Genomic DNA, 110503 nt, shown 5'->3' with positions numbered 1-110503 from the left:
TCTCGACATGGCGGCAGCCCCTGGCTCAAAAACCGGGCAAATGGCCCAGTACATGAAGAACGAAGGATGCATAATAGCAAACGACCCGAAGCTCAGCAGGGCCAACGTCCTCATAGCGAACCTCAACAGGATGGGCGTCTTAAACACCCGTGTAACTACGAAGGACGGGGCTTACTTCGGCCGTTTTGAGAATACCTTTGACAGAATTCTCCTCGACGCCCCGTGCTCTTCCGTGGGGATGATACGGAAGAAGTGGAAGTTCCTGGAGAGCTGGCGCCTGAGGGGTGTCATCAAGTACATGAACATCCAGAAGATGCTCATCCTGGCCGCCTATCGGGCGCTCAAGCCGGGTGGAACTCTAGTTTATTCGACCTGCACGATAGACCCCCTGGAGAACGAGGAGGTCGTTGATTACCTCCTGAGGAAGACCGCCGCGAGGCTTGAGCCGATAGATCTGCCGGTGAAGACCAGCGAGCCGGTCCTTGAGTGGGAGGGACGAACCTACTCGGAGGAGCTGAAGAAGGCCCTCCGCATACACCCCAACGACAACGACACCGAGGCCTTCTTCATCGCGAAGATAGTCAAGCCGGAGGGAGGGGCATGAGCGAAAACCCGAGGGAGAAGATAGGAAGAACTAGCGACACCGAACTCGTCAAAAGGCTTCTCATTGAGAACTACGGATATGCACCGGAGCTCGTATATGAGATACGCGGGAGGTATCACAAGGTCTACGCATGGAAGCCCTGCTCCTTCGAAATCAGAGGGCCCGACAGGAACGGGGTGTACTTCGGGAGAATAGAGAGTGATGGGATAAGGTTGAGTATCGAAGGCTCATTCCTCGTTGGGCCGAAAGCCACGAAGAACGTCGTCGAGCTGGACGACGAGAGGGCGAGGCGGTATTTATCCGGCGAGAGCGTTGAGATCGACGATAAGGACCTTCACGGATGGGTGATAGTTAAATGGCGCTCATACTACCTCGGCTCGGCCAAGGCCAAGGAGGGCAGGCTCATAAACTACGTGCCGAAGGAGAGAAGGCTGAAGCTCGAAGACCCCGCGAAAGCTTAAAATAATGTTAGGGTAATCTAAAACGGAGGTGGGAGGATGGTGCCGCTGAAGAGGATAGATAAAATACGTTGGGAGATACCGAAGTACGACAAGAGAATGCGCGTTCCGGGCAGAGTTTACGCTGACGACCAGCTGATAGAGAAGATGAGGGGAGACAGAACCCTTGAGCAGGCCGCCAACGTTGCGATGCTCCCCGGCATCTACAAGTACTCCATCGTCATGCCCGACGGCCATCAGGGCTACGGCTTCCCGATCGGTGGTGTTGCGGCCTTTGACGTGAAAGAGGGCGTCATAAGCCCCGGAGGAGTGGGTTACGACATCAACTGCGGTGTCAGGCTCATAAGGACGAACCTCACCGAGAAGGAAGTGAGACCGAAGATAAAGGAGCTCGTTGACACTCTCTTCAGGAACGTGCCCTCCGGACTGGGAAGCAAAGGAAGGGTAAGGCTCCACTGGACGCAGCTTGACGATGTCCTCGCTGATGGTGCCAAGTGGGCCGTCGATAACGGCTACGGCTGGAAGGAGGATCTCGAGCATCTTGAGGAGGGCGGAAGGATGGAGGGCGCGAATCCAGGAGCAGTTAGCCAGAAAGCAAAGCAGAGGGGAGCGCCGCAGCTCGGTTCCCTTGGCTCCGGAAACCACTTCCTTGAGGTCCAGGTGGTTGATAAGATCTTCGACGAAAAGATAGCTAAAGCGTATGGCCTCTTTGAGGGGCAGGTCGTTGTCATGGTTCACACCGGAAGCAGGGGTCTCGGCCACCAGGTGGCGAGCGACTACCTCAGGATAATGGAGAAGGCCAACAGGAAGTACGGTGTGCCCTGGCCTGACCGTGAGCTCGTCAGCGTTCCATTCCAGACAGAGGAAGGACAGAGGTACTTCAGCGCGATGAAGGCCGCTGCGAATTTCGCGTGGGCCAACAGGCAGATGATAACCCACTGGGTCAGGGAGTCCTTTGAAGAGGTCTTCAAGAGGAAGGCCGAAGACATGGAAATGAGCATCGTTTACGATGTGGCGCACAACATAGCCAAGGTCGAGGAGCACGAGGTCGACGGAAGGAAGGTCAAGGTCGTGGTTCACAGGAAGGGAGCAACGAGAGCATTCCCTGCCAGACACCCCGACGTGCCGAGGGCCTACCGTGACGTTGGTCAGCCGGTTCTGATTCCAGGCTCGATGGGAACGGCAAGCTACGTCCTTGCCGGGGCAGAGGGTTCCATGAGGGAGACCTTCGGTTCAACGTGCCACGGAGCCGGAAGGCTGATGAGCAGGCACGCCGCAACCAGGCAGTACCGCGGCGACAGGCTGAGGAACGAGCTCCTTCAGAGGGGAATCTACGTCCGCGCGGCTTCGCTGAGGGTCGTTGCAGAGGAGGCCCCGGGGGCCTACAAGAGTGTCGACAACGTTGTGAACGTCGTCCACCAGGCGGGCATAGCGAACCTCGTGGCGAGAATGCGCCCGATGGGAGTTGCCAAGGGTTGATTCCGGTTTTCCTTTCCCTCTTCTCCAGAAAGAAAAAGAAATGGGCTAACTGATGTCGCTGGTCATGAACCTAACGTAGGCTATCGCGAAGGGCAGGAAGAGCATCACGAGGAGCATGGCCAGGTTGTTGAAGCCGTAGGTAAAAGAATCTCCCAGCGGGATGTAGTAGTTAAGGAACCTGTCCCCGCCGAAGATGTACTGGACGAGCTGGACGTAGTGGTGTGCCGGGTTGAGGAAGTGCAGCCTTGCCATCCATGTGTTTACCGTTTCCTGCCAGACGTCATGGGCACCGGTTCCCCACGGCGGTTCTGGGCCGGCAAGCCTTGGGGCGGCTATGCCGACCACTATGCCGTAGAAGACAGTGAGGAAGATGGCCAGACCGACGGCGGCAAGCATCGATGTCTCCGGTTTCTTGAAGAGGGTTGAGAAGAGCACACCGATTGAGAGGAACGTCAGAGTATAGAGTATCGTGGCGATGATCGCCAGAAAACCCCTGAAAAGTGAATCCCCGTCCAGCGGAATGCCCAGTATCAGCATCACGGCCACTATGGCGACGTAGACAACGAGGTTTGTGAGGATTATCAGCAGCCCCATGCCGAGGAACTTGCCGTTGATGACCTCGTCACGGTAAACCGGATGCCCTAGGAGGACCTTGGCAGTTCCCGTTTCGACCTCCCTGTTTATCGCATCCGCACCCAGAGCCGCACCCAGAACAGCGCCTATGATTGTGATTATCATCATGTTTATCATGAAGAGTGCTGCAAGCGGCGTCATGTAGACCTCGCTGACCGACCCCCAGAGGAAAAGCTCGTTGCTTTCCACCCTCGGCGTCCCCATGCGGATAAGGTAGTCCTTGATACCGTAAACTGCGAGGGCAAAGATGAGAAGGTAGATGCCCATGATGACGATGAACCTCTTGCTCTTCACCGAGGTGTAGAGTTCCTTGAGCGCTATGTTCCAGGCCGGGTTCATCTCCTTCCGACCCTCCTCATCAGCCATATCACGACCCCGAAGACTGCCACGAGGAGCAGAATTCCGAGATAGGCACTGCTGGAGCTCTGTGTTACCCTGACGGTTATCACGGTCTCCGCTTTGGCCTGGTCGCCCGTGGCGGTTACGGTTATGGTGTACGTTCCGGCTGGGGCTGATTTCGGAACCTTGACCCGGAGTTCAACGGTGGTGGGCCCGGGATACACCTGGACGTTGCCTCCCTCTATAACCCCGAGCCGTGGGATGGTGTCCGGAACGACCTCGACGTCCCATCCAGCTGGGGCCTGAACCGAGAATTTAACGTTGGTAACAGTTCCAGCGGCGTCCACCCATATGTTGGTGGCAGTTGAGCCTCCGGCTTTCACTGTGAGGCTCGGATAGTCCGCATTTAGGGTTAAACTTGCGGGATTCTCGACCCTGACGGTTAGTGTTTTTTCAACCTTTGTTCTCTCCCCTTTAATGATGACCCTGGCCTTTATCTCCCCAGAAACAACGTTGAAGGGTGCTATAACCACGAGGTAAGCGCTTGTGCTCTCTCCGGGACCGGCTTTCACCGTTCCCACCGGAGTGGCGCCGCTGGGGTCCTGGCTGATCACGTAGCTCCATCCGGGCTCAAGTCCCTCCAAGGTTATCCTGTATTCGTCCTCGTTGGAGCCTAAGTTGGTTATTCTCACCTCGGTGCTGGCACTTCCGCCCGCTTGAACGGTGAGGGCGTCACTCTGGAGCTCGGCCTCGAAGTAGTACGGTGCCCTGCTCAGGGTTACCCGGAGGCTCTTCTCCTCGCCATCTCCCAGCTCGATGGTCTCTTCCTTGGGAATCGCCCCGGGAGCGCCGGCGGTGAGTTTGTACTTGCCCGCTGGAAGCTCCAAGGTTGCAGCACCGGTTGGAGAGGTTGTGACGTTCTTCCCTCCTACGCTCACCCATCCCCTCACGGGATTTCCGCTCTCGTCGGTCAGAATCACGGTCAGTTTCGCCGGCTGTCCGAGGTAGGTTTTGTATATATGAATCGTCAGGCCGTACTCCCTTCCGTTTACGGTGAAGCTCAACCTGTGGTCTCCGAGGGTGGCGTTCCTGGGAACCTCGATGACAAGACTACCTGTTAAAGTTCCCGAGACGGTAAAGCTCCTGAGCCTGTACCCTCCGGCGGTCAGATACATGTTCCAACCGGCCGGGAGGTCCTTGGGTTCGAAATCCACGGTTCCGCTTCCACTGAACGTTACGGGAATCGTGAGAACCTGGCCGGCCTCAACATCGAGTGCAAGGTATGGGATGGAGACCTCAACTCCCGTGGCCTCTATCTCGATGCTTCCGGGGAAGTCCCCCACCGCGAACCTGACCGTTCCGCTTCCCGTTGCCTTGATGTGAAGGGTAACCGTGACCGAGCCCATCGGTGGGAGCGTTATCTCCTCGACCTCGACGCCTCCGTACAGGAAGCTTGCCTTCCAGCCCTCGGGCATTGAGATAACCTTAAGGCTCAGGCTCATCTCGGTGTTGGAGGAGCTCGTTATCGTTATCGGGATATCAACCGGCCCGGAGACCCTTATCTTTCCGTAGGGGTAGAAGACCATATAATTCAGGCTGACGGTTTCGGAGACCGGGCTTGCAGCGTACACCCTTATCTCCTTCCCGTCGTACTCAAGGGCTATCAGATCAACTACCGCGCTTCCGTTAACCTCCAGCGTTCTCGCAACGCCATTGACCGAGACGTCAACGGTCTTATTACCAACGGCCGTTACCTCGACGACGTTGCCGTTAAAGATGGCCTTCGCACCGACCTCCGGCTTGATGGAGGTGATGAAATTCGGCTTTACGGACACGACCACGAAACCGCCCTGTGAGGTGTAGCTTCCGAAGAGGATTTTGAGGCCGTCCCTCTCTATCTCCGTTCCAAAGGCGAATGGCTTCAGCTCCAGGATCCGGCTTCCGTTCCTCAGCATCAGATAGTAGCTTCCATCGGCGGCCTGGACAACGGTTATCGTATAGTTGCCCACCGCAAGGGTCTGTCCCGTGGTGATTCTGCCCTCAAACACCGTCACGTAAGGTTGAGCTGCAACGAGCGACGACAGAATAACCAGTGAAAGGAGAAGCCCCAAAAGCTTCCTCATTCCTCATCCCTCCCGTAAACGGTTTTGAGGAAAACGTCTTCAAGGCTGGGCTCTTCGATATCGAGCCTCAGGATCGTGAGTCCCTTCTCGGAGAGGCCCTTTGACAGCTCCTCCCTGATGTCTGTACGGGCGAATATTATGGCCTGATTCGGCCTGACCAGCTCGATCCTCGTTATCTCCGGGTGCTCAATAGCCGGCAGGGGCTCCTTGGTCTCCACCTTTATCTCGTAGCCCTCAAGCTCCATGAACTGTCTCTTTATCTCGCCTATGGTTCCTACTGCCTTGAGGTTTCCCCTCACGATGATTCCAACCCTGTCGCTGAGCTCTTCGACCTCGCTGAGTATGTGTGACGAGAAAAAGACCGTCCTTCCCTCGGATCGGGCTTCCCTTATCAGCCTCTTGACGAGGTGAGCCCCCTCTGGGTCGAGACCGCTCGTCGGCTCGTCGAGGATTAGCAGCTCGGGGTCGTTTATGAAGGTCTGGGCTATCAGGAGTCTCTGTTTCATTCCCTTGGAGAATGTCTTCGCCTTCCGGTAGCGAACCTCCCAAAGGCCGACCATCTTCAGGAGCTCGGTTATCCGCCTCTCCTTCTCAGCGTTCGACATCCTGTAAAAGTTGGCGAAGAACTCGAGGTTTTTCCATGCTGTCAGCTCGCCGTATATCGTGGCATTTTCCGGAAGGTATCCAAGCCGTTCCTTTATCCGAATCGGCTCCTTTGTCACGTCCATTCCGAGAAGCTCCACCCTTCCTTCGTCAGGTATGACCAGATTGAGCATGCTGAGGATGGTGGTGGTTTTACCCGCGCCGTTTGGACCCAGAAAACCAAAGATCTCCCCCTCGTTGACCTCCAGAGTGAGGGAATCAACCGCCCTCAGGCTCCCGTACGATTTGGTGAGGTTCTCGATGAGTATGGCGGGTGATGGCATGAACTACCACCTCTAGCGATAGTAAGGAGGACATAACTTAAAAGGATTACGGGCAGGGTTTTAAAAGGGGAGCGACTTATATAGCCGGGGGAGGCACATGAAGGAGCTCACGCACGTTGATGAAAGGGGCGTTAAGATGGTCGAGGTTGGGCACAAGAGGGAGGTTTTCAGAAGGGCCGTGGCAAAGGGCAGGATAAGGCTCAGGCCGGAAACGATAGAGCTTATCAAGGCTGGAAAGACGAAGAAGGGCAACGTTATAGCCACGGCCCAGATAGCGGGAATCCTTGCGGTAAAGAAGACGCCGGAGCTGATTCCACTCTGCCACCCGATACCGCTCACGGGAGTTGACATCTCATTCGAGTTCGGCGAGGACTACATAGAGGCCACCTGCGAAGTTCGTGCCACCTACAAGACGGGAGTTGAAATGGAGGCCCTAACAGGTGTTACGGTTGCCCTGCTGACGATATGGGACATGGTCAAGGCCGTTGAGAAGGACGAGAACGGCCAGTACCCGTTCACGAGGATCGAGGGCATTCACGTGGTAGAGAAGGTGAAGGAGGCCTACTCTTCACAGTAGCCGATCAGGGCGTATTCGAGTAGTTTCGCTAAATCGTTCAGTATGAAACCAAAGAATACCAGGAAGAGGCTTCCGCCGGAATTGTCTCTGAAGGCCCTGTTTATTACCCCGAGAAATACGGCCCCCCATATCACAAGGGGAGGCAGCTCTGTGAGAAGCCTCTCCCTCATGGAGGTTCTGGACACGATGAAACGCTTTAGCCCGTTCTCATCTCGAGCCATGAACCTCTTTGGGGTCGGCCATTCCTCCTCGAAAACCCATGATGTGTGTCTGGCAAGAAACATTTTTCCGCCTTTAAATTTTAGCAGATAAACATACTCCCCGTAGCTCGAGGCTAGGAAGGATTCCACATGAAGCTCCGGATCGATATCAGACGAAAATTCGACAACATATGCTCCCTTTCTCTTGAAGTGGGGTAGGATATCCTTGGGCGTGGATTTTGTGAATTCCAGCACTCTGATACGATAGGTCGGTCTGAGAATTCTCTTGACTATCATCCGTCTCACCTGAGGGCATTGTTTAGATGTTACTCCATGAGCTTATAAAACTTGCCGTTTCTGGGCTTCAGGTAACTTTTTTAGCCCTTTGGACATTCCTTCAACGATGGCGCTCAAGCTGAACCCCGAGGCTAAAGCGATATACCGCTCAATCCACGAGGAGATAAAGAGACGGTTAGTCCTTCCAGGGAGTTCGACATTTCTCGAGGGGTTTGAACCTACCTCCGAAGAGAAGGAGATTCTCCGCAGGCAGGACTATTTCCGGAAAAACCTTCCCAAAATCCGGCCCGAGCTGAGGGAGCAGATAGCCAAAGTCAAGCCGATAAAGTTCCGCCGCGATTACCTCCACGACAGGATTCTCATAGTTGACGAAAGTGAGCTTGAGAGAGCCGAGGGTCTGGGACTCTGCGAGGTCTCGACAAGTTTGGAAGAGGGCGAGGGCTACCCCCTGGTACTTAGCACCGTCGGCTACGGGATTGACGTCGAGCTAACGCCGTCCCAGATAGCCCCGGAACTCTACATTATGCCCCTCTGGGAGAACCGGGAAACGCTTGAGGCCCTAACTAAAATCGGCGAGCTAACCGGCGAGGGCAGCGTCGCCTTGGAGATACTCCGTGGGCTGAACGAACTTGGGGAGGTCATGGAAAAGCGGAAGCTCCTCGACGGTCTTGAGGAGCTGGTTGCGGAGAAAGAGCGCGAGCTTAACGGGAAAATAGCTGAGAAGCTTGAGAAGTTCAGCCTGACGCTGAGCGGGAAAGAGTTGCTCGACTTCCTCGGGGAGCTCAAGGCCGGGAACTACGAGGCCATATTCAAGCACTTCGGCGAGGTCGAGGGTGAAATCCTTGATCTGATAAACGCGGCCGAGAACGAGCTGAGCGAAAAGCTTGGCATCACCGTCGAGCTCTTCTCCCGGGAGGAGCTGTACCCGGTGACCGTGCCCCCGGAGAGGATAGAGATGCTCCGCGAGGAGCTCGAAAGGGAGCTCAAGGTCGAACTGTACCTCAGGAGCAGGGAAGTGCTTGAGAGAATCATGCCCCTTCTTCCCAAGCTCAAGGAAGAACTCGGCCGCGTCCACGAGCTTGATTTCCTGCTGGCTGTGAGGGACTTCACTGAGGGCTTTTCCTTCCCCGAGCTCTGGAAGGGCGGAATAGCGTTCGTCAACGGGCGGCACCTCTTCATAGAAAATCCCCAGCCGGTCAGCTATGCTATCGGAAAAACGCCCGATGGGTTCCCAGTCCCAGGCGCTGACGATATACGCGACGAGAGGGTGGTCATCCTCACCGGGGCCAACAGTGGTGGAAAGACCAGCCTCTTAGAGCTGATGACACAGATAACCGTTCTCACCCACATGGGATTCCCGGTTCCGGCGGAGAAGGCCTGGGTCGAGCCCCTCGATGAGCTGTTCTTCTTCAGGCGGAAGAGGAGCGCCTACGATGCTGGTGCCTTTGAGACGGCCCTGCGCTCCTTTGTTAGAGCCCTTCGCGGAGAGGGCAGAAAGCTCATCCTCATAGACGAGTTCGAGGCCATAACCGAGCCCGGCGCGGCTGTCAAGATAATCGGCGAACTTTTGAAGATAGCTCATGAGAAGGGCTTCTACGTTGTCATAGTGTCACACCTGGGAGAGGATCTCAGAAAGGGGCTTCCCTTCGCGAGGGTAGACGGGATAGAGGCCAAAGGCCTGGATGAGAAGCTCAACCTCATCGTCGACCGGCAGCCCGTCTTCGGAAAGCTCGGAAGGAGCACGCCGGAGCTCATCGTTGAAAGCCTTGCTAGAAAGAAACGTGGGAAGGAGCGGGAAATTTTCGAGAGGGTTCTGAGGGCATTCAGGTAGGAGTGAGCTTTGCACTTTGTCCCTACCCCACCCAGCTCCGCTCTCTGTACCTTCCCCTGCTCTCGATTTCTTCTATCTTCGCCTTGAGTTCCTCGGCCTTCTCCTCGCCCCTGACCTCGGCGTAGCCTTCTAAAACGGCCTCAAAGCCCCTCTCGAACCAGGTGTAGTGGGTGCTCTCCATGGCGCGCTTGAGGAGGTGCAGATCAACGCCCCTCGCCTCCAATGTGGGATCAAAGTCAGCTAAACCGAAGTCTATCAGGTAAACCTTTCCGTCCCTGAGTATCATGTTGCTGGTGGTCAGGTCACCGTGCACTATGCCCGCCTCATGGAGCCTTCCAATCTGTCTCCCAATCTCGCGGCAGAGGGGAAGCCTCCCCTCCATCGGCAGCCTCTCCAGAAGCTCCTTCAGGCGCTCGCCGTCTATGAACTCCATGGCTATCTTCATCTCCCTCATATCGACCTCGTAGACGTAGGGGCAGTTCACACCGAACTCCTTCGCCCTGTGGAGAACCCTCGCCTCCCTAACCGTTCTCTCCCTTCTCAGCCGCTCGTCGATCTCCCTTATGCGGTAGCGCTTTGGAATTCTGTGTTTGATGATTATTCTCTCGCCCGGGAGGAGCTCTGCACCAAAATACTCTCCGAACTCCGCCAGGTATATCTTCGCCTCCGCGCCCTGCTTTATCAGCTCCATGAAATCACCCCTGCTTAAGTGCGAACTCCTCAATCAGCCTTGAGTAGTCCCGAACGGTGACCCTTATCTCAACGACGTTCTCCATTTTGATGACCAGAACCCCCGCGTCATCCCGTACAACTAAAACGGCCTTATCAACGTTTCCATCGTCGAGAATTCTGCGGGCGTATTGGAGCTTTTCGGCATTAGAGTCTAGCATATCATCTAGAATTGATGCGGCGTTGTCAACGTCCACACTCACGACGCCGTAGTTCTCTATGACGTCAAGAATGCTCAGGGCTTTCTCTGGGGTCAGCTGGTATATCATGGGTTCCATCGCTCCCACCAGCGGTGCCTTGGTCCTCAAGGTTTTAGCCCTTTCCCCCAGTTCTGACCTTGGTTTCTGTCATTTATTCAAATATATTGGTATTTTTTGAAATTTTTGACCCAAAAATTTATATGCAACGCTGACGAAGCGTTTCTGCAAAAAGGAATCTGATAGGAGGAATGTCAAATGGCACAGCTTAGCGGACAGCCGGTTGTTATTCTGCCTGAGGGGACCCAGAGGTACGTTGGAAGGGATGCCCAGAGGCTCAACATTCTGGCTGCTAGGATTATTGCTGAAACCGTCAGGACCACCCTCGGTCCAAAGGGTATGGATAAAATGCTCGTCGACAGCCTTGGTGACGTCGTTGTCACCAACGATGGAGCCACGATTCTCGACAGGATAGACCTCCAGCACCCGGCTGCGAAGATGATGGTTGAGGTTGCTAAGACTCAGGACAAGGAGGCTGGCGATGGTACCACCACCGCCGTTGTTATCGCTGGCGAACTCCTCAGGAAGGCCGAGGAGCTCCTCGACCAGAACATCCACCCGAGCATCATCGTCAAGGGCTACACCATGGCCGCTGAGAAGGCCCAGGAGATACTTCAGGAGATCGCCATCGAGGTTACCCCGGACGACGAGGAGACCCTCATGAAGATAGCCATGACCTCAATCACCGGCAAGAACGCCGAGAGCCACAAGGAGCTCTTTGCGAAACTCGCCGTTGACGCCGTCAGGCAGGTCGCCGAGAAGAAGGATGGAAAGTACGTCGTGGATATCGACAACATCAAGATAGAGAAGAAGGCCGGTGAGAGCGTCGAGGAGAGCGAGCTCATCCGCGGTGTTGTTATCGACAAGGAGCGCGTCCACCCGAGGATGCCGACCAGGATTGAGGGCGCTAAGATCGCGCTCATCAACGAGGCCCTCGAGGTCAAGAAGACCGAGACCGATGCCAAGATAAACATCACCAGCCCGGACCAGCTCTTCCAGTTCATCGAGCAGGAGGAGAAGATGCTCAAGGAGATGGTCGACCAGATCGCCGCCACCGGTGCGAACGTTCTCTTCGTCCAGAAGGGTATTGACGACCTCGCCCAGCACTACCTCGCCAAGTACGGCATCCTCGCCGTGAGGAGAGTTAAGAAGAGTGACATGGAGAAGCTCGCCAAGGCCACTGGAGCTAAGGTCGTTACCAACGTTAAGGACCTCACCCCGGAGGACCTCGGTCACGCAGACCTCGTTGAGGAGCGCAAGATTGCCGGCGAGAGCATGATCTTCGTCGAGGGCTGCAAGAACCCGAAGGCCGTGACCATACTCATCCGCGGTGGCACCGAGCACGTCATCGACGAGGTTGAGAGGGCCCTTGAGGACGCCATCAAGGTCGTCAAGGACGTCATGGAGGACGGCTACGTTCTTCCGGCCGGAGGTGCCGGCGAGATAGAGCTCAGCATCAAGCTCGACGAGTACGCCAAGCAGGTCGGCGGCAAGGAGGCTCTGGCCATCGAGAACTTCGCCGACGCTCTCAAGATAATCCCGAAGACCCTCGCTGAGAACGCCGGTCTCGACACCGTCGAGATGCTCGTCAAGGTCATCAGCGAGCACAAGAACAAGGGCAGGGCCATAGGCATCGACGTCTTCGAGGGCGAGCCGGCCGACATGCTCGCCAAGGGTATCATCGAGCCGCTCCGCGTCAAGAAGCAGGCCATCAAGAGCGCCAGCGAGGCCGCCATAATGATCCTCAGGATCGACGACGTCATCGCCGCCAAGATAAGCAAGCCCGAGGGCGGTCAGGGCGGCGGAATGCCCGGTATGGGCGGAATGGGCGGCATGGACATGGGCATGTGATGCCCTCTATTCTCTTTCCTTATACTCAACCTTGTACCAAAAGGTTTTATTTGTAGATTCGCCTCTCCTTATGGGAGTGAGAGTTCGCTGGAGGTGAGATCATGGGGCTTGGTCTGTGGCTCAGAACGGGTCTGCTGATGGCCGTACTGACCGGGTTACTGATGGCCATCGGCTACGTCTTTGGAGGCCCCAGCGTGGCTTTCCTGATGTTCCTGTTCTCGATGGTCTTCAACTTCATAACCTACTGGTACAGCGATAAAATCGTCCTGAGCTGGTACCGTGCAAGGATGGTGGATGAGTTCGAGGCTCCGGAACTCCACGCGATAGTTCGAAAGCTCGCCGAGAACGCAGGCCTGCCGATGCCGAGGGTGGCCATAATCCCCAGCGAGACACCCAACGCGTTCGCCACGGGGAGAGACCCGAAGCACGCGGTTGTTGCAGTCACAACCGGCCTGCTCAGAATCCTCGACAGGGACGAGCTCGAGGGAGTGATAGGCCATGAGCTTACTCATATAAAAAATAGAGACATGCTCATCGGAACCTTCGCGGCGGCCCTGGCCGGTGCCATCGTCCAGCTTGCCTACTGGGCCCGGTGGATAGCCATCTTCGGCGGTTTCGGAAGGGATGAAGACGATGCCGGGAACGTGCTTGTGGCCATACTGATAGCGGTTTTGGCTCCAATAGCGGCGATGCTTATCCAGGCCGCCGTGAGCCGCTCGAGGGAGTTTTTAGCGGATGAAGGCGGGGCGAAGATAAGCGGCAAACCCTGGGCGCTCGCGAGTGCGCTGATGAAGATAGAGCGCGCCGTCAGCTACCGTCCGATGAGGGAAGGAAACCCGGCAACGGCACACATGTTTATAGTGAACCCGTTCAAGGGAACCAGCTTGGCGAGCCTGTTCTCAACCCACCCCCCCACCGAAGCGAGGGTCGAGAGGCTCAGGAAGATAGCGGAAGAGATGGGCTACGCCCCAACCTTCTGACTTCCCATTTCTGCCCATCTTTTGAAGTGAACGAAAGGTTTGTAAAGGCGGTTTGAAAGGTAAACCAAAGAGGTGATGGATGTGAAACTCTGGCTGTTCCTCAGGACAACGTTCATGATAGCCCTCCTAACCGGCCTCCTGATGGCCATGGGGTACCTCCTCGGCGGCGCCAGATGGATGACCTACATGTTCTGGTTCGCCGTCATAATGAGCTTTTTGGCCTTCTGGTACAGCGACCAGCTTGTAATCAAGATGATGAAGGCGAGAATAGTGAGCAGGGAGGAGGCACCGGAGCTCTACGAGATAGTTGAGAAGCTCAGCAAAAGGGCCGGCCTCCCGATGCCGAAGATAGCGATAATCGACGACCCAACGCCGAACGCATTCGCCACGGGCAGAAACGCCAAGCACGCCCTTGTCACGGTCACGACTGGGATACTGGAGCTCCTCGATAGGGACGAGCTCGAGGGGGTTCTCGGCCACGAGCTAACCCATGTGAAGAACCACGACATCCTCGTGGGGACGATAGCCGGCGCTTTGGCCGGAGCGGTGGTTTACATAGCGTACATAACCAAGTACCTGGCATTCTTCAAGGTCATCTTCGGTGGCCTCAGCCTCGACCGCTTCATCTACGCCCTCCTCATCGCCATAACCGCCCCGATAGCGGCCATAATAATCCGCTCGGCGATAAGCAGACGGAGGGAGTTCGCGGCCGACGAGGGCGGCGCCAGGCTCAGCGGGAAGCCTTGGGCCCTCGCGAGCGCTCTCCTCAAGCTCGACGAAGCGGTTAAAAAGCTTCAAAAAGAAGCTGAGGCCAAGAAGAAAAAGCCCCTCGGCAACCCTGGGCTGGCCCATCTCTTCATAGTGAACCACTTCGAGGGCGACAGGGTTTCCCAGCTCTTCGCAACCCACCCGCCGACCAAGGAGCGCATAGCCCACCTGCGCGAGATAGCGAAGGACATGGGTGTCGAGTTTCCCTACTGAGCCTTTTCCGTTCTTACACCTTTTCTGACTACATAATTATCGAATTGTATAATTCTTCAATTCGGGAATCGACAAGCATTTAAACGTTAGTGCACATTTCTTAACGGTGATGAACGTGAAAGCAGTCAAGGCGAGTCTTCTCTACGACGGTCTGGGGAACGTTCTGAAGAACGTCTACGTCGTTTTTGATAAAAACATTGTGGGTGTAACGAAGGAGAAGCCAAAGGAAGTCGAGGTGATAGCGGAGGGCGTTGTAACGCCGGCCTTCATAGACGGTCACAGTCACATAGGAATGGACCGCTACGGCGAGCCCTATCAGGAGGGAGAGGCCAACGAGCAGATGGACGCGGTTCTTCCCCTGGTGGATGCCCTCTACTCCATCTACATGGACGACAAGGCCTTCCAGCACTCAATAGAGTTCGGTGTGCTGTATTCATCGGTTCTGCCGGGAAGTGGGAACATAATCGGTGGGAAGGCTGTCTTCATCAAGAACTACGGGCGCGACATAGAGGATGCCTTCATCCAGTACGCGGGCGTTAAAGCGGCCTTCGGATACAACCCGCGCTCGACGAAGGAGTGGAAAGGGACGAGGCCTAGCACGAGGATGGGAGCGATAGGAATTCTCCTCAACTGGCTGATTAAGACGCAGAAGACGATAGCCCTGCTGGAGAAGGGCAAGAAGGAGCCGGAAGAGGTTGAGCCCACCGTTGAGGCCCTGATTCCTGTCCTGAAGGGAGAAGTTCCGCTCCGCGTTCACGTCCACAAGGAGGATGACATCGCGGCCCTGCTGATGATAAAGCGGAAGTTTGGGCTCAAGATAACCATCGAGCACGCTGGCGACGTCCACAGCAGGGAGACCTTCGAGAAGATTAAGGCCGAGGGAGTCCCGGTCGTCTACGGCCCCTTCGATGCCCATCCCTACAAGGTTGAGCTCAAGCATGAGGACTGGAAGAACGCGAAGTATTTACTTGAGGTCAAACCTCTCTTCGGCCTTATGAGCGACCACCCGGTAACCCTTCAAGCGAATCTTTACCTCCAGCTCAGGCACTTCATAAGGCTCGGCATGAGCAAGGAAGAGGCGATAAAGATCATAACCCACAACAACGCGAAAATCCTCGGCGTTGACGACAGGCTCGGAAGCATTGAGAAGGGCAAGTGGGCCTCGCTGGTTGTCTGGAACGGTGATCCGTTCCACATGAAGAACTACCCGACGCACGTCTTTGCGGAGGGAGAGCTTATTCACGAGTGGGAGGTTTAAGGTTTCCTCTTTTTGCTTTATTCGCTGGCAGGTAAGAGAGAAGTACCCTTCTGAGTATAAAGCGCTAGGAGTTTACCCTCTGCAACCCTTGGAGAGTCTCCAAGTATATCTGATATTCTTTGTCTACCTCAAATTCAATGGTTTCAAATTTGATTGATAAGTACTTCTTTTTGGCCCATCTTATTCTACTAAATGCTTTTATTTTTCTGAGTTGGGATTCTAGACTCAAAAGCTCTGCATCAGATGTCGCATATTTGGCTTTAGTCTTTATTTCTAAAGCCTCTTTGAGTTGTCTTTGTAACACTCTTTTAACCGCCGCTGCACCTCCTTGAATAGCCATCTTTACTAATATAAATAACACTCCTACTATCTCCATAACGTAGATTATGATTTCGGAAGGATTCATTTGGACAACAGTTGAATAAGTGATTTGAAACCATTTAATGAAACCTACAATTGTCATAAATAACCCTCCACACCATAAACACTGTAGCATTCTTAGTTTAAATCGAGATGGGGATTTCTTAGTATCTTGGCTCTTTGATTGCGTTGTATAAATCGGGGTAGCGAGAAGATACTCAAATTGTTCTGAGAGATAGTATACAATTACCCCAATATACAAATACAGAAATAATAAAGCTAAGAGAATCCGTTTGTCTTGGTGTGTGAGACTGAATTGGACAAAGACAATAGGAACTGAAAGAAGGTAAATCTTCGAAAGCTCTTTACTGGCATATACCCATTTTAAGTTATTCAAATCGTTGATGTCAAATTTGTATTTATCTCTCTGAGAGCTTAAATGGGTTAAGCGCTTAAAAAGGGCATGTAGGAGTAATGTCATTAAAACGAGATAATACAGGAATAATGCGCTCATTATGTTTGTAAACGCCTCTAAAATGTCAACAAAAGACAACAACAGTGGGAATATTGGGGCAGCTATCGATATTACTGTTACAAGTCTAGAAACAATATCTGAATCATCGATTGATATTATGTTCGATACAATTTCTAAGTTCAGTTTTTCAATTTCCTTTATCAAATCATTTCTCCTAGATTCAAGCAAATCTATATAACCCAGCGGCTCGTCCCACTTGCCCACAGCATCATCCCCTATTCTTTTCCAAAAATAAGTATAAATCCTTTGCGTTAGGAAATAAATTCTAACTAAAACAATAAAGCAATAACAATCTCTTAGCGAGGAATCACACATCCCCGCTGTTATAAGCAGTTCGAGAAGAACAAGAAAATACCAAAAATCCCTCAGCTCACCCTAAACTCAAACCCCCTCGCGAAGGTGTACGCTTCTCTAAGCTCTGGCCTCTCCTTGAGGAAGTGGAGGATGTACTGGCCGCAGTTCGAGCCGATGAGGTTCTCCCTCGTATCGCCGACGGAGATAATGACGTCGTAGCCGAGCCTTCTCAGGTCGTCCACGAACTTCCTGTGCTTCATAGGAAGGCCAGTCTCAAGGTCCACGTCGTTGGTGAGCCTGTTCTTGAGAACGCTCACCGTCGGGTTGAGCGGCGTTATCTTGATGAGGAAGTATTCCTTCGGGAAGTACTCGGCTATAACGCTTGCATCGGCCTCGTTCTCCCTCGCCAAAGCGAAGTTGAGCGTAATCTTCTTGCCACCCTCGTCGTAGAATGCCTCTCCATACTCCGCGATTCTCTCGAAGTCCCACTTCCTGACCGGGATTATCTCGTCCCTCTGCTTCGGGTTCGTGGAGTGTACCGAGAACTGGAGCTGGAAGTTGGTTGGAAACATTTCCTTCTTCAGCTCCAGCAGGGCCTCGAAGAACTTGTCCGTCCCTATCGGGGCTATCGTCGAGAGCGACGGGTGGAAGTTGTCGTAGCGCTCTCCTAAAATACGCATCGCCTCGATGACGGTCATGTTGAAGCTCGGCTCGCCCATGCGCGCGAACTGCACCTTAAACTTCCTAGTCTTTGGCTTCCCGTTCCAGCGCCTGCTTATAGGATACTCAATCTGCTCCATCAGCTCATCAACGTCGAGCCTGCCCTTGTAGAAGAAGCCCGCGTCGCACATCTTACAGCCGACCGGACAGCCGTTGAGCGATGAGACGATGAGCACCCACTTTTCCTGCGGATTGTAGGTCGGGATTGATTCGACGAACTCCACTATGTTGCCCTTCGAGGTCTTTCCAATGTAAACGACGGCAACGTTCGGGTCGCCAACCTCACTCAGTATCTCCATACCTCTCCCTCCTCCATATCGTCATCGCCGTTTTGATTCCATCAGCTATCGCCAGGGCCGTTTGCCGGTAAATCCCGTTCTTAACGTCCCCGACCAGGAAAAGGTTATCGTCCTCGATGCCCTCCACCAGTTCGATGTTCGGAACCCTGCCGATGGCACCGAGCACCAGGTCGACCTCAAAGTCCCCAGCGCTGGTTTCGGCTAAAAGCTTTCCCCTCCCGTTTATAGGCTTTATTTCCCGAACCTGTCCCATCAGCGTCCTGATGTTTGAACGCCTCTTCACGAGTTCCTGGAGGTACGGCAAAGCCTTCGGCTCGCTCCTCATGAGGATTATCACCTCATCGCTAACCTCGCTCATGGTCAGAGCGTAGTCGAAGGCCACGTCGCCGCCTCCGATGATGAGAACCCTTTCATAGTGCCTCCTCGGAACTTCAGCGACGTGGTAGATTATCCCCTTGAAGGGAAGCTTTCTCGGTCTCGTCCCCGTCGCGACCACGAGGTATTTGAAGCCGTAAGTTCCATTGTCCGTTTCGACCTCAAAGGGCTCGCCGGTCTTTCTCACGGCCTTGACTTCCTCGTAGACGATTTTCAGGTCGTACTTTTTTACGTACTCCTCGAGGATTTCGACGACCCTCTCGCCTTTGATGCCGTCGGGAAAGAACATGGTGTTCTCCACGGAGTAGGCGTTCCGTATCAGCCCCCCGATCCGGTCGCACTCGAAAATTACACTCTCAATGCCGTAGCGCTTGAGCTGGACTGCCGTCGCTATACCGCCGATTCCAGCCCCGATTATCCCGACGAGAGCCATTCCAACACCTCCGAGAGGAGCGGCGTAACCGTGAAGCCGTGGGAGAGGTTTCTAAGAGTTGCCTCGTGGAAAAGTCCGTTTTGAGTGAGCGTCCCATCGACCGGGAAGACCACGTTGAATCCCCTCACGAATGCCTCCCGAGCGGTCGTCTCACAGCAGAGGTGCGTCATGACGCCGGTGACGATTACGGTCTCAACGCCGAGCCTCCTGAGTCTCTTCTCAAGGTCCGTCCCGTGGAACGCGTCATAGGTCCTCTTCTCGACCACTGTTCTCGCGAAGGGCTGAAACTCGTCGAGAAGCCCGCTCAACGGGTCATCCTTTGGCATATCTCCACCCCACCACCGGGTCATTATGTCGTTTTGGTGGAAGTGGCGGGTGAATATTATAGGGACGCCAAGTTTTTCAGCCTCCCGATAAAAATCCATGAGCCTGGGAACGAAGCGGGACGCTGAAGGCAGGAACGCCCTGCTCTCGGGCGTGAGGAAGTACCTCTGAAGGTCTATCGCCAGAACGGCAGCCCTCTTGAAGGGCCGTATCTTCTCCCACTTTCTCTGCCTGAAGTACCGTTCCCTCATCTCCAAGATAAAGTCCTCGGTGAAGTAGTCTTCCTTCATGGGCGTAGGAAGGGGGAGAAGGCTTAAAGATTTATCCCCCTCGTCATCGCGCCGTCTATGACCACCGTCGAGCCGAGCATGTACTCTGCCTCATCGCTCAGGAGAAAAGCCACCAGCGAACCTAACTCGTCCCATCTGCCGGTTCTGTGGAGGGGTGTTCTGCCCAGCACTTCCCGCTCCCAGGTCTCCTCAAAGGGCTCTTCCTTCGACTCAGCAACGGCCTTGAGGTTCTCTCTCGCACCTGGTGTGTCGAAGCTTCCGAGCAGAACGCTGTAGGCCCTTATTCCGTGCTTCCCGTATGTTCTCGAAACGCTCTTCGCCAGCTGAACCAGTCCAGCCCTCGTGACGTCCGCCAGAACCAGCGGCGGCATTGGCTCCTTTATCGAGACGGAGTTGAGGTAAACTAGAACGCCCCTCTTTCCGCTTTCGATCCACTTCCTGATGAGGAGTGCCGTTAGATAACCTGGAGCGATCGAGTGAAGCTTCGCCGCCTCCAGCCAGTCCGCATAGTCAGCTTCATGGACTAAACATGGCTCGCAGGAGACGTTGGGGGCATTCCAGACGAGGGCGTCAACACCGTCTAGGGCATCCCAGGCCTTTGATACCAGATTTTCCAGATCTTCCTTTTCCCCGACGTCTGCAATCACGCCGTAGACCTCTCCGTATTCCGAGAGCTCATCCAGGGCTTTCTTCAGGTTTTCCTCGTTTCGCGAGCTTATAACAACCCTCGCGTTCCTCTTCAACAGTTCCCTCGCAACGTTGAACCCTATGCCGCGAGATGATGCCGTGACGATGACGCCGAGGCCGTTCAGGTCTATCTCCACCGGCATGGGGTAAAGTTGGACGAGGGGAATAAAACGCTTTCCCAAAACTTTATACGTCCACCTTCGAACCCGAAACCATGACCGAGCCGAAGGATATAGTCCTCAAGGAGAGCGAAGAGGTTGAGGGGCTGCCTATAGAGGGGCCCTGGCCCGACGATGTTTCCAGTCTTGAGGAGGTTTTGGACTATTACGAGCGCATAGGCTTTCAAGCGACGCACCTCGGAAAGGCGATAGAAATCTGGCGTAAGGTCGAGGAGAAGCGCGCTAAGGGGGAAGAAGTCCGCGTTTTCCTCGGCTACACCTCCAACATAATTTCCTCCGGTCTGCGCGAGCTGGTTGCGTGGCTCGTGAAGGAGGGTAAAGTGGACGTCATAGTGACGACCGCCGGCGGAATCGAGGAGGACTTCATAAAGGCACTCAAACCCTTTGTCCTCGGCGACTGGCAGGTAAATGACGCCCTGATGCGCGAGAAGGGCATCAACAGAATCGGCAACATCTTCGTGCCCAACGACCGCTACATTGAATTTGAGAAGTACATGATTCCCTTCTTCGAGCGGGTTCTTGAGATGGAGAAGGAGCGCGGAAAGCCGCTGACGGCGAGCGAGTTCATCTACGAGATGGGCCGCTACATGGACGAGAAGCTCGGAAAGGAGAAGGAGCGCTCGGTTATCTACTGGGCCTATAAGAGGAACGTCCCGATTTTCTGTCCTGCCATAACCGACGGCTCGATAGGCGACATGCTCTACTTCTTCAAGGAGGAGCGCGGTGACAGGGAGCTGGTAATAGACATCGCCAACGACATCGTGAAGCTCAACAACTTAGCGGTTACCGCCAAGGAGACCGCCTCGATAATTCTCGGCGGCTCCCTGCCGAAGCACGCGATAATCAACGCCAACCTCTTCCGCGGCGGAACCGACTACGCGATTTACGTGACGACGGCAATTCCGTGGGACGGTTCACTGAGCGGTGCACCGCCGAGCGAGGGCGTAAGCTGGGGCAAGATACGGGCGAAAGCCGACTACGTCGAGATATGGGCAGATGCTACGCTCGTCTTCCCGCTGTTGGTGTGGAAGGTGATGAAGGGATAGTTTGCACCGTCACTGCAAGCTCTTTTTTAAATCTCTTTGCAGTGGAAGTGCAAAACCTTTATAAATATCTTTGCACTATAACTGCACATGCTTGAGGTACAGAATCCATGGTGGTTCGGCGAACCGGACAGGGACTGGGAGCTCTTTGGAAAGCTCACCTACAGGGTCAGGCCGAAGTGGCTCGACGAGCTCTCATTGGAGCCTTTTTCGCTCAACTTCGTCGTCGGCCCGAGAAGGGTTGGGAAAACCATCGGAATAAAGCTTCTCATTAAAGAGCTCCTCAAAAAAGTTGAAACCCCTCACGCAGTATTTTACTTCAGCTGTGACGTGCTTGAGGACTACAAAGAGCTCTTAGAGGTTTTAAATGACTATTTGGGGATGAAAAGACGGAAGAAAATCAGGAGAGCGTTTATATTCCTCGATGAGGTGAGCTTGGTTGAGAACTGGTGGCGTGCCCTGAAGTTCCTCATAGACAGAGGTGAGCTGAGGGACGATATCGTTACCGTAACGGGCTCGATTTCCCTGGCGATAGGCCGGCACTTTGAGACCTTCGGCGGAAGACGGGGGAAGGGAAAAACAATCGAGGTCATGCCGCTGAGCTTCCACGAATACTACAGCCTTTTCTACGACGAGTTCTTCCCCTCGAAGGGGGAGGAAGTCTTCGAGAACTACCTTGAGACGGGCGGGTACCTCGCCTACTTGAACGGTACTTTGAAGGTTGAGGAGCTCGTGGGCTTCTTGAAGGCGGACCTGAAAGCTTTAGACCGCTCGACCGACCTCGCGAGGGACGTTATGGGGGCCATACTTGATAAAGCTCCATCTCCAACTTCCTTCAACGCGATAGCGAAGGTCGTCGGGGTTTCGCCCCACACCGCGAGGGATTACATCGGGCTCTTCGAGGCGTTCCACGTCCTCCTGCAGGTTCTCTACCTCGGCGGAGACGGGAAGGTCTACCCAAGGAAGGAGCGGAAGCTGATCCTCCGTGACCCACTCATCGTGAGGGCCATGGCGCTCTGGACGAGGAGGGAGGTCGATAAGGCCGTTCTCTATGAATGGCTCGTTCAGGAGCACCTGTATCGGAAGTTCGGGGAGGTGTTCTACTACCGCAACTCCTACGAGGTTGATGCGATAGCGGGAAACCTAAAGGTCGAGGTGAAGTCTGGGGAGCGGAGGGGAAGGTATCCGAGGGACGTTAAAGTCCTGAAGGGCTCGGAGGTTCCGGGATTCCTTTACAATCTCACTTAGCGAATTCTCTTATCCCCTTCACGTCACTCCGCTGAACCAGCCTCAGGAGCTTGGCCGTGTAGGCTATCTCAAGCGCGTTCTCCTCAAGGTTTTCGAGGAGTTCGTCAAGCCGATTGAGTAGGTCTCCCTCCGCTCGCTTCATCGCCTCGCCTGAGAACCCCGCGTATTCGAGGGCCTTTGCTATTGCGAGGAGCTCAGAAGACGGTCGCTGGGGCTTCTTAGCAGGGGCTGGATTTTCTGAGTTTTGGGATTCAAAAGCCCTTGGGTCAATCCCCTTCTTCTTGAGGAATTCGTACCATAGATCACCATATACCTCCTCTGGTTTCACGACATTTGGGAATACTTTCTTTAGTTCGATTATGTGATCTCCTATTGTTTCGAGCACCTTTTCCCGTGGTACTCGGAGGAGCCCGTCAAACACCCCAGTCAGCTGAACTGCCGGCGGTTGATCGTACAGGTTTTTGTAGTGATTAACGGCTATCCAGTACGGATCTGCTCGGTTGTCGAATATGTTGTGCGCAAGTTTGTCCGAAATCTCAACAGCATTCTCAACAGCCCTTCTAATTTTCTCCTTGTCTATAATCTTTCCCCTCATTTTGTACGCCGTGTAAATAGCGTCGGTCATTTCCTCGATAACTTTTTCCCTATGCTTCTGTAGGAACTCCCTGAACTTCGGAACCTTCACACCTATGCCAAGCATCACGTCAGATACTTTCTCCAATGGTTTTATTTCGTCCGTGCCGTATACTTCCCCAATTCTTCGCCTATTTCCACAAGTATGTTGTGAAACTTTTGTTCCACATGATCTGTGTGGGCGCCGCCCTCACCATCCCTTGCAATTCCTGTCAATAAGCCTATAAGGAAGTCATATCCCACCTCTGTTGGTGTTTCCTTCTCGGAAATGAACCGATGATCCCCTGCGGGAGTCCAGTGTGTGTTGGGTGGAGGTCCGGTAAGCCAGCAGCCATCTGTGCGATTTTGGCAAAGACTGTCGTGTTTTCTCCCGTAGGTGTCGTGTATACATCTACCTGCTCCCTTCTCTTTACTGTTCTGAATCTTCTTTTTTCTTCGATCTCTACTATTCCGGTTCTCTTCCGCGTGAGCACCATCTGGCACACCCCTCAAACTTCACTTTTGAAAGAGATAAGCCTTTCGAAGTCCTACAAGTCAAAGGTGAAACATCTCTCCGTCCACCTCAATGGGAACTTGACCTTTATTGGCCTGAATAATAATCACGGTTATGATAATCAGAATTATCATTTCAAAATTCCCAACGCTTCCAGAATCTTCTCCTCGCCACCCGGCAGAACCAGCGGCCTCGACAGGTGCTTCCTCGCGTCTGGCGGCACTTCGTAGATTTTCCTCTCCAGCTCGCGCGGGACTTCAACGGGAATGAGCTTCTTCGGCATCTTATGGCCACAGCGCTTGCACTTGAGGTAATCTCCCTTGCTCTTCATCGTCCCGCCGCACTTCGGGCACTTCGGTTTCTGGTACTCGATCCTCGGAACGAGCTTCACCGGATAGAACTTCTCAAGGTTGAGGGTTAAGACGCCCTCGTGCTCTTTCACTCCACCGGCGGCGATTATCTCGTCTCCAGGGAGGAGCTTCCTCACGTAGTTCCGGAACTTCTTGGTCGGCTCGAAGGCAGCAACGCGAATCCTTCCCGTTTCATCCTCAAGCTCGAAGAAAACGTGCCTCCCGCGCTCCCAGTAGGGGCCTGCAACCCTACCCCTGACTATAGCACTGTCGTAGAGCTTCAGCTCACCGATTTTCTTTGGGGTAAGGTGGTCGTCGGTGTTCTGGTTCGTCTTGTAGAGCTGGTGGAAGGCAACAGGCTCGCCAAACTCCACCCGCTCGAAGGTCTGGAGAACCTTTCCTCTGTCAATTCCCCTGATGCCAACCAGAACGGGATCCTTGCCGTGGGGTGTTATGAGGACGCTCCTCTTGTAAGGGTCAACGTTGTCGTAGGTGAAGGGATAGCTCCAGCTATCGGCCAGAAATACACTCTCCCCGTCCACTCTCCTCGGCGTTCCCCAGTTGTCGGGCTCTCTGTAAGCTAACAGCTCGTAGGTGAACCTCTCCAGCGGGTAAGCAACAGCCGCGAGCGCGCCGATTATGCCCCTCCCGACCTTGAACTTGAAGTACTCTGCCCCAACTTCCCTCGCGACTCTTTCAGCCTCCTCGATCGTAACGTGCTCCCTTAAAGCCCTCAACGAGAACTCGCTGAGCTCTTCTGGAATATCCCCTTCGAAGAAGACAACGCCGGGGTTGGTGTTCTCGTGAGTGAAGTCGGAAAGCTGGTTTACGTAGAAAAGGACGGTGTCTTTGATTTCGGGGATAACTTTCTCATCGACTTCAAAGGTCATCGCCACTGCCCCATTGCCGCGGGTCTTGTACGGGATATTTGGGTTGAGCCTGATCAAGCGGGGAAGGTCTATGGGCTCCGCTAGGCGGGAAAACTCGCGGTACAGGAGGGCACCGAGGTAGGTGGTGCACATGCCGTTGGGTGAGTCGGTGTCGTCGATTCCGATGTGGAGCCTCATCGTTGAGAGAAAAGGGAGGGGGTTTAAAAATCAACCGGGAGATAATAAGCACACCCAGTCCTCTAGAGTTTAGTTTTATTGGTGCTGGTTCCTACAAAATCAACTCTTTTCTAATTAGATCTACTAGAAATTTTATCAAAAAATAAATCCCCGCATTTACCCCAATAAACATGAGTAGAATTAAGAATGTTTGAGATGATGAATGAGGAGGATAGTGAAGAATTGAAGGTAGGATACGGCGTATATACAGGACATCTAGAAGCAGTCCAAAAATCAAAGGAATTACAGCTATAGCTATGATGGGTGCTATTCTTGAGAGTCGATTTGTAAGATGCCTACTGCTAGAGATACCCCATGTTGCATGCGAACGTGAAGAATTTGGTTTTTTGGTAGGTGAAGTCCTTCTATAATAGTTCCGTGTGATATGGCCTTTGGACTCAATATAATCCGGGAGTGATGACCATTCTATTAGGTGTACTTTGCTTCTTTTTGCAAGTTCTCGGGCTTGTCGAGTAAATCCTGCAGTAGAAATTATCCATGCATCTTTGCATCTATAATATTTCTTACCACCAAGGACTTCTTGAACTGCATGGACACCTACTGGTCTACTCGTGTATTTTACCTGTATAGCCATCTTCTTTCCATCCTTCCTTGCAATTATGTCTGCACCAAAATCCCTGCTCTTTGGAGTGAGTTCTACCTCATATCCATAGCTCTCAAGCTCCCGGGCCACTACCTCCTCAAAGGAGTATCCTTGATGAGGGTCAGGCATAGACACCCCTTTAGTTATTGTTTTATAATTCATAAGTACTATTCCCTAAACTTCTCGTACATTAGCACGTCAACGAAGCCCTCCCCTGGCACGTACTGGTGCTTCCTCCAGCGGCCGGCGAGTTTGAAGCCGTTCTTCTCCAGCACCCGGATGGAGGCGATGTTGGTTTCGAAGACGTGGGCGTAGACCTTCCGCAGGTTGAGCCAGTCGAAGGCATATTCAAGGGCGAGCTTTACGGCCTCGCTCGCGTAGCCGTGGCCCCAGTACTCCTTGGCCAGGAAATAACCCAGTTCGGCGCGTCCGTTGTGGTAGTCTATCCTGTGCAGGCCTATGAGGCCAACGAGGGAGCGCGAGGAGTTTTCTATGATTGCAAAAACCTTTTCGTGCTTCTTCTCCCGCCTCAGAGCCTCGTACCACTCCAGCTCGTCCTCGTAGAAGAATATCTCCTCCGAGAATGAGAGGTAGCGCCTGACGTCGCGGTCGTTGTACCAAACCCAGGCGTGCTTCAGGTCCTCCCGGATGAGCACGCCCAGGGAAACCAGATTGCCCTTAACGATTATCGGCCTCATGCGAACACCTTAACTTTATTAAGCCCTACGCGTATTTAAAAATGATGGACAGGGAGAGGCTCATAAGAACCGTCGAGGCGATACTCAGGGGCACGGGGTACAAGACGGCACGGATGGACTTCAAGGGCTCGTGCTTCGACATAGTGGCGAGCAGGTTACTCCTCCTGCTCTTCGTCAAGGTGGCTACCAACATAGACACCGTCACCGAGGAGCAGGCCGAGGATCTCAAGCGGCTCTCCAAGTTCTTTAAGGCCTCACCCCTGATAGTGGGGCTGAAGACGAAGAACGCCGAGCTTGAGGAGGGCGTCGTTTACGAGAGGTTTGGAATCTACGCCCTCCGGCCGGAGACCCTCTACGACGTCCTCGTCGAGAACGAGTTGCCGGCGATATTCGCCGAACGCGGTGGCTTCTACGTAAGGATAAACGGCGGGCTTCTGAAGCGGCTGAGGGAGAAGTACGGCTACTCCGTGAACGAGCTGGCGCAGCTCTTGGGAGTCTCACGCAAGAGCCTGATAAACTACGAGCGCGGGGAGCAGGCGGTGTCTCTCGAGGTTGCGATAAGGCTTGAGGAACTGTTCGACGAACCCCTCGCAGAGCCGATTGACATACTCCACTCAACGGTCGAGGCCAACCTCAACGTGACCCCGGAGAGTCCTCTCGAGAGGGAGATTTTTGAGCGCCTCAAGGGGCTGGGCCTCGGAGTCGTGAAGGTCAAGAAGGCACCCTTCAACGCGGTGTCCAAGGAGGACGAGTTCAACATCCTCACGGGGATAGACGAGACGAAGACCCGTTCAACGGTGAAGCGGGCAGAAATGGTAACGGAGGTCAGCAAGATAATCAACAGCGATGGAGTTTTCATCCTGGAAAAGACCAGAACCGAGGTTGTCGGTGAGGTCCCGCTGATACCGAAGGAAAGCCTCGAGGAAGTCAGAGACGCCGACGAACTCATAGAGATGATAGAGGAGCTCAAGAAGGAGATAAAGAAGCAGCTCTTCAGCTGAAGATGACTTTTCTCCAGACCTCCCTTACCTTCGGGACGTATTCCTTCGGTGCCGCTATGAGGACTGCCCAGCGCGGCGTCTGGCGTCTCTTGAGGGCGTTGGCGAGCGGCGTCACCTTCGTCAACGGTTGAAGCTCCCCGTTGCCCAGGAGGACGTTTATCTCAGTCGCCTTGAGCCTCGGCTCGCTGAGCATGAGGTCTGCTATGCTGAACTCAAGGATGACCTCGCCCTCCCTCGCGCCGACCATGTCCGCGAGGGTTCTCTCTATCTCCTGCCTCCGCTTCACGTTCCGGTATGCCGTCAGCAGTTCTCTCTTCTCCTCACTCGTCAGCTCGTCCGCGCTTGCAAGAACCGCGGCCTTGTAAAGCTCGCGGTACTTTATGCGCCTCACCATCTCGGCCGGGAAACCCTCAAGGTCCTCCAGCTCGACCAGAACCCTGCAGTCGGTCATGCGCCAGAAATCCCAGAGGTAACCCTCCTCCAGGGCGAACTCCAAAGCTCTAGTCAGCATGCCCTCGGCTATCTTGACCGTGTGGTGGAAGTAGACGCGCGAGTACATCAGCGAGCGGGCCACCATCATGCCCTCGACGGCCTCTATACCCTTCTCGTCAACGACGAGTTCCCCATCATGGATCTTAAGAACCTTCAGCAGCCTCTCAAGGTCTATTATACCGTGGGCGACGCCGGTGTAGTGGGCGTCCCTCACGAGGTAGTCGAGCTGGTCAACGTCAACGTCGCCGTGCAGCATGTGGCCGAGGTAATGGGTCTCGTGCTTCCCGCGTATGAGGTCGGCAACGTCCTTGGGCGTGAAGTCGTAATCGTAGCCCTCAATTATCTCCGGGATCCTTCCTCCATTCTCGCTCTCCGTTATGTTCACCTTTCCCAGCACCATATCCTGGCCGAGGTGCATGTGGTCGTGCTCCTTGACGTAGTGCTTGTATATGCTCTCGAAGGTGTGGCTGAAGGGCCCGTGGCCGATGTCGTGGAGGAGCGCTCCCACCTGCAGGAGCATGCTCTCGTTCTCATCCAGGCCGACCTCCTGCGAGAGCCTCTTGGCGAGGTGCCACGCGCCGAGGGAGTGCTCGAACCTGCTGTGATTGGCACCGGGATAGACGAGGTAGGCCAAACCGAGCTGTCTTATGTTCCTGAGCCTCTGAAACTCGGGGGTCTTGACGAGGTCAAGGATAATGCCGGTGAGCTTCATGCTGCCGTGAATGCCATCGTGAATAATCTTTCCATCCATCGACACCACCGCTGGAAGTTTGAGAAGAGCCTTATATAAATTTTCGGCATTGTGACAAAATTGGAAGGAAAAGGACGGCAGAATCAGAGGTCCTTGCCGACGATGTATATCCTCTTGGTCTTTCCGAGCCTCTTCGGAAGGTCGGCCCTGAGCTTCTCAAGGGGAACCGCCTCGATGACCAGCTCTGCCTGCTTGGACTCCTCCACCTCGTAGCGGACCGGATTGTTCGCCTCGTAGATGAGCTCCCTGACCTCGTCCTCTATTCCTGCCGGCTTTTCTCCGCTGTAGGCGACGCGGAGTATGGCCTTCGGCTTGGGGTTCTCGGGTGAGAGCGGGTGGTAGATTATCACGAAGTCAAGGAGGTCCGGATGGTCGTAGACTATCTCCATCACCTGGTCGATGTGGAGCTTAGCTCCCGCGAGCGTTACGACGTCCTTGATGCGGATTATATTCCTGACCTCGCCATCTTCAATCCTCGCGAGGTCGCCGATGTCGTAGTTGAAGAGGGGCAGACCTGTAAGCTCGCCCTCCCTCATGACCTTGGTTATATAGATGCGCTTGTAGTCGTCGTAGCCGTCGCCGTTGTCCTTGAGAACGACTATGGACTCCTCGAAGTTGAACTTCGTTGCCTTCTTCCTCGTGATGACGCGGTATCCGGTTATGGCATCCTCAGTCGAGCCGAAGTTGTCTATTATCACAGCGTTTTCAAACAGCTCAAGGGTTGCCCTCGCGAGCTCTGGGGTCAGGGTTTCTCCTCCGACCACTATCGTCTGAATGTCCTTCTTTATGGACTCGGGGAGAACGAGGCCGAGGTTGTAGGCAGTTGCCGTCAGGCAGAAGAGAGCGGTGGGTTTTATGTAGTTCAGCTCCTTGAGGAGCATCTCTTTATCGAGCAGATACTGGATCGGTATCTGGTAGTATGCGGACTTCGCGTTGAGCGCCTCAAAGCTTCCGAAGGCGAACATGCCCGATGAAGATGGCAGTGGTGGGAAGAACGAGGCAATCCTGTCTCCTTTGTCCATGTACTCCCTGATCCACGGTTCCACCTGTCGAGCCGTTCTGAAACGGTCGTCCCGGGTGTACGCAATCCGTTTGGGTTTTCCGGTCGTGCCGCTCGTCCTCATCACGGTGTAAAATATCCTTGCCTCCTGGATGTAGTCGGGCCATACCTTATCGGTGGCATAGAGGTCGTGGGGGGTTATCGTTACGGTATCGACGAGATTGGCGAGGTCCTCAAGGGATAGCCCATCGGGGTCAACGCCTGAGAACTTCTCCTGCCAGAATCGTGTCGTCTCCAGGGCTTTTCCAAGGGTGTACCTGAAGTCATTAACCCCCTCTCTATCAACCCTTCCAACAATCAAAGTCATGTACACTCACCGGAACAATACATCGCGCTAATGGTATATAATTGTTGGGGTTTGCCCAACCAAATATGGATGGATTCCAACAAGAAAGGTTTTTATACAGTTCCCGTTAAATTACCTCCATGAACTATCGGGGAATATTGGATAACCTCTATAAGGATCCGCTGAAAATCGATGACCCCAATATAAAGGAGTATCTCAGAGAGGTTTTTGAGTTTCATTTTCAAACCACCCCTTACTGGAGAAGAGTCTCCGCAGAGCTTCGGCCGGATTTGGATTCAATATTTCAAGGAACTCTTGAGGAGATTTTTGAGAATATTTTTAATTCCGGGCTCACCGTGGAGGAGGAATACCTCAGGCACAACTGGGTTGAATTCGTCCCCGATGGGTACACGGGGAGGATCAGGTTCTATCAATCTTCCGGAACCACAAGGGAGCGGGCCATCGGCCATTGGGATAGGGAGTACCTTTTCGCTGTTCACAGGTATCTGAAAACATCTCTCGACGAGATTTATGCCCTTAACAAGACTTACGACGAGAACCACCGTATGAGGACCATTGCCCACGGCCCCTACGGATGGTTTCAGGAGGAGATAAGCGAGCTGGTGTGGAGCTACGGCGGTTTGCTCTACTTCATAGGTATGGAAACCGATGGGCTGAAAAAAGTCTACGAAACCCAGGGATTGTCCGCGGTCTTGAAGATACTGGACCCGCTGGTCAGGTACACGAACCGCATCATGGAGCGTGACTCCATAAACACCGTACGCTCGGCGCCTCCGCTGATGGCTCTCTTTGAACCGTACAGCGAGGACATCGAGACTGCGATAATCAGCGGTGTGGGCGTGAACCACGAATTCTTCGAGGCACTCGGTGCGAAATTCGAGGGCGCAAAGCTTATACCCCTCTACGGCTATTATCTCATTGGCGATCTGATGGGCATACACAAGGGCAGGGAGTTCTGGTACTATCCCAACTACCCGTTCACGATAATCTTCCCGATGAGCAAGGAGGATGACGGGTACAGGATAGTGAAGCGCTACGAGCGTGGAAGGGTGGCCATGCTGATAGCCAGACCCGAAGTCCTGGTTGTTAAATTTGAGGATGAAACGGCGCTCAGAACCCCCCCGTATGGGCCGTTCAAATGGGACGGGTTCGGAGACCCCGAAAGGGAAGTGGGGTGAGATGTATTGGATGGCATTCATGCGTTGGTGCTTGCCGAGGCCGTGATGGTCCTGATAGCGGACCTCGTGGCCGCGGGATGGATATTCCGTATATACCTCCGTAATCGGAGAAGATCAGCCCTGGCCTTCTCGTTGGCCTGGATATTCGATTTCTTGGCTATTCTCTCCACGACCGTTACAAACCCCACCATTCAGATGATCGGTATTCTGCTGCTGCCAGCGTTCTCCGGTCTCATATTCTACGGTGCTGTGAAGTTCCTCGAGGAGGAGTCCATCGCCGTCAGGTACAGGACCCTAGCCGTACTGGCGGTAATGCCCGTGGCGTTTATGATATACATGGTTGGAGTGTATATCTACACCGGAGACGCCGTGTGGACCATAACGAGCGCCGCCACCCTTGGAATAACGGGCGTGTTCGTCATAGCGGGAGGGCTCCTGCTGAAGGAGACCGAGGAGATTTACAAGAGCGCCGTTAAATACCTCTACATCAGCATAATCCTCTTTGGGCTGCACCTGATTCCCGCCGCGCTCTTTGGAATCGAAGAGTGGTACAAGGCCGTTGGTTTCACGCTATCCACGATACTGATAGTGAGCATGGTAGTGGCCATGGTGAAGCTCACATCCTCGGAGTCATTCACGCCGCAGAAGGGAAGGGTCACGGCACCCGTCGACCTGAAGCCGGGGGTCATTATAGTCAATGGAAAAGAATATCAGAAGCTCAAGGAGAAGCTCAAGGACAGGCCGGTTCTGGCCTTCGTCAGGGACGTTACCCAGGTTCCCGACGGATGGCAGTACTACTTCGTCACGACGATACCCTTCCAGGGGAGGTTCAAGAACACCATAAACCCGACAAACCTCGCCAGAATGACCGAGCTGTCGTACAAGTATCTGGAGGAGTTCGCCAGGATGGGCGACCACGGAATAATAGTCATCGACTGCCTCGAGTACCTCACCGTCTACAACTCCTGGGAGAGCCTCATGAAGTTCCTGTCGAAGCTCAGGGACTTTGTGATAATAAACAGGGGCACTTTGATTCTGGTCATCGAGAAGGAGAGCCTCGAGAGCAGGCTCTACGCCCAGCTCAGGAAGCTCATGGAGTGAGACAGCTTTATATACCTCTTCTTTTCAACTTTAAAATGCCCCTGCGCGAGGACCCCGGGGAGAATGAACCGGGGGGCGATGCGGGGGCTACAGCTCGGCCTCAGCGAGGTCCCCGCGGGAGGGCCTTCCGCGTTACGGAGCACGATGGCCGCGGGAAACCCAGGCCGAGCACAGTCCAGGCCCGCCTGGGTTAACCCGCCTGAGTTCGCCGTTAGGCACCGATGGGGGCGGGTGTTACGGGCGGGCCATAGACGATTCACCGAAACATTTTCGACGATGCCCTTTGGTGTGTTGAAAAAGTTTATTAAGTGCTAGATGAAAGAGTCACACGGAGGAGACCATGAGGATTGCAGGCAGAAACAAGTGGGAGATTCTTCTGAAGTATTATCCCCCCTGGCAGGGATACCCACCCAAGAAGAGAAGAGAGAGGAAAACGACGGAAGTCATTGAGGTATTTGAGATGCTGGGCGACCCCCGGAAGCTCCGGGACATACCCGAGGACGTCCGCGCCATTCTAAAGTTCATCAGGCTCGAGTCTTTTCTCCAGGAGGCTTAGTTAGTAGAGTACGACCTCGACGGTCTCTCCCTCGAGGTACCCCTCACTGTCCTCTGGGATTTCTATGTACCCGTTGCTCTCCACGAGCGAGCTTATTATCCCGCTGCCCTTCTTCTTGATAGGTCTGGCTTCCCCGTTCTCGTACCACACCTTCACGAACTCGTGCCTTCCGAGCTGGCTCGAAACGCGCTCGGTGAGCCTTGCCAGAATCCTGACCTCATAGTTCCTGGCCCCCACCAGCTTCGCAAGGGCGTGCTTGACGTAGAGGTGGAACTGGGCGAAGACGGCTACCGGATAACCGCTCATGATGAAGACCCTCTCGCCGTAGCCTACTGGCCTTCCGGGCTTTATCGTCGTGCCGTGGAAGAGCAGTTTGACGAAGCGGTGGGCGAAGTCCTTATCTCCGAAGGCGGAGCCGCCCGTGACGAGGACGAGGTCGCACTCTCCCCTTGCCCGTTCTATTGCGGACCTAATAGCTCCCTCATCGTCCGGGACGACGCCGTAGAAAACCGGCTCGCCGAAGTACTGCCGAACCAGTCCCGTGAGCATGACCGAGTTGCTCTCCATAATCTTCCCGGCCTTCAGCGCGCCTTCATCGAACTCCTCGATGAGCTCGTCGCCCGTGATTATTATCCCGACGCGGGGCTTCCTCTTGACCTTCACGCTCCTGAAGCCGATGCTCTTGAGGAGCGCCAGGTCCTGGGGCCTTAAAACCTGCCCCTTTCGGAGGACAACCCCTCCCTTCCTCACGTCCTCGCCGGCGAAGGCCACGTTCTGGCCCGGGGCAACTGGCCGGAGAACCCTTATGACGTCCCCATCACGTTCTGCCATCTCCTGCATCAGAACTGCGTTGGCCCCCTCCGGCATCTTTGAGCCCGTCATCAGCTTCACCGCCGTGCCGGGCTCAACCCTCGCCCCGCTCTCCTCCCCGGCGACTATCTCGTCCACGACCCTGAGTTCAACCGGGCTGTACTCCCTCGCCGGGAACGTGTCCTCCGCCCGGAGGGCATAGCCGTCGACGGCCGAGCGGTCGAAGGGCGGGCTGTCTATGGGGGAAACGACGTCTTCAGCCAGAATCCGTCCGAGGGCCTCTGAGAGGGGAACCTCCTCGACGTCTCCAATCTCGCTGACGTCATTCAACACCGTCTCAAGGGCCTCTCTATACGGGGTCAGCCGTTTGAACTCCCTCACGTCACTCCCTCCCGTGCTTGAGTACGTGGCCGGCCTCTTTGAGGATGATTTTGATTCCCGTCCTTGCCGCGCCGAGACTGCCGGGCAGGCAGAAGACGGCCATTGCCCTGCCGGAGCTCCTGATTATTCCCGCGGTTGCCCTAGTCATGACCGCGGCGGTGCCTATCTCCTCGTAGCTGAGGAGTCTGAAAACCTCGCCGAAGCCAGTCAGTTCCTTATCGAGAAGGGGCCTGATGCTCTCTATCGTCACGTCCCTGCTGGCTATCCCCGTTCCGCCGGAGGTTACCAGGACCTCTGCCCCCGCTCTGAAGGCCTCGACAACGGCACCGATTATCGCCATCTTCTCGTCGGGAACGACCGCGTAGTAAACCCTCTCATGTCCAGCCCTCTCCAACTCCCCGATGAGAAACTTCCCGCTCTTATCCTCTTTCTCGCCTCTGCTCGCGGTGTCGCTAACCGTTATGACCGCGAACTTAAACTTCTTTGGAGCCTTTCTTTTGTGTTCCTCTGCCCCCATATTACCACCCGATTAAGCTCGTTCCCGAACTTAATAACCTTTCAGCAAACGGAAACGTTTAACGGCGCAAGCGTTATATCCCCCGGAGCGGACGGTCATTCATGATGTTCGATCACTTCATCAAGCGCTTCGACGGGCCGCTGCTGGCACTGAGCAACGCCCCGCACAGAGGAGGTCTGACGAAAGCAAACGGTTTCTTCTTCATGATGGTGCACAAGGATTACGCCGGGGACTACAAGGCCGACTGTCGCGCCTTTGAGCTGGAACACGGACTGAAGAACTTCGTGGGCTTCATGACTGCCGCGGAAGTGGGTAAGGTTCTCTCGATTGCAAGGAGCGGAAGCGTTACCGCCTACGTCACGGCCGGGATAACGAACCCCGTCGTGGCCGGTGATGTGCCACCTCCCTGGACACCGGGGACGATAAACATCGCCCTCGTGGTTGATGAGGGTCTGACCGTCGGGGCCATGGCGAACGCCATCATGACGGCTACCGAGGCAAAGACGTACACCCTCCTCAGGCTCGGCTACAATGCCACAGGGACGACGAGCGATGGAATAGGTGTTTTTGCTCCTGAAGGAGAGGTAGAATGGGCGGGGACGGCAACGGAGCTTGGAGTGAGCATAGGGATGGCCGTAAGGAATGCCCTCGAGGAGAGCATTGGAAAATGGGAGAGAACGAGATGAGCTATTCTCCCGCCGCCTGAAGTGCCATCAGCTGACCGTACAGCTCCTCCACTTTGGCCGAGACGTCCTTAGGGGAGAATCCGGCTTTAACGGCGAGCCAGGTTGCTCCCCCCGCCCCAACTCCTTCCTTTACGTAGCCCCTCTCGTAGTCCCTCAGCCCCCTGAACTCGCTCTTCGAGAAGTCCAGGTCCGCGGCGTAGGTGATTACCCCGATTTCTCTTGCCGTCTTGAGGAACGTGGCGCTTTTGTCGTTTACGACCCATTTGGTCGTTGCTATCATGAACCTCTCCGTGTCCTCGCCGAGGGCCCTCAGGAGGGCGGCCACCGCCAGCATCTGGGTTCCTCCCGCCAAAACGACGTTCTTTCTGAATCCCAGGGAGATTCCGACCACAGCGGCAATCATTGGGTCGCCGAACTGTCTGAGGGCTTCAAGCGGCCTCTCCGCTAGGTCTCCTGCCTCAATCCCGGCCCGCCAAAAGCCCTCCGCAATGACCCTCTCCTTGAGGTCGGTCGGATTGCTGGGAGCTGCGGAGGAAGTTCGCGCGTCATAGCCAAGGGCCCGTAAGACCGCCTGGGCCGTGGTGGTCCCTCCGGGTGTGGATTCGCCGATAACAATCTCTTCAAAGTCGGTTTTATTGAGCTCTTCGCCGAAGAGCTTGGCGAGGCGAACGATTTCTCCGAACTCCGGAAGGGCGGGTTCCTTTCTGAGATCCCTGCCAACGTGCCCGCTGACGTGGACATGGGGTACCAGCGGGGCCAGATACGTGCCGGCGCGCACCACCATCATGGGGAAGCCGGTCAGTTCCCTGGCTGCCTTGGTTATGATCGCCGGCGTTGGATGCCCCTCCGGGGTGACGGGTATCGCGTCAATAATCCTCGGCCTCTCGTAAAAGAGGTATTCCGCATCCGCCGGAGGGGTGAGCTTTGTCAGTTCGGGCGTTGCTCCCGCAACGCTTATTCCTGGAACTGTGCTTATCTCCGTGTTCCCCAGAACCACAAGCATGAGGCTCTTCATGACATCACCGCTGGAGTTTTTATCCAACAGGTTTATATGTCCTTTGGGTCACCAGCGTCCTTCCCACTCCTCGTACTGCCACGGCTCCTCCAGTTCCTTTGGCTCCTTTCTGCGTTTTCCTTTTATCCATCCCACAACCGCCATGATGATTGTTAAGGGCACTATGACGACCAACAGCGCCGCGGAGAACACCAGAATGCCCAGTATGACCAGGACGACGATTATCATAATCGCTAGGAACGCCAGAATGCCGACTATTGACGCCCCTATCCCAGGGCCGTCTCCACCAGTTTCCATGCTATCACCGTTGGAACTACCCCTCCTTCCTTAAAGTTCTTTTCGTTTCATGGGGCGTAGAATCCGTGCCATTCTCTCGGCCAGCTCAAGCTCCTCCCGCGTGTTCACGTTCAAAGCCAAGAGCGGATTGCTCAGCTCGAAGAAGCGTTCCCCCTCCGTCCCAATGGCGTTCAGGCCAACTATCGCGTATCCCCGATACACCACGGGATTCAAGTCACGCGGGATTTCTTCGATGGGCAGGACACCCGTCAGGCTCTCTCTTCCATCGAAGGCCCCTGAAATCTGGGCTATGTCGGCCGCCTTCACGAAGGGCAGGTCTGCGGAGACGCTCACAAAAGGGCCCAGCTTCCCCAATAGCCAGCGAATGTCTTCAACGTATCCCTTTCCGGGCGTTTCGATGAAGGGAATTCCCTCGCGCAGGCAGAGCTTTTTCGTTCTGGGGGTATTCCTTGAGAGGGCTACCACGACATCGTCCACGACCTCTGCCTGCCCGTGAACCCGGAGAAGCATCGGTTTTCCGCCCACCCTGAGGACGGGCTTCTCAATACCCATCCGCCTGGAACGGCCTCCTGCCATAATGACTATCATCGGCTCACCTCACCAAGGCCAGTGTGAGGAGCGTCCCTGCCCGTGTGATCTCTGCGATTGCCCCTATGCAGTCGCCGTTAAGCCCGCCGAAGTTTCTCAGCGATAGACTGATTACGTAGGCCCCGGCAAGTAGCCCGAGGAGAGACGCGAGCGAGCGCGGTTCGATGAAAACCATAGGCAGGAGCAGGAGAACGTAGAGAATCGCTCCAATAACCAACTGCCCTTTGTTTATTCCTCCCATGAAGTACGCACCAAGACCATCCCCCAGTGGCTTCCTTGTCGCCAGAGCGAGGAGCATAGAGAACTTGGAGTTCAGCTCCGCCAAAAAGAGCGCATAGGCCGGGACGAGTGAGAGCGAGTAAACCTGAAGAAGCAGAACCATAACGACCGCAAAAACTCCGGCTATACCGATGTTGACGTCCTTCATAGCCTTTACCTTCCTCCCCCTATCGCCCTTGACCATCATCCCGTCCGCCCAGTCCGCCAAGCCATCAAGATGAAGGAGCCCTATCGTGAAGTAGAGCGCAAGAACCGCTAAAACGTTCCCGAGGGGAAAGTTAAGGTAGAGAACCGCGGTTGGAAGGGCCGAGCTGAGGAGGGCAACCAGTGGGAGTGCCCAGAGCTCTCCTTGGGCCTTCTCGAAGTCTCCCCTAACCGGCAGGCGGGTGAAGAAGGGAAGGAGGTTTTTCATGGCCTCTCCACCGTCCCCTGAAAGAGCCTCGTCATGCAGCCGGATATGAAACCGCCGACCGCGTCGTCCAGGAAGGGCGGAAGCTCCGCGAGGATTCCGGGCTTTCTCGTGTCGTAGTAGAAGAAGTTGAACAGCCCCATCTTGCCGCCGATGTATTCAGCGATGTTTATTCCAATCAGCTCATCGGCAACCAGATTGACCGGGTCTCCTTCGACCTCAAAGTTCTCTTCGAGAAGCAGAGCCGCCATCAGGAGCGCCCCAACGTTGATGTCCTCAAGATAGTAAAGCATCAGCTCGCGCAGCTTTTCCCTAACCTTTTCCCGCTCCTCGCCTATGTAGAGCTTCAACGCGGCTTCCAGCATAGCGTCGAGGGTTATTCCTCTGGATTCGAGCCTCTTGAGGAGTTCTTTCTCTTTCATTTTCCCACCAGCCCAAGTCTCGGCCGGTAGCATCTCCCTCCACCTGAGAGACGCAACCTCTTCACGCTTTTCCTTCCGCCTTCAGGGTCTCGAACTCTTCCCGAAGTCTTGCGACGGTATCCCCGTCCACGTACGGTATCAGGGCCCCGCAGTCGAGACAGAGCCACACTCTGCCGTACACAGCCTTGTTAAGTATTCCGGTGACTTTGCTCTTCCATGGAGGGATCCAGAAATACGTCGAGTATCCGTAGCGCTCAACTTTACTCGGCACCATCGTGCCCCCGCAGAGGGGACACTTCCTCGTCTCAACCATACAAACCACCAAACCTATAAACTCGGTGGTCCTTTTATCCATTATGCTCCTGCGCTTCGAGAACCTCAAAAAGGTCGGCGAGGTCTACATAAATCCGGGCAACCTGAGGACAATCCCGTTAGCCCTCCGCGACTGGAGGGACTTTCTAAGCCTGGATGAGACGACCTACGGAGTCTATGCAAGAACGATATACAACCCCAGCGAGCGCTTCCTCGTTGTGAACGAGAGGGACGAAAAAACCGTCCGAGATCTCGAAGGTCTCTACCGCGAGCTTCTCAAAGACTCCCTGAGGTTCTGCCGCGAGGAGTACCACCACTATCAGCTCCAGGTGGGTGAGTTTGAGGGATTGCCCTTCGCCAACGGCTGGGCTGGCTCAGGGATTGTTCTCGTCGGGGAGGCGCCGGGAAGAAAGGGCTGCGGAAAGACGGGGATATGCTTCTACCGCGACGCCTCGGGTATGCTCCTTCGGAAGACCCTATTTAGCCTGGGCATCAATCCGGACTTTGTCTACATGACCAACGTCGTGAAGTGCAACCCGCCTGGAAACAGGCTGAGGGGCTTCGGTGAGGGCGAGCTTGAGCTACTCGAGAGGGAGCTTGAGGTGGTGAAGCCGAGGGCCATCTTCGCCATCGGCAGGACGGCCGAGAAGGCCCTGAAACGGCTCGGCTTTGAGTTTACCTACCTGAGACACCCGGCCTGGTACGTGCGCAGAGGCATAAGGGAACCAAACGGGGATATACTGGAAGAGTACTCGGCCATAAAGGAGGCCTTCGGGGAATGGACGTTCTGACCGTCTTCCTCCTCGCCCTGCTCTGGGATGTACTCTTGGGTGAACCACCGGCACTAGTCCACCCCGTCGTGTGGTTTGGAAAAATGGCCGGCCATCTCGACGAGAGATGGGCGAGAAAAGGTCCTCTCCCAGATTTCCTCGCGGGAACTCTAACGGCCCTGTTCGTGGCTGCCTTCGCTCTAATCCTCTCGCTATTGCCCTCCTACCTTCCGTTTCCCCTGAACTACGCTTTAGCGGTTTATCTCCTAAAGAGTTCCTTCGCTGTTAGAAGCCTCTATGAGCACGTGGCGAGAACGATAACTGAAGATGTCGAGGAGAAGAGAAAAGCGGTCTCAATGATAGTCAGCAGGGACACCGAGAACCTCGATAAGGCGCATCTAAACTCCGCCTCTATAGAGAGCCTCGCCGAGAACCTCAACGACTCAGTGATTGCGCCGCTCTTTTACTTTCTCCTCTTCGGCATCCCGGGCGCGTTGCTCTACCGCGCGGTGAACACTTTAGATGCCATGCTCGGCTACCGGAACGAGCGCTACGAGTTCTTTGGCAAGTTTTCCGCCAGACTGGACGACGTCCTCAACTTCATCCCGGCCCGTTTGACTGTCCTCCTCTACCTCCCGCTCGGAAGGGGGAAGGTTCTCAGCCATTACCGCCTTGCGAGGTTCAAGCTAAACTCGGATAAGCCGATAGCTGCCATGAGCGCCGTCCTTGGCGTTTGGCTGGAGAAGCCCGGTGTTTACCGTTTTCCAGGAAGAGAGCCAAGTAACGGGGAGATAAAGCGGGCCTTGAGAATTTACTGGCTCGTCGTTGCTGAATGGACGGTGGTTGTTTTGTTGCTCCTGCTGACGGGGGTGGTTCCATGCTTGAGCCTGTGAAGTTCTCAACATATCACGGCGGTGCGAGGGAGGAAGGTCTGCTAGACTTCTCTGCATCGCTCAACCCCTATCCGCCAGAATGGCTCGATGAGACCTTCGAGCGCGCGAAAGAGCTCAGCAACCGCTATCCGTACTACGAGAGGCTTGAGGAGGAACTCGCCGAGCTGGTCGGTGAATCGCTGACGGTAACGGCTGGCATCACCGAGGCGCTCTATCTAATCGGAATCCTCGCGCTGAGGGGACGAAAGGTTGTAATCGCTCGCCACACCTACGGCGAGTACGAGAGGGTTGCCAGAATCTTTGGCGCGAGGGTAATCAACGGGCCGAACAATCCGGAGAAGCTGGCCGAACTCGTCGAGAGGAACTCCTTGGTATTCTTCTGCAATCCAAACAACCCGGACGGGAGGTTCTACAGTGTCGAGGAGCTTAAGCCTCTCCTCGACGCCGTTGAAGACCGAAAGGCGCTCCTCGTCCTCGACGAGGCCTTTATGGACTTCGTTAGGAACCCGGAAAGCCCCAAAGGGGAGAACATCGTGAAGCTGAGAACATTCACGAAGAGCTATGGCCTGCCAGGGATAAGGGTCGGCTACGTCCTTGGCTTTGAAGATGCTTTCAAAAGCGTTAAAATGCCCTGGAGCATAGGCTCACTCGGCTACGCTTTCCTGGAGTTCCTCATCAAGGACGGCTTCGAGCATCTGAGAAAGACGATGCCCCTCATCTGGCGCGAGAAGGAGAGGATTGAGCGGGAGCTGGACGTTAGGAGCGACGCCAACTTCTTCATCAAGCATGTTGATGATGCAGGAGAGTTTGTCAAAGCGATGAAAAAACGCGGAATCCTCGTGAGGGACTGCACGAGCTTTGGTCTGCCTGAATACGTCCGCTTCTCCGTGAGAAAACCCGAGGAGAACAGCATCCTGATCGAGGCCTTCCGGGAGCTGGGAGAAGGGTTTTAAATCTGAAGTCTACTTCATTTTTGGTGATACCATGCATGAGCTCTACACGGCCCTGGCTGAGTACTACGATGCAATTTATAGGAGAAGGGCCGAGCGGGTTTCCCGTGAGATAGACTTCGTGGAGGAGCTCTTTCAGAATGAAGCCGAGCGAGAAGTAAGGAAAATCTTAGACCTCGCCTGCGGAACCGGGATTCCAACGCTCGAACTGGCGAGGAGGGGGTACTGGGTTACGGGCCTCGACCTCCACGAGGAGATGCTTGCCGTTGCGAGAAGAAAGGCCGAAAGGGAAGGACTGAAAATAGAATTCATTCGAGGAAACGCGCTTGAAATTGATTTTGAAGAAGAGTTCGACGCCGTGACGATGTTCTTCTCATCCATTATGTACTTCGATGATTCTGCAATTCGGGAATTATTTAATTCTGTAAAGCGAGCATTGAAACCGGGCGGAATTTTCATCGCCGACTTTCCGTGCTGGTACCACGGCGGAGGGGACGGCCCGATAGTGTGGGACGAGCGGAAGGGCGATGAGCGGTTAATCATAACCGACTGGCGCGATGTGGAGCCGGCGACACAAAAACTCCACTTCAAGAGGCTCGTGCAGATAGTGAAGCCCGACGGGAGCGTTAGGGCCTTCATGGTGGACGACGAACTGAACATTTACACCGTAAGAGAGATGAGGCTCTTGGCAGAGCGGCACTTCAGGCGGATCAAAATCTACGGGGACCTCCACGAGCTGAGGCCCAACGACCGGAGGTACTGGTTGGTGGCGGTGAAGTAACCCCAAACTTTTTAAACCTCGGGCTCATTTCTATACCCTGGTGGTGCCTATCGTCCACCGTAACGCTGATTTCAACCTTTGAATCCCATGCGTTCCGCGCTTCTTGGTTAGCCCTTACTCCGGCACCACCGGCGTTGCTAAGATTTTTAAGCCGCCTTTCTGAGGGTAACCCATCTTCAAAAAACCGAAAAGGTGATGCCCATGCTTCCTAAGACCTACGACCCGAACGAGATTGAACCGAAGTGGCAGAAGTTCTGGTTGGATGAGAAAATCTACAAGTACGAGCTCGACGAGAAGAGGCCGAGCTACGCGATAGACACTCCGCCCCCGTTCACGAGCGGAACGCTCCACCTCGGTCACGTGCTCAGCCACACCTGGATCGACATCATAGCGCGCTACAAGAGAATGACCGGTTACAACGTGCTCTTCCCGCAGGGCTTCGACAACCACGGTCTGCCGACCGAGCTCAAGGTGGAGAAGGAGTTCGGAATAAGCAAAGACCAGCCCGAGCTCTTCCTCAAGAAGTGCGTTGAGTGGACCTGGCAGGCCATCGAGGCCATGCGCAATCAGTTCATCAGGATAGGCTACTCAGCCGACTGGGATTTGGAGTACCACACGATGGACGACTGGTACAAAGCTGCCGTGCAGAAGTCCCTCCTTGAGTTCTACGAGAAGGGCATGCTCTACCGCGACAAGCACCCGGTCTACTGGTGTCCGCGCTGCAGAACGAGCCTCGCTAAAGCCGAGGTTGGCTACGTTGAAGAGGACGGCTTCCTCTACTACATCAAGCTCCCGCTGGCAGATGGAAGCGGCTACGTCCCCATAGCCACCACGAGGCCCGAGCTGATGCCGGCCTGTGTTGCCGTCTTCGTCCACCCGGAGGACGAGCGCTACAAGGACGTTGTGGGTAAGAAGGTTAAGCTCCCGATATTCGAGAGGGAAGTGCCAGTTATAGCCGATGAGGACGTTGACCCAGAATTCGGAACCGGCGCGGTCTACAACTGTACCTACGGTGACGAACAGGACGTCGTCTGGCAGAAGCGCTACAACCTGCCGGTTATTATCGCAATCAACGAGGACGGCACGATGAACGAGAACGCCGGGCCATACAAGGGACTGACGACCGATGAGGCTAGGAAGGCGATAGCAGATGACCTCGAAAAGATGGGCCTGCTCTACGACAGGAAGAAGGTTCACCACCGCGTGCTGAGGCACACCGAGAGGAGCTCCTGTATGGCACCCATCGAGCTGCTCCCCAAGACCCAGTGGTTCATCAAGGTGAAGGACTTCACGGACGAGATAGTGAAGGTGGCTAAGGAGATAAACTGGTACCCCGAGGATATGTTCCTCCGCCTGAAGGACTGGGCCGACTCAATGGACTGGGACTGGGTTATCAGCAGGCAGCGCGTGTTTGGAACGACGCTCCCGTTCTGGGTCTGCAAGAACGGTCATGTGGTTCCTGCTAAGGAGGAAGACCTGCCGGTCGACCCGCGCTTCGACAAGCCGCCCGTGGAGAAGTGCCCGGTCTGCGGTGCCGAGCTCGAGCCCGTAACGGACGTCCTCGACTGCTGGATAGACTCCAGCATAACCCCGCTCATCATAACCCGGTGGCACGAGGCCATCAAGGGCGACGAAGAGGCCAAGCGCTGGTTCGAGCACAACTTCCCGACCGCGCTCAGGCCGCAGGGAACCGACATCATAAGGACGTGGGCATTCTACACGATATTCAGAACTTATGTCCTCACCGGCGAGAAGCCCTGGGACGACGTCCTCATCAACGGAATGGTGGCCGGACCGGACGGCAGGAAGATGAGCAAGAGCTACGGCAACGTCGTTGCCCCGGACGAGGTTATTCCGAAGTACGGCGCCGATGCGCTCCGCCTCTGGACGGCTCTGGCACCGCCCGGAGAGGACCATCCGTTCAAGTGGGAGACCGTCGAATACAACTACCGCTTCCTCCAAAAGGTCTGGAACATCTACCGCTTCGCCGAGAGGCACCTGAGCGATTTCGACCCGAGCAGCGCTCCGGAGGAGCTTGAGCCGATCGACAGGTGGATACTCTCAAGGCTGCACCGCGTTATCAAGTTCGCCACCGAGGAGATGGAGCGCTACCGCTTCAACCTGCTCACCAGGGAACTGATGACCTTCGTCTGGCACGAGGTGGCAGATGACTACATCGAGATGATCAAGTACCGCCTCTACGGCGACGACGAAGAGAGCAAGCTAAAGGCGAAAGCGGCGCTCTACGAGCTGCTCTACAACATCATGCTCCTCCTCGCTCCGTTAGCTCCGCACATAACCGAGGAACTCTACCAGGAGATGTTCAAGGCCCACATCGGTTCCAAGAGCGTGCACCTCCTTGAGTGGCCGAAGTACGACGAAGGCAGAATAAGCGAGGAAGTCGAGAAGCTCGGCGAGCTAGCCCGCGAGATAGTCGGTGCCATGAGGCGCTACAAGAACAGCCACGGCCTTGCCCTCAACGCTAAGCTCAAGCACGTGGCCATCTACGCCACCGATTCCTACGAGGCCCTGAAGGTCATCGAGAAGGACATCGCGGGAACAATGAACATCGAGAGGCTGGAGATAATCCAGGGTGAGCCTGAACTCGAAGAGCGCATCACCGAGATAAAGCCCAACTTCAGAACGGTCGGGCCGAGATACGGAAAGCTCGTGCCGAAGATTACCGCCTACCTCAAGGAGAACGCCGAGGAAGTTGCAAGGACCCTCAAGGAGGCCGGAAAGGTCGAGTTTGAAGTGGAAGGTCAGAAGATCGAGTTGGCCAAGGATGACATAGTGCTCAGGAAGGCGGTGTTCAGCGAGGGCGAAGAGGTCGAGACTGCCGTCGTTGGGGACGCCGTTGTGGTGTTCTTCTGAGTCCTCTCTTTTCTCCTATTGTTCCCCAAATGGAATTGAAAAAGAGATTTAACAGTTGTAGCACAACATCGCCGCTTTTTTGAGCAATATTACCCTGTAAGCCTTGCCATTGATTATCCTCGCGTTGGAAATCTTGTTGAGGTGGTGTATCCTCTTCCTCTCAAGGGCTATCAGGTCAAGCTCCCTCAGCACCTTCACGAAGTCCTCCCAGCGGATTTTTAGCCATTTAGAGTACTCATTGAACAGCTCCTTCTCAACCACCCTGTAGGTCTTGCCGTTCACTTTGTATCTGATCGCGCGCTTGGGGAGCTCCTTCCTCAGGCGCCAGCGGGCGTGTAGCGGCTCCTGGAACTCGTAAACCGCTTCATCCATGGACTTCCCTTCCACCATCATCTTGAGGATTATGCCGAGGATGCGGTTTATCCTGTCGGGGACGCCCACAACGTCGCCTTTGAGAACGATCTTCCTCCTGCGGACCCTTATTCCAGCCTTCTCAAGCTCCTCGCCTATTTTGGGGGTGGTCTTCTTCTTGTTCCCACCGGTGTCCACGATGCCGCCGATTATAAAGGCCCCAACGCCAAAATCCTCCTCGCTCAGAACCTCCTCCGCCCAGGGGTCAAGGAGAACAACCTCGTCGATGTCGTTCTCCCTCAAAAATTCCGCCGTCGGCCCGGCGTAGGTCGTTATTCTCTCAATGGGCCCGTTGAACATTCTCTCAAACTCATCGCTAGCCCACGTTACGGCAAGTTCTCTCCCGGTGAAGTAGTCCCTCAGCAGGCCGTAGCTCTGGCTCACCTGCAGGCAGACCTTGCCCTTCTCCTTCTGGGTGTGCTTGTCCCAGTGGTATAGATCGATTATAAAGTAGGGCCACTTTGGGAGCTTTGAGCGGAGCTCTTCGGGCGTCAGAACCGGCTCGAACTTCTCCTTCATGCACAGCGGGGCGTAGGCGTAGTAAGAGCCCTCGACGCGGTTGCCGTTCAGGTCCCATGCCACTGCGGTTTTCTCAGGAACGCGGAATATTGCCCCTTTGCCGTTGATTATCTCCACTGCCACGTCTTGGAGCTTGTTCTTTGCCTTCCTGAACCTCTTAGAGAGCACCCCGAAGCTCTCGATCCCCTTCTCCCCCAGTGCTTCCCTGAAAACATCGGCGAGCGTCTTCATGGTCATCGGTTGAGGGTCGGGACGGGAGTTAAAAGGTTTTCGCGGAGGACGGAGGAAAAATTAAATACCCGAAAGTGTACATGAGACTGCCACTGCGTAGCTTATTGGGGGCAAACTCATGAACAGAGGGCTGCTTTATGCTATATTCTCTGTCCTTTTGACCATGGTTTTTGTGGGTAGTCTGAAGTCTATTCCGGGCCCCCCGTACGGAGGCGATCTGTATTTCCACAACGGCATCGCCGAGGCGATATTTCATGGCACTTCCGTCTTTAGGGACCCAACGAATTATGAAGGCTACGCTTTTTACCCTTGGCTCTACCATTCTATCGTTGCACTCTTCGGGCATGTTGCTGGAGGTGTAATGCCCGTAACAGTCTATGTAATGCCTGTTTTCATACTTCTGCTGTCTATGATCACAGTGTACTTCCTCGTAGGCGAGCTGACAACAGAAAGCGTGGCGATGCTGGCTCCTCTCCTCCCCCTCGCGCTTCATTTTCCAGATCCCCATCCCCATACCCTCATGCTGATGGTATTTATCTCCCTCTTCTATTTCGCGCTTGTTCGTTATTTAAAGGCCCCATCAACCAGAAACGGGATCTTTCTGGGCATCTCCTGGGCCCTCGCGGGCCTAACTCATGTTCTAGGAACTTTCGGGATTGGGGCAGTGATTCTTTCGAACGTGGCTTGGGACGTTGGTCGGAACAGAGAGCTATCGGCAATAAAGAGATGGATTACACCGTTCCTTGTTGCCATCCCACTGTTGCTCCTCTACTGGGGCCCACTTCTATTTGTTTACCATGCTCGGACCCCAAATCCATATCAGAGCTTAGTCTGGGCCCATTATACAATCGTCAGCTTCACGGCTGATATGGTAACATTTTTTGTCTCTTATTCCTGGAGGGGGATGCTTTCCCTTCTCGCCCTTGCTGGCCTGTATGTCGTTGTAAAAACCAGACCGTATCCCGCGTTTAGAATCGTTGTATCATCGCTCCTGGGTATGTACGCAGCGGGAATCGTGTTCATACTGCTCGGAAACCCCCTGATTGCAAAGAAACTGAGCCTGTATTTCTTCACGCTGGATGTTATACTGGTCTCCCTAGGGATCACATACCTCATCTCTAAATTCCCCCAAAGGAAGTCACTGGCCGTAGTGACTGCTATACTCCTGGTGTTCTCTGGGGCCACTGTGGTGGAGTTTGCGTCCAGCCTATGGGTCCAGATCGGTTTCCACGAATTTCCCTTCGAAAGCCTTCAAGCGTGGCTTCTTGAGAACACGGACGTTAACGATGTCATCCTCAGCAACTACGAGGCCTCTTTCATGCTGTTCTCAATATCGGGCAGAAAAACCGTACTATTTAGAAGAACTCACGCGTCGCCCTTTGTTGACTACGATAAGAGAAGCGCCGATATAATGGTGGCACTGTTGGGGAACAACAGCACAAAGGCGCTTCAAATTCTGGAAAAATACCATGTAAAGTATATCTACGTGGATAAAACCACTTCGAGTGATCCCCTCTGGGTCCCGGTTTCCTACAAGGACTACCTTGAGGGCAATGGTGTCCCCTGCCACGTCGAGTGGGTGAGATACGACCCTGCTGATCCCAGTAGTGTAAAGATTGAAGCATGCGTTGCACAGTTTAACATCTCCCGGTTGACCCCGTACCTCCGAGAGACGTTTAAGAAAGGAAACTCCGTACTTTTCAGGATATGTTATCCTGATGAATGTGGAGAATCCTGAACTATTAGATTTCTGTAGTAGAATTCTGGTGCCCCGGCCGGGATTTGAACCCGGGGCGCGGGCTCGAAAGGCCCGCATGTTTGACCGGGCTACACCACCGGGGCCCGATACTAGGGAAGGGCGAGCGTTTAAAAATCTTTCGTCGGGGCAATTCTTTTTAACCCCACAGTCCATCTTCCCCCGATGCTCGCCGTCAAAGTCCCCAAGCGAGAGGCCGAAAAAACCCGTAGGAAACTAATCGAGCTCGGCGTCCTGGCCAAAGGATACGCCGTCAAACGGGAGGGCGAGTTTGTACTCTTTCCGATCACAGAGCCAGTGGATGGCTTCGAGCTCGTCGAAGCAGACTTCGAGAGGCTTGAGAGAAGGCCCCACAGCTATCGTGAGGTCGTCGAGGTTCCCGAGGATGTTAGACCACTCCTCCCGAGCTCCTTCGACATAATCGGCGACATAGCGATAATCGAGCTCCCCGAGGAGCTGATGCCCTACGGAGAAGCAATCGGAGAGGCCATTCTCAGGGTTCACCGGCACATAAAGGCCGTCTTCGCCAAGGGGAGCAAGGTTTCCGGGGAATACCGCGTGAGGGAGCTGGTTCACCTTGCCGGCGAAAGGAGGACTGAAACCCTCCACCGTGAGAACGGGATAAGGTTAAAGCTTGACGTTGCTAAGGTTTACTTCTCCCCTCGCCTAGCCACGGAGCGGATGAGAGTTTTCAAGAAGACCCAGCCAGGCGAGGTTGTCTTCGACATGTTCGCCGGCGTCGGGCCGTACGCGGTGCTTCTGGCTAAGAAGGCAAAGCTGGTCTTCGCCTGCGACGTCAATCCCTGGGCGATTCGTTACCTTGAGGAGAACATCGGGCTGAACAAGGTCGACAACATTGTCCCTATCCTTGGGGACGTGCGAAAGGTGGCGGGCAAAGTGAAGGCCGACAGGGTGATAATGAACCTCCCCAAGTTCGCCGACCGCTTTCTTAAGGAGGCCATGCTGAGCCTCAGGGACGGTGGCGTGGTCCATTACTACGGCTTCGGTCCGGAGGAGAACCTGTTCTCCGAGCACGAAGCGAAGATAAAGGCGGCCTCAAAAGAGCTCGGTTTCAAAGTTGAGTTCCTGGAGGAAAGGAAAGTCCGCCCCTACGCGCCGAGGCAGTTCAACATCGCGATTGACTTCCGGGTTCTAAAGTAGTGTTTCGTGGGGAGAACAGGCTTTAAAAAGAAGTTGTTTCCCCGATAAAACACCCAAAAGGTTAGAAAAAGGAAAATCACTTCCCCGCTATCTTCACGTTCTCGAACTTCACGAAGGGCGTTATGATGGTCGTCATGAAGGGCATTACGATTTGCTCCTTCGAAACTTCACTCGCCTGTTTTAGCAGTTCGTAGACGTTGCCCGCAACGAGGAAGACGCTCGCTCCCTTGACCTCTCCGTCCTCGATGAGGAACGCCGGGTTTGCAGTTACCGCGAAGTTTCCGTTGTCCGGGTTGCTCGAGTGTGTACCCTGGAAGCCGTCGACGAAGTAGCCGTGCTCGATCTCGGATATCATGTCCTCCAGCGAGCGCTTTCCGTTCTCGATAACCATGCTGTGGAATCCGATGTTTATGCCGCCACTTCTGAGGTCGCGCTTCCCGTTTCCGGTGCTCTCGGTGCCGTAGACTTTGGCCCAGTAGTTGTCCCAGACGAAGCCCCTGAAGGTTCCGTTCTCAATGAGGACGTTCTTTCTCGTTGGAACTCCCTCTCCGTCGGCTATAACCGGCTCGATGGCCAACTCGTGGAACGGGTCGTCGTATATCGTGAGCACGTCGCTGGATATCTTCTCCCCGACCTTTCCTGCAAGAGGCGTCGTCTCCTTGACCAAGCGCTCACCACTGAATGCCGGGAAGAGCGCATAGCTGAGGAGCCCCGCTATCGCCCATGGGCCAAGTATTATCGGAACCTCCTCGTTTTTGCTTGCCTTGACGTCGTACGCCCACTTGACCTTCTGAACCGCTCTCTCGACGACCCCGTCAACGTCCAGTTTGAGATCCCTTCTGGCATCGAAGTCGAAGATTCCGGGGGTAACGGTGCCCTCCTTCCTTCCCACCAGCTCGAGGAAGAAAAATGCAGCACCGCCTTCCTGGAAGACGTCTATTCCGTGGGAGTTGACGATGTGGCGCTCCTCCCACGAAACGCCGCCCTCTCCTCCTGCCACGATGACGTTCTCATCCTTCTCGCGGGCGAGCTTTATGCCGCGGACGAGCATCTCAACGAGCTGATCCGGGGAGGCCTCCTTCAGCTCGTAATTGGGCTTCGGCTTCTCCCTGTATTTGCCCGGCTCGGGCAGGGAGACCCACTTCTCGTCCCTGCTGTTCAGCTTTGCCATCTTTGCGGCCTGCTCTATGGCCTCCCTTATCCTGGCGGGTTCATCGCTGTCTATTATGGCCAGCCCGAGGCGCTTGTCCTTTATTCCGCGTAGTATCGTAACCGCCCCGCTCCTCGTGGATGCCATCGAAATCTCGTTGAGCTCGACGTTGGCGCTCACATCCTTGGAGCGGTAAACTGCGATCTCAAGCTCGTCGAAAAACTTCTCGCCGTATCTTATGAGTTCCTCCATCTTCACCACCTCACCCGATGAGGATTCCTCCGTCAAAGCGCATGTGCGGTCCACCGGAGCTGACAAAGGCAGTCTGTCCCTTTCCGCAGAAGCCGACCTCAAGGCCGAAGTCCTTGCCGACCGCGCTTATCTTCTTCAGCGCCTCGATGGCAACTCCTGTGATTGAAGTGTCCCTTATCGACTCGGCGATTTCACCGTTCCTGATGACGTAGCCCTCCTGAACGCCGACCTGGAAGGCGCTGTTGAGCTGGGCCTGGCCGCCACGGAAGTCAACGACGTAGTAGCCGAATTTGATGTCCTCGATGAGCTCCTCGAAGCTGTGGTCTCCGGGCTCGAAAATAGTGTTTCTCATCCTGATTATCGGCGGGTAGCGGTAGCTTTCAGCTCTGGCATGGCCGTTCGGCTCCATGCCCCACTTGTGGGCGTACTCGCGGTTGAGCATTATCTCCTTGAGAATGCCGTTCTCGATGATGCGTATGTCCCTCACCGGAACACCCTCGTCGTCGTACTTGTCGTTTCCAAAGCCGCCCTCGACGTAGCGCTCGCTCATGGTAACGTACTCCGGGGCTATCTGCTTGCCGATGAGGTCTTTGAAGGGCGAGTTTATGGTTAAGTCAGCCTCCGCGAGATGGCCCAAAGCTTCGTGGGCGATTATGCCGACGACTATCGGGCCTGCAACGATGGGGAACTCGCCGCGCTTCGGGGCAACGCCCTTGAGCTGGCTGTGCATTTTTCTCAGCAGTCTCTTGGTGACCTTCTCGTTTGGTTCGTGCTCGGTCATGAGCTCCCAGCCGTAGTCCACGGCACCTATGCTGTCCCTGGCCATGGCCAGTTTTCCGTCGGCCTTTCCGGTGACGTAGGTCCCCTGGTAGAGATAGTTGTAGTCCCACTCTATGCGCGTTCCCTCATTGGTGAGGAGGATTTTTTGCCCACCACCGTCCTCGTAGCGAACCTGGACGCTCTTAACGGCCTCGTCTTCCTTGAGGAGCCTCTCCAGCTCCCTGAGGTGTGCGACCTTCTCCTCTATGTCGACCTCCCTCGGTTTGACCCTCATCCTGCTCTTCACGAAGTCCTCAACGGGTTTTATCTCGGCCAGCTCTATCTTCTCCCTCTTGGTCTTGGCGGCTGCCTTCGCCAGCTTGTAGGCGCCCTCGATGGCCTTCTCGAGGTTGTTGAGATCACTCGTTGAAGAGAATCCCCAGGCGCCATCAGCCAGGACCCTTATCGCAACGCCCTGGTGGAGCTTTCCAGTGAAGCTGGTAAAAACGCCGTCCTTGAGGGCAAGTGTTGTTTTCTTCAGATCCTCATAGCGAAGCTCTACGTAGTCCGCTTTCAGGTTCTCCTCCGCCCATCGGAGGGCCTTTTCCAGTTTCTCCATAGCCATCACCGCCTGTAGTTGTCCATCAGTGTCTGGGTTTCGGAACTATAAAAGTCTTTTGAACATTTCGATGGAAGTCGAAAGGGTAAAGCTTTTCAACTTTGGGTACCATCTATCCGGGGGATGGGGCATGAAGGCCGAAATCAAAAACCTCATAGACAGGGGCACCTACCGGAAGCTTCCGCTCTTCGAAGGCGAACTGCCCGAAGGCTCGTACGTCCAGATAGTGGAGGTCAAGCCCGGACAGACCGTCGGGAAGCACTATCATCTCCACCAGTACGAGCTGTTCTACATAATGGACGGAGAGGCAAGGCTCGGCATCGGTGAGAGCGAGTATACCGCGAAGCCCGGCGACGTATTCCTCGTCAAGCCCAAAACCGTCCATTGGGTGGTCAACGAGCGTGATGAGCCCTTCAGGCTCTTCGTGGTGAAGCTGAACTACCGCGGGGATGACTCCGTATGGCTGGAGGAGTGAGGGAGAGAACCATCGGCATCCTCGGCGGCATGGGGCCCCTGGCGACCGCCGACCTCTTCAGAAGGATAGTCGAAAAGACCCCTGCGAAGAGGGACCAGGACCATCCCAGGATAATCATCTACAACGACCCCAAAATTCCGGACAGAACGGCGTTCATCCTGGGGAACGGGGAAGACCCGAGACCTGCCCTTATAGAGGGAGCGAGAAAGCTCGAGAGCTGGGGGGCGGACTTCATAATAATGCCCTGCAACACCGCGCACTTCTTCGCCGAGACCATCCAGAAGGCGATAACGATTCCGCTCGTTAGCATGATCGAGGCGACGGCTGATGAGATAGAGCGCCTTGGCCTGCGCAGGGTCGGCCTCCTCGCAACAGACGGCACCATAAAGGGGCTCGTCTACCACCGCGCGCTCCTCGGCAGGGGCGTCGGGATAGCCGTCCCAGGAAAGAACGACCAGGAGCTCGTCATGAGGGGAATCTACGGGGGAGTCAAGGCGGGGAACATCGAGCTGGGAAGGAGGCTCCTCCTCGAGGTTGCCAGGAGACTCGAACGCAGGGTGGATGGAATAATAGCCGGCTGCACAGAGGTCAGCGTTGCCCTTAAGGCGGAGGACCTGAAGGTTCCGCTGATCGACCCCCTCGACGTGATAGCCGAAAGGGCCGTGAGGCTCGCCCTCGGCCTTGAGGAGCTCTAAATCCACCCCTTCTCCCGGAAGTAGAGCAGCATCCCAATCGCTATCGTCAGCATCACCAGGAGGACCGCCGGGTAGCCGTAGTGCCAGTAGAGCTCGGGCATGTAACGGAAGTTCATTCCGTAGAGGCCGGTTATAAAGGTCAGCGGGATGAATATCGTTGAGACGACCGTTAGTATGCGGATTATGTCGTTGGTCTTCATCGAGATTGTTGAGTAGTAGAGCTCGACGAGGCTGTTGGCGAGTTCCCTCTGCCCCTCAAGTATCTCCAGCACCTCGAGGACGTGGTCGTGGAGCTCCCCCATGTAGCTCTGGGTCTCCTCGGTGAAGAACCTCTCGCCCTCAAGCTCAAGCTTCCTGAACGCCTCCAGCAGGGGAAATATCGTGCGGCGCATGAAGAGTATCTCCCTCCTGAGGCCGTGTATTCTGTGGAGAACCCCCTTCTCGCCCTTCGAGAGTATCTGTGCCTCGAGGGATTCCATCTTCGAGCTGATCCTCTCTATTATTGGAACGTAGTTTTCGACTATCGCTTCGAGAAGGGCGAAGAGCAGGTAATCCGCGCCGCGCTCCCTGAAGAGGCCCTCCCCCTCACGGATGCTCTCCCTGATGGGGTCAAAGACGTCCCCGGGTATCTCCTGCACCGTCACCACGAGGTTGTCCTTGAGCAGGAGGCCTATCCTTTCCCTCTTCAGCCCACCGTCTATCTCGTAGACCTGGTGCAGAATGAGGAACAGATAATCCGGAAACACAAAGACCCTGGCGTGTGTACTCGCCCTTCGCAGGACCTTCATGGGCCTATCGTGGATGTTGAGGGCCTCCATTATCTCGGTAACGGCCTCGACGGTGTCCACGTTTGCCCAGACGACGTCATAGCCCTCGATTTCGAGGACTTCTCTCATGCTCGAGACCTTCCTGCTGAGGAAATCGTCCCTCGAATAGGCAATAACGGTTATCCTGGGCTTCTCCTCGGCTTCCTCTGCCATGCTATCACCTCAGAATTCCACGACCAGTCCGGAGTGCAGCTTGTGAAAGCGCTCGCCGTAGGCCTCCTGGAATGCCGCCTCGGCCCTCAGCCCGGTGCAGTGTCCTGTGTAAACCTCCTCGACTCCGAGTTCCTTGAACTCCTTCACAGTTCTTTCGATGCGTTCGTCGCCCGCGTCTATGAGGTGGAACCCGCCTATAACCGCGCGGACGCGCCTCTCCCCGGTCATCCGTATCGCATGCTTTACTATGCTCACTATGCCCGCGTGGCTGCAGCCGCTCACGATAACCAGACCCTCAGACGTTTTAGCCACGACGCTCATGTCGTCCATAATGCTGTCCTCCATTACCTGGCCGTCCTTCAGCGTGTAGACCCCTATATGCCCCTGTTCGAAGTCCTCGCGGTTGCGGATCTCCCCCGTGGAGTACAGGCCCTCAACTATTTCGAGAGGCTTCGGGGCGAGGTATAGGTCGGCGAGTTCCTCAACCTCCTCTCTCCTGAAGGGAATCCCAACGTCCCTGAGGTAGGGCTTCATAACGAAGTGCCTTCTGAAGATGCTCGGATGCGCTATAACCGGAACCCGCCTTCCGATGGCCTTTAGGATGCCTAAGAGTCCACCCGTGTGGTCGTAGTGGCAGTGGCTCAGAAAGATGTAATCGATGTGTGAACTCGGATCGAGGCCGAGGAGCCTCATGTTGTGGAGTATCGGCTCGGCGCTCTGGCCGGTGTCGAAGAGGATTCCCTTTCCGGCCTTCTCTATCAGGAAGCTTACGCCGTGCTGGGCCAGAAAAGGGCTTTCGTAGCCAGAATAGTCCTCGACAAGGACGTATATTCGCATGGGTTTCACCGGAAGAATTAGGAAAAAGGTGAAGTTATAGTTTTCGGCCGAAACCCCTTAAAACCCTCCCGCGAAGTTAGGGCGGTGGTGAGTATGGAGATAGGTGTCGTTGGAAAGCCAAACGTTGGAAAGTCGACCTTTTTCTCGGCCGCTACGCTCGTTGACGTTCAGATCGCCAATTATCCGTTCACGACGATAGACGCGAACGTTGGGGTCACCTACGCGATAGCCGAGCACCCCTGCAAAGAGCTCGGCTGTCAGCCAAACCCCCAGAACTACGAATACCGGGACGGAAAGGCGCTAATCCCTATAAAGATGATTGACGTTGCGGGTCTCGTGCCCGGGGCGCACGAGGGGCGCGGTCTGGGCAACAAGTTCCTCGATGACCTGAGGACGGCCTCGGCCTTAATCCACGTCGTTGATGCCACCGGAAAGACCGACGAGGAGGGACAGCCCACCGACCACCACGATCCGGTCGGGGACATAGAGTTCCTCGAGAGGGAGATAGACTACTGGATATACGGCATCCTCAGGAAGAACTGGGAGAAGTTCGCGAAGAGGATAAAGCTCCAGCACCTCAAGCTCGCCCAGGCAATAGCCGACCAGCTGACTGGAATAGGTGTTACCGAGGAAGATGCGTTTGAAGCCATCCACAAGCTCGGCCTCGACAACGACCCGACGAAGTGGAGCGATGAAGACCTCTTCTCCTTCGTCCGCGAGCTGAGGAAGATAAACAAGCCGATTATTATAGCGGCCAACAAGGCCGATGCCGCCGCCGATGCCCAGATAGAGCGTTTAATAAAGAAAGGCAAGAGCAGGGGATACATAGTCGTTCCGACGAGTGCAGCCGCCGAGCTGACGCTGAGGAAGGCCGCCAAGGCGGGCTTCATCGACTACGTCCCTGGTTCGAGTGACTTCAAAATCCTCAAACCGATGAGTTCCAAGCAGGAGAAGGCGCTCCAGCTGATAAAGGAGAAGGTCCTCGACCGCTTCGGCTCCACGGGAGTCCAGGAGGTAATAAACAGGGCGACCTTTGAACTGCTCAACCTCGTGCCCGTTTATCCGGTTGAGGACGAGCACAAGCTCACCGACCAGTTCGGCAACGTTCTGCCCCACGTTCACCTCCTCCCCAAGGGTTCAACGCCCCGCGACCTGGCCTACAAGGTGCACACAGACTTGGGAAGGACCTTCCTCTATGCAGTCAACGCGAGAACCCACAGGCGCGTTGGAGAGGACTACGAGCTAGGCTTCAACGACATAATCAAGATAGTCGCGACGGCTCGCTGAGCTATTTCTCCGCTTTTTTCTCCATTTCCCTGATGAGCTCCTGGTAGAGCCTCGGCTCCACGTCCTTTTCGCTCAGGCCAAGTTTTCTGGCGGTGTCCCATATCTTCCGCTTCGCTTCATCGATATCGTCGGAGATGACCTCGATGTCCAGAAAACCGCCGAGCCCCTCGACCTCGCTCAGCTCGAAGGTAACCTCCCCCAGGCGGTAGACCAGGCGCCGCTTCTTGACCCAGACGTCCTCCTTGAAGCCAAGGCGCCTCAGAATCTCCAACGTGGTCTCGAAGTCACCCACCTCGACCTCAATCTCGTCGAACTCCTCGTTCCTGCCAGGGTCGGCTATGCGCTTGTACGTCAGAAAAGAACGGTTTAGGTTGCTTATCCTCCTCACCCGGAGGAGTTCGGGTAGGGGAACGGAGAGGTAAACATCCTCCTGTATCTCCTCCCTGATGAACGTCGCTCCGAGGGATTCTATCGCTCTTCTGGCGGAGTTGAAGTCAACGCGGAACTTGACCTCTACCTCCATTCAAACCCCCACTAGGAAGCCCACCAGGCCGTCGCCTTTGCTGAATTCATCGAGGGTGAAGACCTCGACCCTCTTGAGCGTTGGGAGAACCCTGATGGTCTCATCAACGAAGCGGTTGAGCTTTTCGGGCGTGTCTTCCCCGATGAGTGCAACGACCCCGTCCTTTCCGCTCCTGGCAACGGCAAGAACGTTGGGGAGCAGGGAAAGCGTCTTCATGATGTGGCGGATGTATCTCTCGAGGAAGTCTTCGATTATCGGGGTCTCGGCCTGGATGTAGACTATCGCAAGGCTCTTCGGCTGGAGGTTTTCGCCGAGAACTATGGTGTACTTATCAATTATGTTTCGCTCTTGGAGCTTTTTTATCCTGAAATGGATTGTAGATTCGGGGCGGTTGAGCCTATCGGCGATTTCCGATATTGTTAACCTTGCATCCTCCTTCAGGATGCGGAGGATAGCCCTATCAAGGTCATCGAGCTGGACCATGTTAACTCCTCCATCGAGGGTATATCTCGTTCTCAATCCCAAGAAGGTCTAAGATTTTTCCAATTATAAAGTTTACCATATCGTCCAAAGTTTTGGGCTTTGTGTAAAATCCTGGGGAAGCTGGCATAATTATCCCCCCAGCTTGTGTAACCCTTACCATGTTTTGGAGATGTATCAAGTTCAGAGGAGTCTCTCTGACGACCAGGATGAGTTTTCTGCGCTCTTTCAGCGCCACGTCGGCCGTTCTGGCTATCAGGTTATCGGCGTAGCCGTTGGCTATCGCAGCGAGGGTCTTCATGGAGCAGGGGACTATGACCATGGCGTCGAACGGATTTGAACCAGATGCTATTGGGGCGAAGAGGTCATCCTCCATGTAGTCGGGCTTGAACTCGACCCTGGTCTCGTGCCTCATAACCGCGAGGCCGGTTCTGGAGGCTATGGTGACGACCTCGTGACCCAGCTCCCGCAGGACATCAACCAACCGCAGGCCGTAGATTGAACCGCTCGCGCCGGTGATTGCGACGACTATCCTCATCTCCCACACCAAAAAGGCTTCGTCGGGTTATGTTTTAACGTTTTCTAAGGACGGTAGGTTTTTATACCCGCTGGAGTTACTCTATCAACGGTTGGTGAGAGTATGGGGAAGAAAGTTCCCGATGTTCTGATAAAGGGTGCGGTGGACGTCGTTGAGGCCCTCGACGGAAAGGCCCTCGTTATTCTGGAGGATATTGAGCCCGAGAGGGTCCCCGATGTGGACGTCACCGTTGTGATCGTTAGTTCTTCCTTTGATGTGGAGAGTGATAGGGTAAAGAGGGTCTCGATCCCGCAGAACCTCGACATCAACAACGTTCTCAACCTCATCTCCGCCTTCCTCCTGGAGCACGACATACTCAGGGAGGGCGACTCCTTCGTCTACGTCACCCGAGAGCTCATTGGAATCAAGACGGTCAAAAAGAGCATCTCTGCGATGAGGGGATTTTTTGCCCAGAATCAGAACGTCCTGCAGAGGCTCCTTGAGATAACGATAGAGCTGAGCATCGAGGGCAGGGAAGGTGTTCCCGTTGGAACCATCTTCGTCATAGGCGACACGAGGCGAGTTCTCAGGCACTCCCACCAGCTCATACCCAATCCGTTCAAGGGTCACAAGGTAAACGTCCTCGACAGGAACAGCAAGGAGATAATAAAGGAGTTCGCCCAGCTCGACGGGGCCTTTATAGTCAGGGACAACGGCAGAATAGCCGCGGCCGGGAGGTACCTCGAAGTCGAGCCAAAGGTGATAGACCTAATGCTCCCACCGGGCCTCGGGAGCAGGCACATAGCCGCCGCCGGCATAACCCGACTAACAAAGGCGATAGCGATAACACTCTCTGAGAGCGGCACGATAAGGATATTCAAAAACGGCCTCATGCTCCTGGAGTACAACCCGAGGATACGGTACTGATTCTTTGGTATCATGCTGGTTTTATTCGTCTCAATATGAATCCACAGAAGAATTAAGAGGCAAAAATCAAAGGGGACTCACTCCCATTCCCCCATATCGAAGGGATACTTCGTCTTCAGCACCGCTATCGTCATCAGCCCTGCGCCGATGTACTCCATTATGATGTCCCTGATCTTGTTGTTTATCGGCTCGTCCACGTGGGGCAATATCGTGAGCGAGGCGGCGAGCTCTATGAACTCCCACAGGACGCCTATGATGAGGAGAGCCCCCATCGAGTACTTGACGATTGTCTTCGCGCTCCAGCCCTTGTTGTTGAGCTTGGAGTATTCGAGAGCCACCTTGGCGAATATCGTCCACATCATCAGGCCACCGAGGGAGTGACCGATGATGTCGCCGTTCTCGTAGACGTTGTAGAGGTCAACGTTGAGTATCGGGACGTTTAGGAGCGTCACGTGGAAGAGGAAGAACACCGCGACTATTATCATGACGCCGTTGTCGTATATTGGGCTTATCCACGGCCATACCTTTTTGCTCGGATTGGGATAGAACTTCCTGACCGAGAGGGCAAACAGAAGGACCACCAGCGCGAATATCGACGTTCTGAACTGGGTCGGACTGTCGTGCACCACTGAATTGACGAAATCCAAGAACACGACGAATATGGCCAGCGCCAGTGCAACGTCTTCCCGGCAGCTGAGCTTTCTCTTCTCGTAGAACTCGGACATACCTCTTCACCTTCGGTTAACTAAGGGGTTCGAGGATAAAAACCTATTGCCCGAAGCTCGGGAAAAAGGGTATGAAAAGAGAACTCAGAAGAGCCACTGGTTCTCTATGCACTCGTCGCACGGCGGCTTCTCGCCGGCTATGGCCTTGAACTTGGTGTAGATACACTCGGGCAGGCCGAGCGGGCAGCGGTCCGGGGTGACCCCTGGCCTCACCTTGGTCGGGTCGAGCTTTATCTTGATGTATGCCTCGTACTCCTCGACCTTCTTCCACGGGAGAACCTTGGCCCCGTAGATGACCAGGTTGTCGTAAATCTTAGCGTAGTCTCCGACGACTGCGTTCTCCTTGAGGATGACGTTCTTTCCGACGACGACTCCCTCGCCGAGGATGCTGTCCTTTATCTCGGAGCGCTCCTTGACGATGTCGTTGCCTATGAGGATGGCGCGCTTGAAGTAGGCCTTGTCCTCTACTATGGTGTTCGGCCCGATGTATGTGTAGGCCTTTATCTTGACCCCGTGTCCTATCTTGGCACCCTCGTCGATGTACGCCGGACCCTGTATCTCGACATCCTCAGGAACCTCCGCACCCTCAGCGATGGTGTAGTAGCCGTTCTGCTTGGTTATCTCGTCCATGGCGAGCTGGTGCGCGTAGAACAGGTCGTCGGGCGTTCCAAGGTCAATCCAGTAGTACTCACGGGGTATCTTGTGCGCGTACACGGCCTCCTGACCCACGAACCTGGGAAGAACCTCCCTCTCGAAGTAGACCTCCTTGCCCTTGGGTATGGCCTCCAGAACCTTCTTGTTCACCATGTATATTCCGGCATCGACGAGGTTGGTCTTGGGCCTTTTCGGCTTCTCCTCGAAGTGCACGATCTTTCCGTCCTCGTCCATCTCAACGACGCCGTATTTTTCCGGGTCGTAGACTTTGGTGACGGCCACCGTTATGAGGCCATCGTTTCTCTTGTGAGCCTCTATGAGCTCGCCGAAGTCAAAGTTCGTGAAGACGTCGCCGTATATGACCAGAAAGTCCTCGTCCACGTAATCCTCAACGTTCTTGAGGGCCCCTCCTGTCTCCAGGGGCATCGGGTCGTTGACGAACCTTATGCCCTTCGGGTAGTCGCTCATCTTCTCGTCGATGAACTCCCTTATCTCGCCGCGCATGTAGTGAACGGACAGGATTATCTCGTCGATCTCCGGTATCTTCTCCAGGCTCTCCAGGAGGTACTGGAGGTTGGGCTTTCCGAGAACTGGCACCATTGGTTTCGGTCTGGTCGATGAGAGTGGCCTTAACCTGGTACCAAAACCACCAGCAAGAATAACAGCTTTCATGGTATCACCGTTTAACATTCCGGTGGGAAACTTATATATTTTACGGCCATTAAATATGCCCAACGATGAACCGGAAGGAGGACGCGCTCATTTCTGTGCATCAATCCTAAATTCGGTCACCGTGTACACCTTTCCCTTGAACCTGAAGCACGAGCCCGGACAGACGCTTTTCAGCGGGCAGGTTTCGCAGGCAGAGCTGCCGAGCTCCACCCGTTCAACGTACCCCATGCTCTCCAGAATGCTGAGGGCTCCCTCGACCTCCTCCCGGGGGATCGAAAGCTCCCGCGCTATCTCATCAACGCCCTTCCCTTCCTTTATGAGTTCCAGTACCTTCTCCAGCATCCTTACACCTCAGTATCCCAGGGCGGTCCCTATGTTCCAGACGAGTATCCCCACGATGCTCGCAAGGCCTATCATGTAGACGACCGTGAAGAGTGCCCATTTCCAGTTGCTCTCTGCCCTTATTGCCCCTATCGTGGCGATGCATGGGACGTACAGCGTCGTGACGAGGGCGAGCACGAAGGCCTGAAGCGGGGTCATGGCGTTCACTATTTCATCCACGCTGCCGTAGATTATGCCGTAGGTGGAGATGACGTTCTCCTTGGCGATGATTCCAAAGAGCAGGCTCACCGCGGCCTTCCAGTCGAGTCCCATGAGGCGCATGTAGGGCTCGAAAAAGGCCCCCAGCCTCTCGGCGTAGCTCTGCCCGGTTCCTATCTCGACCGGGTAGGTGCTGAGGTACCAGATGACCACCGAACCCAGCAGGATTATGGTTCCGGCCTTCTTGACGAACTCCTTGCTCCGCTCCCACGAATGGAGCGTTACGGTCTTCCACGATGGTATGAGATACTCCGGCAGCTCTATTATGAATGGACTCTCCTCTCCCCTGATCACGAAGCGGCTGATGACCCAGGCCATGAGCAGTGCCAGCAGTATGGCCGTCGCGTATATGCTCACCGCGACCAGCGCCTGGTTCCCCACGAAGAAAGCTCCCGCAAGGAAGCTTATGACGCTCAGCCTGGCGCTGCACGGTATGAGCGGGTTGACCAGCATCGTTATCAGCCTGTCCCTCTCCTCGTCCAGGGTTCTAGTTGCCATAACCGCCGGAACGTTGCAGCCGAAGGCGAGGACTAGGGGAATGAAGCTCTTCCCAGGGAGGCCGAACTTCCTCATGATGCGCTCCATGACGACCGCGGCCCTCGCCATGTACCCCACGTCCTCGAGGATCGACATGGCGAGGAACAGCAGGAAGACCAGCGGGAAGAAGCTCAGGACAGAGCCGACACCTGCGATGACACCGTCAACGAGGAGACCGCGGAGCGTTTCGTTGGCGATGTGGGGCCCCAGCCACTCGCCAAAGGAAGAAAATGCCTCATCCAACAGGCCCTGCAGGGGCAGTCCAAGGGCGAAGACAAACTTAAACAGGACGTAGAACACGCCGAAGAGGGCGAGAAGGCCGTAAACCGGGTGCGTGAGGAACCTGTCCAGCTGGTCGCTGAAGGTCTCGCCCTGCTCGTGGGAGTACCTCACGAAGCGGTGCATGAGGCCGTCTATGAACTCGTACTTCTGGCTGGCTATGATTAGGTCCATCGCCCTCTTGTAGCGCTCCTCCACCTCGGCTATGTGCCCCATGATTTCGTCGAGCTTCTCCTTTCCAAGGTGCCTGAGAACGAGCTTTATCACGCCATCGTCCCTCTGGAGGAGCTTCACCGCGAGCCAGCGGAGGTTGTATTCCTCGGCGAGCTTGGTGTGCTCGAGGGCCTCGATTATGTGCCCTATCTCCCTCTCGACCGCGGGGTCGTAGGTGGGGACGGTGGGATTGGTCTCAATCTCTCCGTTCGCCATCCTGTGTATTTTATCCTTGAGCTCATCCAGGCCGACCCCTTCCTTGGCGTTCAGCGGGACAACGGGAACTCCCAAGAGCTCCTCCATCTTCCTGGCGTTTATCTCGATGCCTCGCTTCTCGGCGAGGTCCGTCTTGTTGAGCGCTATTATAACGTTCTTCAGGCCCATCTCGAGTATCTCCATCGTCAGGAAGAGGTTCCTCATGAGGGCGGTTGCGTCAACGACGTTCACAACTACATCGGCGCTCCCCTTGAGAAGGAAATCCCTGGCGACCAGCTCGTCAACTGAGTGCGCCGTCAGGGAGTATATTCCGGGGAGATCAACCACGAGAAACTTCTGGCCCTTGTATTCGAGGATTCCTTCCTTCTTCTCAACGGTCACGCCAGGCCAGTTGCCAACGTGCTGGCGCATTCCCGTGAGGGAGTTGAAGATCGTGGTCTTTCCAACGTTGGGGTTCCCTGCCAGAGCCACTACCTTCATCATGGTGGGCACCTCACAGCCTTCTTACCATGACCTTGCTGGCCATTCCCCTACCTATGGCGAACCGCACACCGCCGACGGAGATTATTATAGGGCCCAGTGGATGCGACTCCAGAACCTGAACCGTCGCCCCGGGGGTCAGCCCCATCGAAACGAGCTTCTGTCTGGCGTTGGGACCGCCCAGGATGTTGACCACAACCCCCCTCTCACCGGGCCTCATGCTGTTTAAAGGTACAATCATGAGCATCACCGTTAGGCTCTCCTAATTCGATATTCCAATCTCTCGATAACCTTAAAAAGCTTTGGTGAGCCTAACAAAACTCAGGGGTTCGAGATCAGAAATGGGTGGGTTCTGAGACGTTAAACGCACGGCGTCGGTCACGGAAAGTCGTGTTAAAACTTTGGAAAGGTATTTAAGGGATTGGGGAGAATACAACTGATTGAAGTTCGGAGGTGCATCGATTATGGAAGAGATTCCACCTGAAGAACCCAAGAAGACTTCCTTGGGTATGGATGAGAACGTCGAGGGATTGCTGGCATACGTGCTTGGATGGCTTACTGGGATAATATTCCTGTTGCTCGAGAAGGAGAGCGACTTCGTCCGTTTCCACGCTATGCAGTCAACGATAACGTTCCTGGGACTAACGATACTCAGCTTTATCCTCGGGTTCATACCAGTGATCGGGGCCGTCCTTGGAGGCCTGCTCTGGATCGTCGGCCTGATATTCTGGATACTCGGAATGGTCAAGGCCTACCAGGGCGAACGCTACAAGTTCCCGGTCTTTGGAAACCTGGCTGAGCAGTGGGTCGGTAAGGTCAACATCTGAGGCTCATATTTTTAAGCCTCCCCAATTATTTTTTTCTATGATAACCGAGGCGGTCAGGGAAGTCAGGGAATTCTCAAGACGGGCCGGTATTGACAAGAAACGGATTCTCGTCCTCTTTTCGGGCGGGAAGGATTCAAGCTTAACCCTGTACCTCCTGAGGAAGGCGGGCCTCAACGTATCGGCGCTGACGTTCTTCCACAGGTGGAGCTGGAAGGAGCCGCTGAGGTGGGCCATGGGGTTCACCAGGGAGCTTGGAGTGGAGCACTACCTCGTGGACATCACGGACGGTCTCCTCAGGGAGGTCGCCGGGAGGAAAGGGCCTGTATGCATCAACTGCAAGAAGGTCATGCTCTGGAACGCCAAGTGGTTTGCCCTCAACAACGGCTTTGATGTGCTGGCCAAGGGCGACAACGCCAACGACAAGATAATCGGCGCCCTCCTCGACCAGTGTGAGGGTGACATTAGGCTCTGCGGACTTCCGAAGATGGGGATTCCATTCTTCCGCCCGCTCATAAAGTACACCGCGGAAGAGGTCGAGGCGCTCGCCGAAGAGGCTGGAATAAGGCCGTACCGCATGTACGAGCACTCGCGGAGGAGGCAGTGGCGTGAGGGCTGTCCCCTCCAGTACATTGACAGGGAGGAGATAGTAACGCCCGCACTGATGGATTTGGCCTACCGGGTCAACGTTGAGGTGAGCAGGCTAGCGAGAAAGAGGAGGGTTCGCATGAGCGTTCGCGTGCCGAGTTTCGAGGTCATGTGCTGGGGCTGCGACGGGGAAATCCTCCGAGAGGTGAGGGAGATTATCTCGAAGTTTGGAGGGGATGAAGGTGAAGCTTCCACTCGGAAAACTTAGAAACGATGTCCTGAGGGACGTTGTGTTCCCCAACCTGGGAGTGGAGGACATGAGGGTGGTGTACGGACCCAGGGAGGGGTTTGACTCGGCGGTTCTCGAATACGACTGCGACCACTACCTGGTGGTTGCCACCGACCCCACCCTCGGCGTCCCTGAGGAGACATTCGGGTTCTTCTCGTACCACTTCGCGGCCAGCGACGTGGCCGTTTTCGGGGCGAGGCCGCGGTGGCTGGTAGTTGACATCCTCCTTCCACAGGGGAGCGAGAGGGCTTTTGTTGAGAAGGCGATGCGTGACTTGAACGCCGAATGCAGGAAGTACGGGAGCTCGATAATCGGGGGACACAGCGGTGTTTACCCAACAATAACCGAGCCGACTTCAACGACCACCGCCATGGGACTGGTGAAGAGGGACGAACTGAAACTTCCGCTGGCGAAACCGGGCGACAGGATAGTGGTCACGGGCAAGGTTGGCCTTGAGTTCGCCGTTTCCGCTGCATATTTCCGCGAGAAGGAACTGAGAAAGCTCCTGAGCTTCAGGGAGATAGCCAGACTCAAGAGGTCCTTCAGGTTTGAAACCGTCGTTCCGGATGCCCTCACGGCGAAGCCTTCCGTGAGGGGCATGCACGATGCCACCGAGGGTGGTTTAACCGCTCTCCACGAAATAGCCGACAACTCTGGGGTCGGATTCAGGGTCTACCCCGAGAGACTTCAGCTCGACCCTATGGTGAGGAAGGTTCTCGATTTCTACGGCCTCGATCCATGGAGCATCTCCTCAACCGGCACGCTGATAGCGATAGTTCCCCCGGAGAACGTCGGTTCCTTAATTACCGAATTCAACAAAAATGGAATTATTGCGTTCGAGCTGGGCGAGTTCACCGCAGATAAAAAGCGTCTCTTAATCGAAAACGGGGAAGAGAAGGAGTTCCCAACGTTTAAGAGCGACCCCTACGTGGAGCTTTACGGGGATGGGTTCACTTCACCCTGAACCTCAGCAGCGCCGCCAGACCGCCCAGAGCCTTCAGCTTGTCGCCTCCCTCGTGCTCGGAGCTGACCACAACGACCTCGCCCCTCGAATAGCGAACCGCGTCCATGAGCTCCTCTATCTTATCCCTGTGCTCGCCCTTCAGGAGCTCGTCGAGAACCAAGAGCGTCTCAACAGCTCCATAATTCACGGCCTCTTCGACCTCTTTAAGACCGTAAGCGGCCAGACCGTTGTTCCTCGCCACGTTCTCAAGCACCTTCTCGACGAGCTGGACTTCCTTGGCCACGCGATTCTCGTGGTAGACCTTGTCAACCGTTCCGCGCCGTATGACCTCGTAGATGCCCGTCCTCCCGGTCACGCTCGTGTCCTCGATTACCACCTTCTTTGCCAGCTCGGGGTAGTTCTCGCGCAGGAACTTGTAGAATTCCTCCTTGACGAAGCCCGGGCCTGCAACTATAGCTCTCTCTATACTCTCGCGGTTGATTATCTCATCCATGCTCTTCGCCACGTCGTGGAAGAACTTCTTCTCCTCGCTCTCGCGGTTGGTGTTGTAGCGCTTCCCGCCGAGGTTGTAGCGTATCCCCTTGAGTATCTCGACGCCGTACTCCCTGATTATCGCCATGTCCGCCTCGCCGTCGTCTATAACGACTATCATGACCCTTGCCCTCTTGGAAGCCTCAACGGCCTCCTTGAGGCGCTCGATGTGGTGCTCCTTCCAGCGGGGCTTCTGGATCGTGACCACCGTCCCCTCCTCGATGGCTATCGTGTGGTACTTGCCTAGGGGAACGTCGTCCCTGCTGGCGTACACTATCGGGCCGGTAACGCGGACCTGGTTGGCGAACTTGTGGAAGTTTATCTTCTCGGCCTTGACTCCGAGGAAGACCGGAATTACCTCGACCTTCTCAGCCCTCAGCGAGTCCGAGCGCTGGGCCTGCTTTCTGAGGGTTTTCGCGTAAACGGTGTCGCCGGGGTCTATGATGTGGTAGAGGTGCCAGAGGTCATCTAGCGTCTCGGCCTTGACCTTTATCTTGCCCTCCTTGACGTCCTGGTGGATTATCTGCACCTTCTCACCCCTTCCGGAGTACGGGCGACGGTTTAAAAACCTGCCACATCACATGAAGCCCTTCATCATCCTCAGGGTGTCGGGATGGTACTTAATCTCAATGTGCTTCATCCCGAAAGCGTTCATGAGAAGGGAGTTTGCCTTCGCCCCCATTAGCATGACCTCATTCCCACGGTATTTTATAATGGCCGTCTTGCCCTGGGAGGCCAGGTCTTCGGCGTAGAGCTTCATCTCATTCATCATCTTCATCTTTTCCTTCATGCCGCCCTTTCCGGATCCCATTATGGGTGAGAGGGCATCCATCAGCTTTTTCATTTTCTTTGGATCGTGAATGTCGATTATAATCTCGTCCCGAGTTAGTATGAAAGAGTCGTCTCCCACGGCTATCGTGACTGAGCCGCAGCAGATAGCGTTCTGAAAGCCGAGGGCTATTCTAAAGAGGGAATGGAGGTCCATACCCACCGCGCTCACTCCTCTTGGATGGGCTTAATCCTGAATCTAACCTCGCCATCCATCCTAAAGTCTTTGAAGCTCATCCGCACCTCGTTCTCGCGCAGAATCTGGATGATAACCTCAATAAGCCCCATTCCTGTCTTGGAACTGGGTATTGCCGCCAGATCCAAGCCGACGGTCTCGACCTTCTTCATGTCCCCTTCTATGTCGCCGACCACCATGATACCACCCCGGGTAGGTTTTCCAAAGTTTTCCTAAGAAAAACTACGCGGAGGTGCTTTTAAAAGTTACTGAGTGTTAGAAAAAGATTGGAAGGACTCAGATGAGCTCCCTCTCGGTCTTGGTGAGTCTCAGTGCACCGTCCTCCGTTATGAGCACGGTGTCCTCTATCCTGACGCCGCCGAACTTGGGAAGGTATATCCCGGGCTCGATTGTGATGACCATTCCCGGCTTGAGAACCGTCTCGTCCTGCTGGCTCACGCCCGGCCACTCGTGAATCTCCAGACCGACGCCGTGTCCCGTGGAGTGTATGAAGTAGTCGCCGTAGCCGTACTCCTTGATGACGTCCCTGACGATGGTGTCCAGCTCTTTGGCGGTCATTCCAGGCCGCGCCGCCTCGACTCCCTTCTTTTGGGCCTCGAGGACCGCCTCGTAGATGTCCCTCTGCTTCTCGTTGGGGGAACCGACGACTATCGTTCTGGTCATGTCGGAGTGGTAGTGTCTGTAAAGCGCTCCCTCGTCAATGACGACCAGGTCCCCCTTCTCTATCCTCTTGTCGCTCGCTACCCCATGAGGCAGTGCGGCGCGCCAGCCACTGGCTATTATCGTGTCGAAGGCGGGCTTTTCCGCCCCGTTCATCTTCATGACGTACTCCATCCGGGCTGCTATCTCCCTCTCGCGCTTGCCCTCGCTTATCTCCTCCAGGGCCGCCATCATCGCCATGTCCGCTATCTCGCAGGCGGCCTTTATGACCTCGATTTCCTCGGGGGTCTTAACTATCCTGAGCTCTTTGATGACGTCGTCAACCACAACGAAGTCCTCGACGCCGAGCTTTTCCCGGTAGGCCTGAACGGATGAATAGCTTATCCTGCCCTCTATTCCAAGGCGCCTGAGGCCGAATTCCTTGAGCTTCTCGTAGAGTTCGCCTCCTCTCTTGAACTTGTCAACCGGAACGCGGGAGGTTTCACGCGCCTCCTCGTACTCCAGCTCGGGAACAAGGAAGATGGCATCGTCCGGGGTTACAAGCAACGAACCCCCGAGGACGGGCGAACTTCCCGTGAAGTAAAAGAGGTTCGGCTTTGATGTGATTAGAACCCCATCGAGTTCCTTTTCGGCTATGAAATCTTTGAGCTTTTCAATCCTCATTCGACAACCACCCGTTCCCTGTAATCCCGCCGAGAATAAAACCCTTTCGGGCAACCCACTGGTCGAGCCGGAAAAAGTTATAACCCCGTCGGTGATACATTATGGCATGGTGACGTACCTCTTCGACTTCGATGGAACCCTCGTTGACAGCACCGAGGCCGTTGAGAAGGCCCTCCGCATAGCCATCGAGAAGACCGTGCCGGCGGTTATAGAGAGTGACCTCTACGACGACTACTACAAGGCCCTGTTCCTCTTCATCAAGGGGAAGCTGACTTACCAGTACCTGGGGGTCATACACGAGCTGGTGGCGCAGGGAACGATACACGAGTACTACAAGCTCATGCCGCGATACATCAAGGACTTTCCCCACGCGAGGAGGGTTATCCGACAGCTCAGGGCGCGGGGGAGGCGCGTAATAAGCTTCTCCGGCGAGCACACCTATCCAGGCGGAAAGGTCATCTTCATGAAGAAGACGAACTGGTACGATGAGTTTGATGAGGTGATAACCTTCAGGGGCACGAAGGACATGCTCAAGAAGTTCCAGACCCTGAGGGAGTTCTATCCGGATGAGCCCTTCGTCTGGGTGGACGACAGCCCGAGCAGGTTCACGTACATACTGGACGAAAACACGCTCCTCGTTCAGAAGGCCTCCCCCTACAAGAGCGACGTTGCACTGCTCTTCGAGAGGCAGAACTTCCTGAAGATAAGGAGCATTAGGGAAGTGCTGGAGATAGACGACGGGCTCTCCGCCTTCGCCGAAGGGGATAAAGCTTAAAAACACCGCCGGGCGAACCCTCTCTGGTGGAGGTGGGGACGATGGCCAGGGGAAAGGCTCTCGTCCTTGCCTACGCCGGGACCAAGGAGCACCAGGACAACCACCACATGATTCTAAAGCCCCTCGGCATCGACGACAGGAGCGCTGCTTCGATGCTCATAGGCAGGAGGGTCGTCTGGAGGACGCCGACCGGCAGGAAAATGTACGGTAAAATCCTCAGGACCCACGGCAACAGGGGCGAGGTTAAGGCCTACTTCAAGCCAGGCCTGCCGGGACAGGCGGTCGGTGACTACGTCGAGATTCTCTGAGCGCAACCCTTTAAACCTCCCAACCTTTTCTTTCTCCGGTGAGAGGATGGAGTTCGTTGAGGTGCGCGAGGGTCTTGCAAGAATCCTTGTCCCGAAGGCGGAGAGGATATACGACGCTCCCGTCTTCTACAACCCGGTCATGGCATTAAATCGGGATATAAGCGTCCTGGCCGTGGGAGTGCTCAAACCGCGGACCGTTCTCGATGCCCTCTCTGCCACTGGAATCCGAGGCATCCGCTACGCCCTCGAAACCCCCGTCGAGGAGGTCTGGCTCAACGACATAAACGAAGAGGCCTTCAACCTGATTCTGAGAAACGTCCGGCTGAATCTCGGCGTCGATGGGGAAAGGATAGGCGAGAAGAGGCTCTCATTCGAGGGAGAAAAGAAGGTTATAGCCAACCTCGACGACGCCAACAGGATCATGGCCGAGAAGTTCCGCTACTTCGACTTCCTCGACCTTGACCCCTTCGGCTCCCCGGTGGAGTTCCTCGACACCGCCCTGAGGAGCGTCAGGAGAAGGGGAGTTTTAGCAGTCACCGCCACTGACACTGGCGTCCTCTGCGGCGCCTACCGGCACGCCTGCCGCAGGAAATACCTGGCGGAGCCGATAAGGGGCGAGCTCTGCCACGAGGCAGGCTTGAGGATTCTCATCGGAACCGTTGTCAGGTACGCAGCCAAATACGACCTCGGCGTCGAGGTTCTCCTTGCCTACTACCGCGACCACTATTTCAGGGCCTTTTTGAGGCTCAAGAGCGGCGCGAGGAAGGCCGACGGGAGCATTGAACGGCTCGGCTACCTGTGGCAGGATGAAAACGGCAAGTTCGGGTACGAGAACTCCTTCCTGCCCAAAAGACCGGCCGCATACGGCCCCCTCTGGCTCGGTCCGCTGAAGAACCAGGAGTTCGCTGACGAGGTGCTGAAGCTGGCCAATGAGTACTCCCTCGCCCACAAGAAGACGCTTCCGTTCCTCGAAACCATCTCCGAGGAGCTCGACGTTCCCTTCCACTACGACACCCACGCTCTAGCTAGAAGGAACAACCTCCAGGTCGGGAAGCTCGTGGAGATAATCGAGATTCTCCGTGGGAAAGGCTACTCCGCAACGAGAACACATTTCTCCCCAATGGCCGTTAAGACGGACGCGCCCTTCGAGGAGGTGCTGGAGGCGCTGAGGAGCCTTCAATGACCGACATCCATTTAACCTAGGCCGCCGTTCTTTCCAGGGGGTGAGGGAATGGACGAGATGCTGGAACTAGCGAGGGGATTTTATAAGGACGAGTACGCCGATTCGGTTCTCTACGCCCAGCTGGCCAAGATAGAGAAGGACGAGGAGATAAGGAAGGAATTTCTGAGACTCTCGAATATCGAGTCAAAGCATGCCAAGTTCTGGCACGACTTCATAAAGCGGCACGAGGGAGAGGTCCCAAAGCCTTCGGTTAAGAGGCTCACGATCTTCAGCGTCAAGCTCCTCAGGAGACTCCTTGGGCCGGGCTCGGTCGCTTCACTCCTTGAGATGGGCGAGAACAGTGCGATACAAAAGTACTTCAAGTACCTCACAACCTACGCGGACAGGTTCAGCGAGGATGAGCTGAGGGAGATAAAGGACGTCATCCTGGACGAGCTGGAGCACGAGAAGTTCTTCTACGAGAGCAAAGAGCGCTTCCACGTCGAGAACACCCGCGACCTCGTTCTGGGCATGAACGACGGGCTGGTTGAAATCCTCGGTGCCGTCACGGGTCTTTCCGCTGTGTATCCGAGCAACCCGCAGCTCGTTGGAATAAGCGGCCTCATAGTCGGCGTAGCCGGTGCGCTCTCGATGGCTATAGGCACCTTCGTCTCGGTCCGCTCCCAGAGGCAGATTAAGGAATCCATCCGCGACAGGATGGAGGTCCTCTTCAGGGTTTCGCCGGAAAGGGCAGCCGAAGAGCTCGTGGAGAAGCTCGTCGAGGGAGGAATGCCCGAGGAGGTTGCGAGAGAGGTCGCAAAGGAACTCGCAGACAACAGCGATGCGATAATGCAGCTCCTCCTTCCGGAGGCGGAGGAGAACGAGATAAGGGCAGCACTCTACACGGGTCTCTCGTACCTCGTTGGCGTTGCATTTCCGGTCACGCCGTACTTCCTCGCCTCCAGCTCGCTGACGGCCCTTCCCTTCTCGATACTGCTGGCTGGCTCGGCCCTGGCGATAGTGGCGACCCTGATATCGCTCCTCTCCGGAATCTCGATCAGAAAGAAGGTCGCGGAGATGGTGGCAACCGGCCTGGGTGCGGCATTCCTGAGCTATCTCTTCGGTCGTCTCATGGAGGCTCTCTTCAACGTCTCGGCGCTTTGATCCGTTTTTACACCTTCACGTATTTCCATTTTCCTCTCTTGAACGCCCACCAGAAGAAGGCCGCCGTGGTGAACGTTTCGAGGCTCATCGCTATCCACGCGGCTACGACGCCCAGTCCCTCAAAGTGTATTGGGCCGATTGTAAAGCCGAAGCCGAGAAGGTAAGCCGGAACTATGCGGAAGAGGAGCTTGCTAGTGGCGGTGATGTACATCGGAGTCTTGGTGTCTCCCGCCCCCCTCAGTGCACCGCCGAGGACGAAGAGCCAGCCGAGGGGAATCTCGCTTATGCCCACGATTATCAGGTAGATGCTGGCGAGGTGAAGAACCTCACCGTAGTTCGGGTCGCTTGGGTTTATGAAGGGCATGACGAGGTAGCGCGGGAAGACTATCAGGATGACCGCCATGACGCTCATGAAGAGGCCCACCATCTTCAGAGCCTCGTAGACGGTGCGTTCCGCCTTCTCAGGGTTCCCCTCCCCGAGCCCCTGGCCAACCAGGGCGGAGGTTGCGACGTTGAAGCCGAAGGCGGGCATGTAGGCTATGCTCTCAACGCGCAGTCCTATCTGGTGCGCCGCCAGGGCGAGGGTTCCGAAGCGGGTCACGATACTCATGTAGAGAAGGTTGTAGAAGCTGAATATACCGCGCTCGACCATCGTGGGAACTCCCACGCGGAGGATTCTCTTCGCCATGTCGAGATGGAAGCTCCAGCTGGGCCTAAACCTGAGGACGAGCCTCCCGCTCCAGAGGAGGTAGAGGCCGATGAGGAACGAGGTCGTTATGCCCAACCCTGAGGCCCAGGCGGCACCGACCGGGCCGAGTTCGGGGAAGCCGAGCTTCCCGAAGATGAGGAGGTAGTCAAAGACCGCGTTGACTATGTTCATCAAAATGCCCAGCTTCATGGGGGTTCTCGTGTCTCCCGCTCCCCTGAGAGCGGCGAAGGCCGTGAAGCCAGCGAACCTTATCGGATAGAACGCGAAGATTACCTTGATGTACTCATAACCCAAGGCAACGACGTCGGGTTTTGCCCCCATTATCCGCAGGATGTCATCCCCCAGGAACCAGCCGAAGAACATAACCGGAATTCCGAGGAGGAATGCCAGGTAGAGGCTCTGTTCCAGCGCGAGAGTGGCGTTGGCATCGTCCTTCGCTCCAACGAACCTCGCCACCAGCGCGAGTGTTCCTGTTGCAACCGCCGCCATTATGGGCATCATGAACCAGCTCACCTGGCCTCCAAGGCCGACGGCGGCCAAAGCCAAAGCGCCGAGCTGTCCGACCATCATCATGTCCACTAGGTTGAGAAGCGTCTGGGATATGTTGCCCATTATCGCGGGCCAGGCGAGCTTCCAGAGGCGGCGCTGATCCTTGTTGAGGCGAATCATTAAGACGTCCCTCTAAACGATGAAGTGGCTGTAGAAGTTAATAAGGATTGTGGTCTGAGAAGGACTCAAATCAAAGGAAAAGAAAAGGGTTCAGAGGAGGTTCCTCTTCTTCTTCCACTTGTGGGACCAGCTGTACTTCCTCATGCGCCTGCTTCTGCCGAAGCCGCAAGCGGCGCAGTAGCCCTTCTTGATGTTGTAGGCGCGCCTTCCGCAGCGCCTGCACTTAATGTGAGTTGGAGTGTGGTTCCTCCTGCCCTTCGGTGCAGTCCCGCTTCCCATGCTATCACCCCTCTAAGGTCTCACTTCACTCAATCTCGACAGGGGAAATGGCCAGAACGTTGTCTCCCCTGATGACGATTTTACCGTACTTCTTAACGACCTCGCCGTCCTGAATGAGGGCAGCATCGGCGAGGACGACGTTCAGGTGGATGTCGTAACCAATGAGCTTACCCCTGAACTCGGAACCCCTCTTCAGGAGCACGAGCACGTCCTTGTCGAGCGACCTGTGAATAACATCGAGTGGTCTTTCCGCCATTTTCACGCACCTCCAAATAATCAAAGCTCGTAACGATAACGAGGGAAACGGTTTATAACTCTTTCCCTGCGCTTTTCGGCGAGGTTCCAAGGAACACTTCTTTGAAGAAAACCATATAACCATATATCACCAAGGGTGACTATGGTGGTTTCATGAGGAGAATCAGTTTACTGCTTACGGTACTACTTCTAACGGCCTTTGTGAGTGGCTGCATCTCGGAAGGAACTCAGAGCCCAGAAGGCACGAATTCCACGACAATGCCCACAACAACCACGCCCCCGGCGTTCACTTCGACATCAACTTATTCCTCGCCTGGGCGGGGAGATCTCGAACTGCCGGAGGGCAACTACACCGCAATCTATACAGGCCTCGGCAGGTCATGTCCAACCGGAAGGGTTCCCGTCAGGTTTGTTTATAATCCGGGAAATGAGACGGTAAAGTCGGTCAGCCTCCGCGGGAGTTTCAATAACTGGGCCGAGTGGCCAATGAAGGAAGAGAACGGGACTTGGAGCACAACGGTCTGCCTCAGGGCAGGGAAGTACGAGTACAAGTACTTCATCAACGGCCAGTGGGTCAAGGACATGTCGGATGATGGCACCGGAAGACCTTATGACCCCTACGCTGACGGCTACGCCGATGATGGTTACGGCGGGAAGAACGCGGTCAGAATCGTGGAGGGGAAGGCGAGCTTTTACGTGGAGTTCGATCCAGGGGATCCGGCATATCTGAGCGTTGCCGACAACCGGACGGTTGTGAGGTTCGAAGCAAAGAGGAACGCCGTAAGCTCGGCCGTCCTTGTTACCGACAGGGGAAACTACACCATGACGCTCCGGCTCTGGTGGGACTCAGGGGAGATGTGGCGGGGAGAGATACCGTTCGTCGAGCCGGTGAGGTACTACATCGTCATAAATTCCGCCGATGGCGAGAGGTTTGCCGTGCTGAACACGAGCGAGAGCCCGTTCTTCAGCTTCGACGGTATTGACAAGTTTCCTCAGCTGGAATGGGTGAGCAATGGGATAGCGTACCAGATATTCCCCGATAGATTCAACAACGGGAACGAAAGCAACGACGCATTTGCGCTTGACCACGACGAGCTTCTCCTCAATCAGGTCAACCCTGGAAGACCCATACTCTCCAACTGGAGCGACCAGATAACTCCCCTCCACTGCTGCCACCAGTACTTCGGCGGGGACATAGATGGAATAACCGAGAAGCTCGACTACCTGCAGAGCCTCGGCGTCACGATAATCTACCTCAATCCCATCTTCCTCTCGGGAAGCGTCCACGGCTACGACACCTACGACTATTACAGACTGGACCCGAAGTTCGGAACGGAGGAAGACCTCAGGGAGTTCCTCGATGAGGCGCACAGGCGCGGCATAAGGGTCATCTTCGACTTCGTGCCCAACCATTGTGGGATTGGCAACCCCGCATTCCTCGACGTCTGGAAGAACGGAGAGAAGAGCCCCTACTGGCACTGGTTCCTCATCAAGCAGTGGCCCTTCAAGCTGGGCGATGGGGATGCATACGTCGGCTGGTGGGGGATTGGCAGTTTGCCGAAGCTCAACACAACCAACCCCGAGGTGAGGGAGTACCTTATCGGCGCGGCACTGTACTGGCTGGACTTCGGATTCGACGGCATAAGGGTTGACGTTCCCAACGAGGTTCTCGATCCTGCGACGTTCTTCCCAGAGCTGAGGGAGAGGGCGAAGGAGAAGCATCCCGACGCCTACATCATCGGCGAGATATGGACGCTCTCACCTGAGTGGGTTCGGGGAGACCGCTTTGACTCGCTCATGAACTACGCCCTCGGAAGGGATATACTCCTGAACTACGCGAAGGGCCTGCTGAGCGGAGAGGCGGCGATGAAGATGATGGGCAGGTACTACGCGTCTTATGGGGAAAACGTTGCTGCAATGGGCTTCAATCTCGTTGATTCCCACGACACATCGAGGGTTCTCACCGATCTCGGCGGTGGCTCCCTCGGGGACGAGCCCACCAACGAATCAATCAGGCGCCTCAAACTTCTCTCGACGCTTCTCTACACCCTTCCCGGGACTCCGGTAACATTCCAGGGCGATGAGAGGGGGCTGCTAGGCGACAAGAACCATTACGACGAGCAGCGCTATCCGATACAGTGGGGTCAAGTGAACGAGGATGTACTGGATCACTACAGGGCGCTGGCGGAGCTCAGGGAGAGCGTTCCTGCACTGAGGAGCAGTGCCATAAGGTTCTACACTGCCAAAGGCGGCACGATGGCGTTCTTCAGGGGACACAACGATGAAGTTCTCGTTGTGGTAAACAGCTGGAAAAAGCCCGCCGAGCTTCGGCTTCCACCCGGAGAATGGAACGTGGTCTGGCCTAAGAACTACACGGTATCCGGTCCGGTGTCAGGTACCATTGAGGTGCCGTCGGTTAGCGTCATCGTGCTGGAGAGGGGCTAACCCCTCTCCGAAACCTTCATCGTTTCAACCTGCACTCTGACGATTTCCGTCCCAAAAGCTTTTTATGAAATGGCCTTACTCCAGTTTCAGGTGGTGAGTGATGGGAGAGAGGCCCGATAAGTACGAGGTTCTTCAGGACTTGATGAGGAGAAGAGGCTTTGCCTGGGGCAGCTTTGAAATCTACGGTGGTGCGAGGGGTTTTTACGATTACGGTCCTCTTGGAGCGACGATAAAGAGAAAAATCGAACAGAAGATACGCGAGGCCTTCCAGAGGGAGGGCTTCTTTGAGCTTGAAACGCCAGACATCACGCCGGAGAAGGTCTTCATAGCGAGCGGTCACGTTGACAAGTTCGTTGACCCGCTGGTCGAGTGTAAGAAGTGCGGGGCAAGGTTTAGGGCCGACCACCTCGTCGAGGAGGCCCTCGGCATCGACACGGAGGGCATGAGCGCCGAGCACCTCACCCAGCTCATCCGCGAGCACGATATCCGCTGCCCGGAGTGCGGAGGCGAGCTTTCCGAGGTCTGGTACTTCAACCTCATGTTCGAGACTAAAATCGGCCCCTACGGCGACCAGAAGGGCTACCTGAGGCCTGAAACGGCCCAGGGCATTTTCGTGAACTTCAGACGCCTCAACGCTTTCGCGAGGAACAAGCTTCCCTTCGGTGTCTTCCAGATTGGAAAAGCATACCGCAACGAGATTTCACCTAGACAGGGAATGCTCCGCCTGAGGGAGTTCACACAGGCAGAGGCGGAGATATTCTTCAACCCTAAGGAGACCGAACATCCCCACTTCGACGAGGTCAAGGACGAGGTTCTGCGCCTCTACCCAATAGAGAACCAGCTCAAGAACCTCGGAATAATCGAAATGACTGCGGAGGAGGCCGTTAAGAACGGCTACGTTCTGAACACCTTCTTCGCCTACTACATGGTCATGGTCAAGAGAACTCTCCTCGACATCGGCATTCCCGAGAAGGCCATACGCTTCCGCCAGCAGCTGCCCGAGGAAAGGGCACACTACTCAAGCGACACCTGGGACGTCGAGATACACAGCGAGCGCTTCGGATGGGTGGAGTGCGTCGGCATAGCCTACCGCGGCGACTACGACCTCAGCAAGCACATGAAGATGAGCGGGGCAGATTTAACCGTTCTCATCCACTACGACGAGCCCAAGATAGTCAAACGCCTCAAAGTGAGCCTCAACATGAAGCGCGTCGGGCCTAAGCTGAAGAAGGACGCCAAGAGGATAAACGACCTCATTCAGGGCTGGGACGAAGAGAAGCTGAGGAACCTGGTTGAAGTCCTTGAGAAGGACGGCAAAATCACCATCGAGGGCTACGAGCTGGAGAAGGATGACTTTATCATCAAGGAAGTGGAGGAGAAGATAACTGGCGAGAAGATAGTGCCCCACGTCCTTGAGCCGAGCTTTGGAATAGACAGGCCGTTCTACCTGCTCCTTGAGAACAGCCTTGTCATCGAGGAGGACAGAACCTACCTCAAACTGAAGAAGGACATGGCACCGATTGAGGTCGCGGTTCTTCCGCTCGTCGCCAAGGAGCCTCTGAAGAGCATAGCCTACGATGTATTCAGGACCCTTCAGAAGGCAGGCTTCATAGCGGTCTACGACGAGAAGGACACCGTCGGCAGGCGCTACATGCGCTACGACGAGATAGGCACCCCCTACTGCGTCACCATAGACAACCAGACACCCGAAGACAACACCGTTACGATCCGCGACCGCGACACGAGGGAGCAGGTGAGGGTGAAGATCGAAGAGCTGCCCGAGAAGCTCAGGGAGCTTATTTTTGGGGAGTAGTTCCCCACCAACTCCTTTTGGTGTCCGTGATGAAAATCCACCTCCTCTACCACCGCCTTCCGAACAGGCTTCTTGAGCGTGATGATGAGGTAGTCGCTGATTTGGGCGAGGTTATAGTCGCCAAATCCCGCTTCGAGGGCATGCTCGCTCCCCTCAGGGTGAACGGCGTTGAAGTCATCAAAAACGGCTACCGCATGCTCTATTTCGCCTTCATCGGGGAGAACTACGACATTCTGAAGGTCTATGACGAAAACGGTGAGTTCAAGGGGCTTTACATCGATGTCCTGGCCTATACGAAGCGCGATGGGAGCACCCTTGAAATGCTGGACCTCTTCCTTGACATCTTCGTCTTTCCGAGCGGGGAGGCCTTCCTCCTCGACGAGGAGGAGCTTGAGATGGCATTGAACTACGGCGTGATTGACAGGGAGACCTTTGACTTCGCCTACCGCGTTGCTAGGGAGATCCTCGAAAGGATTAAGCGAAAGGAGTTTCCGCCCGATATTGTGTGGGAGTACGAATGGAGGGATTGACGTGAAGTTCCTGAAAGAGACTAAGGACGGAACGCTGCTCCTAGTCTACGTCCAGCCGAAGGCCAAGAAGAACGAAATCGACGGGATAGACGAGTGGCGCGGAAGGCTGAAGGTCAAGATAAAGGCCCCGCCGGTTGAGGGGAAGGCGAACAAAGAACTCGTGAAGTTCCTCTCAAAGCTCCTTAAGGCGGAGGTTGAGCTCGTCAGGGGAGAGACTAGCAGGGAGAAGGATTTGCTTGTTAGGGAATTGAACCCGAAAGATATAAAGGAGAGGCTTAAACTTTGAAAAACAACCTGCCCTCAAGGCTTATCGTCGCCTCTCCACCGACCCAAGGCCTTTCACCTTCAAACTCAACGTAGACTCTGCCCTCACGCCCCAGCGCGTGCCCCTGCTCGAAGATGTATCTATCCTTCACAAGCTTCCCTGTGAGCCTCAGATAGCCCGCGAGAATTCCACTGGCCGTTCCGGTAACCGGGTCTTCAGGGACTCCGACGGCCGGGGCAAAGAACCTCCCCGCGGCGTCGAACCGAGAATCGAGGGTGTAAACGTAGACCCCTATCACACCGTTCTCCCTGGAGAACTTCGCGAGTCTCGCCATGTCGGGCTCAAGGTTCATCAGCTCTTCAAACGTTGGAATTCCAACGATGCCCTCAGGAGTTCCCGTCGTCATTGCCAACGCTGGACCGACCAAGTTTTCCGTGCCGAGAATTCCCTTCAGTGCCTCAATATCAAGCTCCCCAATTACCTCCGGCTTCAGCTGCTTGAGCCACACCCTTCCGTTCTTGATGAGAACGTCAATCTCCCCGGCCTTGGAGAACATCTTGTTGGTTCCCTCACTCGCCAGACCAAGACGCCAGAGCAGGTAGAACGTCGCAACCGTGGCGTGGCCGCAGAGGGGAATCTCATCTCCCGGGGTGAAAAATCTCACCCGAAAGCCGTCCCTCTCCGGCCAGACGAAAGCTGTTTCAGAGAGGTTAAGCTCCCCTGCAATGGCTAGCATTGTTTCCCTGTCGAGCTCAGGACAGTCGAGAACAACGGCTGCAGGATTTCCCTTAAGCGGTATGTCGGTAAATGCATCCACCTTAAATGTCCTGCACTCCACATCGTTCACCGGAAAAAGTAGGGGGAGAAATGTAAAAGGCTTGCGGCCTCACTTCAAAATCCCGAGACTCTCGTTGGTCTTCCTTATGCTCTCCCACTTGCCAGCGAGCTCGAACATGGCCCTTATCGCGTCGATGTTCTCCGGAACAACGTCGCTCTCCTGGTGGACCGCCTGGATGTAGAAGAGCCTGTTCCCCCTCACGCTGATGCTCTCCTTCCAGACGGCAATCTCGTACAGATTGTTCCACTCACGGTGCAGGTCGCGGGCGAACTCTATGAGCTGAGCCGTGCTGTCAAATCCCTTCTCCTTCTCGAAGAGAAGAACCCTCGTCGTGCTCTCGAAGATGTTCACAACGTCCTTGGCTTCAATCGGCTTCTTCAGCTCGACCATGATGCTGTGGACGTGCATGAGCGTGGTCGGAACGACGAAGGCTGAGGTCTCGATGTTAATTGGGATGACAGTCTGGACGTCAGGGCCATGGTGAGACGGAACCGTCACGCTCGGCGTTATGGCATTGACCGGGCCGCGCTTGGCGTCGTTCGGGTCAGCCGCACGGCGAATCATGACGGCGTAAACGTAGTCGATGTACTCCCCAATCGCCGAGAGGGTTCTGGTAAGGCCCGTCGTATTGCATGAGACGACGCGGACGTAGTCCTTTCCTAGAGCTTTCTCATAGTTGACCTGGGCCACGAAGGAGACCTCCGCGGTGGTTGCCTTCTCGCCGCCCTGGAAAATCGCCTTAACGCCGGCCTTCTCGTAGAGGGCCTTGTTCTTAGCGCCCATCCCTCCAGGGGTGGCGTCAACGATGACATCAACCTCATTGAGAAGGTCACTGAGAGTTCCGGCGACCTCAAAGCCTACCTTCTCGAACCTCGGCAGGAACTCCTCGCTAGCGGCATAGACCGGGATTCCGAGCTCCTTCGCACGATACGCTTCAAAGTCCGGCTTCGTCTTGGTGACGCCTATGAGCTTCATATCGTTCTGCTTTGTGACCGCGTAGGCGACGCGCTTTCCTATCGTCCCGTAACCGTTAACTCCAACCTTCACTCTCATGCTACCACCGGAGAATTTTACCGCGATAAAATACTTAAACGTTGTTTTCACTCCTGGTGAAAACTGCCGTTAAGGGAGCCCTATTTTTACATTTTTGTGCAAAGGGCTTCCGCTGGGGTTATAAGCCAGTCTGCCGGATAGTCTACCGGTGGTTGAGATGTTCGCCGAGATACTCACGATAGGCGACGAACTGCTCACGGGAAACACCGTGGACAGCAACTCCGCCTTTATTGCCCAGAGGCTCACCGAGAAGGGTTACTGGGTGAGGAGGAAGACAACCGTTGGCGACGACGTGGAGGAAATCAAGACCGCCGTTCAGGAAATCCTCGCGAGGAAGCCGGAGGTTCTTATCATCTCCGGCGGCCTTGGGCCTACTCACGACGATGTTACAATGCTGGCCGTTGCCGAAGCCCTGGGTAGAAAGTTCGTCCTCTGCGAGCCGTGCCTTGAGAGGATCAGGGAGTTCTACCGCGAGCTCTACGAGAGGGGCCTGATAGACGACCCCGAGCTCAACGAGGGGAGAAAGAAGATGGCCTACCTGCCGGAGGGCGCGGAGCCACTTGAGAACACCGAAGGGGCCGCCCCGGGAGCGTACATCGAACACGAAGGGGTAAAGATATTCGTCCTTCCCGGAATGCCGCGCGAGATGAAGGCCATGCTTGAGCGGGAAGTTCTGCCGAGGCTCGGCGAGAGGAAGTTCATCCAGAGGAAGCTGCTGGCTGAGATAACCGACGAGAGCAAGCTGGCGCCGATTCTAATCGAGGCACTCAAAAGATTCCATGTGAGGATACACTCATCGCCGAAGGGCTTCGGCAGGTACATCGGCATCATAATCTTTGGGGAGAGCGAGGAGGAGATAGAGAGGGCCAAGGCCTTCATGGAGGAGCGGGGGGTTCGCTTCGAGGAGGGCTGGTAGCGAAACGCTGATAAGGGAAAAGGCGAATTAACTGCGTTCCGTGCCAATAACGCAAGGTGTTGCCCATGCTTCCTGCCGAGGTTCGTTCAATCATTGAGGAGATGAGGGCTGAGAGGATCAGGGGCGCCAGCTGGCTGGCCAGAAGGGGCGCCGAGGCGTACCTCGTCCTTTCAGAACTCCTTGAGGGAGAAGAGCTTGAGAGCGCCCTGAGGGAGATGAAGAGGGAAATCCCGGCCGTCAACGGCACGATGGCCTCGCTCTACAACCTCACGAGATTCATTCCGATAACCGGAGATCCCGACGTGGTGAGAACGAAGGCCGAGGAGTTCATCAGGCTCGGGGAAGAGGCGAAGCGCGAGATAGGCAACATCGGGAGCGAGCTGATAGACGAAAACGAGGTTGTAATCACACACTCATTCTCCTCGGCAGTTCTTGAGATATTCAAGGCCGCGTGGAGGAAGGGGAAGCACTTCAGGGTCATCCTAACCGAGAGTGCGCCTGACTACGAGGGAATAGCCCTCGCGAGGGAGCTCGATTCCATCGGGGTCCCATTCAATGTGATAACGGACGCCCAGCTCGGCCTTTTCGCAAGGAAGGCTACCCTTGCCCTGGTCGGTGCCGACAACGTTACCCGCGACGGGGCCGCGGTGAACAAGGCCGGAACCTACCTCCTCGCCCTCGCCTGCCACGACAACGGCGTTCCCTTCTATGTCGCCGCCGAGAGCTTCAAGCTCCATCCAGAGCTGAGCTCGGGTGAGGTTGAAATCGTCGAGAGGCCCTACGTGAGGCAGGGTTACCGGGTCAGGAACATGCTCTTCGACGTTACTCCCTGGCGGTACGTCAGGGGCATCATAACGGAGTTTGGGATTCTGGTGCCTCCGAAGGAAATCTGAGAGAAAAGTGGGGAAAGAAAGGCTCACTCCTGGTGAGCCAGCCAGAGGAGGACTCCCTTGACGAACGGCCAGTTGGTGTTGATGTAGTTGCCGTAGTAGGCGTCGCTTATGGCCTTGCTTGAACCGTAGGCCACTATTCTGCCCTGGCCAACCTCGACGGCGGCAGCGATAATTGGCTTGGAGCCCTTCTCGTAGATGACGTTTCCGTCCTTGTCCTCTGAATACGAGGTCTCGTATCCTCTTATGAGCCAGGCCACGCCTCCGCTCACGCTGAGTGTGTCGCCACTGTAGTACATCTGGTGGTCGGCGGTGAGGAACTTCATCGCCGGGTGGTCGAGGTTGTAGATGCCAACGAGCGGGAACCATGCCCTTCCAGTGTTTACGTCGTCGTCCATCAGCTCGTCGTTGTTGAACTCGATTCCGTACTTGGCAACGACTCTGTTGAGGCTCTTGTAGTAGACGTGGTTGTAATAGTTCTCGCCAAGGATGAAGAGACCGCCGCCGTTCTCGACGAACTGCTGTATCGCCTGCGCCTCCTCGTCGGTTATGTCCTGGCTTGGGTTGGTAATTATGAGCACGTCGTAGTCCTTGAGCTTATCGTAGGTTATCGGGTCGAGGTTGACATCGACTATCCAGCCGAACTCGCTCTTTATGTTATCAATCAGGGTTGACATTCCGCTGGTGTCCGTCTTCGTCGGGTTGTAGTACTGCCCGTGGGATGCGTCAATGAGAACCTTGGTTATGTGGATCGTTACGTTTGTTGATGGGGTAACGTTGGTCTGGTTTGTGGGGGTCTCGTTGCCCGGTGCCGTTTCGTTGCCGGGAGCGGGTGGGTGGCAGATTGGTTCAACCTGCTCGTAGGTTCTCTGGAGAATTGGGAGTACAAATTCAATCTCCCTGAGAACGTCCCTGCTCATCATCGCGGCCTTTCTTATGTGCACCATGACAGGGTAGTAGTATGCGCTCCGGTAGGGGTTCTGCTGAACGAGCAGGCCCTTGAGGGTGTCGTAGAGAGCGTACTCCTTCTGGATCTCGCCCATGGTGGCGTTTATCCACTCCACTTTGGATTCGAGGTCGCCGAGGTTGACGCCACAGGAGGTGAGCTCCCCAACGACCCACGTGAGGTTCTCGTACAGCGGTGTTATGTTAGCCATCTCCTTGTTGTAGAGCCTCTCATAGTAGGGAGTGAGACCGTAGGATATCTTGTACGGGTTGGGTGCAACGTAAACAGTGTACTGCTTCTCGTCAACCAGCTGGCCGCTCCCGTCAAAAACCTGGACTTTGATGGTGATGTCCCCGCTGGAAGCCGGGATGTAAGTAAACTCATAAACCTCCGAACCCGAAGCGGGAATAATCTTTGAGAGGCTTCCAACCTCGCTATCCATACTGAAGAGCTTTACGGTGACGTTATCCTCAAGCTCGCCGTTGTTGTAGACCTTGACGGTAACGTGCTTTGGAATTCCCGCGATAATGGGCTTTTGGAAGTTCACGGAGTCGATACCTATGGACGGTATGTAGGGTTCGATGTCGCTGGAATCCCTCGGCTCTATCTTGAAGTTCCCGTAGGAGTACCACACAATGCCCCTGATGTAGATGTATCTGAAGTGGTCCGGGGAGTACTTGTAGAACTTGTCATCAATTCTAACCGGACCGCTTCCATCGTCCACGGACCATTCGCCGTAACCGAGGTCCGGATCGACCACCTTGACGTCTCTAATCTCGACGAGAACGCCCTCCCATTTCTCCTGGGAGACGTTGCCCGTTGGCAGGACAACTGGGGATGGAACTTCCTCAGTTCCCAGCACATCTACTGCCCTCTGGTCCTCAGGGGTGTCGGCATAGTTAAGCTCTGTGAAGCCGTGGTACTCTTCGACCATAGCCTGAACGCTAACGTAGTCCCCAACCTCAACAGAGGGGGTGCTCTTGGTGTAGACCCATACGCCGCTCCAGGGGCCGGAGCCGTTCTGAATCGCAAAGCCGTAGGATGCGACGAAGGTAACAACGCCGGTTGTTTTGACGATCTGGCCAGCGTATGGCGAGGAAGAAGTCCCACCCTGGATCTCCTGGATGGATACCGTTGGAACCTCAGGGGGTAAGCCAATATCATCCGCGTCCCTCGGTTCAATTTTGAAGTTTCTATACGAATAGTACACGACTCCGATGATGTATTCGAGCTCCTGGCCGTTTGAGGGGGTGTACGAATACATCAAGTCATCCACTCTAACCGCACCGCTTCCGTCGTCAACTTCCCATTCACCGTTACCCAAGTCAGGATTGGTAACAACTACATTTTCAACCTTCACAAGGACACTTTCCCACTGCTCCTGGGCAACATCCCCGGTTTTCAAAACTACAGGCTCGGGAACATCGGAGGTTCCAATGACGATAACATTCTCAGGATCGGCGGATATCTCGGTAAGACCGTAGAACTCCTTAACGGTTCCCGTGACCCTAACATAATCCCCTCTCTGAACAGAGGGAGCTTCTCCGAGATAAACGTAGATACCACTCCAAGGTCCAGTTCCATTCTGGATGAAAAAGCCTTTAGAAGCCACTGCGGTAACAACACCCTCTGTTCTCACTATGTCTCCCACATAAGGAGAACTGTCAGTTTGTCCTTGGATTTCCTGGATCGAAAGCGTTGGCAGTGCTGCACTGGCGGGTTTTATCGCCCATCCCGGTACCAAACTCAAAACCAAAATCAGTGCTATTATCAGAGCCCATCTTTTCATGTAGACCACCCAAAAAAGAAGGGCATTGATGTATAAATAAGTTTTTCCACAAATCGTTCGTTCCAGTCATCACCTTTGGTGTTCATCAACGCCCATAAAGGCTAAAAAGCGTGGGGATACTAGTTAAAGGGGTGGTCAAAATGTCCATCACTACAAAAACAGGGGATAAGGGTCTAACCGGTCTCTTCACCGGCGACCGCGTGGCGAAGTGCTCGCCGATAATGGAAGCCAACGGAAACATAGACGAGCTCGACAGCTTCCTGGGAGAGGCCAAGCACTACGTTCCGGGGGAGATGGCCGAGATTCTCGAGAGGATACAGGTTCACCTCTACGACCTGATGGCGGAGATAGCGAGCAAGGGGAAGTACGCGAAGGTTGGCAATGAGGAGGTTGAATGGCTTGAGGGGCTTATTCATAAATATGAAGAGGAAGTCCAGCTCCGAGCCTTCGTTCTTCCGGGTTCAACCATCGCGAGCGCCAAGCTCGACGTCTGTCGTGCGGTGACCAGGAGAACTGAGAGGAGCGTTGCGAGACTCGTTCTCGACTACGGCTTTGGCCAGAACGCTCTCGTCTACCTAAACAGGCTCAGCGATCTGCTCTTTATAATGGCGAGGGCGATAGAGAGGAGGGAGGGGAAGCTGAAGGAGGTCAAGTAACCCCCTAAGATCCCTCCGCTTCCCCCAACAGCACTCCAGAGTAGCGGATCCAGTAATACACAACCACAACCGCCATCCCGAGCCAGAGAACGAAGGTGACCTGCCACGCAGGGTAGCGGTCGAGCAGGGGGCCGATGAGGGCGAGGCCGAGGGGACCCGAGATGTTCATCAAAACTATGAGGGCCGACATGACCCTGCCCCTCAGTTCAGTGGGGATCGCCCTCTGGATTTTTGAGTTGAGGGGCACGTTAACGAAGGCCTCAACCGCTCCCCACGCCGCTCCAATGGCCGCTAGAGCCACGAACGCCTGCTCCCTGTTGAGGCTGGCGAAGGGGCTGATGACCCACATGAAGGCCAGAATCATCAAGCCGCTGATGAACAGGGCGATGAAGAGGAACTTGCCTGCCTTCTTCCCGACTTTCACGGCTATGAGTAGGTTCCCCAAGAGCATGCCGCCCATGAAGAAGCTCTCAAGCAGCCCGAACTGTTGACTGGAAAACTTGAGAACCTCCCTGAAGGCGTAGGGCATTACAACCGCCCCAAAGGGCTGACCCAGTGCGGCCATAAAGAGGGCAAATGTCATTATCGTCATTAAATACCTGTTGGAGCGGAGAAAATGCAGGCCCTCCTTTATGTCCCTTATGACTTGGGAAGCGCTCTCAAGCTCCCGGGTCTTCCATTCGTAGTGTATCATGACCTCAAACAGGCCGGAACCGAAAAAGCTTACCGCATTCACAAGAAGGGCCAGTGCAATGCCCCCAATGGCATAGATTACACCCCCAATGGCGGGGCCAATGAGGCGGGCCAGTATGTTGGAGGAGCCTGCTATGGAGTTGGCCCGCTCGAGCTCGTCAGGTTCGACAAGGTCCGGGAACATCGCGTTCGTTGCCGCACCAAAGAAGGCACTCATCGTGCCCATTATTACCTGCACCACGAGGAGCTGGTAGATACCGAGGAGGTGGAATGCGAGAACTCCAAACAGAAGAACGCCTCTCGCCAGATCAAAGCCAACCATGAGCCATTTCCTGTTGTACCGGTCTCCGATAACGCCTGCGAAGGGCATCACGATGAGGATGGGAATCATCTCGGCCAGAACGAAGAGCGTCATCATGCCTCCGCTGTGAGTCTGGTCAAGGACGTAGAGGGGCAGTGCAACGTCCTGCACCGCCCAGCCGAGCTGACTTATGAAGCGGCCGATCGCAAAGAGCCAGAAGTTCCTGTTGAGGCTCACGGCACCACCTCCGCGTTTTCTGAGCCGATGTTTATAACGGTTTCCCTAAAGCGGAGGTAATAATACAGGGTTATCATTACGCTCGGGACGGTGAGGGCGAGGATTATCACCGTTGTTCCCGCGACGTCGATGAGGGGCCCAACGAGGGCCATGCCCAGAGGGGTCGTTGCCATCATCACCGTCTCAAAAGCCGTGAAAAATCTGGAGCGGACCTCATCTGGGACTGCCTTCTGGAGCTTCGTGAAGAGCGGGATGTTAACCAGGGTGTTGAAGAGTCCTATCAGGCCGATTATCCCAAGCAGAGATGGATAGGCCAGTTCTCCAAGGATGGAGCGCGTCACGAAGGCAAGGCCCGTCAGGCAGAGGAGCTGGGCAAACAGCGCTCCGAAGAGGAAGTCCTCTGATCTCTCGCCGAGCTTCAATGCGATGAGCATGTTCCCGGCCAGCGCCCCTAGGGTCGCCGCCGTCTCGACGCTGCCGAACTTGACGGCGGAGAGGCCCAGTTCAATCCTGGCAAGGTAGGGAAGGACCACCGCGAACACCGGGTTGAGGAGGGTGTTGAGCAGTATCCCAAAGCTCACGAGCACCATGAGGTTCTTTGAGCTCTTCATGAAGCGGAAGCCTTCGAGCATGTCGTCCCAGACCTCGTGGAGGCTTGAGAGCTCCCGCGTTTCCCTGCGGTATTCGATCAGGATTTCAAACAGTCCCGAGCCAAAGAAGCTCACAGCGTTCACCAGAAGGGCCAGTTTGATTCCGCCGAGGGCGTAGATTAGCCCGCCGAGGATGGGGCCGAGTATCCTCAGTATCTGGCCACCGCTCTGCAGTATCGAGTTCGCCCTCGCAAGCTGCTCCCTCTCCACCAGATCGGGAAACATCCCGACTATGCCGGCCGAGAAGAACGCCCCCATAACGCTCATCGCCATCTGAATGACCAGGAGCTGGTATATTCCCAGCAGATTGGATCCTATGACTGCGAAGAGGAGGACTCCCCTCGCTATATCGAGGCCGTACATGAGCTTCTTCCTGTCGTAGCGGTCACCGATAACCCCTGCTATCGGGTTCACGAGCAACCTCGGAATTAGCTCGGCCATTATGAAGAGGCTCATCATCGCCCCGCTGCCGGTCTGGTCGAGCACGTAGAGCGGAACGGCAACATCCTGCACGACCCATCCGGCCTGTGATATCCACCTGCCCACGGTGTAGAGCCAGAAGTTCCGGCCCATCCCCCGGAAATTCTCGAACATCCCCGCTAACCCCCGTGCATTTCTCGCTTAATTACCGAATTAAGTAATTGAAGAATTAAAGAATCAAATCAGCTCGACCCTCACGTCGCCGTTCACCGTGCTGGCCCGGACCTCGAACTCCCCCGTCCCTATAACGGGGTCGTCCGGGTCTATGCCTACCAGTTTAACGTCCCCGTTGACCCTTTTGCTGACAATCTTGGCATCGCAGAACTCGGTCAGGCGAAGCACGATATCGCCGTTGACGCAACTTACCTCGACGTCCCCCTCGAGCTCCTCGATGGTAAGCTCGATTTCACCGTTCACTGTGGAGGCCTTCAGGGGGCCGGCAACCGTTAGGTGGGCCCTTATCTCGCCGTTCACGGTGCTGAGCTTTTCGGCCTCGCACTCTTTCAGGTCTATCTCACCGTTTACAGTGGTGACGTCTTCAAAGCGCACGCCCCTGGCCTTAAGCTCGCCGTTCACGTTCTTCGCGCTCACTGAGACGCTCCGCGGAACCTTCACCTCTATCTCAGCCCAACCGTTCTCCCTGAGCAGGTTCAGGAACTTTTTCTTCGGCTCCTCCTTGATGACGAGCCTGCTTCCCTTCTGCTCGACTTCAACGTTTACCTCGCCGTGGACGGTGTAGTTCACCTCGACGTAGTCGTTCTCCCATCCCTCGATCTCGATCTGGCCGTTGGTGGCCTTTATATCAACTTCCCGGACGTTTTCAAATATCATATCAAACCCTCCAGCGGATGAAATTCAAAATCAAAAAGGGGCCTCTCTTGCCCCGTCTTCTTTTCGCAATATTCCTCCCGCTCATCGACGATTGTGATGGTATCAGGAGCCTTTGAAATTGCCGCGGTCTCCATCCCGCTCACCCCAAGTATGCGGTCAGCTCGTCGAGGAGCTCCTTCACGCGCCTGTTGAGCAGGGTTCTGTCTATGCCGAGCCCCTCTATCAGCTCGGCGCTCTGCTCCTCCACTATCTCCTTCGCCTTCCTGACCACCAGCCGGTAGGCGTCGCCGTTCTCTATGGTGTACGTTTTGCCACCGGTCCTTATGCGCACCGTGCCGTCTCTGGCGGAGATTACGACGTCCTCAATGCGTATCTTGGCCCTTCCCCTGCCAACGCTGACCGAGACATCGCCCGAACGCAGGGATACGGTCTCACCAAGGCTGAGGCTCTCGTTTCCGCTCCTGTAGGTTACCCTCTCACCGTCGACCTCGATGGAGTACTCGTCCGTCTGAATCTTCAGCCTGTCCCCAACCCTGGTCAGCTGGAAGCCGTTGCGGAGCTCTCTGATGGTCAGCATGTCCGCTGGGGGCATCTCGGGGTTGCCCTCGCGGAACCTCATCGGGCCTATCTTGACCTCTTCACCGCTGGGCGTCTCTATGACCTCGATGAAGGGCAGTTTCACGTACTCGAAGCCTTCGCCCTCGTAGACCTTGATGAAGCCCAGGTCAACCACGCTGTCCCTCTTGCCCTTCTGGTAGAGCCTCTCCGGGTTCACGAGGTCGTTCACCCTTGAGACGAAGCCGGGATCCGCGGAGGTCTTCCGCCCAACTATCTTCTCCTCGGTCCACACGATGACCGGGCTGAGGAGCCTCTTCGTTATCCTCCCGAGCGGCGTGTCAGCCTCGACCGTTACCTCTCCATCTATCACCCAGGCCACGTTCTTCCTTCCGAACTTCACGGGATAGGCCTTGCCGGTTCCCTTGAGCTTCACTTCGCCGAAATCGGCGCCTTTGAATTCGTAGGCCTTACCTTCAACTTTGATGTCGAGCTTTCTCTCATCGAACTTCGCCAGCAGGATTCCCGCTATGGCGAGGACGACTGCGTAAGCGAAGGCCGTTCCCGCGTAGTCGTGAAGGGTCTCGGACATTCCCAGCCACTGTCCGAAGAACAGGAATATGCTCGTCCAGAAGAAGCCCTTTGCGAGTGCGAAGACTATTCCGCTTATCGTCATCCCGAACCACTTGCCCACTGCGAGCAGCTCGAATGCGAACAGGAGCGCCACGATGGCGTAGACCAGCTGGTCGTTGTATGCCTCAAGTCTCAGCGGCCCCTTGAACAGCCATGCGATGAGCAGTATCGCCGTAAGGGCTTTGAGGTACTCCGCTATCTTAAACCTTGGGCCTTCGTGTGGAACGGCCCGATACTTCCAACTAAAACTCATTCTTCCACCTCCTCAAGGGCAGTTATTATCTCAAGCAAGCGCAAAAAGAGACGTCCGTCGGGCGATATTTCGTATCCTTCTCCCTTTCTCACCATCCGGGTTTTCACCAGGAGCTTCAGGTGGTGGGAAACGGTGGGGCTTTCCACCCCAAGGGCATCCTTTATCTCCTTGAAGCCCATCGGCCCCTCGGAAAGCATCTTCAGGATTCTTATCCTGTCCGGGTTGGCGAGGGCCTTGAGGGTTTTGGCTGCCCTCTCCTCGTCTATCTCGGGCAGGCTTCCGCCTTCGAGCTTTCTCCTGAGGCGGGCCTTTATCGAAAGCATGACCTCATCAACGGGGTCAATGCTTTCCTCCAGCACCTCCAGCCTTTTCTTCAGCTCTTCGAGCTGAACCTTCAGGTCGTTCTCCATGGTACCACCAGGTACAGATTTTTGTAGTACACTTTTCTGTACTTAACTAGTGCGCTAGGTATATAAAAGTTTATCGGTTGATTTGGTAGGGAATAAGTGCCGCCATGAATGCAGTGAATATGGGGGAAGAGAACAGGAAATCAATTCTCCGCGGAAAGTTCGGCTTCTATAGTCTTTATTTCTTCGTCCAGTATGTCGCGTATCTTCTTAAGGAGTTCCAGGTACTCAATCACGGTTTCCCTGTCCATGGCCTTTTTCTCTCCCATTTTCTCAAGCTTCTTCTTCAGGGCTTCGTGATAGTTGATGGAGGTGTACAGAACCCGAAGGGCCAGTTCGTTGGAAGTTTTTAGATAATCGAGACCTCTCTCAGTTAGACTGTATTTAACGCGCCTCACCCTGCCCCGGTACTCCTCGCGGGGCTCCAGGAGACCCTCTTCGACCATCTTGTTGAGTATCGTGTACAGGTTGCTGTGGCTGGGCTTCCAGAGGCCGATGGCCAGTTTCTCAAGCTCCTTCAGAATCTCGTAGCCGTGGGCCTCGCCCTTGAGGCCGACGATGACGAGTATTATGTTCTTCAGCGGGACCGTGAAGAGCCCCTTGATTATCTTCCGCTCAACGTCCTCCCCCATTGTCACCACCCATAGTCGAAGGTTGAACCACAATCCTTATAAACGCTTCTCTCAACGACATGTCGAACTTTGACATGTTTGAATTCATCATGTTGATGGGCGACAAGGTGATGGAGATGGCTTGGAACGAGTGGATAGTGAAGCACGCAAAGGCCATCGTGGCCCTCTGGATTATCGTGGTCATAGCCGCGATGCCCCTTGCGGCAAAGCTGAACGACATCACCAACTACAGCACGGACCAGTTCCTGCCCAAGGACGTGGAATCCGTCAAGGTGCAGGAAACCCTCGCAGAAGAATTCCCGAAGTTCGCGACCAGCGACAACCAGACTTACATGATAGTGAGCGGAGTGGACGTGAACGATCCCGCGACGCGGAATGCCTATGAGCGCTTCAAGGCCGAGGCAAGGCCCTACGGCTCGAATTTCACCTCCTACTACGATGCCGTTGACCTGCTCCACAACAAATCCTACGAGATAGCGCTCAACCTCACCAAAACGACCGCCAATCTGACCGGAATCTTCTACAGCTCGGCAATCAATGCCAGCAACGCCTATGGAGCCCTTCTCATCCAGATTGAGAACCTCAGCGACCAGGTCGAGACCCTCAACGGGACCGTCCCCCAGCTTGCCGGGGCCTACCTCGCGCTCGATGCCAACCTGAGCGTCCTCTACAACCGAAGCCTCGCTCTCCGGGAAGCGCTCAACCAGACGAATTTGGCATACGTTGAACTCCACGGAAACCTCACCAGGACAAGCGAGCAGTTGAGAACGCTGAACTCCACGATAGCGGGCCTTAACATAGGCCTCTACAACCTGAGCGATAACTACGCGAGAACTTACCTTGGAACGATAGGAACCTACGACGCTCTCGCTCAGGCCGGGGCCTACGAGAAGGGCCTTGATGGGGCAACGGCGCAGGCGATAGGCACCCAGCTCGGCGTTCCCGTCGAGTTCGTTTACGCGGTTTACAACGCCACCTACCCGGCATACTCCACCTACGGGGCCGGTGCAATAACCGACGGCTTCCTGGCCAACGTTACCAAGGCGATGGTTCTCGGTCAGATCAGCGACCCGATGCAGAGGAACCTCGCGGAGGCATACTCGGCTGCCTTCTACGGGGGCGTTACGACATTCGACGGGCAAGCCGGGGACAACTACGCTCTAATACAGCTCGGGGAGAACGCGGTTAAGCCCGTTGATGAGATAGCGAGCAACGCCCTCAAAAACCTCCCGCTCGTCATCGAGAGGGCCGGGGGAAGTTACGAGGTTCCGGGCTTTGGAGAGGTTCCGGCGGAGACTTTAGCTTACATCGTCAACGTCTCGATAAGCCTTGGAGAGAACCCGAGCGCTTTGGCCGTTGAGAACGCGACCATTGAGGCCGCAAAGGCTCTCATGGCCGGAAGCCCGCTCCTTGAGATGCCGGACGCCGACGAGGTACTGAGGACGCTCCTCGTTTACGGCCCGACGAAGGAGCTCGAGATCAACCTGCTCGCAGGGGCACTCAGCGAGAAGCTCCCAGACGAGCAGAAGGTTCTAGCGGAGCCAATAGCCGAGACGGTAGTCAGCTTCGACGCCAGCGCCACCGGCGTTCTGGCGAAGAACCCGGAGGTGCTCAGGAAGGCGACCGTTGCCCTACTGAATGAGCTGATGAAGGAACAGGGCGTTGAGCTTCCGGAGAGCGTTATCGGCGAGGTCTACAACTCCAACGGGAACGTCGCCCCGATTGCAAGGGAGATTCTGATTCAAAAGACCGCCGAGGAGGTCGGGGACGAGAGGGTTGCAGAAACCATCGTCGATGAGGTTCTTAAGAACCCCGAGGAACTGGAGAAAGGCAAGGGCGTTAAAGAGACCGTCAAGGGGATAATCACGAGCCTGGCCGGAGACGTTCCGATGGACCTCGGCAAAGTTGTGGACGATGTTTATGCCGGGGAGAGTCCGGAGGAGATAGCCTACAGTCTGTTCGAGCAGGGGGTCGATGAGAAGCTCGCCGACGTCAGCGCGCCGGAGGACGTCAAGGAAACGCTGAGGGAGTTAATGCTCACCGTCGCCAGAGACTATCCGATGAGCGACTCCGACATAGAGACCCTTGTCAAGGAGAAAACGGTGAAGCTCGTCGAGAAGTTCGTGGGGGAGATTGACCTCGGGGTTCCGCTCCACATCAACGCGACCGAGCTTGTGGACATCGCCTTCGAATTCAGGAACGACCCCGATGCCATCACAAGGGAGGACGTGAAACCGATAGAAGAGCAGGTCTACCCGTCCATTTACAGCCTCGCTAAGAGCTACATCGGCGTGCTCAAGAGCCCGGACAACAGGACGATGCTGATTCTCTTCGTTCCAAAGGGCCTCGAGGGCGTAAGTGACCTGGAGAAGCAGAGCAAAGCCCAGTACGAGAGCTCGCTGAAGGTCAAGGAGGTCGCTCTGAAGGAGTTCGGGACAGTCTCGCAGAAAGTCGAGGTATACGTAACCGGAACGCCCATTCAGACCTACGAGGCCATTAAATACGGCAAGGAGGACAACGACAAGACTACGAAGTTCAGCATAGCCGGGGCGCTCCTGGTTCTCCTCGTCCTCATGGGCGCTGCTTTGCTTGCAACGCTCCTGCCCTTCACCGGCGTCGCAACGGCAACCCTCACGGCGCTGGGAATCCTCTACCTGCTCGCGAAGGGCGACTACCTGGACGTCGGGAGCTGGGCCCAGATGCTGACCGTCACGACGGCGCTTGGCCTCGGAATAGACTACTCCACCTACTACCTCCACCGCTTCAAGGAGTACCTGGCGGAGGGCTACGACCACAGCAGGGCGGCGAGTGAGGCGCTGAAGAGGGCAAAGGACGCGGTTCTGGCCAGCGCATCAACCGACATCATAGCCTTCGCGAGCTTCATCCTGGCCTGGGAGTTCCCGATATTCAAGACCATCGGCATGATAGCACCCCTGGCGGTCATCGTGGTCCTCCTCGCCAGCCTGACGTTCATTCCGGCCATAACGGTTCTCATAGGCGACAAACCGGCCTTCTGGTGGCCGAGGCACATCGAGCACCACATCGGGAGTGTGGACATCCACGAGAGGAGCAGAATCGCGGAGTGGGCCGTCAAGCACGCCAAAGTGGTCGTCCTCATAGCGCTCCTCGTGGCGGTTCCGGCGGCCTACAACTTCGTCAACTTCAACGGAACCCACGACATAAAGCTCTTCATCCCCAAGGACAGCGAGACCTACAACTTCCTCCAGCTCAGCGAGAGCACGGTCGGTGCGGGCGTTACCTCCCCGACCTACGTCGTGGTCGACCTTGGACACCCGGTTGGCGACGGCGACCTCAAGACCATCAACGAGCTCGCGGACAGGATATCAGCGGTTGACGGCGTCGAGTACGTCTATACCCTCGCCCGTCCCTACGGGAAGCAGGTGAACGTCAGCGTGGACGAGCTGAAGAGCATCGGCGGCGACCGCTACATCTCGGAAGACGGTACCAAAGTGCTGATACAGGTCACCGGAAAGTACGAGGCCACCGATGACCGCTCCAAGGAGATGGTCAGGGAGATAAGGGCCATAGTAAAGGACGAGGAGAAGTCAGGAGCGATAAAGTCCGGAATGGTTGGAGGGAACACCGCCCTCGCCCTCGACCTCAGCGACCTCATCAACGACGTCTTCTGGCACAGAATCTTCCCGGTGGCGCTCCTGCTGATGTTCCTCTCGCTGATACCGACACTCAAGGGACTGCCCGCAGTTATAACCACCATAGGCACCATAGCGGTCGGCGTGCTCCTCAGCATAACAGTCTCCAGCTGGCTCTTCGAGAGGGTCTTCGGCCAGCAGGTCATGTGGTTCCTGCCCATGATGGTTTTCATAGTGCTCATGGGAGTCGGCATAGACTACAACAGCTTCTACCTGGTCAAAGCCAGGGACGAGTTCGAGCGCAGGAGCGCAAGAGACGCGCTTGTCGTTGCCGCAGGAACGATGGACAAGCTGGTAATCGGCCTCGCCGCCGTGCTGGCGGTAACCTACGGCTCGCTGATGACCGGAGCAACGTGGGGAATAAGGGAGATAGGCTTCGCACTGGCCATCGGAGTGCTCTTGACTGCCACGGCGGCGGTCTACTTCATTGGCCCGGCCACGATGGCCCTCTTCGGTGAAAAGGCCTGGTGGCCACTGCACAGAGAGGAGAAGGAGCTCAAGAAAGAGTAACCACCCCTTTTATTTTTCAAGTTCATCCCAACACCCTTTCATTTTTCCACATTCGACAGACTTTTAAACGCTGAACCCCAGGTTTAAGCATGAACATCGCCGAGATGCTCGCCCTCATAGCGGTCGGCTACGTCCTCAAGAGGATGGTTAAATCGGAGAAGCCCTTCGACTACCTCCGAATCCTGGTGAACGACTTTCTCCTCGCCCTGTTCATCTTCGGGAACGTGGCGAGCAAGGACCTGAACTACCTCCTGAGCATAAAGACGGTCTTTCTATACGTCTTCCTGATAATCGCGATAAGTCTTGGGTTTTCATACATCTACGGCCGCGTCGTTCTTAAGAACGACCCCTGGGCCGGTGCGTTGATGGTTCTCTCGGTCTACCCCAACACGGCCGCCCTCGGCTTTCCGATAGCGAGCCTCTTCCTCGACGACATAACGCCGGCTATACTCTACTCCACGACCAACTCGATGATAGTCATCCCAATTGTCACCTTCATAGCGGCCCACTACTCCAGCGGCGGCGCGAGCGTTAAGGACAGCTTCATCAAGGCCCTCAAGTTCCCGCCGACAGTGGCGAACCTCTTCGCCCTTGCACTCGTCATAGGCGGCGTTCATCTTCCTACCCAAATCCTTGAGCCCATAAGAACCGTCGGCTGGCTCAGCATACCCCTGCTTATCATATACTTCGGCTCGCGGATAACGCTGAGGAGCTTCGACTGGCGCAAGCTCGCAGAGGTCGGGGCCTTCCGGATAGCGATTCCATTCACCTTTGTTTTCCTCACCCTCCGGTGGGCGGCCCCGGGCGTCTTCTACTCGGTCCTCGTCGAGGCCTCGATGCCCCCGGCCATAGCGGCCAACGCGATTCTAGCCCAGTACCGCCTGAAGGCCGAGGAGGCGATAAGCGTCACCTTCGTGCTGACCCTGCTCGTCATAGGACTCTTCATGGTCCTCAAGACCTTCATGTGAGGTCACGAAAAAGTAATAAAGGAGCCGTGCAACTGTTCTAAAACGCCTGGATGTGGTCGCATGCTGGGAAATGTTTTGAAAAACATCGTAAGTTCCGACCCCGAGGGAATAAAGGAGAATGGAATCAAAGTTTCGGCCGGGGAGGTTCTCTCAAAGTGGGGCCAACTCGCTGGGGAGTACGTCACGAACGGCCGCTCCGCCCTTAAGATGTATATCGACATCGAGTGGAAAGAAGGCGGTGTCTTCGGAATGGGCGGTACAAAGCACCGTTACAAGGGCACGTACCGTCTGGAGAGCGCGATGAAGAGCGGGAAGTACGTTCTCCTCAACGTCTATCCCCACGACCCCGACGAGGCCTTCACCATCAAACTCCTTCCAGAACATGAGGTGTACCTCTCATCGGGCAATATGAAGCACCTCCGCAGGATTTTCGGACTCTGACCGATGCCCTTTTTAACCCTTCGACCTTTCTTTTAACGGTGGTCACGATGGAAAGAATGATTGAGATTCTCAGGGAAATTTTAGAGATACCGTCCCCAACGGGCTACACGAAAGAGGTTATGGCCTACATAGCTGGACTCCTCAACGAAAACGGCGTGAAAACCTACTTCACCAACAAGGGTGCCCTGATAGCGGGCAACCATCCGGAGCCGGAGCTCGTCATAGCAGCCCACGTTGACACCCTCGGCGCGATGGTTAAGGGGATCCTGTCAAACGGGCACCTGAGCTTCACGAGGGTAGGTGGCCTCCACCTTCCCGCCTTCGAGGGCGAGTACTGCACGATAATCACCCGCTCGGGGAAGAAATACCGCGGAACGCTTCTCCTCAAGAACCCCAGCGTCCACGTGAACAAAGACGCTAGCAAGAAGGAGCGCAAGGAGGAGAACATGTACATCCGCCTGGACGAGCTCGTCGAGAAGAAGGAAGATACAGAGAAGCTCGGCATAAGGCCTGGTGACTTCATAGCCTTCGATCCGAAGTTCGAGTACGTCAACGGCTTCGTTAAAGCTCACTTCCTCGACGACAAGGCGAGCGCCGCGGTGATGATAGACCTGATGCTCGATTTGGGTGCCGAGGCCCTTGAAAAGCTCCCGGTGGCGTTCTTCTTCTCGCCCTACGAGGAGGTCGGGCACGGCGGTTCGGCAGGCTATCCAAGGAGCATGAAGGAGCTCCTCGTCGTTGACATGGGCGTCGTTGGAGAGGGCGTCGCGGGCAAGGAAACCGCGGTATCGATAGCGGCCAAGGATTCAAGCGGTCCGTACGACTACGAGATGACGACTAAACTCATCGAGCTGGCCGAGAAGCACGAGATTCCCCACGTCGTAGACGTCTTCCCCTACTACGGCTCCGACGGCTCCGCAGCGTTAAGGGCAGGCTGGGACGTTCGCGTGGCTTTGATAGGCCAGGGAGTGCACGCGAGCCATGGCATGGAGAGGACGCACGTCAAGGGCATGCTCGCGACGAAGAACCTCATCAGGGTCTACATCGAAGACAGGTTCGGGGTTTGACTTTTTCTTTGCATTTCATTGGGAGCCTGGCCAGGTAAGGTCACGGACAGTTGACTTTGATGCCCTTGAATTTTTCTGTTTGTCATACTAAGAAAAGCTTTTATCAATTTTTGACAAGTACTGTATGGTGATTCTATGACGTATGAAGACGAGATTTTTAACGACCTCCAAACAAACGGAATTATCGGACCCCACTCGAAAATGCTCGGCCCGGTGGCGGACGGCGGGAGGATAGTGTTCGTCACGGCCCCCGGATGCTGGGGCCCGATGATAACCCCGACCATCAGGGGAGGGCACGAGGTCAACGTGCCGGTAGCGGTGGAGGGTGCTGAAGTTGGAGACGGGATAGTCATTAGGATAAGGAGCATAAAGGTTCTATCAAAGGCCGCCTCCTCGGGAGTAGACACCGTCAGAGAGGGTTCATTCGTTGGAGACCCCTACGTGGCAAAGAAATGTCCCTCCTGCAACGAGCCGTGGCCCGAGTTCGAGGTTGTTGGCATCGGGGAAGACGCAATAAGGTGCAAGCACTGCGGCTCACCGGCATCGCCCTTCAGGATGGTGAACGGGTACACGATGGTCTTTGACCATGGCTTGGGCGTTGGAGTTACCGTAAACAAAGAGACCGCCGAGAAGATAGCGGAAAATGCGTGGGAGTGGCATTCACTGCCCAAAAACTCGAAGCAGGTCCCAATACTGATATTCGCCAAGGCGGATGTGGTGGGCGTGCCCTCAAGAATACGGCCGTTCTTAGGACAGCTTGGGACGGTACCGGCGGTTGACATTCCAGATTCACACAATGCGGGTGACTTTGGCTCGTTCCTCGTAGGCGCGCCCCACCCATACGCGATAACGAAAGAAGACTACGAGACGAAGCTGACGGACGGCCATCTGGACGTGGATTCGGTCAGGGAGGGGGCGATAGTAATCGCACCCGTAAAGGTCAAGGGGGGAGGGATCTATGCCGGTGATGCACACGCAATGCAGGGCGACGGCGAGGTGGCGGGTCATACCACCGATGTGACCGCAGAAAGCATTGTGGAGGTTTCGGTCCTCAAAAACGTGAACCTGGACGGGCCAATTCTTCTCCCTCCGGAGGAAGACCTGCCGCCCCTCGCGAGACCCTGGAGAAAGGACGAGTGGGAGAAAGTTCAGAGCCTGGCGAGGAGGTTCGGACTTGAACCGGAGCCCGTTGCACCGGTGCAGGTCATCGGCTCAGGGCCCACAATAAACGATGCCGCCATGAATGGATTCAAACGGGCGGCAGACCTGTTTGGAATGAGTGTGGAGGAGGTCAGAAACAGGGTAACTATAAGCGGCGCTGTGGAGATTGGAAGGCTCCCGGGAATAGTTCAAGTTTCCATGCAGGTGCCCCTGAGTGCGCTTGAGCGGATAGGGCTTGACGAGATAGCTGTCGAGCACTACGGCCTGCCGTATTGACTCGATGTGGAAAGAATGTAAGATGGCGGAAGCCATCACTCAATCTTAGCACCGCAGACGGGGCAGAACTTCGCCCCTTCAGGAACTATGTGGCCGTTGGGACAGCGGTGTATCTGGTGTCCGCAGTATGGGCAGAACCTGGCCCCAGGCGGAATTTGCTTGCCGCAGTAGGGGCAGATTTCCTGCCCTGCTGGTTGAGCGGGTGCCCCCGGCTGGGCCGGTTGCTGATAACCGGCGGGAGGAACGCCTCCACCGGCGTAGGGCTGCGCCGGTTGAGCAGGTTGAGCGGGCTGCTGGAGGAGCTGGGGCATTATAACCATGCCCGTGCCCATCGCGGCCCCTTCACTTTTTCCAAGCTCGGCAGCAACCTGCTTCGCCGTGTCCATCTGCATGACGGCCTGAGCGTTGCCTGTCTGCATTATCCAGAAGAGCCTCTGGCGCCACTCGTCTGTGGTGTTGACGCCCTCAATCTTGACATCGACCAGCTCAAGACCGAGCCTGCGGAAATCCTCGATGAGCTTGACCTTGACCTGCGTGCTGACCATGTCGAGGTTCTGGAAGAGATCAACTATCGAGTAAGCACTGAGGTGCTTCATCATGCCCTCGTTGAAGTAGGCGCGGATGAACTTGGTGACGTCGCTCGTGTCGTAGAGGCTTTGACCGCCCACGACCTCGGTGATGAAGAGCACGGGGTCTGCCACTTTAAACCAGTAGACGCCGTAGTACTTGACTGGCGCCAATTCTCTCGTCTGCGTCTCCCCACCGTAGCGCCCCTGGAACTGCTTCATGCTGACGAAGATTACGGTTGCCTTGAAGGGGCTGTTTGAACCGCCGACGAGCCTGTAGAGGAGAGGTAGGTTCTGAGTCGTCAGCGTGTGCCTTCCCGGGCCAAGAACGTCGTAGATTTTGCCGTCGCGCATAAAGACGGCAACCTCGTACTCGTGGACTATCAGCTGGGCACCCCACTTTATGACCTCGTTGGGGTAGCGCCAGATTATCTCGTCTTCTCCGGGGTTCACCCATTCTATGACCTGAACCATCTCACTCACCCGCCGCGAAGCTCATCCTCTTGCCGAGGACTTCCTCGAAGTTTATCAGCTTGTCATCGAGGTTCAGAACAGCCATGCCCAGGGCCTGAGGGTTCGCTATCTGGCCGTTCAGGGCCTTGACCTCGTTGAGTATCTCCTCCGCCAGCTCTATCATCTTGGCGTCGTATTCCAGGAGCCTGTTGAGCTCCTCCTCCTTGAACTTCACCCTGTCGAAGTAGCCGCGGTAGCCGGCTTCCGCGTGCCTCACCCTGCTCTCAAGGGCCATGAGCTTCTTTCTCAGGTTGTCTATGGCAACCATCTGAGCGCAGCCCACCATGGCGCACCTCTGAAGGGCGCGCTCCATCTCCCTTCTGGCGAGGGCGAGCGTATCCGCCACCTTGCCCCGGACGAGCCTGTCGTCTTCCCTTATGAGCTCCTTCTTCTTGTAGCCGTGGAAGCCGGGAATTACGAGCTCAAGCTTCTCAACTATCGAAGTTTCCTTTCCCATAAGCAACACCTCACATAGGCTTGAAATACAGGTTGCCCTTGTTGAGCCTCATAACCTCACTGACCTTTCTCTTCTTGACGGCGCCTTTCCGGAATATGCCGAAGGCCCCGGCACCTCCGGGGATGAGCCCGCCGATGAGCCCCCAGGCGCTTCCGTATGCACCTGCCGCGGCTATTCCGATTATCAAGCCGGCCGCCAGAACACCGGCCCCCAGGAGGGTGGCCTTCTTTCTGGCACCGCTCATGAGCGGGTACTCTGCCTGGACAACCCTTCCATCGGTTCCATCAACGTATCCCGCGAAGTTTTGGCCCCCGTATTCGTAGTGAACCTCCCAGAGGGGATAGTGCACCAGCCCCTGGTACTTCACCTCAATCTCAACGCCGCCGAGGGATTTGTCCTCCTGGCTCGCCTCGCTTCTGAGGGCGCTCTCCATGATGCTCCTCGCCATCGCTTCGGCCTCCTCCCTGGACATCTTGGGCTCGTAGTATTTGCCCTTTCCGACAACTGCCTCATCGAAGAAGCGCTTGCCCCTTATCGGGAACGGGTAATCCTTGAGCATCCCCTGGAAGGGTGAGCCTGCGGGGATTCCGACGAAGCGAACCTCCTCTATCGTTGACCAGCGCGTGCTCCTACCGTGGAGGTAGAAGAAGTAAACCGGCACCCAGTGGAGCTCCTTTTTCGTTATCTTTGCCCCGGTTATGTCCGCCGGAGCGCCGTACTGCCTGGAGAGGAACTTGAGCAGAACTCCTCCCGCGTCCTTCCTCATCGGCGGGAAGAAGAAGTGCTCGCCTACTTCCTCCCTCGTTTCGAGCTTGAAGGTCGTTCCGCAATAGGGGCACGTTGCCACGCTCACGGTGTCTGGAACCTTAAACTTGGCCGAGCAGGTTGGACACTGAACCTCCATGGCGATCACCTCTTAAACGCCCCCGTGAAGTGCCCCATGATGCCGGTGCTCCTCTCGGTTCTCTGTCCCTCCAGAACCAACGACCCGAAGTAGCCGCTGGCGCCAGCCCCAAGTATCAGCGAGAGCACCGAAACCAGAGCCGAACCGTTTGCACCGCCGTAGGCGGCTCCAGCCGCTCCTATGATGACGCCAAGGACGACGCCGGCCATGTACTGGGCGCGCCTCCAGATGGGCATGGGTTCTGTGGCGGCAACGTCCCTTCCGTCCCAGCCGGCGAAGACGGCATGGAATATCGAGTTCTCGTGCTTGTAATAGACGGTCCACATCGGCAGGAGAATCAGAGAAACGTTCTGGGGCTCATCGGCGGTTATATCGAAGCGCTCTATCCTGTCGGCCTTGGCTGAATAGCGGTCCCTTATGACGTCTATCGCATCCTCGCGCATTATCATCTTCGCCTGGGTCTCGTCTATTTCAGTGTTGAGTATCTCCAGCTTTATCTTTCCCCATTGGTCCTCGTCCAGCTCGAGGAGCTTCATCCCCTTGGGCTTTGCCCTCGAGTAGTGGACGATGATGTCATCAACGCCGAAGCTCTTAATCTGCCTCCTTGCGGAGCCGATGAGGCTCAAAACCTCGTCAACGTAGTCGTGGTAGTGCCTCTCGACGGTATGGCAGTGGGTTTCGCCTTCCGAGTCTGTGTGGCACTCCTCCTCGCGCACCATGTACTCGACGTCACCCTCAACGTGAACGTTGCCAACCCAGTACGGGGCGTAGTGGCCTTCGATGTCAACTATCTCGATCCCCTCTTTCATGCGCTTGAGGTCGAAGTCCCTGTTGACGCGGTCCCAGAAGGCCTTGGCTATGGCGTTTTTATCGATGGTCGGGACGATGTAGATGTTCTCCGTCTTCAGGTTTCCACTCACGTGGTTCGGAAAACCGCAGTATGGACAGATGGCCACGATGGTTTCCGGAGAAACCTCAAGGGGCGCTCCACATCGCTCACATTTAAAACCGGCTTCCATAGGTACCACACTCTTATACTTAGGCGTCTTTTTAGTATTTAAGACTGACGCATTCGAAATTCAGAGTTTTTCCACAGTTGTTTGAAGTGAAAATCCACAGATTATGCCCTTAAAACGACTTAGGTTTCGAAGTTGGAACCGAAGGTTTAAAAATCAAATGTGCCTATTAGCAGTAGTATCCAATATATTGGATATTTAACAATGGGTGGTTGACATGAATACCAGAGTTGTATCTAACGGCTCAGGCGCCTACGTTTCCTGGGTCGTGAATCCATTCGAACCCCTGTATAAAATATGGCCCGAGGTGGCCAGGATTGGTAACGGGGAGGCAATTCCCCATCTAGTTGGAACCCTTAAGCTCTCTACCAAGGGAGTAGTGGATTTTGACGTAAGGGCCGTTGCCCACGAAAAACCTACCGAACTAGTGTTCTCGGATAGAAACGAAGTTCTGTTCATCCTGCCGGTAAAGGTTGAAGATGGAGTGGAGGGAGCTTATCTGAAAATCATGAAGAGCCTGGAGGGTGCACTATGAAGCGAAAAACAACCCGGGTGGAGATAAACGCAGACATGGAAACTATCAAAGACGTCCTAAACGACCCTACCCAGTTCATCACGAACTGGCCGTACGTCGTAAGGGTGAACACACGAGAAGGCATTGAGGCCGAGATAATGCTCCCAAGGTTCATCTTTAAGTTCAGGGACACCTACAGGTTCACTTTCCACGATGGTTCCAACAGCCACATATACGAGGGCGTTGGCAGGAAGAGCCACCTTACCGCGGTTGTGAGCCTAAGAGAATGGCAAAAGAACGTTAGCGCTGAAATTGAGCTGGCATATAAGGGAAGAGGAGAATTCTTTCTGGGCAAAACTTTGGAGATGCTGACAGAAGGGATCGCAAAGGCCCTCAAGGACCTCGCGGAGAGCATGCATTCCTCAGTGCCTGCAACCCCAACGGTTGAAACAGCCCTCAACGTAGATTTCTCCGACCCGATGAGCGTGGCGAGTTTTCTGGCCAAGGCAAAGATGGTGCACAGTGGCCTTCATATAATCGGAGAGGGAAAGCTTCTGGAAGTCGTGATGGAACTCCGGGGGAACCTCAGGGATGACGTTCTTTATGTTTCAGGCATTACACAAGACGGCACTAAGTCCTTCAAGCTTCTCCTCAGGAGGAGCCAAATTTTGGCCGTTGAGTACAGAGATTCGGATGGAACCAGGACAGTAAAAGTGGATACTGAACCCCGAACGAGGGAGGCCCTTGAGTTGGTTTCCAAGGTTGAGGGCGCGTACATGATCAACGTCTGGGTTCCAGTTGGAGGTGTTTGAGATGATAAAGAACATGAACATATATCCCCTCTATGACGATGGGGACCACAAGGTTTACTGGCTTGGAATCGAGGAAGCTGAGGATGAGAAGGGTATCCTCACCAACCAATACCTAGTCATAGACGGAAATGAAGCAGCCTTGATAGAACCAGGCGGATTCTTCGTGTTTTCGAGGGTTCTACGGAACGTTTCCTCAGTTATTCCCCCCACTCAGATAAAGTACCTCATGTACTCCCACCAAGACCCAGATGTAGTCGCCGGTTTGAACCTCTGGTTTGAGTACGCCCCGCTTGCAAAGCTTGTAATCTCAGAGCTGTGGGTTCGGTTCATACCCCACATGGCCGTTCTAAGTGCCGGCAGAACGATAGGGATACCAGACAAGGGAATGGACTTTCAGCTCGGGAACTCCACAATACGAGCGATTCCTTCCCACTACCTCCACAGTCCGGGGAACTTCTCATTCTATGACGAAAAGAGTGGGATACTCTTCAGCACAGACATAGGTGCCGCGGCATTCCCCGAGGGCGAGTGGTACCTTTTTGTGGAGAATTTCGACGAGCACGCCAGCCTGATGGATGCTTTTCACAGGAGGTACATGAGCTCAACGAAAGCCCTGAAGGCCTGGGTTCGCTCCGTTAGGAGGCTGAACCCCAAAGTCATAGCCCCACAGCACGGGGCAATATTCAGAGACGAGAACGTCACCAAGTTCCTCGACTGGTTAGATGGCCTTGAGGTTGGCATAGACGTCTTTGAGAAGGAGTTTTACGGGGAGTGAGTTACCTCCCCAGCATTTTTCTTACCAGCCCCACAAGCTCCCGGAGGTCACTTACGTAGTAGTCGGCACCCTCGATTTCACCAAAGCGCGTTACGTTAACCACCTTCATGCCGGCGCGCTTTCCAGCGAGCACATCGTGACGGCTGTCGCCTATCATCAGCGCTTCCTCCGGCTCCAGGCCGAGTGCGTTGAGGGCCTTTTCAACAAGATATGGACTTGGCTTGACGCCGTCCAGGTTTGAATAGTCCTTCCCGTAAACAACCTCGAAGTACTTCCTCAAACCGAAGAGGTTCAAAACGAACTCCGTGCACTCCTGGGAGGCGTTGCTTACTGCGGCGAGCCTCAGGCCCATCGTCTTCAGCTCTCCAAGGGCATCAACGTCTGAGAAGGGCCGTATTTTTCCCCGCTCGGCCATCCACCGGCGGTACTGGAGGTTCACACCGTCAACGATTCTCCAGAACTCCACGTGGTCTATGCCAAAGCGCTCGACGTAGCTCCTCGGAAGCTCGCCGGTCACCGTCTTTCTGTAGGTCTCGTAGTCCAGTTCGATGCCGCGCTCCCGAAGGGCCGGCATAACCCACCTCTCATACCATTCCCTGTGATTGTAACCCTCATAGTAAACCAAGGTCTCGTCAACGTCAAATATCAATCCTTTGAGCATGCCTCGGCCTCCTGGACTGGTCATCATCCTTCAGCCGGTTGATCCTTCGTCATCGGCGTAGAAAGTAGGGAAAAGGAGTTAAAAACCTTCAGAACAGCTCCTCAAGCTTGACGTCGATCTTGTCCGGGTTGAATGGCAGGACGTGTCTGGTGGTCTTCGGGGAGTAGACCTCACCGCGCTTGACGAGTTCCATGACCTCTTCTTTGCTCGGGGCCTTCCTGATGAAGACGTAGTCGATCTCGCCCTTGCCCATGTCCTCCCTGGCGTCCTCCTTGAGGCCGTAGTAGATGAGCTCGATTTTACCCTCGACGCTCATCTCGTCGAGGACCTTGCTGACCTTCTTCTGCTCCTCGAGTCCACCGGGGATGGAGAAGCTCTTCTCGCCGACGAGGGCAAAGGCTATCTCGCCCCTCTCGGCCTTCTCCTCGGCCTCCGGGTCCTCGATGACCTCGAGCCCCTCGGCCTTGAGCCTCTCGAGAACCTCCTCGAGGTTGCCCTTAAAGGCCGGGTACCAGGTGTAGACCTTGACATCGTCGCTGAAGTAGTCGAGGATGACGGACGGAGCCTTCTTGGCGCCGAGCTTCTGGAGGCCGGCCCAGCGGTGGTGACCGTCGACGATGAGATACATGTCCTCACCGGGAACCTTGGCGAGGAGCATGGGCTTCCAGAAGATTCCACTACCGGTAACGCTCTCGATGAAGGCCTCAAGCTCCTTCTGAACGAGCTGCTCGTGGGGCTTCATCTTGTCGAGCTCGATAAAAACGTAGTCAACCTTCTTGGTGGGAATGTCGTACTTCGGGACCTTTTCAACTCCCATGAGCATACCTCCCGTGGGTTTACGATGGGGGAAACGCGCCAGGGGATAAAAAGGTTGTGCCGGGCAAAGGTTAAATCGTTTCGAGACCAATAACCAACGATGAGAAACGTAGCGGATTTGCCCCTTCACGGCGGTCACGTTCCGGCGTGGCTGGCCCAGAGGATGAGGAAGCTCACCCGGTTAGTGCTGGTTCTGGCGGTCGAGGAGTACGGAACGAATGGTCTCCTTGAAAGGCTCTCCGACCCGGTCTGGTTCCAGGCCTTCAACAACGTCATCGGGATGGACTGGGACTCCTCGGGCTCAACCACCGTGACCGCAGGCATGATAAAGGACGCCCTCTGGAGGGAGGAGCTGGGGGTCAAAGCTGCAGGCGGAAAAGGCAAGAAGAGCAGGGCAACACCAGAGGAGCTGAAAACCATAGCGGAACTCTACGAACTCGACCCCGAGCCCTACGTGAGGACATCACGGCTGGTGGCCAAAGTCGACACGGTTGCGCTCCAGACCGGCTACCAGCTCTACCACCACGTCTTCTTTCTCGATGAGGAGGGCAACTGGGCGGTGATACAGCAGGGCATGAACGAGGCAGAGCGGATGGCGAGGCGCTTCCACTGGTTTGACGCCAAGGCCTTCACCCTCGACCCCCACAAGGCCATCTCGGGGCTCAGGAGGGAGTTCGCCCTCAACACCGTCTCGAAGGAGTCGAGGGAGTACCAGAAGACGCTCCTCGATGTGGTTCAAGAGAACCCGGTTAAAATAGAGCGCGAGCTGGAGAGCCTGAAAGCCATAGCCAAAGGCTACCGTCCGCTCGTTTACTACAAACCCCGCGACGTCGATGAGGGCTCCCTGCTGAAGCGCTACGAGAGCCTCGGAAGGTTCGAGCTGAACAGAAAAGCCCTGGAATTCGCCCGTGAGGTGAGCGTGAATAACTACGAGGAGTTCCTCCTCCTGAAGGGTCTCGGGCCGAGCACGCTTAGGGCCCTGTCGCTCGTTCTGGAGCTCGTCTACGACGTCCACCCGAGCTGGAAGGATCCCGTGACGCATCCGCCTGATCCCTTCAAGTTCACCTACGCCGTCGGCGGCAAGGACCGCGTTCCCTTCCCGATAGACAAGCCCGCCTACGATGAACTCATCTCCTTCCTTGAGGAGCTCGTCTCAAGGCACCCGGAGGAGAAGGCCCTCGTGAGGAACGTGACGCGGATAACGAAGAACTGGAAGTTCCCGGAGGAAGAGAAGAGGCCAACCTAAATCCTTTTAACTATCGGGGTGATAGTATACTATCGGGGTGGTAGTTTGTATTTTGATGAAAGACCCAAGGCCAAGAGAGAGGACCTCTATGACAGGGAGAGGGAGTTGGAAGAGCTACTAAACTCCATAAACTCACGGAAGCCTCTCATACTGCTCAAAGGAATACGCAGGCTTGGGAAGACCTCCCTCCTAAGGGTGGCCCTCAACGAAGCGAAACTCCCTCACGTTATAGTTGATCTTAGGGGAGTGAACCCCAACTCAAGGCGTGACCTCTACCTTCGCTTTCAGGCGGCACTCAACGAATACCTCTCGAAAAACGCGCCCCTCCTCAAAAGATTGAAGGACAAGATAAGGCTCATAGACGGCGTGAGGATCTCCGGTGTGGGAGTCTCGCTCTCGTGGAAAAACCCCGAAACGTTGTATTCCCTGATTTCTGCCCTTGAAAGCGAGGGGTTTGTAATAGCGTTCGATGAGGTTCAGGAGATTAGAGGGCCGGCTGGAAAGGAGCTGGCTTCATTAATAGCCCATTTCTATGACTACGGAGAGATGAGCTTCATATTAACCGGAAGTGAGATTGGACTGCTCTATGAATTCATAGGTATTGAGGACCCCACCGCCCCCCTTTACGGGAGAGTTTTCCACGAGATAGAGCTTTCACGGTTCTCAAGAGAGCAGAGCATCGATTTTCTACGTAAAGGCTTTGAACAGGCAGGGATAGAAGCCCCCGGTGAAATTCTGGAAGATGCAGTCAACAGGCTTGACGGCATAGTTGGATGGCTCGTTAAGTTTGGGATAATCTCCCTCAGAGAAGGACTGGGCAAAAAAACGGTAGATATAGTTCTTGAAGAGGCTTCAAAGATGGCTTTGGGGGAGCTTGACCGCTTCCTTGAGAAGAGACCCCTCGCAAGAAAGCGATATTTGACGATTCTCCATGCAATAGCCCGCGGAAGGAACACTTGGAGCGAGTTGAAGACGGAACTCGAAAAAGCGGAAAAGCGCGAGATAACGGATGCAACCCTTGCAAGACTCCTCGACGCCCTCCTAAAGGCCTCGTTTATAGAGAAAAATGTCAACGGCAGGAATATTACCTACCACATAGCCGACCCCGTACTTGAATTTGCACTGCAGAGATAAAGCGGGTTATTGCAGAAACCGATTCATTGCATCGAATCGAGCGAAGCTCAACATCGTGAAAGTGAAGTTTTCGGGGGTGTGGGGGCGTCAGCCCCCCGGGTAGTTTAGAGAGAAAACGGGGTTGTGGGGCGTAGCCCCACATCGGGGGTTTGAGAGTACAGAGAGATAAGGGGGCGTAGCCCCCTTGTCTTTCGTTATGGTGGGCCCGCGGGGATTCGAACCCCGGACCTCCACCTTGTAAGGGTGGCGTCATAACCATCTAGACCACGGGCCCGCCCGAAATAGGAGAAGGGAGGGACGTTATAAAATTTTCTACTTCTCAACGCCCCTGCGAACCTTCACAGCCAGACCGCTCTGGAAGACCTTCAGCTCTTCGCCGTTGAGCAGTGTTTGTCCCGTCGCGAGGAGTTCGTCTTTTTCGTTCACCACCAGAACCTCATCGTAGGGACGGATGTTTTCATCCGCATCGACCACGAACTTGGCGAAGACGTTCTTGCCCTTCCTCGCGAAAGGCTCCGCATCTTCGTTAACCACAACGCGCATCCTCGGGAACGGCAGAACCTCGTGGAGCCTCTTTGCACCTTCTATGCCGAGGGTCAGAAGGCCGTCCTCAGCCCTGAAGGTCGCGAGGTGTTTACCTTTGGCCTTTATCTGCCTCGGCATGCCAGTCTTCCTCGAAAGTTCGACAAAGGCATCCTTGAAGGCTTCTCCAGCGCCTTCTCCGAACTGGTACTCCGCTATGGCCATGATGTAGCCCCTCGCCTCCCCCTTGGCGGGCTTGGTTATGGTGAAGTCTTCCTCGCCCTCGCTCTGGGCGAAGGGGTAGCTCAGGCTGAGGTACTTCGGAATCTCTCCGAAGATTGGGTGGTTAATCCTCTCCGGGAACTTTTGAGCAACACGCTCGGCCCTCGTTTTGGCGCGCTGGACGATCGGCCAGCGCATCGCCTCCTCGCTGACCTTGAAGAAAGCACTCGCCTTGGTCACCGGCTCGTTCCTCTCAAGGTAGTCCCCGTACTCCAGCAGTCTCTTGTAGGCGGCGAACATCTTCGGGTGGGAGCGGGCACGCTCATCGACGAGCTCCCAGAGGGTTCCCTCCTTTATCGCCTGCTTGACCCGGTTGAGCTCCTCGCGGATTACCCAGAGGTTGTGGAGAGCCAGAAGCCTCGTGCGCTCTTCCTTCGGCATCTCACGAAGCTCTTGAGGAGTGTAGCGGGAGCAGACCGGGCAGGAGCAGGGAAAGTACTCAAGCTCTTCGAGCCTCTTAGTCCCTTCTGGCGTCAGGTAGCGGTCGTCCTTCGCGTAGAGGGCATAGCTCGCCGAGTCGAAGAGATCGATTCCCATCGCAACGGCCAAAGCAAAAATCATCGGGTGTCCTGCACCAAAGAGGTGAACCGGCCTGTCAGGCCTTAAACCGAGTTTTGAGGCTATTACAACGTCTACCAGGTCCCTGTAGCGGTAGCTCTCCATCAGGGGGACGACTGCCCCTACCGGGTGAATCTCGAAGTTCATCTCGCTGAGCTTTTTGGCAGCATATGTCCTCAGGTCTGGATAGGTGGAGCCCTGAACGGCAGCGTTCATCGCGATGTCCTTGACCTCCTCGGCTTCCTTCGCCCTTTCTAGGGTTATCCCGAGCTCTTCCTCCGCCTTCTCTCTCGGTGCGTCGGGCGGTGTCGGAATGTCGAGGAAGGTGCCGATGTCAACACCTATCCTCTCCTGGAACTCGATTATTTCGCGGTTCG

At 55.4% G+C, this 110503-nt stretch carries 115 protein-coding genes and 2 tRNA genes (2 of these 117 running past the window's edge); 51 read left to right on the top strand and 66 right to left on the bottom strand.

The features are described from left to right. The 3 genes in view from CDI07_RS04280 to CDI07_RS04270 are tightly spaced (at most 36 nt apart) and all read left to right on the top strand, a layout consistent with a single transcriptional unit that may run on beyond the window. On the top strand, nucleotides 1-604 hold the 3' portion of the coding sequence (locus CDI07_RS04280; RefSeq protein WP_088180431.1) for a tRNA (cytosine(49)-C(5))-methyltransferase. The gene continues 332 nt to the left of window position 1, outside the view; 604 of the gene's 936 nt are visible here — the last part of the coding sequence; its start codon lies beyond the left edge, outside the window; it ends in the stop codon at nucleotides 602-604. Beyond that, nucleotides 601-1065, top strand: a complete 465-nt coding sequence (locus CDI07_RS04275) for a hypothetical protein (protein WP_088180430.1) — start codon at nucleotides 601-603, stop codon at nucleotides 1063-1065. Before CDI07_RS04280 ends, CDI07_RS04275 begins: the two co-directional genes overlap by 4 nt. Before the next feature lie 36 nt (nucleotides 1066-1101). Beyond that, nucleotides 1102-2541: an RtcB family protein gene (locus CDI07_RS04270; RefSeq protein ID WP_088180429.1), complete on the top strand. Its 1440-nt coding sequence runs from the start codon at nucleotides 1102-1104 to the stop codon at nucleotides 2539-2541. A gap of 45 nt (nucleotides 2542-2586) precedes the next feature. Here the strand turns inward: CDI07_RS04270 and CDI07_RS04265 are convergent, their stop codons facing one another. From CDI07_RS04265 to CDI07_RS04255, 3 genes are read right to left on the bottom strand one after another with little or no spacing between them, the layout of a single operon-like run. After that, complete coding sequence (locus CDI07_RS04265; protein ID WP_226996610.1) at nucleotides 2587-3540, bottom strand: ABC transporter permease; 954 nt, start codon at nucleotides 3538-3540, stop codon at nucleotides 2587-2589. Continuing rightward, a complete protein-coding gene (locus CDI07_RS04260; RefSeq protein ID WP_088180428.1) occupies nucleotides 3510-5636 on the bottom strand; it encodes an NEW3 domain-containing protein in 2127 nt (708 codons plus the stop codon). The genes CDI07_RS04265 and CDI07_RS04260 overlap by 31 nt, the downstream gene beginning before the upstream one ends. After that, the gene (locus CDI07_RS04255; RefSeq protein ID WP_088180427.1) at nucleotides 5633-6562 is read right to left on the bottom strand and encodes an ABC transporter ATP-binding protein; all 930 of its coding nucleotides are present in this window, start codon (nucleotides 6560-6562) and stop codon (nucleotides 5633-5635) included. Before CDI07_RS04255 ends, CDI07_RS04260 begins: the two co-directional genes overlap by 4 nt. A 97-nt stretch (nucleotides 6563-6659) precedes the next feature. Here CDI07_RS04255 and moaC point away from each other — a divergent pair, with 97 nt between their 5' ends. Continuing rightward, complete coding sequence (gene moaC, locus CDI07_RS04250; RefSeq protein ID WP_088180426.1) at nucleotides 6660-7139, top strand: cyclic pyranopterin monophosphate synthase MoaC; 480 nt, start codon at nucleotides 6660-6662, stop codon at nucleotides 7137-7139. On the opposite strand, the gene CDI07_RS04245 is transcribed toward moaC, so the two are convergent. Continuing rightward, nucleotides 7124-7636, bottom strand: a complete 513-nt coding sequence (locus tag CDI07_RS04245; protein ID WP_088180425.1) for a hypothetical protein — start codon at nucleotides 7634-7636, stop codon at nucleotides 7124-7126. The two genes, moaC and CDI07_RS04245, sit on opposite strands and share 16 nt — an antisense overlap. 106 nt (nucleotides 7637-7742) lie before the next feature. Here CDI07_RS04245 and CDI07_RS04240 point away from each other — a divergent pair, with 106 nt between their 5' ends. After that, the gene (locus CDI07_RS04240; protein WP_088180424.1) at nucleotides 7743-9467 is read left to right on the top strand and encodes a DNA mismatch repair protein; all 1725 of its coding nucleotides are present in this window, start codon (nucleotides 7743-7745) and stop codon (nucleotides 9465-9467) included. A gap of 22 nt (nucleotides 9468-9489) precedes the next feature. Here the strand turns inward: CDI07_RS04240 and CDI07_RS04235 are convergent, their stop codons facing one another. Next, the gene (locus tag CDI07_RS04235; protein ID WP_088180423.1) at nucleotides 9490-10158 is read right to left on the bottom strand and encodes a Kae1-associated kinase Bud32; all 669 of its coding nucleotides are present in this window, start codon (nucleotides 10156-10158) and stop codon (nucleotides 9490-9492) included. Between the two features lie 4 nt (nucleotides 10159-10162). Then, nucleotides 10163-10474, bottom strand: a complete 312-nt coding sequence (locus CDI07_RS04230; protein ID WP_088180422.1) for a hypothetical protein — start codon at nucleotides 10472-10474, stop codon at nucleotides 10163-10165. A gap of 177 nt (nucleotides 10475-10651) precedes the next feature. Here CDI07_RS04230 and thsB point away from each other — a divergent pair, with 177 nt between their 5' ends. The 4 genes from thsB to CDI07_RS04210 all read left to right on the top strand — a co-directional run bounded on the left by thsB (nucleotide 10652) and on the right by CDI07_RS04210 (nucleotide 15523). Beyond that, the gene (gene thsB / locus CDI07_RS04225) at nucleotides 10652-12304 is read left to right on the top strand and encodes a thermosome subunit beta (protein WP_088180421.1); all 1653 of its coding nucleotides are present in this window, start codon (nucleotides 10652-10654) and stop codon (nucleotides 12302-12304) included. A 101-nt stretch (nucleotides 12305-12405) separates the two neighbouring features. Beyond that, entirely contained in the window at nucleotides 12406-13284 is an 879-nt protein-coding gene (locus CDI07_RS04220) for a zinc metalloprotease HtpX (RefSeq protein ID WP_088180420.1), read from the top strand. An 81-nt stretch (nucleotides 13285-13365) separates the two neighbouring features. Beyond that, on the top strand, nucleotides 13366-14265 hold the full coding sequence (locus CDI07_RS04215) for a M48 family metalloprotease (protein WP_394335168.1): 900 nt from the start codon (nucleotides 13366-13368) through the stop codon (nucleotides 14263-14265). Between the two features lie 115 nt (nucleotides 14266-14380). Beyond that, a complete protein-coding gene (locus CDI07_RS04210; RefSeq protein ID WP_088180418.1) occupies nucleotides 14381-15523 on the top strand; it encodes an amidohydrolase in 1143 nt (380 codons plus the stop codon). A gap of 64 nt (nucleotides 15524-15587) precedes the next feature. On the opposite strand, the gene CDI07_RS04205 is transcribed toward CDI07_RS04210, so the two are convergent. The 5 genes from CDI07_RS04205 to CDI07_RS04185 form a co-directional block, all read right to left on the bottom strand. After that, nucleotides 15588-16622: a hypothetical protein gene (locus CDI07_RS04205; RefSeq protein WP_088180417.1), complete on the bottom strand. Its 1035-nt coding sequence runs from the start codon at nucleotides 16620-16622 to the stop codon at nucleotides 15588-15590. A 161-nt stretch (nucleotides 16623-16783) separates the two neighbouring features. Further along, a complete protein-coding gene (locus tag CDI07_RS04200) occupies nucleotides 16784-17731 on the bottom strand; it encodes a radical SAM protein (protein WP_088180416.1) in 948 nt (315 codons plus the stop codon). Then, nucleotides 17715-18539: an NAD(P)/FAD-dependent oxidoreductase gene (locus CDI07_RS04195; protein WP_088180415.1), complete on the bottom strand. Its 825-nt coding sequence runs from the start codon at nucleotides 18537-18539 to the stop codon at nucleotides 17715-17717. Before CDI07_RS04195 ends, CDI07_RS04200 begins: the two co-directional genes overlap by 17 nt. Beyond that, complete coding sequence (locus CDI07_RS04190) at nucleotides 18521-19153, bottom strand: isochorismatase family protein (protein WP_088180414.1); 633 nt, start codon at nucleotides 19151-19153, stop codon at nucleotides 18521-18523. The genes CDI07_RS04195 and CDI07_RS04190 overlap by 19 nt, the downstream gene beginning before the upstream one ends. Nucleotides 19154-19176: 23 nt before the next feature. Continuing rightward, nucleotides 19177-19983 carry an SDR family oxidoreductase gene (locus tag CDI07_RS04185; RefSeq protein WP_088181537.1) on the bottom strand — a complete coding sequence of 269 codons (807 nt, stop codon included), beginning with the start codon at nucleotides 19981-19983 and terminating at the stop codon, nucleotides 19177-19179. A gap of 71 nt (nucleotides 19984-20054) precedes the next feature. On the opposite strand from CDI07_RS04185, the gene CDI07_RS04180 reads away from it, so the two are divergent. Then, nucleotides 20055-21065: a deoxyhypusine synthase gene (locus tag CDI07_RS04180; RefSeq protein WP_088180413.1), complete on the top strand. Its 1011-nt coding sequence runs from the start codon at nucleotides 20055-20057 to the stop codon at nucleotides 21063-21065. A gap of 87 nt (nucleotides 21066-21152) precedes the next feature. Beyond that, a complete protein-coding gene (locus CDI07_RS04175; protein ID WP_088180412.1) occupies nucleotides 21153-22310 on the top strand; it encodes an ATP-binding protein in 1158 nt (385 codons plus the stop codon). Here CDI07_RS04175 and CDI07_RS04170 read toward each other — a convergent pair. The 5 genes from CDI07_RS04170 to CDI07_RS04150 form a co-directional block, all read right to left on the bottom strand. Further along, a complete protein-coding gene (locus CDI07_RS04170) occupies nucleotides 22303-23010 on the bottom strand; it encodes a hypothetical protein (protein ID WP_088180411.1) in 708 nt (235 codons plus the stop codon). The genes CDI07_RS04175 and CDI07_RS04170 overlap by 8 nt on opposite strands. 154 nt (nucleotides 23011-23164) lie before the next feature. After that, nucleotides 23165-23419, bottom strand: a complete 255-nt coding sequence (locus tag CDI07_RS04165; protein WP_088180410.1) for a hypothetical protein — start codon at nucleotides 23417-23419, stop codon at nucleotides 23165-23167. A gap of 147 nt (nucleotides 23420-23566) precedes the next feature. After that, nucleotides 23567-24853 carry a tRNA(Ile2) 2-agmatinylcytidine synthetase TiaS gene (gene tiaS, locus CDI07_RS04160; protein ID WP_088180409.1) on the bottom strand — a complete coding sequence of 429 codons (1287 nt, stop codon included), beginning with the start codon at nucleotides 24851-24853 and terminating at the stop codon, nucleotides 23567-23569. Between the two features lie 91 nt (nucleotides 24854-24944). Further along, nucleotides 24945-25625: a restriction endonuclease gene (locus tag CDI07_RS04155; RefSeq protein WP_168169234.1), complete on the bottom strand. Its 681-nt coding sequence runs from the start codon at nucleotides 25623-25625 to the stop codon at nucleotides 24945-24947. A 38-nt stretch (nucleotides 25626-25663) separates the two neighbouring features. Continuing rightward, on the bottom strand, nucleotides 25664-26194 hold the full coding sequence (locus CDI07_RS04150) for a GNAT family N-acetyltransferase (RefSeq protein ID WP_088180407.1): 531 nt from the start codon (nucleotides 26192-26194) through the stop codon (nucleotides 25664-25666). Nucleotides 26195-26238: 44 nt separating this feature from the next. Between CDI07_RS04150 and CDI07_RS04145 the strand changes: the two genes are divergently transcribed. Beyond that, a complete protein-coding gene (locus CDI07_RS04145) occupies nucleotides 26239-27195 on the top strand; it encodes a transcriptional regulator (protein WP_088181536.1) in 957 nt (318 codons plus the stop codon). On the opposite strand, the gene CDI07_RS04140 is transcribed toward CDI07_RS04145, so the two are convergent. Then, nucleotides 27188-28438: an HD domain-containing protein gene (locus CDI07_RS04140; protein ID WP_088180406.1), complete on the bottom strand. Its 1251-nt coding sequence runs from the start codon at nucleotides 28436-28438 to the stop codon at nucleotides 27188-27190. The two genes, CDI07_RS04145 and CDI07_RS04140, sit on opposite strands and share 8 nt — an antisense overlap. Nucleotides 28439-28521: 83 nt before the next feature. Then, entirely contained in the window at nucleotides 28522-29805 is a 1284-nt protein-coding gene (locus CDI07_RS04135; protein WP_088180405.1) for a phenylacetate--CoA ligase family protein, read from the bottom strand. Between the two features lie 335 nt (nucleotides 29806-30140). Between CDI07_RS04135 and CDI07_RS04130 the strand changes: the two genes are divergently transcribed. The 3 genes from CDI07_RS04130 (at nucleotide 30141) to CDI07_RS04120 (ending at nucleotide 32640) form a co-directional block, all read left to right on the top strand. Beyond that, nucleotides 30141-30983, top strand: coding sequence for a hypothetical protein (locus CDI07_RS04130; RefSeq protein WP_226996609.1), 843 nt, complete (start codon nucleotides 30141-30143; stop codon nucleotides 30981-30983). Nucleotides 30984-30989: 6 nt separating this feature from the next. Next, nucleotides 30990-32084, top strand: coding sequence for a DUF835 domain-containing protein (locus CDI07_RS04125; protein ID WP_088180403.1), 1095 nt, complete (start codon nucleotides 30990-30992; stop codon nucleotides 32082-32084). A gap of 340 nt (nucleotides 32085-32424) precedes the next feature. Then, nucleotides 32425-32640, top strand: coding sequence for a hypothetical protein (locus CDI07_RS04120; RefSeq protein ID WP_088180402.1), 216 nt, complete (start codon nucleotides 32425-32427; stop codon nucleotides 32638-32640). On the opposite strand, the gene glp is transcribed toward CDI07_RS04120, so the two are convergent. Then, complete coding sequence (gene glp / locus CDI07_RS04115; RefSeq protein ID WP_088180401.1) at nucleotides 32641-33831, bottom strand: gephyrin-like molybdotransferase Glp; 1191 nt, start codon at nucleotides 33829-33831, stop codon at nucleotides 32641-32643. A gap of 1 nt (nucleotide 33832) precedes the next feature. Continuing rightward, nucleotides 33833-34348, bottom strand: coding sequence for a molybdenum cofactor biosynthesis protein B (locus tag CDI07_RS04110; protein ID WP_088180400.1), 516 nt, complete (start codon nucleotides 34346-34348; stop codon nucleotides 33833-33835). Between the two features lie 101 nt (nucleotides 34349-34449). On the opposite strand from CDI07_RS04110, the gene CDI07_RS04105 reads away from it, so the two are divergent. Continuing rightward, the gene (locus CDI07_RS04105; protein ID WP_088180399.1) at nucleotides 34450-35034 is read left to right on the top strand and encodes an adenosylcobinamide amidohydrolase; all 585 of its coding nucleotides are present in this window, start codon (nucleotides 34450-34452) and stop codon (nucleotides 35032-35034) included. Between the two features lies 1 nt (nucleotide 35035). Here CDI07_RS04105 and cobT read toward each other — a convergent pair whose 3' ends face one another. The 6 genes from cobT to CDI07_RS04075 all read right to left on the bottom strand — a co-directional run bounded on the left by cobT (nucleotide 35036) and on the right by CDI07_RS04075 (nucleotide 38318). Next, a complete protein-coding gene (gene cobT / locus CDI07_RS04100) occupies nucleotides 35036-36049 on the bottom strand; it encodes a nicotinate mononucleotide-dependent phosphoribosyltransferase CobT (RefSeq protein WP_088180398.1) in 1014 nt (337 codons plus the stop codon). Nucleotides 36050-36097: 48 nt separating this feature from the next. Further along, nucleotides 36098-36346 carry a hypothetical protein gene (locus tag CDI07_RS04095; protein WP_088180397.1) on the bottom strand — a complete coding sequence of 83 codons (249 nt, stop codon included), beginning with the start codon at nucleotides 36344-36346 and terminating at the stop codon, nucleotides 36098-36100. A gap of 30 nt (nucleotides 36347-36376) precedes the next feature. Then, nucleotides 36377-36934, bottom strand: coding sequence for an NTP transferase domain-containing protein (locus CDI07_RS04090; protein WP_088180396.1), 558 nt, complete (start codon nucleotides 36932-36934; stop codon nucleotides 36377-36379). A gap of 4 nt (nucleotides 36935-36938) precedes the next feature. Further along, nucleotides 36939-37625 (bottom strand): adenosylcobinamide-GDP ribazoletransferase, encoded by a 687-nt coding sequence (gene cobS, locus CDI07_RS04085; protein ID WP_088180395.1) that lies wholly within the window; start codon nucleotides 37623-37625, stop codon nucleotides 36939-36941. Next, nucleotides 37622-38044 carry an alpha-ribazole phosphatase CobZ gene (cobZ, locus tag CDI07_RS04080; protein ID WP_088180394.1) on the bottom strand — a complete coding sequence of 141 codons (423 nt, stop codon included), beginning with the start codon at nucleotides 38042-38044 and terminating at the stop codon, nucleotides 37622-37624. Before cobZ ends, cobS begins: the two co-directional genes overlap by 4 nt. A 61-nt stretch (nucleotides 38045-38105) precedes the next feature. Further along, entirely contained in the window at nucleotides 38106-38318 is a 213-nt protein-coding gene (locus CDI07_RS04075) for a hypothetical protein (RefSeq protein ID WP_226996608.1), read from the bottom strand. Nucleotides 38319-38400: 82 nt separating this feature from the next. Between CDI07_RS04075 and CDI07_RS04070 the strand changes: the two genes are divergently transcribed. The 5 genes from CDI07_RS04070 (at nucleotide 38401) to CDI07_RS04050 (ending at nucleotide 44624) form a co-directional block, all read left to right on the top strand. Further along, a complete protein-coding gene (locus CDI07_RS04070; protein ID WP_088180392.1) occupies nucleotides 38401-39147 on the top strand; it encodes a uracil-DNA glycosylase family protein in 747 nt (248 codons plus the stop codon). Then, a complete protein-coding gene (gene cbiB / locus CDI07_RS04065; protein ID WP_088180391.1) occupies nucleotides 39135-40019 on the top strand; it encodes an adenosylcobinamide-phosphate synthase CbiB in 885 nt (294 codons plus the stop codon). The genes CDI07_RS04070 and cbiB overlap by 13 nt, the downstream gene beginning before the upstream one ends. Beyond that, nucleotides 40004-40972: an aminotransferase class I/II-fold pyridoxal phosphate-dependent enzyme gene (locus CDI07_RS04060; RefSeq protein ID WP_088180390.1), complete on the top strand. Its 969-nt coding sequence runs from the start codon at nucleotides 40004-40006 to the stop codon at nucleotides 40970-40972. The genes cbiB and CDI07_RS04060 overlap by 16 nt, the downstream gene beginning before the upstream one ends. A 31-nt stretch (nucleotides 40973-41003) precedes the next feature. Further along, a complete protein-coding gene (locus tag CDI07_RS04055; protein ID WP_088180389.1) occupies nucleotides 41004-41750 on the top strand; it encodes a class I SAM-dependent methyltransferase in 747 nt (248 codons plus the stop codon). A gap of 201 nt (nucleotides 41751-41951) precedes the next feature. After that, nucleotides 41952-44624 carry a valine--tRNA ligase gene (locus CDI07_RS04050; protein ID WP_088180388.1) on the top strand — a complete coding sequence of 891 codons (2673 nt, stop codon included), beginning with the start codon at nucleotides 41952-41954 and terminating at the stop codon, nucleotides 44622-44624. 48 nt (nucleotides 44625-44672) lie between these two features. Here CDI07_RS04050 and trm10 read toward each other — a convergent pair whose 3' ends face one another. Further along, nucleotides 44673-45785 (bottom strand): tRNA (guanine(9)-/adenine(9)-N1)-methyltransferase, encoded by a 1113-nt coding sequence (trm10, locus tag CDI07_RS04045; protein WP_088180387.1) that lies wholly within the window; start codon nucleotides 45783-45785, stop codon nucleotides 44673-44675. A 118-nt stretch (nucleotides 45786-45903) separates the two neighbouring features. Between trm10 and CDI07_RS04040 the strand changes: the two genes are divergently transcribed. Further along, entirely contained in the window at nucleotides 45904-47523 is a 1620-nt protein-coding gene (locus CDI07_RS04040) for a glycosyltransferase family 39 protein (RefSeq protein WP_088180386.1), read from the top strand. Between the two features lie 26 nt (nucleotides 47524-47549). Here CDI07_RS04040 and CDI07_RS04035 read toward each other — a convergent pair. Beyond that, nucleotides 47550-47627: transfer RNA gene (locus CDI07_RS04035), tRNA-Glu, on the bottom strand. A gap of 79 nt (nucleotides 47628-47706) precedes the next feature. Here CDI07_RS04035 and CDI07_RS04030 point away from each other — a divergent pair. After that, nucleotides 47707-48702, top strand: a complete 996-nt coding sequence (locus CDI07_RS04030) for a class I SAM-dependent methyltransferase family protein (protein WP_088180385.1) — start codon at nucleotides 47707-47709, stop codon at nucleotides 48700-48702. 76 nt (nucleotides 48703-48778) lie between these two features. Here the strand turns inward: CDI07_RS04030 and CDI07_RS04025 are convergent, their stop codons facing one another. Further along, the gene (locus CDI07_RS04025) at nucleotides 48779-50104 is read right to left on the bottom strand and encodes a TldD/PmbA family protein (protein WP_088180384.1); all 1326 of its coding nucleotides are present in this window, start codon (nucleotides 50102-50104) and stop codon (nucleotides 48779-48781) included. A gap of 10 nt (nucleotides 50105-50114) precedes the next feature. Continuing rightward, nucleotides 50115-51482 (bottom strand): TldD/PmbA family protein, encoded by a 1368-nt coding sequence (locus tag CDI07_RS04020; RefSeq protein WP_088180383.1) that lies wholly within the window; start codon nucleotides 51480-51482, stop codon nucleotides 50115-50117. Between the two features lie 130 nt (nucleotides 51483-51612). Here CDI07_RS04020 and CDI07_RS04015 point away from each other — a divergent pair, with 130 nt between their 5' ends. Both CDI07_RS04015 and CDI07_RS04010 read left to right on the top strand, forming a co-directional pair. Beyond that, on the top strand, nucleotides 51613-51957 hold the full coding sequence (locus CDI07_RS04015; protein WP_088180382.1) for a cupin domain-containing protein: 345 nt from the start codon (nucleotides 51613-51615) through the stop codon (nucleotides 51955-51957). Next, nucleotides 51942-52652: an amino acid racemase gene (locus tag CDI07_RS04010; RefSeq protein ID WP_088180381.1), complete on the top strand. Its 711-nt coding sequence runs from the start codon at nucleotides 51942-51944 to the stop codon at nucleotides 52650-52652. Before CDI07_RS04015 ends, CDI07_RS04010 begins: the two co-directional genes overlap by 16 nt. Here the strand turns inward: CDI07_RS04010 and corA are convergent. Together corA and CDI07_RS04000 are read right to left on the bottom strand one after the other, a co-directional pair. Continuing rightward, nucleotides 52649-53632: a magnesium/cobalt transporter CorA gene (corA, locus tag CDI07_RS04005; RefSeq protein WP_088180380.1), complete on the bottom strand. Its 984-nt coding sequence runs from the start codon at nucleotides 53630-53632 to the stop codon at nucleotides 52649-52651. The two genes, CDI07_RS04010 and corA, sit on opposite strands and share 4 nt — an antisense overlap. A gap of 9 nt (nucleotides 53633-53641) precedes the next feature. After that, nucleotides 53642-54469 carry an MBL fold metallo-hydrolase gene (locus CDI07_RS04000; protein WP_088180379.1) on the bottom strand — a complete coding sequence of 276 codons (828 nt, stop codon included), beginning with the start codon at nucleotides 54467-54469 and terminating at the stop codon, nucleotides 53642-53644. A gap of 93 nt (nucleotides 54470-54562) precedes the next feature. Here CDI07_RS04000 and CDI07_RS03995 point away from each other — a divergent pair, with 93 nt between their 5' ends. After that, on the top strand, nucleotides 54563-55756 hold the full coding sequence (locus tag CDI07_RS03995) for a redox-regulated ATPase YchF (protein ID WP_088180378.1): 1194 nt from the start codon (nucleotides 54563-54565) through the stop codon (nucleotides 55754-55756). 1 nt (nucleotide 55757) lies between these two features. On the opposite strand, the gene cyaB is transcribed toward CDI07_RS03995, so the two are convergent. From cyaB to CDI07_RS03980, 3 genes are read right to left on the bottom strand one after another with little or no spacing between them, the layout of a single operon-like run. After that, complete coding sequence (gene cyaB, locus CDI07_RS03990; RefSeq protein WP_088180377.1) at nucleotides 55758-56279, bottom strand: class IV adenylate cyclase; 522 nt, start codon at nucleotides 56277-56279, stop codon at nucleotides 55758-55760. After that, nucleotides 56280-56762, bottom strand: a complete 483-nt coding sequence (locus CDI07_RS03985; RefSeq protein WP_088180376.1) for an Lrp/AsnC family transcriptional regulator — start codon at nucleotides 56760-56762, stop codon at nucleotides 56280-56282. It abuts the gene before it with no gap. Between the two features lies 1 nt (nucleotide 56763). After that, complete coding sequence (locus tag CDI07_RS03980; protein WP_088180375.1) at nucleotides 56764-57297, bottom strand: UbiX family flavin prenyltransferase; 534 nt, start codon at nucleotides 57295-57297, stop codon at nucleotides 56764-56766. A 102-nt stretch (nucleotides 57298-57399) separates the two neighbouring features. Between CDI07_RS03980 and CDI07_RS03975 the strand changes: the two genes are divergently transcribed. Then, nucleotides 57400-58203, top strand: coding sequence for a diadenylate cyclase (locus CDI07_RS03975; RefSeq protein WP_088180374.1), 804 nt, complete (start codon nucleotides 57400-57402; stop codon nucleotides 58201-58203). Nucleotides 58204-58280: 77 nt separating this feature from the next. Here CDI07_RS03975 and CDI07_RS03970 read toward each other — a convergent pair whose 3' ends face one another. The 5 genes from CDI07_RS03970 to CDI07_RS03950 form a co-directional block, all read right to left on the bottom strand. Beyond that, the gene (locus tag CDI07_RS03970; protein WP_088180373.1) at nucleotides 58281-58928 is read right to left on the bottom strand and encodes a hypothetical protein; all 648 of its coding nucleotides are present in this window, start codon (nucleotides 58926-58928) and stop codon (nucleotides 58281-58283) included. 84 nt (nucleotides 58929-59012) lie between these two features. Beyond that, entirely contained in the window at nucleotides 59013-60254 is a 1242-nt protein-coding gene (locus CDI07_RS03965; protein WP_088180372.1) for a sugar phosphate nucleotidyltransferase, read from the bottom strand. 87 nt (nucleotides 60255-60341) lie between these two features. Further along, the gene (locus tag CDI07_RS03960) at nucleotides 60342-60596 is read right to left on the bottom strand and encodes a helix-turn-helix domain-containing protein (RefSeq protein WP_088180371.1); all 255 of its coding nucleotides are present in this window, start codon (nucleotides 60594-60596) and stop codon (nucleotides 60342-60344) included. 9 nt (nucleotides 60597-60605) lie between these two features. Further along, nucleotides 60606-62582: a ferrous iron transport protein B gene (feoB, locus tag CDI07_RS03955; RefSeq protein WP_088180370.1), complete on the bottom strand. Its 1977-nt coding sequence runs from the start codon at nucleotides 62580-62582 to the stop codon at nucleotides 60606-60608. A 10-nt stretch (nucleotides 62583-62592) separates the two neighbouring features. Beyond that, nucleotides 62593-62820 (bottom strand): ferrous iron transport protein A, encoded by a 228-nt coding sequence (locus CDI07_RS03950; RefSeq protein WP_088180369.1) that lies wholly within the window; start codon nucleotides 62818-62820, stop codon nucleotides 62593-62595. A 223-nt stretch (nucleotides 62821-63043) separates the two neighbouring features. Between CDI07_RS03950 and CDI07_RS03945 the strand changes: the two genes are divergently transcribed. From CDI07_RS03945 to CDI07_RS03935, 3 genes are read left to right on the top strand one after another with little or no spacing between them, the layout of a single operon-like run. Beyond that, on the top strand, nucleotides 63044-63406 hold the full coding sequence (locus CDI07_RS03945) for a DUF4870 domain-containing protein (RefSeq protein WP_088180368.1): 363 nt from the start codon (nucleotides 63044-63046) through the stop codon (nucleotides 63404-63406). A 37-nt stretch (nucleotides 63407-63443) separates the two neighbouring features. Further along, nucleotides 63444-64259 (top strand): 7-cyano-7-deazaguanine synthase, encoded by an 816-nt coding sequence (locus CDI07_RS03940; protein WP_088180367.1) that lies wholly within the window; start codon nucleotides 63444-63446, stop codon nucleotides 64257-64259. Beyond that, complete coding sequence (locus CDI07_RS03935) at nucleotides 64234-65244, top strand: AIR synthase family protein (RefSeq protein WP_088181535.1); 1011 nt, start codon at nucleotides 64234-64236, stop codon at nucleotides 65242-65244. The genes CDI07_RS03940 and CDI07_RS03935 overlap by 26 nt, the downstream gene beginning before the upstream one ends. On the opposite strand, the gene CDI07_RS03930 is transcribed toward CDI07_RS03935, so the two are convergent. From CDI07_RS03930 to pepQ, 4 genes are all read right to left on the bottom strand, one after another. Further along, entirely contained in the window at nucleotides 65231-66304 is a 1074-nt protein-coding gene (locus tag CDI07_RS03930) for an mRNA surveillance protein pelota (RefSeq protein ID WP_088180366.1), read from the bottom strand. The two genes, CDI07_RS03935 and CDI07_RS03930, sit on opposite strands and share 14 nt — an antisense overlap. A gap of 48 nt (nucleotides 66305-66352) precedes the next feature. After that, on the bottom strand, nucleotides 66353-66766 hold the full coding sequence (locus CDI07_RS03925) for a hypothetical protein (RefSeq protein WP_145954972.1): 414 nt from the start codon (nucleotides 66764-66766) through the stop codon (nucleotides 66353-66355). Nucleotides 66767-66771: 5 nt separating this feature from the next. After that, a complete protein-coding gene (locus tag CDI07_RS03920; protein WP_088180364.1) occupies nucleotides 66772-66978 on the bottom strand; it encodes a hypothetical protein in 207 nt (68 codons plus the stop codon). A gap of 97 nt (nucleotides 66979-67075) precedes the next feature. After that, a complete protein-coding gene (pepQ, locus tag CDI07_RS03915; RefSeq protein ID WP_088180363.1) occupies nucleotides 67076-68122 on the bottom strand; it encodes a Xaa-Pro dipeptidase PepQ in 1047 nt (348 codons plus the stop codon). A 106-nt stretch (nucleotides 68123-68228) separates the two neighbouring features. On the opposite strand from pepQ, the gene CDI07_RS03910 reads away from it, so the two are divergent. The 4 genes from CDI07_RS03910 to CDI07_RS03895 are packed head-to-tail and all read left to right on the top strand — an operon-like array spanning nucleotide 68229 to nucleotide 71531. Continuing rightward, complete coding sequence (locus CDI07_RS03910) at nucleotides 68229-68897, top strand: HAD family hydrolase (protein WP_088180362.1); 669 nt, start codon at nucleotides 68229-68231, stop codon at nucleotides 68895-68897. Nucleotides 68898-68938: 41 nt separating this feature from the next. Then, nucleotides 68939-69205 (top strand): 50S ribosomal protein L35ae, encoded by a 267-nt coding sequence (locus tag CDI07_RS03905; protein WP_088180361.1) that lies wholly within the window; start codon nucleotides 68939-68941, stop codon nucleotides 69203-69205. A 46-nt stretch (nucleotides 69206-69251) separates the two neighbouring features. Further along, entirely contained in the window at nucleotides 69252-70388 is a 1137-nt protein-coding gene (locus CDI07_RS03900; RefSeq protein ID WP_088180360.1) for a tRNA (guanine(10)-N(2))-dimethyltransferase, read from the top strand. Between the two features lie 48 nt (nucleotides 70389-70436). Further along, the gene (locus CDI07_RS03895; protein ID WP_088180359.1) at nucleotides 70437-71531 is read left to right on the top strand and encodes a VIT1/CCC1 transporter family protein; all 1095 of its coding nucleotides are present in this window, start codon (nucleotides 70437-70439) and stop codon (nucleotides 71529-71531) included. A 7-nt stretch (nucleotides 71532-71538) separates the two neighbouring features. Here the strand turns inward: CDI07_RS03895 and CDI07_RS03890 are convergent, their stop codons facing one another. From CDI07_RS03890 to CDI07_RS03880, 3 genes are all read right to left on the bottom strand, one after another. After that, the gene (locus CDI07_RS03890; RefSeq protein ID WP_088180358.1) at nucleotides 71539-72909 is read right to left on the bottom strand and encodes an MATE family efflux transporter; all 1371 of its coding nucleotides are present in this window, start codon (nucleotides 72907-72909) and stop codon (nucleotides 71539-71541) included. A 90-nt stretch (nucleotides 72910-72999) separates the two neighbouring features. Continuing rightward, nucleotides 73000-73188: a 50S ribosomal protein L37e gene (locus tag CDI07_RS03885; protein ID WP_088180357.1), complete on the bottom strand. Its 189-nt coding sequence runs from the start codon at nucleotides 73186-73188 to the stop codon at nucleotides 73000-73002. A 25-nt stretch (nucleotides 73189-73213) separates the two neighbouring features. Further along, nucleotides 73214-73444 (bottom strand): LSm family protein, encoded by a 231-nt coding sequence (locus tag CDI07_RS03880; RefSeq protein WP_088180356.1) that lies wholly within the window; start codon nucleotides 73442-73444, stop codon nucleotides 73214-73216. Between the two features lie 152 nt (nucleotides 73445-73596). On the opposite strand from CDI07_RS03880, the gene CDI07_RS03875 reads away from it, so the two are divergent. From CDI07_RS03875 to CDI07_RS03860, 4 genes are all read left to right on the top strand, one after another. Then, the gene (locus CDI07_RS03875; protein ID WP_088180355.1) at nucleotides 73597-75888 is read left to right on the top strand and encodes an alpha-amylase family glycosyl hydrolase; all 2292 of its coding nucleotides are present in this window, start codon (nucleotides 73597-73599) and stop codon (nucleotides 75886-75888) included. Between the two features lie 100 nt (nucleotides 75889-75988). After that, entirely contained in the window at nucleotides 75989-77701 is a 1713-nt protein-coding gene (gene glyS, locus CDI07_RS03870; RefSeq protein WP_088180354.1) for a glycine--tRNA ligase, read from the top strand. A gap of 29 nt (nucleotides 77702-77730) precedes the next feature. Beyond that, a complete protein-coding gene (locus tag CDI07_RS03865; protein ID WP_088180353.1) occupies nucleotides 77731-78231 on the top strand; it encodes a DUF402 domain-containing protein in 501 nt (166 codons plus the stop codon). A 1-nt stretch (nucleotide 78232) separates the two neighbouring features. Next, nucleotides 78233-78517 (top strand): DUF167 domain-containing protein, encoded by a 285-nt coding sequence (locus CDI07_RS03860; protein ID WP_088180352.1) that lies wholly within the window; start codon nucleotides 78233-78235, stop codon nucleotides 78515-78517. On the opposite strand, the gene CDI07_RS03855 is transcribed toward CDI07_RS03860, so the two are convergent. Beyond that, the gene (locus CDI07_RS03855; protein WP_088180351.1) at nucleotides 78507-79343 is read right to left on the bottom strand and encodes a PhzF family phenazine biosynthesis protein; all 837 of its coding nucleotides are present in this window, start codon (nucleotides 79341-79343) and stop codon (nucleotides 78507-78509) included. The two genes, CDI07_RS03860 and CDI07_RS03855, sit on opposite strands and share 11 nt — an antisense overlap. A gap of 39 nt (nucleotides 79344-79382) precedes the next feature. Beyond that, on the bottom strand, nucleotides 79383-80387 hold the full coding sequence (locus CDI07_RS03850; RefSeq protein WP_088180350.1) for a phosphorylating glyceraldehyde-3-phosphate dehydrogenase: 1005 nt from the start codon (nucleotides 80385-80387) through the stop codon (nucleotides 79383-79385). A 157-nt stretch (nucleotides 80388-80544) separates the two neighbouring features. On the opposite strand from CDI07_RS03850, the gene CDI07_RS03845 reads away from it, so the two are divergent. Together CDI07_RS03845 and CDI07_RS03840 are read left to right on the top strand one after the other, a co-directional pair. Next, nucleotides 80545-81303, top strand: a complete 759-nt coding sequence (locus CDI07_RS03845; protein ID WP_088180349.1) for a molybdopterin-binding protein — start codon at nucleotides 80545-80547, stop codon at nucleotides 81301-81303. 65 nt (nucleotides 81304-81368) lie between these two features. Beyond that, nucleotides 81369-82196, top strand: coding sequence for a translation initiation factor IF-2B subunit alpha (locus tag CDI07_RS03840; RefSeq protein WP_088180348.1), 828 nt, complete (start codon nucleotides 81369-81371; stop codon nucleotides 82194-82196). A 23-nt stretch (nucleotides 82197-82219) separates the two neighbouring features. Here CDI07_RS03840 and CDI07_RS03835 read toward each other — a convergent pair whose 3' ends face one another. After that, on the bottom strand, nucleotides 82220-84778 hold the full coding sequence (locus tag CDI07_RS03835; protein ID WP_226996607.1) for a DUF4350 domain-containing protein: 2559 nt from the start codon (nucleotides 84776-84778) through the stop codon (nucleotides 82220-82222). 25 nt (nucleotides 84779-84803) lie between these two features. Continuing rightward, nucleotides 84804-84998 (bottom strand): hypothetical protein, encoded by a 195-nt coding sequence (locus tag CDI07_RS10215; RefSeq protein ID WP_226996606.1) that lies wholly within the window; start codon nucleotides 84996-84998, stop codon nucleotides 84804-84806. A gap of 70 nt (nucleotides 84999-85068) precedes the next feature. Between CDI07_RS10215 and CDI07_RS03830 the strand changes: the two genes are divergently transcribed. Further along, a complete protein-coding gene (locus tag CDI07_RS03830; protein ID WP_088180346.1) occupies nucleotides 85069-85584 on the top strand; it encodes a cob(I)yrinic acid a,c-diamide adenosyltransferase in 516 nt (171 codons plus the stop codon). Between the two features lie 4 nt (nucleotides 85585-85588). On the opposite strand, the gene CDI07_RS03825 is transcribed toward CDI07_RS03830, so the two are convergent. The 7 genes from CDI07_RS03825 to CDI07_RS03800 form a co-directional block, all read right to left on the bottom strand. Further along, nucleotides 85589-86815 (bottom strand): MFS transporter, encoded by a 1227-nt coding sequence (locus tag CDI07_RS03825; protein ID WP_088180345.1) that lies wholly within the window; start codon nucleotides 86813-86815, stop codon nucleotides 85589-85591. After that, nucleotides 86812-88059, bottom strand: coding sequence for an MFS transporter (locus tag CDI07_RS03820; protein ID WP_088180344.1), 1248 nt, complete (start codon nucleotides 88057-88059; stop codon nucleotides 86812-86814). The genes CDI07_RS03825 and CDI07_RS03820 overlap by 4 nt, the downstream gene beginning before the upstream one ends. Nucleotides 88060-88122: 63 nt before the next feature. Continuing rightward, nucleotides 88123-88776: a DUF4097 family beta strand repeat-containing protein gene (locus CDI07_RS03815; RefSeq protein ID WP_088180343.1), complete on the bottom strand. Its 654-nt coding sequence runs from the start codon at nucleotides 88774-88776 to the stop codon at nucleotides 88123-88125. Next, nucleotides 88773-88910, bottom strand: a complete 138-nt coding sequence (locus CDI07_RS10165) for a hypothetical protein (protein ID WP_168169233.1) — start codon at nucleotides 88908-88910, stop codon at nucleotides 88773-88775. The genes CDI07_RS03815 and CDI07_RS10165 overlap by 4 nt, the downstream gene beginning before the upstream one ends. A gap of 5 nt (nucleotides 88911-88915) precedes the next feature. Then, nucleotides 88916-90217 (bottom strand): hypothetical protein, encoded by a 1302-nt coding sequence (locus CDI07_RS03810; protein ID WP_088180342.1) that lies wholly within the window; start codon nucleotides 90215-90217, stop codon nucleotides 88916-88918. Further along, nucleotides 90214-90627 carry a helix-turn-helix transcriptional regulator gene (locus tag CDI07_RS03805; protein WP_088180341.1) on the bottom strand — a complete coding sequence of 138 codons (414 nt, stop codon included), beginning with the start codon at nucleotides 90625-90627 and terminating at the stop codon, nucleotides 90214-90216. Before CDI07_RS03805 ends, CDI07_RS03810 begins: the two co-directional genes overlap by 4 nt. Before the next feature lie 140 nt (nucleotides 90628-90767). Next, a complete protein-coding gene (locus CDI07_RS03800) occupies nucleotides 90768-91256 on the bottom strand; it encodes a PadR family transcriptional regulator (RefSeq protein ID WP_088180340.1) in 489 nt (162 codons plus the stop codon). A 59-nt stretch (nucleotides 91257-91315) separates the two neighbouring features. On the opposite strand from CDI07_RS03800, the gene CDI07_RS03795 reads away from it, so the two are divergent. The 5 genes from CDI07_RS03795 to CDI07_RS03775 all read left to right on the top strand — a co-directional run bounded on the left by CDI07_RS03795 (nucleotide 91316) and on the right by CDI07_RS03775 (nucleotide 99350). Further along, nucleotides 91316-95437, top strand: coding sequence for an MMPL family transporter (locus tag CDI07_RS03795; protein WP_226996605.1), 4122 nt, complete (start codon nucleotides 91316-91318; stop codon nucleotides 95435-95437). Nucleotides 95438-95526: 89 nt separating this feature from the next. Further along, complete coding sequence (locus CDI07_RS03790) at nucleotides 95527-96405, top strand: AEC family transporter (RefSeq protein ID WP_088180339.1); 879 nt, start codon at nucleotides 95527-95529, stop codon at nucleotides 96403-96405. Nucleotides 96406-96465: 60 nt separating this feature from the next. Continuing rightward, the gene (locus CDI07_RS03785; RefSeq protein ID WP_088180338.1) at nucleotides 96466-96846 is read left to right on the top strand and encodes a hypothetical protein; all 381 of its coding nucleotides are present in this window, start codon (nucleotides 96466-96468) and stop codon (nucleotides 96844-96846) included. A 47-nt stretch (nucleotides 96847-96893) separates the two neighbouring features. Next, entirely contained in the window at nucleotides 96894-97913 is a 1020-nt protein-coding gene (locus CDI07_RS03780; protein ID WP_088180337.1) for a M42 family metallopeptidase, read from the top strand. Nucleotides 97914-98048: 135 nt separating this feature from the next. Next, entirely contained in the window at nucleotides 98049-99350 is a 1302-nt protein-coding gene (locus tag CDI07_RS03775; RefSeq protein ID WP_088180336.1) for an acetamidase/formamidase family protein, read from the top strand. A 35-nt stretch (nucleotides 99351-99385) separates the two neighbouring features. Here CDI07_RS03775 and CDI07_RS03770 read toward each other — a convergent pair whose 3' ends face one another. From CDI07_RS03770 to CDI07_RS03755, 4 genes are read right to left on the bottom strand one after another with little or no spacing between them, the layout of a single operon-like run. Further along, on the bottom strand, nucleotides 99386-100390 hold the full coding sequence (locus tag CDI07_RS03770; protein WP_088180335.1) for an SPFH domain-containing protein: 1005 nt from the start codon (nucleotides 100388-100390) through the stop codon (nucleotides 99386-99388). Between the two features lies 1 nt (nucleotide 100391). Then, entirely contained in the window at nucleotides 100392-100886 is a 495-nt protein-coding gene (locus tag CDI07_RS03765) for a hypothetical protein (protein WP_088180334.1), read from the bottom strand. 10 nt (nucleotides 100887-100896) lie between these two features. Next, complete coding sequence (locus CDI07_RS03760) at nucleotides 100897-101790, bottom strand: hypothetical protein (RefSeq protein ID WP_088180333.1); 894 nt, start codon at nucleotides 101788-101790, stop codon at nucleotides 100897-100899. Nucleotides 101791-101795: 5 nt separating this feature from the next. Continuing rightward, on the bottom strand, nucleotides 101796-102809 hold the full coding sequence (locus tag CDI07_RS03755) for a hypothetical protein (protein ID WP_088180332.1): 1014 nt from the start codon (nucleotides 102807-102809) through the stop codon (nucleotides 101796-101798). A 214-nt stretch (nucleotides 102810-103023) separates the two neighbouring features. On the opposite strand from CDI07_RS03755, the gene CDI07_RS03750 reads away from it, so the two are divergent. Genes CDI07_RS03750 through CDI07_RS03740 form a run of 3 tightly spaced genes read left to right on the top strand, consistent with a single transcriptional unit; the run spans nucleotide 103024 to nucleotide 104907 of the window. Next, the gene (locus tag CDI07_RS03750; protein ID WP_088180331.1) at nucleotides 103024-103341 is read left to right on the top strand and encodes a hypothetical protein; all 318 of its coding nucleotides are present in this window, start codon (nucleotides 103024-103026) and stop codon (nucleotides 103339-103341) included. Continuing rightward, nucleotides 103338-104132 carry a hypothetical protein gene (locus CDI07_RS03745; RefSeq protein ID WP_088180330.1) on the top strand — a complete coding sequence of 265 codons (795 nt, stop codon included), beginning with the start codon at nucleotides 103338-103340 and terminating at the stop codon, nucleotides 104130-104132. The genes CDI07_RS03750 and CDI07_RS03745 overlap by 4 nt, the downstream gene beginning before the upstream one ends. Nucleotide 104133: 1 nt before the next feature. After that, the gene (locus tag CDI07_RS03740) at nucleotides 104134-104907 is read left to right on the top strand and encodes an MBL fold metallo-hydrolase (RefSeq protein ID WP_088180329.1); all 774 of its coding nucleotides are present in this window, start codon (nucleotides 104134-104136) and stop codon (nucleotides 104905-104907) included. A 1-nt stretch (nucleotide 104908) separates the two neighbouring features. Here the strand turns inward: CDI07_RS03740 and CDI07_RS03735 are convergent, their stop codons facing one another. Then, nucleotides 104909-105568, bottom strand: coding sequence for an HAD family hydrolase (locus CDI07_RS03735; RefSeq protein ID WP_088180328.1), 660 nt, complete (start codon nucleotides 105566-105568; stop codon nucleotides 104909-104911). Nucleotides 105569-105656: 88 nt separating this feature from the next. Beyond that, entirely contained in the window at nucleotides 105657-106385 is a 729-nt protein-coding gene (gene serK / locus CDI07_RS03730; protein ID WP_088180327.1) for an L-serine kinase SerK, read from the bottom strand. Nucleotides 106386-106484: 99 nt separating this feature from the next. On the opposite strand from serK, the gene CDI07_RS03725 reads away from it, so the two are divergent. Beyond that, on the top strand, nucleotides 106485-107630 hold the full coding sequence (locus tag CDI07_RS03725) for a DUF763 domain-containing protein (protein WP_088180326.1): 1146 nt from the start codon (nucleotides 106485-106487) through the stop codon (nucleotides 107628-107630). A gap of 45 nt (nucleotides 107631-107675) precedes the next feature. Continuing rightward, complete coding sequence (locus CDI07_RS03720) at nucleotides 107676-108764, top strand: ATP-binding protein (protein WP_088180325.1); 1089 nt, start codon at nucleotides 107676-107678, stop codon at nucleotides 108762-108764. A gap of 197 nt (nucleotides 108765-108961) precedes the next feature. Here the strand turns inward: CDI07_RS03720 and CDI07_RS03715 are convergent. Together CDI07_RS03715 and tgtA are read right to left on the bottom strand one after the other, a co-directional pair. Then, nucleotides 108962-109038: transfer RNA gene (locus CDI07_RS03715), tRNA-Val, on the bottom strand. A 38-nt stretch (nucleotides 109039-109076) separates the two neighbouring features. Further along, on the bottom strand, nucleotides 109077-110503 hold the 3' portion of the coding sequence (gene tgtA, locus CDI07_RS03710) for a tRNA guanosine(15) transglycosylase TgtA (RefSeq protein ID WP_088180324.1). It continues 316 nt past the right edge of the window; the window shows 1427 of its 1743 coding nt (coding positions 317-1743); its start codon lies beyond the right edge, outside the window; it ends in the stop codon at nucleotides 109077-109079.

It is taken from the genome of Thermococcus sp. 5-4 (genome assembly GCF_002197185.1).
GTDB classification, from domain to species: Archaea; Methanobacteriota_B; Thermococci; order Thermococcales; family Thermococcaceae; genus Thermococcus; species Thermococcus radiotolerans.
The sequence above is the reverse complement of the archived record's forward strand: the minus strand, read 5'-3'. Positions and strand labels throughout refer to the sequence as shown.

Excerpts from the sequence above, each read along its gene's own strand:
- CDI07_RS04275 (WP_088180430.1), top strand. The coding sequence starts at position 601 with ATGAGCGAAAACCCGAGGGAGAAGATAGGAAGAACTAGCGACACCGAA.
- CDI07_RS04270 (WP_088180429.1), top strand. The coding sequence starts at position 1,102 with ATGGTGCCGCTGAAGAGGATAGATAAAATACGTTGGGAGATACCGAAG.
- CDI07_RS04265 (WP_226996610.1), bottom strand. The coding sequence starts at position 3,540 with ATGGCTGATGAGGAGGGTCGGAAGGAGATGAACCCGGCCTGGAACATA.
- CDI07_RS04260 (WP_088180428.1), bottom strand. The coding sequence starts at position 5,636 with ATGAGGAAGCTTTTGGGGCTTCTCCTTTCACTGGTTATTCTGTCGTCG.
- CDI07_RS04255 (WP_088180427.1), bottom strand. The coding sequence starts at position 6,562 with ATGCCATCACCCGCCATACTCATCGAGAACCTCACCAAATCGTACGGG.
- moaC (WP_088180426.1), top strand. The coding sequence starts at position 6,660 with ATGAAGGAGCTCACGCACGTTGATGAAAGGGGCGTTAAGATGGTCGAG.
- CDI07_RS04245 (WP_088180425.1), bottom strand. The coding sequence starts at position 7,636 with ATGATAGTCAAGAGAATTCTCAGACCGACCTATCGTATCAGAGTGCTG.
- CDI07_RS04240 (WP_088180424.1), top strand. The coding sequence starts at position 7,743 with ATGGCGCTCAAGCTGAACCCCGAGGCTAAAGCGATATACCGCTCAATC.
- CDI07_RS04235 (WP_088180423.1), bottom strand. The coding sequence starts at position 10,158 with ATGGAGCTGATAAAGCAGGGCGCGGAGGCGAAGATATACCTGGCGGAG.
- CDI07_RS04230 (WP_088180422.1), bottom strand. The coding sequence starts at position 10,474 with ATGGAACCCATGATATACCAGCTGACCCCAGAGAAAGCCCTGAGCATT.
- thsB (WP_088180421.1), top strand. The coding sequence starts at position 10,652 with ATGGCACAGCTTAGCGGACAGCCGGTTGTTATTCTGCCTGAGGGGACC.
- CDI07_RS04220 (WP_088180420.1), top strand. The coding sequence starts at position 12,406 with ATGGGGCTTGGTCTGTGGCTCAGAACGGGTCTGCTGATGGCCGTACTG.
- CDI07_RS04200 (WP_088180416.1), bottom strand. The coding sequence starts at position 17,731 with ATGGAGATACTGAGTGAGGTTGGCGACCCGAACGTTGCCGTCGTTTAC.
- CDI07_RS04195 (WP_088180415.1), bottom strand. The coding sequence starts at position 18,539 with ATGGCTCTCGTCGGGATAATCGGGGCTGGAATCGGCGGTATAGCGACG.
- CDI07_RS04190 (WP_088180414.1), bottom strand. The coding sequence starts at position 19,153 with ATGAAGGAAGACTACTTCACCGAGGACTTTATCTTGGAGATGAGGGAA.
- CDI07_RS04185 (WP_088181537.1), bottom strand. The coding sequence starts at position 19,983 with ATGCCGGTGGAGATAGACCTGAACGGCCTCGGCGTCATCGTCACGGCA.
- CDI07_RS04180 (WP_088180413.1), top strand. The coding sequence starts at position 20,055 with ATGACCGAGCCGAAGGATATAGTCCTCAAGGAGAGCGAAGAGGTTGAG.
- CDI07_RS04175 (WP_088180412.1), top strand. The coding sequence starts at position 21,153 with ATGCTTGAGGTACAGAATCCATGGTGGTTCGGCGAACCGGACAGGGAC.
- CDI07_RS04170 (WP_088180411.1), bottom strand. The coding sequence starts at position 23,010 with ATGCTTGGCATAGGTGTGAAGGTTCCGAAGTTCAGGGAGTTCCTACAG.
- CDI07_RS04165 (WP_088180410.1), bottom strand. The coding sequence starts at position 23,419 with ATGGTGCTCACGCGGAAGAGAACCGGAATAGTAGAGATCGAAGAAAAA.
- tiaS (WP_088180409.1), bottom strand. The coding sequence starts at position 24,853 with ATGAGGCTCCACATCGGAATCGACGACACCGACTCACCCAACGGCATG.
- CDI07_RS04155 (WP_168169234.1), bottom strand. The coding sequence starts at position 25,625 with ATGCCTGACCCTCATCAAGGATACTCCTTTGAGGAGGTAGTGGCCCGG.
- CDI07_RS04150 (WP_088180407.1), bottom strand. The coding sequence starts at position 26,194 with ATGAGGCCGATAATCGTTAAGGGCAATCTGGTTTCCCTGGGCGTGCTC.
- CDI07_RS04145 (WP_088181536.1), top strand. The coding sequence starts at position 26,239 with ATGGACAGGGAGAGGCTCATAAGAACCGTCGAGGCGATACTCAGGGGC.
- CDI07_RS04140 (WP_088180406.1), bottom strand. The coding sequence starts at position 28,438 with ATGGATGGAAAGATTATTCACGATGGCATTCACGGCAGCATGAAGCTC.
- CDI07_RS04135 (WP_088180405.1), bottom strand. The coding sequence starts at position 29,805 with ATGACTTTGATTGTTGGAAGGGTTGATAGAGAGGGGGTTAATGACTTC.
- CDI07_RS04120 (WP_088180402.1), top strand. The coding sequence starts at position 32,425 with ATGAGGATTGCAGGCAGAAACAAGTGGGAGATTCTTCTGAAGTATTAT.
- CDI07_RS04110 (WP_088180400.1), bottom strand. The coding sequence starts at position 34,348 with ATGGGGGCAGAGGAACACAAAAGAAAGGCTCCAAAGAAGTTTAAGTTC.
- CDI07_RS04105 (WP_088180399.1), top strand. The coding sequence starts at position 34,450 with ATGATGTTCGATCACTTCATCAAGCGCTTCGACGGGCCGCTGCTGGCA.
- cobT (WP_088180398.1), bottom strand. The coding sequence starts at position 36,049 with ATGAAGAGCCTCATGCTTGTGGTTCTGGGGAACACGGAGATAAGCACA.
- CDI07_RS04095 (WP_088180397.1), bottom strand. The coding sequence starts at position 36,346 with ATGGAAACTGGTGGAGACGGCCCTGGGATAGGGGCGTCAATAGTCGGC.
- CDI07_RS04090 (WP_088180396.1), bottom strand. The coding sequence starts at position 36,934 with ATGATAGTCATTATGGCAGGAGGCCGTTCCAGGCGGATGGGTATTGAG.
- cobS (WP_088180395.1), bottom strand. The coding sequence starts at position 37,625 with ATGAAAAACCTCCTTCCCTTCTTCACCCGCCTGCCGGTTAGGGGAGAC.
- cobZ (WP_088180394.1), bottom strand. The coding sequence starts at position 38,044 with ATGAAAGAGAAAGAACTCCTCAAGAGGCTCGAATCCAGAGGAATAACC.
- CDI07_RS04075 (WP_226996608.1), bottom strand. The coding sequence starts at position 38,318 with ATGGTGCCGAGTAAAGTTGAGCGCTACGGATACTCGACGTATTTCTGG.
- CDI07_RS04070 (WP_088180392.1), top strand. The coding sequence starts at position 38,401 with ATGCTCCTGCGCTTCGAGAACCTCAAAAAGGTCGGCGAGGTCTACATA.
- cbiB (WP_088180391.1), top strand. The coding sequence starts at position 39,135 with ATGGACGTTCTGACCGTCTTCCTCCTCGCCCTGCTCTGGGATGTACTC.
- CDI07_RS04060 (WP_088180390.1), top strand. The coding sequence starts at position 40,004 with ATGCTTGAGCCTGTGAAGTTCTCAACATATCACGGCGGTGCGAGGGAG.
- CDI07_RS04055 (WP_088180389.1), top strand. The coding sequence starts at position 41,004 with ATGCATGAGCTCTACACGGCCCTGGCTGAGTACTACGATGCAATTTAT.
- CDI07_RS04050 (WP_088180388.1), top strand. The coding sequence starts at position 41,952 with ATGCTTCCTAAGACCTACGACCCGAACGAGATTGAACCGAAGTGGCAG.
- trm10 (WP_088180387.1), bottom strand. The coding sequence starts at position 45,785 with ATGAAGACGCTCGCCGATGTTTTCAGGGAAGCACTGGGGGAGAAGGGG.
- CDI07_RS04040 (WP_088180386.1), top strand. The coding sequence starts at position 45,904 with ATGAACAGAGGGCTGCTTTATGCTATATTCTCTGTCCTTTTGACCATG.
- CDI07_RS04030 (WP_088180385.1), top strand. The coding sequence starts at position 47,707 with ATGCTCGCCGTCAAAGTCCCCAAGCGAGAGGCCGAAAAAACCCGTAGG.
- CDI07_RS04025 (WP_088180384.1), bottom strand. The coding sequence starts at position 50,104 with ATGGAGGAACTCATAAGATACGGCGAGAAGTTTTTCGACGAGCTTGAG.
- CDI07_RS04020 (WP_088180383.1), bottom strand. The coding sequence starts at position 51,482 with ATGGAGAAACTGGAAAAGGCCCTCCGATGGGCGGAGGAGAACCTGAAA.
- CDI07_RS04015 (WP_088180382.1), top strand. The coding sequence starts at position 51,613 with ATGAAGGCCGAAATCAAAAACCTCATAGACAGGGGCACCTACCGGAAG.
- CDI07_RS04010 (WP_088180381.1), top strand. The coding sequence starts at position 51,942 with ATGGCTGGAGGAGTGAGGGAGAGAACCATCGGCATCCTCGGCGGCATG.
- corA (WP_088180380.1), bottom strand. The coding sequence starts at position 53,632 with ATGGCAGAGGAAGCCGAGGAGAAGCCCAGGATAACCGTTATTGCCTAT.
- CDI07_RS04000 (WP_088180379.1), bottom strand. The coding sequence starts at position 54,469 with ATGCGAATATACGTCCTTGTCGAGGACTATTCTGGCTACGAAAGCCCT.
- CDI07_RS03995 (WP_088180378.1), top strand. The coding sequence starts at position 54,563 with ATGGAGATAGGTGTCGTTGGAAAGCCAAACGTTGGAAAGTCGACCTTT.
- cyaB (WP_088180377.1), bottom strand. The coding sequence starts at position 56,279 with ATGGAGGTAGAGGTCAAGTTCCGCGTTGACTTCAACTCCGCCAGAAGA.
- CDI07_RS03985 (WP_088180376.1), bottom strand. The coding sequence starts at position 56,762 with ATGGTCCAGCTCGATGACCTTGATAGGGCTATCCTCCGCATCCTGAAG.
- CDI07_RS03980 (WP_088180375.1), bottom strand. The coding sequence starts at position 57,297 with ATGAGGATAGTCGTCGCAATCACCGGCGCGAGCGGTTCAATCTACGGC.
- CDI07_RS03975 (WP_088180374.1), top strand. The coding sequence starts at position 57,400 with ATGGGGAAGAAAGTTCCCGATGTTCTGATAAAGGGTGCGGTGGACGTC.
- CDI07_RS03970 (WP_088180373.1), bottom strand. The coding sequence starts at position 58,928 with ATGTCCGAGTTCTACGAGAAGAGAAAGCTCAGCTGCCGGGAAGACGTT.
- CDI07_RS03965 (WP_088180372.1), bottom strand. The coding sequence starts at position 60,254 with ATGAAAGCTGTTATTCTTGCTGGTGGTTTTGGTACCAGGTTAAGGCCA.
- CDI07_RS03960 (WP_088180371.1), bottom strand. The coding sequence starts at position 60,596 with ATGCTGGAGAAGGTACTGGAACTCATAAAGGAAGGGAAGGGCGTTGAT.
- feoB (WP_088180370.1), bottom strand. The coding sequence starts at position 62,582 with ATGATGAAGGTAGTGGCTCTGGCAGGGAACCCCAACGTTGGAAAGACC.
- CDI07_RS03950 (WP_088180369.1), bottom strand. The coding sequence starts at position 62,820 with ATGATTGTACCTTTAAACAGCATGAGGCCCGGTGAGAGGGGGGTTGTG.
- CDI07_RS03945 (WP_088180368.1), top strand. The coding sequence starts at position 63,044 with ATGGAAGAGATTCCACCTGAAGAACCCAAGAAGACTTCCTTGGGTATG.
- CDI07_RS03940 (WP_088180367.1), top strand. The coding sequence starts at position 63,444 with ATGATAACCGAGGCGGTCAGGGAAGTCAGGGAATTCTCAAGACGGGCC.
- CDI07_RS03920 (WP_088180364.1), bottom strand. The coding sequence starts at position 66,978 with ATGGTGGTCGGCGACATAGAAGGGGACATGAAGAAGGTCGAGACCGTC.
- pepQ (WP_088180363.1), bottom strand. The coding sequence starts at position 68,122 with ATGAGGATTGAAAAGCTCAAAGATTTCATAGCCGAAAAGGAACTCGAT.
- CDI07_RS03910 (WP_088180362.1), top strand. The coding sequence starts at position 68,229 with ATGGTGACGTACCTCTTCGACTTCGATGGAACCCTCGTTGACAGCACC.
- CDI07_RS03905 (WP_088180361.1), top strand. The coding sequence starts at position 68,939 with ATGGCCAGGGGAAAGGCTCTCGTCCTTGCCTACGCCGGGACCAAGGAG.
- CDI07_RS03900 (WP_088180360.1), top strand. The coding sequence starts at position 69,252 with ATGGAGTTCGTTGAGGTGCGCGAGGGTCTTGCAAGAATCCTTGTCCCG.
- CDI07_RS03895 (WP_088180359.1), top strand. The coding sequence starts at position 70,437 with ATGGACGAGATGCTGGAACTAGCGAGGGGATTTTATAAGGACGAGTAC.
- CDI07_RS03890 (WP_088180358.1), bottom strand. The coding sequence starts at position 72,909 with ATGATTCGCCTCAACAAGGATCAGCGCCGCCTCTGGAAGCTCGCCTGG.
- CDI07_RS03885 (WP_088180357.1), bottom strand. The coding sequence starts at position 73,188 with ATGGGAAGCGGGACTGCACCGAAGGGCAGGAGGAACCACACTCCAACT.
- CDI07_RS03880 (WP_088180356.1), bottom strand. The coding sequence starts at position 73,444 with ATGGCGGAAAGACCACTCGATGTTATTCACAGGTCGCTCGACAAGGAC.
- CDI07_RS03875 (WP_088180355.1), top strand. The coding sequence starts at position 73,597 with ATGAGGAGAATCAGTTTACTGCTTACGGTACTACTTCTAACGGCCTTT.
- glyS (WP_088180354.1), top strand. The coding sequence starts at position 75,989 with ATGGGAGAGAGGCCCGATAAGTACGAGGTTCTTCAGGACTTGATGAGG.
- CDI07_RS03865 (WP_088180353.1), top strand. The coding sequence starts at position 77,731 with ATGAAAATCCACCTCCTCTACCACCGCCTTCCGAACAGGCTTCTTGAG.
- CDI07_RS03850 (WP_088180350.1), bottom strand. The coding sequence starts at position 80,387 with ATGAGAGTGAAGGTTGGAGTTAACGGTTACGGGACGATAGGAAAGCGC.
- CDI07_RS03845 (WP_088180349.1), top strand. The coding sequence starts at position 80,545 with ATGTTCGCCGAGATACTCACGATAGGCGACGAACTGCTCACGGGAAAC.
- CDI07_RS03840 (WP_088180348.1), top strand. The coding sequence starts at position 81,369 with ATGCTTCCTGCCGAGGTTCGTTCAATCATTGAGGAGATGAGGGCTGAG.
- CDI07_RS10215 (WP_226996606.1), bottom strand. The coding sequence starts at position 84,998 with ATGACTGGAACGAACGATTTGTGGAAAAACTTATTTATACATCAATGC.
- CDI07_RS03830 (WP_088180346.1), top strand. The coding sequence starts at position 85,069 with ATGTCCATCACTACAAAAACAGGGGATAAGGGTCTAACCGGTCTCTTC.
- CDI07_RS03820 (WP_088180344.1), bottom strand. The coding sequence starts at position 88,059 with ATGTTCGAGAATTTCCGGGGGATGGGCCGGAACTTCTGGCTCTACACC.
- CDI07_RS03815 (WP_088180343.1), bottom strand. The coding sequence starts at position 88,776 with ATGATATTTGAAAACGTCCGGGAAGTTGATATAAAGGCCACCAACGGC.
- CDI07_RS10165 (WP_168169233.1), bottom strand. The coding sequence starts at position 88,910 with ATGGAGACCGCGGCAATTTCAAAGGCTCCTGATACCATCACAATCGTC.
- CDI07_RS03810 (WP_088180342.1), bottom strand. The coding sequence starts at position 90,217 with ATGAGTTTTAGTTGGAAGTATCGGGCCGTTCCACACGAAGGCCCAAGG.
- CDI07_RS03805 (WP_088180341.1), bottom strand. The coding sequence starts at position 90,627 with ATGGAGAACGACCTGAAGGTTCAGCTCGAAGAGCTGAAGAAAAGGCTG.
- CDI07_RS03800 (WP_088180340.1), bottom strand. The coding sequence starts at position 91,256 with ATGGGGGAGGACGTTGAGCGGAAGATAATCAAGGGGCTCTTCACGGTC.
- CDI07_RS03795 (WP_226996605.1), top strand. The coding sequence starts at position 91,316 with ATGTCGAACTTTGACATGTTTGAATTCATCATGTTGATGGGCGACAAG.
- CDI07_RS03790 (WP_088180339.1), top strand. The coding sequence starts at position 95,527 with ATGAACATCGCCGAGATGCTCGCCCTCATAGCGGTCGGCTACGTCCTC.
- CDI07_RS03785 (WP_088180338.1), top strand. The coding sequence starts at position 96,466 with ATGCTGGGAAATGTTTTGAAAAACATCGTAAGTTCCGACCCCGAGGGA.
- CDI07_RS03780 (WP_088180337.1), top strand. The coding sequence starts at position 96,894 with ATGGAAAGAATGATTGAGATTCTCAGGGAAATTTTAGAGATACCGTCC.
- CDI07_RS03775 (WP_088180336.1), top strand. The coding sequence starts at position 98,049 with ATGACGTATGAAGACGAGATTTTTAACGACCTCCAAACAAACGGAATT.
- CDI07_RS03770 (WP_088180335.1), bottom strand. The coding sequence starts at position 100,390 with ATGGTTCAGGTCATAGAATGGGTGAACCCCGGAGAAGACGAGATAATC.
- CDI07_RS03765 (WP_088180334.1), bottom strand. The coding sequence starts at position 100,886 with ATGGGAAAGGAAACTTCGATAGTTGAGAAGCTTGAGCTCGTAATTCCC.
- CDI07_RS03760 (WP_088180333.1), bottom strand. The coding sequence starts at position 101,790 with ATGGAGGTTCAGTGTCCAACCTGCTCGGCCAAGTTTAAGGTTCCAGAC.
- CDI07_RS03755 (WP_088180332.1), bottom strand. The coding sequence starts at position 102,809 with ATGGAAGCCGGTTTTAAATGTGAGCGATGTGGAGCGCCCCTTGAGGTT.
- CDI07_RS03750 (WP_088180331.1), top strand. The coding sequence starts at position 103,024 with ATGAATACCAGAGTTGTATCTAACGGCTCAGGCGCCTACGTTTCCTGG.
- CDI07_RS03745 (WP_088180330.1), top strand. The coding sequence starts at position 103,338 with ATGAAGCGAAAAACAACCCGGGTGGAGATAAACGCAGACATGGAAACT.
- CDI07_RS03740 (WP_088180329.1), top strand. The coding sequence starts at position 104,134 with ATGATAAAGAACATGAACATATATCCCCTCTATGACGATGGGGACCAC.
- CDI07_RS03735 (WP_088180328.1), bottom strand. The coding sequence starts at position 105,568 with ATGCTCAAAGGATTGATATTTGACGTTGACGAGACCTTGGTTTACTAT.
- serK (WP_088180327.1), bottom strand. The coding sequence starts at position 106,385 with ATGGGAGTTGAAAAGGTCCCGAAGTACGACATTCCCACCAAGAAGGTT.
- CDI07_RS03725 (WP_088180326.1), top strand. The coding sequence starts at position 106,485 with ATGAGAAACGTAGCGGATTTGCCCCTTCACGGCGGTCACGTTCCGGCG.